Raw genomic sequence first — 115,343 nt, 5'->3', positions numbered from 1 at the left:
TGCAAGGGTGACCTGCATATCGACGATCACCATACCGTCGAAGACGTCGGTATCACGCTGGGCATGGCATTCGCCCAGGCCATTGGCGACAAGAAAGGCATCTTCCGCTACGGCCACGCCTACGTGCCGCTGGACGAAGCACTGTCGCGCGTGGTCATCGACTTCTCCGGCCGCCCAGGCCTGCAGATGCATGTGCCTTACACCCGTGCCACCGTTGGCGGCTTCGATGTCGACCTGTTCCAGGAGTTCTTCCAGGGCTTCGTCAACCACGCCCTGGTGACCCTGCACATCGACAACCTGCGTGGCCACAACACCCACCACCAGATCGAAACCGTATTCAAGGCTTTCGGCCGCGCCCTGCGCATGGCCGTGACCATCGACGAGCGCATGGCCGGGCAGATGCCGTCCACCAAAGGGTGCCTGTAAATGCAGACGGTAGCCGTAATCGACTATGGCATGGGCAACCTGCACTCGGTGGCCAAGGCGCTTGAACACGTCGGCGCCGGCAAGGTGCTGGTCACCAGCGACGCTGCGGTGATCCGCGAGGCTGACCGCGTGGTGTTCCCGGGCGTGGGCGCGATCCGTGACTGCATGGCCGAAATCCGCCGCCTGGGCTTCGACAGCCTGGTCCGCGAAGTGAGCCAGGATCGCCCGTTCCTCGGCATCTGCGTAGGCATGCAGGCGTTGCTCGACCATAGCGAAGAGAACGACGGTGTCGACTGCATCGGCCTGTTCCCTGGCCAGGTGCGCTTCTTCGGCAAAGACCTGAAAGAAGACGGCGAGCACCTGAAGGTGCCGCACATGGGCTGGAACGAAGTCAGCCAGTCCATCGACCACCCGCTGTGGCACGACATTCCCGACCGTGCGCGTTTCTACTTCGTGCACAGCTACTACATCAATGCCGGCAAGCCGGGCCAGGTGGTCGGCCGCGGCCACTATGGCGTCGACTTCGCTGCCGCGCTGGCAGACGGCTCGCGCTTCGCCGTGCAGTTCCACCCGGAAAAAAGTCATACCCATGGCCTGCAGCTGCTGCAGAACTTCGTCGCCTGGGACGGGCGCTGGTAAATGAGCCGTTCGAAGACCAAGGCCCCGATCATCACCCTGGCCCCCGAAGAGGAACGCGAGGCGCTCGACACGCTCAAGCGCTTTCTCGAAGACCGCTTCGAACTGCAGCTCGGGTCGTTCGAGGTGGCCGAGGTCCTCGAACTGTTCAGCAAAGAAATTGCACCCCATTACTACAACAGGGCGATTGCCGATGTTCAGCTGCACCTCAAGGAGCGGTTCGAGAGTATCGAAAGCGATCTGTGGGCGCTCGAAAAGCCCTGAAACCCTAAGAACAGACAGGTTCCCAAGATGCTGATTATCCCCGCTATCGATCTGAAGGACGGTGCCTGCGTGCGCCTGCGCCAGGGCCGCATGGAAGATTCCACGGTATTTTCCGACGACCCGGTGAGCATGGCTGCCAAGTGGGTCGAAGGTGGCTGCCGCCGCCTGCACCTGGTCGACCTCAACGGCGCCTTCGAAGGCCAACCGGTCAACGGTGAAGTGGTCACCGCCATTGCCAAACGCTACCCGAACCTGCCGATCCAGATCGGCGGCGGCATCCGCTCGCTGGAAACCATCGAGCACTACGTCAAGGCCGGCGTCAGCTACGTGATCATCGGCACCAAGGCGGTCAAGCAGCCTGAGTTCGTCGCCGAAGCGTGCAAGGCCTTCCCGGGCAAGGTCATCGTTGGCCTGGATGCAAAGGACGGCTTCGTTGCCACCGACGGCTGGGCGGAAGTCAGCTCGGTACAGGTCATCGACCTGGCCAAGCGTTTCGAGGCCGATGGCGTCTCGGCGATCGTCTACACCGACATCGCCAAGGACGGCATGATGCAGGGCTGCAACGTGCCGTTCACCAAGGCACTGGCCGAAGCCACTTCGATCCCGGTGATCGCCTCGGGCGGTATCCACAACCTGGGTGACATCAAGGCCCTGCTGGACGCCAAGGCCCCGGGCATCATCGGCGCCATCACCGGCCGTGCCATCTACGAAGGCACCCTCGATGTCGCCGAGGCCCAGGCTTTTTGCGACAACTACCAAGGCTGAGGACTGAACCATGGCACTGGCCAAGCGCATCATCCCTTGCCTGGACGTGGACAACGGCCGGGTGGTCAAGGGCGTCAAGTTCGAGAACATCCGTGATGCCGGCGACCCGGTGGAAATCGCCCGCCGCTACAACGAGCAGGGTGCCGATGAAATCACCTTCCTCGACATCACGGCCAGCGTTGATGGCCGCGACACCACCCTGCATACCGTCGAGCGCATGGCCAGCCAGGTGTTCATCCCGCTGACCGTGGGCGGCGGCGTGCGCACCGTGCAGGACATCCGCAACCTGCTCAATGCCGGCGCCGACAAGGTTTCGATCAACACCGCCGCGGTGTTCAACCCGGAGTTCGTCGGTGAAGCAGCGGACCGCTTCGGTTCGCAGTGCATCGTCGTCGCCATCGACGCCAAGAAGGTGTCCGCGCCCGGCGAAGCGCCACGCTGGGAGATCTTTACCCACGGCGGGCGCAAGCCAACCGGGCTGGACGCGGTTGAATGGGCGAAGAAGATGGAAGGCCTGGGGGCCGGCGAGATCCTGCTGACCAGCATGGACCAGGACGGCATGAAGAATGGTTTCGACCTGGGCGTAACCCGCGCCATCAGCGATGCGCTGGGGATTCCGGTGATTGCTTCGGGTGGTGTGGGTAACCTGCAGCACCTGGCAGACGGGATTCTGGAAGGGCACGCCAGCGCGGTGCTGGCGGCGAGTATCTTCCACTTTGGCGAGTACACGGTGCCGGAGGCCAAGGCCTACATGGCTTCGCGCGGGATTGTCGTTCGCTGAGATAGTGATTGTCGGGGCTGCTTTGCAGCCCATCGCGGCTGAAGCCGCTCCTACAGGGATCGCGCAAATCTCCAGGCGTGCGCGGTCCCTGTAGGAGCGGCTTCAGCCGCGATGGGCCGCAAGGCGGCCCCAATTGCATCATCCGTGGTTCTTGCCCAGCAAGGCGTGGTAGAGCTCGGTATCGCCAAGAATCCCCACCACCCGGTCATTTTCCTGCAGCACCAGCTTGTTGCCGGTCTGGTAACGAATCTGCAGCGCCTCACGCATGCCAATGTCGGCATGCACCAACGTTGGCTTGCGGCCCAGGCCTTCCACAGCCTGCCCCGGCACCCAGTTCTGCATGTCCAGCCCGTTCTGCCCCTGGCGTGCACGCTTGATCGAATTCCCTTCGCCCAGGTCCAGCCACGAATCGCCACCCGGGTCCAGGCACACCGAGCCGTTGACCCGCTTGCAGTTGTCCAGGCTGCGCATCAGGCTGCGGCCGCACAGTACGTTCAGCGGGTTGGTGTGGGCGACGAAGGTACGCACGTATTCGTCGGCCGGGTTCAGCACGATCTCTTCCGGCTTGCTGTACTGGATGATCCGCCCGTCCTTCATGATGGCGATGCGGCTGCCCAGCTTCAGCGCCTCGTCGAGGTCGTGGCTGACGAACACGATGGTCTTGCTCAGCTTGGCCTGCAGGCCCAGCAATTCGTCTTGCAGGCCTTGGCGGATCAGCGGGTCGAGGGCCGAGAACGGTTCGTCCATCAACAGGATGTCGGCATCCATCGCCAGCGCCCGGGCCAGGCCCACACGCTGTTGCATGCCGCCGGAGAGTTCGTCTGGCTTCTTGTTGCGCCACTGGGTCAGGCCGACCAGTTCGAGTTTCTCGTCGACCAGCTTGCGCCGTTCCTTTTCCGGGCGGCCCTGCATTTCCAGGCCGAAGCTGATGTTCTCTCGCACCGTCAGCCATGGCATCAGGGCGAATTTCTGGAACACCATGGCGATGCGCTTGGTGCGCATCATCTTCAGCTCTGCCGGGGTGCAGTGGGCAATATCGATGTGCTTGCCTTCATGTTCGACGAACAGCTTGCCGCGGCTCACGGTGTTGAGGCCGTTGATGCACCGCAGCAGGCTCGACTTGCCTGAGCCGGACAGGCCCATCAGCACACAGATCTCGCCTTTGTTGATATCGAGGTTGGCCTTTTCCACACCGACCACCAGCCCGGTCTGCTTGAGGATCTGCTCGCGGGTCTGGCCTTTGTCCAGCAGCGCCAGCGCTTCGCGCGGCTTGTTGGAGAAGATGACGTCTACGTCTTCGAATCGAATGATGCTCATGCCTCACCCCTTACCGGCAGTTCCGGTTGCTTGCAGATACGGTCGAGCATGATCGCCAGCAGCACGATCGCCAGGCCCGCTTCGAAGCCCAGGGAGATATCGGCGGTGTTCAGTGCGTTGACCACAGGTTTGCCCAGGCCATCGGCACCCACCAGGGCGGCGATCACCACCATCGACAGCGACAGCATGATGCACTGGGTGACGCCAGCGGCGATGCTTGGCATCGCGTGCGGCAGTTCGATACGGGTGAGTAGCTGGCGGCGCGAACAGCCAAAGGCCTTGCCGGCGTCCATCAGCTCCTGCGGCACGTCGCAGATGCCCAGGTAGGTCAGGCGGATCGGTGCGGCGATGGCGAACACCACTGTCGAGATCAGCCCCGGCACCACGCCCAGACCGAACAGGGTCAGGGTCGGGATCAGGTAGACGAAGGTTGGCACGGTCTGCATCAGGTCGAGCACCGGGCGCATGGCGGTGTAGAACATCGGCTTGTGCGCGGCGACGATGCCCAGCGGCACGCCGATGGCCACGCAGACCACGGTGGCGAAGGTCACCTGGGCCAAGGTTTCCATGGTTTCCTGCCAGTACCCCAGGTTGAGGATCAGCAGGAAGGAAAGGGCGACGAATGCGGTGAGCGCCCACTTGCGCTGGATGAAATGCGCCAGGGCGGCGAACAGGGCGATGAGCACGAACGGGTTGAAGAACGTCAGGGTACTGGTGACGCCATGGATCATGAACTCCAGGCCTCGGGCAATGGCATCGAAATAGTTCGCGCCATTCTGGGTCAGCCATTCGACGAACGCCGCGATGTACTGACCCAAGGGTATTTTCTGATCGATGAGCATGATAGCGAGCTTCCACCTGCGAAGATTGAAAACAGTCCGGGGCGGGCACGGTCCCGCCCCGAGGTAGCGCTACGACGTATTGCGTTATTGGGTAAGTTTCGCCTTGGCCGCCTCAAGGCCGGGTTTGCCATCCACGGTGGTGACGCCCGCAAGCCAGGTGTCCAGCTTGCCGGGGTTGTCTTTCAGCCACTTCCTGGCGGCCGCCTCGGGCTTCATCTTGTCGTCCAGGACGTAGCCCATCATGGTGCTTTCATCCTTGAGCTCGAACGACAGGTTCTTCAGCAGTTGGCCGACGTTGCTGCATTCCTGCACATAGCCCTTGCGGGTGTTGGTCAGCACGGTGGCCTTGCCGAATTCGGGGCCGAAGAACTCGTCACCGCCGGTGAGGTACTGCATCTTGAAGCGGGTGTTCATCGGGTGCGGTTCCCAGCCCAGGAACACCACTGCCTCGCCACGCTTCTGTGCGCGATCGACCTGCGACAGCATGCCGGCCTCGCTCGACTGCACGATCTTGAAACCGGCGTCCTTCAGGCCGAAGGCGTTCTTGTCGATCATGCTCTGGATGGTGCGGTTGCCATCGTTGCCCGGCTCGATGCCATAGATCTTGCCGTCCAGTTCCTTCTTGAACTTGGGAATGTCGCTGAAATCCTTCAGCCCCTTGTCATACAGCGCCTGGGGCACGGCCAGGGTGTACTTGGCGTTTTCCAGGTTGGCGCGCACGGTTTCTACAGTGCCGGCATCGCGGTATTGCTTGATGTCGTTCTCCATGGTCGGCATCCAGTTGCCGAGAAACACGTCCAGGTCCTTGCCGGTGGCCAGCGACTTGTAGGTCACCGGTACCGAGATCATGGTGGTGTGGGTCTTGTAACCCAGTGCTTCGAGCACAACGCTGGTGGTCGCAGTGGTGACGGTGATGTCGGTCCAGCCGACATCGGAGAAGCGTACCGTCTGGCACTGCTCGGGCTCGGCGGCCTGGGCCAGCAGAGGCGCGGACAGCATCGCAACCAGCAACAGCGAGGGTGAACCTTTCATGGATGGACTCCTGTGATTTTGTCTTCGGGTTCGCATGGGTCGCCGGGCTTTCTCAGGGTCCGGTCGACCAGGCCTGCAGAGGGCAGGTTGCGTGGCCGTGCTTTACGAGTCGCTTTCGATAATCCTCCAGCGCCGGGCAATCGCCTACTGGTGGCGTCGTAACCAGTACGGAACGGGTCGCATCCAGTACGGGCGATGTCGTTTATGAGTTTTTCCACCCCTGTAGCCGCATTTTTGCGTCACCCGGTCGCTTGAAAGCGGCGACAAGGTGGCCGAAAAGGCTACGGCGCTGCTGGACAAAATTACGTCGGTTGCAGACGGCGAGGGGGTAGGCAAAAGCCCGATGATGCGTGCATTCGTGGCGGCTCGCAGCTTCAGCCTAGCAGTTGCCCCGCCCTGCGCATGGCGCGCAGAGACAAGCCCAGCAAGAGGTGATTCGACAATGGCCATCAGCGTGTTCGACCTGTTCAAGATCGGTGTCGGGCCCTCCAGCTCCCACACCGTCGGCCCCATGCGTGCCGGTGCCCTGTTCGTCCAGGGCCTGCGTGAACGCGGCGAGCTGGAACAGGTGCGCAGGATCGAAGTGCGGCTGTACGGTTCGCTGTCGGCCACTGGCATCGGCCATGGCACCGACAACGCCACCATCATGGGCCTGATGGGCGAGTGGCCGGACGCCATCGACCCGACCCAGATCGTCCCGCGGATCGCCGACCTGCGCGAAACCAACACCCTGAAGCTGGATAACCGCCTGCCCATCGAGTTCGTCTGGGCCCGCGACATGCTGCTGCTGGACGAGAACCTGCCGTACCACCCCAACGCCATGACCCTGATCGCCGAAGGTGCCCAGGGCGAGCTGCATCGCGACACCTATTACTCGGTCGGTGGCGGCTTCGTGGTCGACGCCGCCCAGGCCGCCAGCGGTGTGCTGGATGCCGACCAGACGGTGCTGCCCTACGATTTCAACAGCGCCGCCGAGCTGCTGCGCCTGTGCAAGCAAAACGACCTCAGCGTGTCGCAATTGATGATGGCCAACGAGAAGGTCTGGCGCAGCGAGGAAGAAATCCGCGCCGGCCTGCACAAGCTCTGGGAAGCCATGCAGGAGTGCGTCAACAACGGCCTGAAATACGAAGGCACGCTGCCCGGCGGGCTCAACGTGCGCAGGCGCGCCGCCAAGTTGCACCGCAGTCTGCAGGAAATCGGCAAGCCCAACGTGATCGGCTCGACCATGAGCGCCATGGAGTGGGTCAACCTGTTCGCCCTGGCGGTCAACGAAGAGAACGCCGCTGGCGGGCGCATGGTCACTGCGCCTACCAACGGCGCGGCGGGCATCATCCCGGCGGTGCTGCACTACTACATGCGCTTCAGTGATGCGGTGGACGAGTCGAGCGTGGTCGACTTCTTCCTCGGCGCCGCTGCCGTGGGCATCCTGTGCAAGAAGAACGCGTCGATTTCTGGTGCAGAAGTCGGCTGCCAGGGCGAGGTCGGCTCGGCCTGTGCCATGGCTGCTGCCGGCCTCGCCGAAGTGCTGGGGGCGACCCCGGCGCAGGTGGAGAACGCTGCCGAAATCGCTCTGGAACACAACCTCGGCCTGACCTGCGACCCGGTCGGCGGCCTGGTGCAGGTGCCGTGCATCGAGCGCAACGCGATAGCCGCAGTGAAGGCGATCAATGCCGTGCAGATGGCGTTGCGCGGCGATGGCGAGCACTTCATCTCCCTCGACCAGGTGATCCGCACCATGCGCGACACCGGGGCCGACATGCACGACAAGTACAAAGAGACTTCTCGCGGTGGCCTGGCGGTCAGCGCCATCGAGTGCTGAGTTCTTGAGCCAGCCTCAAGGGCCCCATCGCGGATGAATCCGCTCCTACAGGAAATGCATGATCTTGTAGGAGCGGATTCATCCGCGATGGGGCCCTTGAGTGTTTTAAGTGCACCGCGCCCTGTTTAAGTGCATGACCCAAGCTGACCAATCGTCGGCTGTCGCTATCAGTGTGGGCATTGTCGGTGACACTCAAGAGTGTCGTTTCTGGGCAACCAAGGCTGCGCGTGTCACCAAATTGCTCAGTTGTTACACGCAAGGCGCTAGCACGGCGCTTTGCGAAGAATTGCCAACTTGATCGAAGTCCCTGATTTGCCGAATGAAGGCGTCGTTTTCAGGTTTTTTCGGATGGTCGTTCAATTTCAGGCACGACCCTTGCGTTGAGATTGGCAGCAAGCCCCTGCACATGAACCTGGGGCCATAACAAGAAAATCAGTGCCCGCCTGAGGCACACCCTGCATTTGTGTGAGGAGAAATCGCGATGACGTCGTACACCTCCGGGAACCCAACCCAGAACCGCACAGCCCCCCAGTCCATCGGGTTTCTCCTTCTGGACAATTTCACCCTGATATCCCTGGCATCGGCCGTGGAGCCGCTGCGCATGGCCAACCAGCTTTCTGGTCGCGAGCTGTACCGCTGGCACACGCTGACCGTCGATGGCGGCCAGGTATGGGCCAGTGACGGCCTGCAGATCACTCCCGATGCAGCCATGCACAGCGCACCGCCGATCGACACCGTGATCGTCTGCGGCGGTGTTGGCATCCAGCGCACGGTCACCCGTGAGCATGTCACCTGGCTGCAGGCCCAGGCTCGCCAGTCGCGCCGCCTCGGTGCGGTGTGCACCGGCAGCTGGGCGCTGGCCTGTGCCGGCCTGCTCGATGGTTTCGATTGCAGCGTGCACTGGGAATGCCTGGCGGCCATGCAGGAGGCCTTCCCGCGGGTCAACATGAGCACCCGCCTGTTCACCCTCGACCGCAACCGCTTCACCAGTTCCGGCGGCACCGCGCCGCTGGACATGATGCTGCACCTGATCAGCCGTGATCACGGCCGTGAGCTGTCGGCGGCGATCTCGGAGATGTTCGTCTACGAGCGTATCCGCAACGAGCAGGACCACCAGCGCGTGCCGCTCAAGCACATGCTCGGCACCAACCAGCCGAAGTTGCAGGAAATCGTCGCGCTGATGGAGGCCAACCTCGAAGAACCGATCGACCTGGATGAACTGGCCGTATATGTGTCGGTGTCGCGCCGTCAACTCGAACGGCTGTTCCAGAAGTACCTGCATTGCTCGCCGTCGCGCTACTACCTCAAGCTGCGCCTGATCCGCGCCCGGCAGTTGCTCAAGCAGACACCGATGTCGATCATCGAAGTGGCCTCGGTGTGCGGCTTCGTCTCTACCCCGCACTTCTCCAAGTGCTACCGCGAGTACTTCGGCATTCCGCCGCGTGACGAGCGCGTGGGCTCCAACACCGCGCAGCAGGTGGCAATGATGCCGATTCCGCAGGCCATGACCCTGTCGCCGCACAGCGGGCCGATGGCGGCCCTGAGCCAGGCGCGCAATGAATCGACCTTTGCCAGCGTAAGGCTCTGAAACGGCACCGGCCCCTTCGCGGGTTTACCGCGAAGGGGCCGGTGCAGGAATAATCGCTCAGGCGCGTTTGTTGAACTGCGCCAGCGCTGGCAACAGCTGCTTGTCGATCGCCTGGCGCACTGCCGGCAGGATCGTCGCGCTGCCGGTATACATCTGCTCGACCATCCCCTTCAGCGCCCGCGCATTGGGCTCGGTCAGCCCGCGCACCACCGCTTCGCAGGCCTGCTCGGCACTGGCCCCGGCCGGAATGTCGAACCCGCGCGCGCGCAGGTGGCCCGCCAGGTCGTCCTGGTCTATCAAATCCGCATGCATCATGGCTGTTGTCCCTTTTATTGCGAAGAGAGTGCTGCTGTGATTTACGACCGATTCTGTGTCCGCTGCGACAGGCCCGCAAGGGCAGAATGTCGCAATGGCCGGTTTGGCTAAGAACAGGTCGTTCCCGGCTAATTGCAGGGGCCGGGAAGCCAGCAGACTGCATGCATTCACGGCTCACGAGGGTTTGGTCACCCTCACTCATGCACAGTGGATGTTGCTCGCTCTTGGCCCCGGATGCTCACGGCTTTCCGGGGTTATTTTTTTGAGCGCTCAGCGGGGTAGTTGCAGGACGCGGCCGACGAATTCCGCAGCAGGCAGGTCGCGTTGGCTATCTACCAGGCTCTGCAGCAAGGCCGCACTGTGCTCACTGAAAGGCGCCGATTTCGGCCCCGCCAGGTCAACATGCAACAGCATCTGCTCGCTCGCAGCCAGCACCTCGTCGAACCCGGCCCGGTGCAGGCTGTGGTAGACATGCAGGCGCTTACGGTCGAAACCGATGATCTGTGTCTGCACCCACACCTCGGCGCCTAGCTTTACCTCGTGCAGGTAATTGATGTGCGCCTCCAGGGTGAACAGCGAGTTGCCATTCTGCCCACGGCTGTCGGCATCGAGGCCGATGCGCTCCATCAGCGCATCGGTGGCGTAGCTGAAGATCAGCAGGTAAAAGGCATCGCGCAGGTGCCCGTTGTAGTCGACCCAGTCCTCCTGGACTGGGGTGCGGTAGGTGATCAGTGCGGGCATCGTCTGCTCCTCAGTCGCCAAAGGCCATGCCGTGGCTGGCTTTGCTGGTCTTCACCGCTTCCAGTACGGCCAGCAGCGTGTCATCACGATAGCGCTCCAGCGCGGCGATGCTGCGCTCGCCCAGTTGTTCCGAGGTGCCTTCGACCACATCGTCGATCAGCTTGTCGGTCAGCTCCGGTGCTGGCAGGTAGGTCCAGGGCAGCTTCAGCGCCGGGCCGAACTGGGCCATGAAGTGGCGCATGCCGGCATCACCGCCTGCGAGGGTGTAGGTGAGGAAGGTGCCCATGAACGACCAGCGCAGGCCGGCGCCGAAGCGGATCGCATCGTCGATCTCCCCGGTGCTGGCCACGCCATCGTTGACCAGGTGCAGGGCCTCGCGCCACAGCGCTTCGAGCAGGCGGTCGGCGATGAACCCGGGGACCTCCTTGCGTACATGCAGCGGGCGCATGCCTAGTGCGGTGTAGATGGTTTTCGCGGCCTCGATGGCTTCGGGTGCTGTGCGGTTGCCGCCGACGATCTCCACCAGCGGCAGCAGGTAAACCGGGTTGAACGGGTGACCGACCACACAACGCTCGGGGTGCGTGGACGACTCGTAGAACTCGCTGGGCAGCAGCCCCGACGTGCTGGAACCGATGATTGCGTCGGGCTTGGCGGCGGCACTGATCTTGGCGTGCAGGTCGAGCTTGAGGTCCAGGCGCTCGGGTGCGCTTTCCTGGATGAAATCGGCGTCGCGTACGCATTCCTCGATGGTCGCGACGAATTTCAGTCGGCCCTGCGATGCACCCGCTGCCAGGCCTTGTTTCTCCAGTGCCGGCCAGGCGTTGGCGATGCGCTTGCGCAGGGCCTGCTCGGCGCCGGGTGCCGGGTCCCAGGCGACCACGTCCAGGCCGTGGGCCAGGGCGCGGGCGACCCAGCCGCTGCCGATCACGCCGCTACCCAGGGCGGCGAAGGTCTTGATTTCGGTGATGAAGGGCATATCGGTCTCCTGAAGGGGATCAGCGGCGCTTGAGGTTCATTTTTGCCCGGCCTTCTGCCGGGCTGAGCACGCGGCCACCCATGCGGGTGATGATTTCGGCGGCACGCTCCACCAGCTGGCCGTTGCTGGCCAGCACGCCACGATCCAGGTACAGGTTGTCTTCCAGGCCCACCCGCACGTTGCCACCCAGAAGCACGGCCTGCGCCGCCATCGGCATCTGCATGCGGCCGATGCCGAAGCCGGCCCAGGTCACATTGGCCGGCAGGTTGTCGACCATGGCCTTCATGGTGGTGGTGTCGGCCGGCGCGCCCCACGGGATGCCCAGGCACAGCTGGAACAGCGGGTCCTCGAGCAAACCTTCTTTCATCATCTGTTTGGCGAACCACAGGTGGCCGGTGTCGAAGATTTCCAGCTCGGCCTTCACCCCCAGTTCGGTGATGCGCTTGGCCCCGGCGCGCAGCTGCGCGGGGGTGGAAACGTAGATGGCGTTGCCGTCGCCGAAGTTGAGGGTGCCGCAATCGAGGGTGCAGATTTCCGGCAGCAGGGCTTCGACGTGGGCCAGGCGCTCCAGTGGGCCGATCAGGTCGGTGCCGGGGCCGAACTCCATGGGCGATTCGCCCGGGCCGATTTCCAGGTCGCCGCCCATGCCGGCGGTGAGGTTGACGATGATGTCGACGTCGGCCTCGCGGATGCGCTCCATGACTTCGCGGTACAGCGCCACGTCGCGGCTGAAACGGCCGGTTTGCGGGTCACGCACGTGGCAGTGGACCACAGTGGCGCCGGCCCTGGCGGCTTCCACGGCGGATTCGGCGATCTGTTTCGGGGTGACGGGGACCAGGTGGCTCTTGGCGACCGTGTCGCCAGCGCCGGTGAGGGCACAGGTGATGATGACGTCGTGGTTCATGGCGGTTCCTTGTGTGGTCTGTGAGGGCCCTTTCGCGGGCAAGCCCGCTCCTGCAGGGGACCGTGATGGCCCTGGCATGCGCGTTGCCTGCAGGAGCGGATTTATCCGCGAGCAGGCCTTGTCAGTTGGCGGTGAGCTTGAGGTTGTCCGCCGCAGGCTTGCCATCGAAGGTGGTCACCCCCTCAAGCCAGCGGGCCTTGTCCTCGGGGTGGTCCTTGAGCCACTGGCGGGCCGATTCCAGCGCGTCCTTGTGGTCGAGCAGCGGCTGCATCATGCGGCTCTCGTCCTCGGCGCTGAAGTTCAGGTTGGCCAGCAGGCGGTGGGCGTTGGGGCAGCGTTCGGCGTAGTCCGGCGCGGTCACCGTCCACACCGTGGCACGGCCTTCGTCCGGGCCCAGGGCGTCCTGGCTGTCGCCCAGGTAAGCCATGTCGATGTTCACGTTCATCGGGTGTGGCGCCCAGCCGAAGAACACTACCGCTTCCTTGCGCCGTACGGCGCGGTCCACGGCGGCGAGCATGCCGGCTTCGCTGGACTCGACCAGCTGGAACTTGCCCAGCTCGAACTGGTTCTTGCTGATCATCGCCTTGATCTGGGTATTGGCACCGGAGCCGGGTTCTATGCCGTAGATCTTGCCGCCCAGCTCCTTCTCGAACTTGTGAATGTCGGCGAAGGTTTTCAGGCCCTTGTCATACAGGTACTTCGGCACGGCGAGGGTGGCGCGGGCGTCTTCCAGGCTGGGTTTTTCAAGGACCTTGACCTGGTTGGCGTCGACGAACGGGGTGATGGTCTGGGTCATGATCGGGTTCCAGTAACCCAGGAACATGTCCAGGCGCTTGTCGCGGATACCGGCGAAGATGATCTGCTGCGAGGCGCTGGTCTGCTTGGTCTGGTAACCCAGGCCGTCGAGCAGCACCTGGGCCATGGCGCTGGTGGCGATGACGTCGGTCCAGTTGACCACGCCAAGGCGCACGTTCTTGCAGGCCGCGGGCTCGGCGGCGAAAAGCGGGGTGGCGACGATGCTGCTCAGGGCAAGGGACAACAGGCTGCGGCGGATCAAGCGATGCATGGTGGCTCTCCATCGGCAGGACATTTTTTATAGGGGCCGGCCTCTCTGGGCCGTGTGAACACGCTACGCTGCTGCCAGGGGCGAAAATCGCACCCTGGCGACCAAGATTTGCACGGAGGCGACCACCTTCACGCGTGGAGCATGCAATGCCGCAACTGATTCATTTCCTGTTGTTGCCGGGGTTCTCGGCGATGGGCTTTATCAGCGCACTGGAACCGCTGCGCGTGGCCAACCGCTTCAAGGGGCCGTCGTACCGCTGGCGCGTGCTGAGCCTGGATGGCGGGGCGGTGCAGGCGAGCAACGGCATGTCGGTGAATGCCGATGGCGCGTTGGGGGAGGGTGAGGCGGGCGGCGTGCTGCTGATCGTCGCCGGCTTCGAGCCGCTGGCCTGTTATGGTTCGAAGCTGCAGCAGGCGCTGCGTCGGCTCGACCATGATGGGGTGATCCTTGGCGGAATCGACACCGGCCCGGTGGTGCTGGCCGAGGCCGGGTTGCTCGATGGCTACCGCGCAACCTTGCACTGGGAGGCGCTGGACGCATTCAAGGAGCGCTATCCACGTTTGCAGGTGACCCAGGAGCTGTTCGAGATCGACCGGCGTCGTATCACCTGTGCCGGTGGCACCGCATCGATCGACCTGATGCTCGACCTGATCGGCCAGGCCCATGGCAGCGAGCTGGCGGTGCAGGTGTCCGAGCAATTCGTGCTCGGGCGCATCCGCCCGCGCCAGGACCACCAGCGCATGCAGATCGCCAGCCGCTATGGCATCAACAACAAGAAGCTGGTCAAGGTGATCGGTGAGATGGAGCGCAATATCGAGCAGCCGCTCAATACCCAGGTGCTGGCCGATGCGGTGCAGGTAACCCGGCGGCAGCTGGAGCGGCTGTTTCGCTTGCATCTGGACGACACGCCCAGTGGCTTCTATCTGCGGTTACGGCTGGACAAGGCACGGCAGCTGTTGCGCCAGACCGACATGAGCGTGCTGGAGGTGGCGGTGGCGTGCGGGTTCGAGTCGGCCTCGTATTTCACCCGCTGTTACCGGGTGCGGTTCGAGCGCTGCCCGCGGGAGGATAGGTTGGCCCGAGCGGTCTGATGTTCTCCTGTGCCGGCCTCTTCGCGGGTCGCTGTAGGAGCGGGTTCACCCGCGAAGAGGCCCGTGCAGGACTACTGCTGGCCGATGGACTGCAGATACTCCGAGCGGTCATCGCTGCGTTGCGCCACGCAGGTATCCCAAGCCGCCTGGAACGCCTTGCTGCCGGGTTTCTCGGCATAGGTCTCGACTTTGCAGTCGGCATCGCGCAGCTGCGCCCACAGTTTCTCGGCGGCATCCATGCGCGCGACCAAGGCAGTGGCCTTGTCGCCTTCCTCGGCATACTGGTCGCGAATGCGCTGGATCAGGTCGTCATACGCCGATTTCAGTTCGCGCTCGGCGGTCTGTTTGCTGAATGCCGCGCAGGCGTAGGTCTGCTGGTCGCTCTCGACGTTGTCGCACGGGGTGCTTTCTTCCTCGCCGGCGTGGGCGCCCGAGACGACAGCCAGCAGTACCAGCCATGCCATTGATTTCATCCGCTTTCTCCTTATCGAGGCTGACCAATCGGCTGGATTCTCGCTCAGCCGCAGTGAAGACGATAGCTCCCTGGCGAAATGTTCATGAAACAGCGTGCGATGTCGTTATCGAGACCGTCTCTCATCGCCAGGCGGCGCGCCAGAGGGCGCGATGTCGCGCATTGACGCTTTCGGCAAACCCCCTGTCGTTTTTGCACCGGGGCGTCGCAGGGCACAGGCATATGCTGGCCCCAAAGCGCCGACAGAAGATTTGGCGCGGCCCATATCAACAAAGGGGACAGCCTGATGAGCCCAGCCGAACTTCACGCCGACAGCATCGTCATTGACGGCCTGATCATTGCCAAATGGAACCGCGAGCTGTTCGAGGACATGCGCAAGGGCGGGCTGACTGCGGCCAACTGCACGGTGTCGGTGTGGGAAGGCTTCAAGGCGACTGTCGACAACATCGCCGCCAGCCAGAAGCTGATCCGCGACAACAGCGACCTGGTGATGCCGGTGCGCACCACCGCCGACATCCGCAAGGCCAAGGAACTGGGCAAGACCGGCATCCTCTTCGGCTTCCAGAACGCCCATGCGTTCGAAGACCAGATCGCCTACGTCGACGTGTTCAAGCAGCTGGGCGTAGGCATCGTGCAGATGTGCTACAACACCCAGAACCTGGTCGGCACCGGTTGCTACGAGCGTGACGGCGGCCTGTCGGGCTTCGGTCGTGAGATCGTCGCCGAGATGAACCGTGTCGGCATCATGTGCGACCTGTCCCACGTCGGTTCCAAGACCTCCGAGGAAGTGATCCTCGAATCGAAAAAGCCGGTCTGCTACTCCCACTGCCTGCCTTCGGGCCTGAAGGAGCACCCGCGCAACAAGTCTGACGCCGAGCTGAAGTTCATCGCCGACCACGGCGGCTTCGTTGGCGTGACCATGTTCGCGCCGTTCCTGGCCAAGGGCATCGACTCGACCATCGACGACTACGCCGAAGCCATCGAGTACACCATGAACATCGTCGGTGAGGACGCCATCGGTATCGGTACCGACTTCACCCAGGGTCACGGCCAGGACTTCTTCGAGTACCTGACCCACGACAAGGGCTACGCCCGTCGCCTGACCAACTTCGGCAAGATCATCAACCCGCTGGGCATCCGCACCGTGGGCGAATTCCCCAACCTCACCGAAACCTTGCTCAAGCGCGGCCACTCCGAGCGCGTGGTGCGCAAGATCATGGGCGAGAACTGGGTCAACGTCCTCAAGGACGTGTGGGGCGAGTAAGCCGCTCTCCAAGCCTGAAAGCCCCTGCCAGCAACGCCGGGGCATCCCGATAAAAAATTTTATGGAGTTGAGTTTCCATGGCCAAGATCGCCCCGCAATTGCCAATCGAAGTCGACAGCGAAACCGGTGTCTGGACCAGCGACGCCCTGCCGATGCTGTATGTGCCGCGCCATTTCTTCGTCAACAACCACATGGGCATCGAAGAGGTCCTGGGCGCAGACAAGTACGCCGAGATCCTCTACAAGGCCGGCTACAAGTCCGCCTGGCACTGGTGTGAAAAAGAAGCCGAGTGCCATGGGCTGGAAGGCGTGGCGGTGTTCGAGCACTACATGAAGCGCCTGAGCCAGCGTGGCTGGGGCCTGTTCGAAATCCAGGACATCGACCTCGACAAGGGCACCTGCAGCGTCAAGCTCAAGCATTCCGCATTCGTGTACGTCTATGGCAAGTGCGGCCGCAAGGTCGACTACATGTTCACCGGCTGGTTCGCCGGCGCCATGGACCAGATTCTCGCTGCCCGCGGCAGCTCGATCCGCACCGTGGCCGAGCAGGTCTACGGCGGTTCGGAAGAAGGCCACGAAGATGGCCTGTTCGTCGTCAAGCCGTTGTAAGCCGGAGAGAGCGTCATGGCATTCGAAGCAATGTTCCAGCCGATCCAGATCGGCAAACTGACCATCCGCAACCGCGTGCTCAGCACCGCGCATGCCGAGGTCTACGCCACTGACGGCGGCATGACCACCGACCGCTACGTGAAGTATTACGAAGAGAAGGCCAAGGGCGGCATCGGCCTGGCGATCTGCGGCGGCTCGTCCGTGGTGGCCATCGACAGCCCGCAGGAATGGTGGTCGTCGGTCAACCTGTCGACCGACCGCATCATCCCGCACTTCCAGAACCTCGCTGACGCCATGCACAAGCATGGCGCCAAGATCATGATCCAGATTACCCACATGGGCCGGCGCTCGCGCTGGGACGGCTTCAACTGGCCTACCCTGATGTCGCCGTCGGGCATCCGTGAACCCGTGCACCGTGCCACCTGCAAAACCATCGAGGTGGAAGAGATCTGGCGGGTTATCGGCAACTATGCGCAGGCTGCGCGTCGTGCCAAAGAGGGCGGCCTGGATGGCGTGGAACTGTCGGCCGTGCACCAGCACATGATCGACCAGTTCTGGAGCCCGCGGGTCAACAAGCGTACCGACGAATGGGGCGGTACCTTCGAAGGCCGCATGAAGTTCGGCCTGGAAGTGCTCAAGGCGGTGCGTGCCGAAGTCGGCGACGACTTCTGCGTGGGCATGCGTATCTGCGGTGACGAGTTCCACCCCGATGGCCTCAGCCACGAGGACATGAAGCAGATCGCCGCCTACTACGATGCCACCGGCATGATCGACTTCATCGGCGTGGTCGGTTCGGGTTGCGACACCCACAACACCCTGGCCAACGTCATCCCCAACATGAGCTACCCGCCGGAGCCGTTCCTGCACCTGGCGGCCGGCATCAAGGAAGTGGTCAAGGTTCCGGTGCTGCACGCGCAGAACATCAAGGACCCGAACCAGGCCACGCGCATTCTCGAAGGCGGCTATGTCGACATGGTCGGCATGACCCGCGCGCACATCGCCGACCCGCACCTGATCGCCAAGATCAAGATGGGCCAGATCGACCAGATCAAGCAGTGCGTGGGTGCCAACTACTGCATCGACCGCCAGTACCAGGGCCTGGATGTGCTGTGCATCCAGAACGCCGCGACCTCCCGTGAATACATGGGCGTGCCGCATATCATCGAGAAGACCACCGGGCCGAAACGCAAGGTGGTCATCGTCGGCGCCGGCCCTGCCGGCATGGAGGCGGCCCGCGTGGCGGCCGAGCGCGGCCACGACGTCACCGTGTTCGAGAAGAAGGACCAGATCGGCGGGCAGATCACCATCGCCGCCAAGGCACCGCAGCGCGACCAGATCGCTGGCATCACCCGCTGGTACCAGCTGGAGTTCGCCCGCCTGAAGATCGACCTGCGCCTGGGTACCGCCGCCGACGTGGCAACCATCCAGGACCTGCGCCCGGACATCATCGTGCTCGCGGTTGGCGGCCATTCGTTCCTCGAGCAGAACGAGCACTGGGGCGCCGCCGAAGGCCTGGTGGTCAGCAGCTGGGACGTGCTCGACGGCAAGGTTGCGCCGGGCAAGAACGTGCTGGTGTACGACACCATCTGCGAATTCACCGGCATGTCGGTGGCCGACTTCATCGCCGACAAGGGCAGCCAGGTCGAGATCGTCACCGACGACATCAAGCCGGGCGTGGCCATGGGCGGTACGACCTTCCCGACCTACTACCGCAGCATGTACCCGAAAGAAGTGATCATGACCGGCGACATGATGCTGGAAAAGGTCTACCGCGAAGGCGACAAGCTGGTGGCGGTGCTGGAGAACGAATACACCGGTGCCAAGGAAGAACGTGTCGTCGACCAGGTGGTGGTGGAAAACGGCGTGCGTCCTGACGAGCAGCTGTACTACGCGCTGAAGGAAGGGTCGCGCAACAAGGGCCAGATCGACGTGGAGGCGCTGTTCGCCATCAAGCCTCAGCCGATCCTCAGCCAGCCGGGCGAGGGCTACCTGCTGTACCGCATCGGCGACTGCGTGGCCCAGCGCAACGTGCATGCGGCGATCTACGACGCCTTGCGCCTGTGCAAGGACTTCTGATCGCTCCGCCTCTGTAGAGGCGGGACTGGCCCCCTGCAGGAGCGGATTCATCCGCGATAGCGTCGGCACTGACAACGCAGTTGCCTGTGCTGGCCTCATCGCGGATGAATCCGCTCCTACAGGGTCCGCGCCGTCTTTGAAGGTGGCGCAAGAATCCAGCTGTTGTGGGAGTCTCCCATGTTGAACACCCTTCTACCCATCCTGCTGTTCGCTGCCCTTGGCCTGGCAGTGCTCGGCGCCCTGCGCCGGGTGCGCATGTGGCGACGTGGCCGGCCGTCCAAGGTCGACTTGATCGGCGGCCTGCTGGCCATGCCGCGGCGTTACCTGGTCGACCTGCACCACGTGGTGGAGCGCGACAAGTACATGTCCAGGACCCACGTGGCCACTGCGGGTGGCTTCGTGCTGTCGGCGGCGCTGGCGATCCTGGTGCACGGCTTCGGCCTGCAGAGCAAGATCCTCGGCTACGCGCTGCTGGTGGCCACGGTGATCATGTTCGGCGGCGCCATCTTTGTCTTCAAGCGCCGCATGAACCCGCCCTCGCGCCTGTCCAAGGGCCCGTGGATGCGCCTGCCGAAGAGCCTGCTGGTATTCGCTGCCAGCTTCTTCATCGCCACCTTGCCGGTCGCCGGCATCCTGCCGGCCAACACCGGCGGCTGGGTGATGGTCGGCATCCTCGGCCTGGGCGTGTTGTGGGGCGTGTCGGAGCTGTTCTTCGGCATGACCTGGGGCGGCCCGATGAAGCACGCTTTCGCCGGTGCCCTGCACCTGGCCTGGCACCGCCGTGCCGAACGCTTCGGCGGCGGCCGCTCCACCGGCCTCAAGCCGCTCGACCTGGAAGACCCGAACGCGCCGCTGGGCGTGGAAAAACCGGTGGATTTCACCTGGAACCAGCTGCTCGGCTTCGATGCCTGCGTGCAGTGCGGCAAATGTGAAGCCATGTGCCCGGCGTTCGCTGCCGGCCAGCCGCTGAACCCGAAAAAACTCATCCAGGACATGGTCATCGGCCTGGCCGGCGGCAGTGACGCCAACTTTGCCGGCAGCCCTTACCCAGGCAAGCCACTGGGTGAACACAGCGGCAACCCGCACCAGCCGATCGTCAACGGCTTGGTCGATGCCGAGACGCTGTGGTCGTGCACCACCTGCCGCGCCTGCGTCGAGGAATGCCCGATGATGATCGAGCACGTCGATGCCATCGTCGACATGCGCCGCCACCTGACCCTGGAAAAGGGCGCGACCCCGAACAAGGGCGCCGAGGTGCTGGAAAACCTGATCGCCACCGACAACCCTGGCGGCTTCGCCCCCGGCGGGCGGATGAACTGGGCGGCTGACCTCAACCTGCAGCTGCTGTCGCAGGTGAAGTCCACCGAAGTGCTGTTCTGGGTCGGTGATGGCGCCTTCGACATGCGCAACCAGCGTACCTTGCGTTCGTTCGTCAAGGTGCTCAAGGCCTCTGGCGTGGACTTCGCCGTGCTCGGCCTGGAAGAACGCGACAGCGGCGACGTGGCGCGCCGCCTGGGTGATGAAGCGACCTTCCAGCAACTGGCCAAACGCAATATCCAGACCCTGGCCAAGTACAAGTTCCAGCGCATCGTCACCTGCGACCCGCACAGCTTCCATGTGCTGAAGAACGAGTACGGCGCGCTGGGTGGTGAGTACCAGGTGCTGCACCACAGCACTTACATCGCCGAACTGATCGCGGCCAAGAAGCTCAACCTCGGCCAGCACAAGGGCGGCAGCGTCACCTACCACGACCCGTGCTACCTGGGCCGTTACAACGGCGAGTACGAAGCCCCGCGTGAAGTGCTCAAGGCGCTGGGTATCGAAGTGCGCGAGATGGAACGCTCGGGCTTCCGTTCCCGTTGCTGCGGCGGTGGTGGCGGTGCGCCGATCACCGACATCCCTGGCAAGCAGCGGATCCCGGACATGCGCATGGACGACATCCGCGAGACCCAGGCCGAGCTGGTAGCAGTGGGTTGCCCGCAATGCACCGCGATGCTCGAAGGCGTGGTCGAACCGCGCCCGCAGATCAAGGACCTCGCCGAGTTGGTGGCGGATGTGCTGATCGAAGAGGAAACTCCCGCGGCCCCAAAGTCGCCAACGGTTAAACGCGAACCTGCGGAGGTGCACTGATGAGCGACATTATCCGCCGCGACCCACGCGCCGAGTGGATCGCCCGTAACCGTCTGCATCCGCTGCATGCGGCGATGCAGACGCAACAGACCCGCTGGATGGGGCCCAACGGCCTGATCCGCAAGAACCCCCATGCGCTTGCCGCAGGTTTCATCGGCCCGGCCGGGCTCAAGCGCATCGACCGCAGTGGTGCCCAGCAGGGCACCGGTGTCGGTGGGCGGCGTACGGCGGCAGCCGAAGTACAGCTGCCGCTGCACCAGGTACCGGCGCCGGCGTTCTACATCGCCGTGGTACCGGACATGGTCGGTGGCCGCCTGAGCAGCCATGACCGCGACCTGCTGGGCCTGGCCCATGGCCTGGCCGGCAGCGACGGCGCCGTGCTGGCGGTGGTGTTTGGCGAACACAAGGAAAGCAACTTTTCCACAGCCGGTGTCGATCGCCTGCTGGTGCTCGATGGCGAGGCATTCGAAGGTTATGCACCGGAGCAGCGGGTGCAGGGGCTGCGCGCTGTGGATAACCAGTTCGCTCCGCGTCACTGGCTGTTGCCCGATAGCCGCAGCGGCGGCGGCGAGCTGGGCCGGCGCCTCGGCGCGTCGCTCGGCGAGCGCCCGGCGACGCGGGTGTGGCAGGTCAAGGATGGCCAGTGCATCGGCCGTGCCGGTGCCGGCCAGCAAGACCTGCAACGCGCCGTGCCACGCCTGATCCTGGGCGCGGCGGAGTGTGCCGAGCCGGTCAGCGAAACCCGTCACGAAGCGCTGCCGGTGGAGTTGTCCACAAGCGTGGTGCGTAGCCTGTCGCGCATCGAGGACCTGGGTGCGGTGGCGGTCGACCCGGCGACCATCGCCATGGCCGAGGCCGAATTCATCGTCTCGGGCGGCAACGGTGTCAAGGACTGGGACCTGTACCACAAGGCCACTGCGGCCCTCGGCGCCACCGAAGGCGCCTCACGGGTGGCGGTGGACGATGGCTTCATGCCGCGCAACCGGCAGGTCGGCGCCACCGGTACCTGGGTCACCGCACGGGTGTACGTGGCTGTGGGTATCTCGGGGGCGATCCAGCACCTGCAGGGCATTGGCGCCTGCGACAAGGTGGTGGCAATCAACATGGACCCGGGCTGCGACATGATCAAACGGGCCGACCTGTCGGTGATTGGCGACAGTTCGGCGATTCTCCAGGCACTGATCGAGGCTGTGGACAACTTCCGCAGCGGCGGCCAGCGCGACGCGGCATAAGGGCACGAGCATGAGTACGAGAGTGATCAGCCTGGTTTCCATCGGTGCCCACCCCAGCTCCGGCCGCGCCCGCCGCGCCGAGCAGGATGCGCGGGCGGTAGAGCTGGGCTTGCAGCTGGCTGCGGATAACTTGCAGGTGGTGCATGCAGGCGACCCGCGCGAAGAGGCGCTGCGCGCCTACCTGGGCATGGGCCTGGACCACCTGGATGTGCTGGAACAGCCGGCCGGGGCCGATGTGCTCGGCGTGCTGGGTGATTACCTGCGCGATGCTGGCGCTCAGCTGGTGCTGACCGGCAGCCAGGCCGAGACCGGTGAAGGGTCGGGCATGCTGCCGTTCCTGCTGGCTGAGAAGCTTGGCTGGCCGTTGGTGGTGGGGCTGGCCGAAGTCGAGTCGATCGACAACGGTACTGCCCAGATATTGCAAGCCCTGCCTCGCGGTCAGCGGCGCCGGTTGAAGGTGCGCTTGCCGTTGCTGGCAACTGTGGATAACGCCGCGCCCAAGCCGCGCCAGAGCGCCTTCGGCCCGGCACGCCGGGGTGTGCTGGCGGCGCGCAATGTGGCGATCGTCGAGGATGACCTGCTGGCTGATGCCGAGCTGCAACCGGCGCGGCCACGGCCCAAACGGCTCAAGGTGATCAAGGCCAAGAGCGGCGCGGACCGGATGAAGGCCGCCACGGCCAAGGCCAGCGGTGGCGGCGGCAAGGTGCTGAAGGATGTTTCCCCACAGGAAGGCGCCGAGGCGATTCTAAAGCTGCTGGTGGAAGAGGGGGTTTTGCGCTGAGCTTGATCCGGCCCGATTGCCGGCTTGCCGCGAATCGGGTCCTTACAGGGGTCGTAGAATAATGGGCGTCCGCGACTTTTGCCCACGGAATCTGTTCGCCAAGGTGTGGGTAAAGTGTTCGTGCTTCGCTGCAGGCCACGGATTACGCCGGCTTCGTAGGTTTGGTCAAAAATCGCTCAAACGGAGTGCAGGAACTGCCCAGGAGTTGAGATTGCGTATTCTGCTGTTTTCCACAATCGCTGTTGGCGGCTCTGTGGATAATATGTTCAGCAACTTACGGATGCCACGGAATACGCGCCTTACAGCGTATTGATCAAATAATAGCCATTGATACATGAAAGTGCTCATAGCGCTTGATTTTCAAGGGGCCGACTGAGTTACTCACACCCCTGTGAACCATTTCGCAATTTGCTCACAGAGTCTGTTGGCCACTCTGTGGGCAAGTTGTTTGGTAACGCTTGTATCCATTGATTTTAAAGGCCTGTAGAAAACTGATCATTATTTGAACAGACATTTGGCCAAGATGCGTTGGCCAGCTGCGCACTCATCTTGTGGATAACTTTCCAACCCTGTTAATTCTGCTAGTTCCTGAAGGCTTGCCCGAGTGCTAGCGTTAGAGGTGAATCCTCCAGGGGGCCATGATGAGTATCGAAACGTCGATCAGATCTGACCTGCATCGCAGTTATTCCCCTTATGGCGCCTTCAGCCCTGTCGGAGGGCCTTGGCAGTCATTCGCTGGCGCTCATCTTGATCACATCAGCGGCTGTTACCTCTTGGGCAACGGTCGTCGCGCCTACAACCCAACCTTGATGAGGTTGTGTAGCTCCGACCGCCTTAGCCCTTTTGATAAGGGGGGTAGAAATAGCTACGCCTATTGCGCGGGCGATCCGGTGAATCGGGTAGACCCTTCAGGTGAGGCTTCCCTGGCGATCAAGGGCAAGAAAGTATCGATCATCAAGCAGAGCAGCGTGCCTGATCAGTCGATTACGGCTGGTGATGCGGTGGGCTATGCGGTTCAAGCACTCTACGCAGGTAATGGTGTATTGGGCGTTACCAACACCATTGTTCGAGGCATGGAGGCAGTGCAGGGTGGCAATCAATCTGCAGTAGCCCGAGGCGCGATGATTGGTGACTTCTGGGGGTATGGCCTTTCCTTGGGGACTCGCGTAACGACCGTTTCGGAAATGCTACAGTCTCCGGCGGCCTTGTCGCCGGTTCCGCCCAGCAGCCTGTTTGCAATGGCCAGTGGAACGGGCAGCACTCTTTCTTATGCTGAACTTCCCGGACGGATCGGTCAGCTGTGGCGCAGCTCAGACTCCACCCTGGATTTTCTGATGCTGGCCGTAAGAGGCACTGCGAGGGCGAGCGGCTTTGATCTGGCAGGAAACGCAGTGGCACGAGTAGGGTCACCCTTGCTTAGTACTGCGCGCGTGATCGGACGCTCAATAGCGTCCATTGCCCAGGGCCGGGAAGTTGTAATCACGATCAGGACCAGGCCCAGGCCCTCTGATGCACAAGATACCCGTCTCTGACGTGCACTGTGTCCAGGGCGGCAGTCGCCGCCCCTGGATCTGATCAGCTTACTGCGCCTGCACTTCCTTGAGATACGGCGCCGGCTCCGCTCCGAGGTTGTTCAACACCCGCTGGCTGTACCAGTCGATGAAGTTGACTACGCCAAACTCGTAAGTCTTCGAGTACGGCCCTGGCTGGTACGCGGTGGAGTTGATCCCGCGCTGGTTCTCTTCGGCCAGGCGGCGGTCCTGGTCGTTGGTGGCGTCCCACACCTTGCGCATGTGTTCAGGGTCGTAATCCACACCCTCGACAGCGTCCTTGTGCACCAGCCATTTGGTGGTGACCATGGTTTCCTGGGCACTGATCGGCCACACGGTGAACACGATCATGTGGTCGCCCATGCAGTGGTTCCACGAGTGCGGCAGGTGCAGGATGCGCATCGAGCCCAGGTCTGGATTCTTGATGCGGCCCATCAGCTTCTGGCAGGCCTGCTTGCCGTCCATGGTCATCGACACGGTGCCCTTGAGCAGCGGCATGCGCACGATGCGGTTACGCAGGCCGTGGCTCTTGTGCAGGTACGGGATCTTCTCGGCTTCCCAGGCGGCGGCGGAGGCCGCTACATGGTCCTTGAAGGCCTGGTCGGCGCGCGGGTCGTTGGTGTCGTCCCATTCCAGCAGGGTCTGCAGCAACTCCGGGTGCGAACCGGAGCAGTGGTAGCACTCGCGGTTGTTTTCCAGCACCAGCTTCCAGTTGGCCTTTTCCATCAAGGTGGTCTGCACCGCCACCTTGGTGTTCTCCATGTCGTACGGTTCCATGTAGTGGTCCAGGGTGGCCAGGAACTCGTCGATGGCAGGCGGGTTTTCCGCCAGGCTGATGAAGATGTAGCCGCCAGATACCTTCACGTGCACAGGCTTGAGGCCGTATTGCTTCATGTCGAAATCGGCGCCCATTTCGGTGCCGGCGAACAGCAGGCGACCGTCCAGCTCGTAGGTCCACTGGTGGTAGTGGCAGACCAGCTTGGCCACCTTGCCCTTGTCGCTCACGCACAGACGCGAACCGCGGTGGCGGCAAACGTTATGGAAGGCGTGCACCTTGCCTTCGGCACCCCGTACCACGAGGATCGGGTTGTTGCCGATCTGCAGGGTGATGTAGTTGCCCTTGGCCGGGATCTCGCAGGTCATGCCGGCGATCAGCCATTCCTTCTGGAAGATCTCCTGCATGTCGATCTGGAACAGACGCTCGTCGGTGTAGAACGGCTGGGGCAGCGAGTAGGTGCGCTCGCGGGTCTGCAGCATTTCGGCGGTGGCCTTGCGTGCAGGTTCCAGTGGATCGCCCAGGCTCAGGGTTGCGGTGACGTCCATCGTTGATTCCTCGGGGCCGTGTGCGGCCGGCAAAAGGTGGCTAATCGTTGTTGTGGTGCCGCAAGGCTGCTTGTCAGCAAACAGCTGGTTGTTTTGCCGTGGAGTGTGCGTCCGAAGACGCCACGAACCGTATCCATGGGCGACATGGCCGATTTGAATTACGACGCGCCAGCCCTTGTAGCGCGGGGCTGGTCGCGATAAGCACGCCGATGTCGCTGGCAGGAATGTACGTCGCTCACGGGATGCGCATTATCGGAGCCATGAAAAGGGCCAGAATCGGCCGCTGGAGATGAACATGTCCGATACCTTCCTCAATCCGGTCACCACCCAGACCTGGGCCAATGGCCGCCACATCGTGCGCTGCGTCAAGGTCATCCAGGAGACCTGGGACGTGCGCACGTTCTGCTTCATGGCCGACCAGCCAATCATGTTCTTCTTCAAGCCCGGGCAGTTCGTCACCCTGGAGCTGGAGATCGAAGGCAAGCCGGTGATGCGCTCTTACACTATCTCCAGCTCGCCGTCGGTGCCCTACAGCTTCTCGATCACCGTCAAGCGCGTGCCGGGCGGGTTGGTGTCCAACTTCCTCCACGACACCATGCACGAAGGCGCCGAGCTGCCGGTGCACGGCCCGGTGGGGCTGTTCAACGCCATCGACTTCCCGGCGGGCAAGGTCTTGTACCTCTCCGGTGGCGTGGGCATCACCCCGGTAATGTCGATGGCGCGCTGGTTCTACGACACCAACGCCAACGTCGACATGGTGTTCGTGCACAGCGCCCGTTCGCCGAAGGACATCATCTACCACCGCGAGCTGGAACAGATGGCGTCGCGCATTCCCAACTTCAGCCTGCACATCATCTGCGAGAAGCATGGGCTGGGTGAACCTTGGGCGGGCTACCGCGGTTATCTCAACCAGCGCCTGATGGAGCTGATTGCGCCGGACTACATGGAGCGTGTGGTGTTCTGCTGCGGCCCGACGCCTTACATGACAGCGGTCAAGCGCATGCTCGAAGCGGTCGGCTTCGACATGAAGAACTACCACGAGGAGTCGTTCGGCGCGACGCCCCCTGAGGCCAAGGCCGATGCGGTGGAGCATGCCGAGCAGGCGGCCGACGCACCGGAAGTGGATGCTTCGGACCTCAACCTGGTGGAGTTCATCGGCAGCGAGAAAAGCATCCGCGTCGCCCCGGGCGAAACCGTGCATGCGGCGGCGGCGAAGGTTGGCCTGATGATCCCGAAAGCCTGTGGCATGGGCATCTGCGGGACCTGCAAGGTGCTCAAGCTGGGCGGCGAAGTGGAGATGGAACACAACGGCGGGATTACCGAGGACGACGAAGCCGAGGGCTACATCCTGTCGTGCTGCAGTGTGCCGAAGGGGGATGTGCGGATCGATTACTGATCCGAGATTGCCGGGGCTGAAGGCCGCTCCTGCAGGGTTACGCGTTCTCTTGCAGGAGCGGCCTTCAGCCGCGATGGGCCGCAAAGCGGCCCCGGTTTCTTGACGTCAGGTACGGAAGCGCGCCACCAACCCGTTCAGGTCAACGGCCAGGCGCGACAGCTCGGCACTCGCTGCGCTGGTCTGATGCGCCCCGGTCGCACTCTGCACCGACAGGTCATTGATGTTCACCAGGTTGCGATCCACTTCACGCGCCACCTGAGCCTGCTCTTCCGCTGCACTGGCAATGACCAGGTTACGCTCGTTGATCTGCGCCACAGCCCCGGCAATGGTATCCAGCGCCATGCCCGCACCCTTGGCGATATTCAGCGTCGATTCGGCGCGCTCGGTGCTGGTGCGCATCGATTCCACCGCCTCTTCGGTACCGCCCTGGATGCTGCCGATCATGCGCTCGATCTCGCTGGTCGACTGCTGGGTGCGGTGCGCCAGCGCCCGCACTTCATCCGCCACCACGGCAAACCCCCGCCCGGCCTCACCGGCACGCGCCGCTTCGATCGCCGCGTTCAGCGCCAGCAGGTTGGTCTGGTCGGCCAGGCCGCGGATCACGTCGAGCACCTTGCCGATATCACGCGACTGTTCGGCCAGGTGGGTGATCAGCCTGGCGGTGGCTTGTACGTCGCCGCTCATGCGCTCGATGGCACCCACGGTTTCCATGACCAGGTCACGACCGTCGCCGGCGGAACGGCTGGCTTCGCTTGACGCTTCCGAAGTGCTGACCGCGTTGCGCGCCACTTCTTCCACGGCACTGGTCATCTCGGTGACGGCAGTAGCCGCCTGTTCGATTTCGTTGTTCTGCTGCTGCAGGCCGCGTGCGCTTTCGTCGGTGACGCAGTTCAATTCCTCGGCTGCGGAGGCCAGCTGGGTGGCGGAACCGGCGATCAGTTGCAGGGTGTCGCGCAGCTTGTCCTGCATGCGCGCCATGGCGCGCTGCAGGCGGGCTGCTTCGTCGCTGCCTTCGGCGCGGATGACTTTGGTCAGGTCGCCGTCGGCCACCTGCTCGGCGGCCTGCAGCGCTTCTTCGATCGGCTTGACGATGCTGCGGGTCAGCAGGAAGGCGCAGAGGAAGGTCAGCGCCGTGGCGGCAATCAACAGGCCGATTACCAGGGCGAACGCGGTGTCGTACTGCTGGGCGGCGGTTGCGTTGGTGGCGCGGGTCTGCTCCGTGTTGATCTGCACCAGGGTCTCCATGACCTTGTTGATCTGCTCGGAATTGGCCAGCAGGTCGCGGTTGAGCAAGTCACGCAATTCGTCGAGGCGGTCGGCCTGGCTCAGGCTGCGCATGCGCGACTCGAGCTGGCGGTACTGATTGAGCAGCTGGGTGTACTGCTCGAAGGCGGCACGCTCGTCGGCTGCGGTGATCATTGGCAGGTAGGCCTGGCGGGCGCGGTCGATCTGGGCGTTGCGCTGGTCCAGCAGGTTGAGGGTGTCGCGCTGGGTTTCCGCTTCGCGGTTGAGCAGCAGCCGGTAGGACAACGAGCGCAGGCGCAGGTTGAGCGCAGCCAGTTCGTCGAGCGTCTTGATGCTGGGCACGCTGTTGACTTCAATGGTTACGCCGGCCTGTCGGATGTTGCCCATCTGCATGAGCGAGAAGATACCGAGGCCGAGCATGAGCGCGCCGATCAGAGCGAACCCGAGCAACGCGCGCGGTGCAATGTTCATGTTGCGTAGTGACATGGAGAGAGTCCAGGCTGGGGTGGGGTGGCGCGGTCCATGCGACGGAATATGACCTACCTGTCTATCGGTCGTGACTGAACAGTCTTGAGGATGACCCCATGAAACTTTTCAGCGCGCTGGCCCATTACCTGACCGGCGGTTGACCCAGGTCGGAACAAGGGGCCAGATACCCTGTCAATCTGCGGGTTAGAAACCTTGAGAATCCGATATTTAATGGCGGGGGCTCACGCTTTTCTTTATCGTGTGCGCCCTTTGCAACAACCCGAGATAGACCCATGCTGGAAGCCTCCCTGAATCAACTCGAGCAACTGGTCAGCGACCTGATGCAGAAAAACGCTCAACTCACCGAGCAGAACACCGCCCTCGACCAGGCACTGGCCCAGGCCAAGGAAGAAAACGAAACCCTGCAACTGTCGCTGATGGAGCAGGAAGAGAAGCACGGCGCCACCGCCGCGCGCATCCAGGCGCTGGTTGACCGCGCCAGCGCTGGCGTCGTCGGCGCATGAGACTGCAAGCGCAGCCGATCAATGTCGTGTCGATTCTTGGCAGCGACTATTCGATCAAGGCGCCCGCAGGCCAGGAAGAAACCCTGGCCCAGGCCGTGCGGATGCTCAACACCGCGCTGAGCGAGACCAAACGCCAGTACCCGACCCTGATCGGCGACAAGCTGCTGGTGCTGGCCGCGCTGAACCTGTGTTCCAAGCAGGTCGAACTGCAAAAGGAACATCAGCAGACCCTCGAGCGTACCCAGGCGCAGATCGACGCCACGGTGGACGCCATCGTCAAGACAATCGCTGAGTCCTGACGCATCTTCGGGGTCGCGTTGCGGCCCCATTGTTCCAGATCACTGGATTAACTGAATACGCAAGTGTATACACTTCCCGCAAAACAATAATTAGCGGGGAGCAGGGGCATGCGTATCTGGCGTAAGAGCATCCAGTGGCAATTGATTGCAAGCATGGGCGCCGCCCTGCTGGCGAGCATCCTGGTGGTGGTGATCATCTTCACGGTGGCACTCAACCGCCTGACCGAACGTTACCTGGTCGACACCGCATTGCCGGCCAGCATCGAAGCCATCCGCAATGACATCGAGCGCATGCTCGGCCAGCCTCTGGTGGCGGCCGCCGACATTGCCGGTAATACGCTGCTGCGCGATTGGCTTGCCGCTGGCGAAGACCCCGCTCAAGCCCCGCAATTCCTCGAATACCTGCAGGCCGCCAAGCAACGCAACCATGCGTTCACCACGTTGTTCGCCTCGACCGAAACGGGCAACTACTACAACGAGAATGGCCTGGATCGTGTGCTCAGCCGCGGCAACCCCAATGACAAATGGTTCTACGGCTACATCGATAGCGGCGCCGAACGCCTGGTGAATATCGACATCGATCACGCCACGGGTGAACTGGCATTGTTCATCGACTACCGCGTGGAAAAGGCCGGCAAGCTGGTTGGCGTGGCCGGCATGGGCCTGCGCATGACCGAACTGTCGAAACGCATCCACGACTTCAGTTTCGGCGAGCACGGCAGAGTCTTCCTGGTGCGCAATGACGGCCTGATCCAGGTGCACCCGGACGCGGCCTTCAGCGGCAAGCGTCAGCTCGCCGAACAACTCGGCGCAGAAGCTGCCAAGGCGGTGATGACCGGTGGTGAAAGCCTGCGCAGTAGCCGCTTCAACCGCGACGGTGAAAGCTACCTGGCGCTCGGCCTGCCTCTGCGCGACCTCAACTGGACCCTGGTGGCCGAGGTACCGGAGGAGGAAATTTACGCGCAGATGCACCAGACGGTGGGGCTGACCAGCCTGGTCGGCGGCAGCGTGGCCCTTGTGTCGCTGCTGCTGGTGGTGCTGCTGGCGCGTGGCCTGGTGCGCCCGATCCGCCGCGTCACCGCCGCGCTGGTCCAGATCGGCAGTGGCGGTGGCGACCTCAGCCACCGGCTGGACGATGCCCGTCAGGATGAACTGGGCGATCTGGCCCGTGGCTTCAATCGCTTCCTCGACAGCCAGCGTGGCCTGATCGGCGAAGTGTTGCGCACCAGCGAACGCCTGCACCAGTCAGTAGAGCAGGTGACCCAGGTGGTGAATAACACCGCCGAGCGCTCTGGTCGGCAGCAGGAAATGACCGAGATGGTCGCCACCGCCGTGCACGAGATGGGCCTGACGGTACAAGACATCGCCCGCAATGCTGGCGATGCGGCGCAGGCATCGCAATCGGCGCGGGATGAGGCCCTGCAGGCGCGCGAAGTGGTACGGCGCTCGATCCAGGGAATCGAGGGCATGTCCGGGGATATCGGCAAGGCTGCCGATGCGGTCAGCCAGTTGGCCGATGAAGTGGCCTCGATCGACCAGGTGTTGGCGGTGATTCGCAGTATTTCCGAACAGACCAACCTGTTGGCGCTGAACGCTGCCATCGAGGCGGCCAGGGCAGGGGAGATGGGCCGTGGATTTGCCGTGGTGGCCGACGAAGTGCGGACGTTGGCCCGGCGTACACAGCTGTCCACCGATGAAGTGCAGCAGATGATCCAGCGCCTCAAGCAGGGGGCGGGTTCTGCCGTGAGTTCGATGCAGGCGGGGCAGCAGGCGACTGGCAGTGGTGTGGCATCCAGCCAGCGTACTGGCGCGTCCTTGGGCGCGATTACCGACCAGGTCGAGCACATCAGCGACATGAACCACCAGGTGGCCACGGCGACCGAAGAGCAGTCAGCGGTGACCGAAGAGATCAACCGGACGGTGCAGGGGATTTCCGATCTGGCCCGGGAGACGGCGGCCGAGGTGCAAGGGTGCCGGGAGGAGTGCCAGGCGCTGCGTGGCCTGGCTGATGACCTGGCGCGGCAGATGGGTGGGTTCAAGCTGTAGATCGGGGTTGGCTTCTACGCGGGTGAACCCGCCCCCACAGGTTGGGCGTCAACCTCAAGGTCGGCGCGGCACCTGTGGGAGCGGGCTTACCCGCGAATAGGGCCTGTCAGGCAGTGATGATGCTACGGATATCCGCCGCCAGTTCACGCACCCGTTCTTCCTCGGTATCCCACGAACACATGAACCGCGCACCGCCGCTGCCGATGAAGGTATAGAACCGCCAGCCCTTGCTGCGCAGCGCTTCAATGGCAGGCTCCGGCATCTGCAGGAACACCCCGTTGGCCTCCACCGGAAACATCAGCTCGACCCCCGGCAGGTCACTCACCAGCGAGGCCAGCAATTGCGCGCAACGGTTGGCGTGGCTGCCATGGCGCAGCCAGGCGCCATCTTCCAGCAGCCCGACCCACGGCGCCGACAAAAAGCGCATCTTCGACGCCAGCTGACCGGCCTGCTTGCAGCGGTAGTCGAAGTCCTCGGCCAGCTGGCGGTTGAAGAACAGGATCGCCTCGCCCACCGCCATGCCGTTCTTGGTGCCGCCAAAGCACAGCACATCGACGCCGGCCTTCCAGGTCAGCTCGGCCGGGCTGCAGCCAAGGAAGGCGCAGGCATTGGTGAAGCGCGCGCCGTCCATGTGCAGGTTCAGGCCCAGCTCCTTGCAGGTGGCGCTGATCGCCCTGAGCTCGTCGGGGCGGTAGACGGTGCCGACTTCGGTGGCCTGGGTGATGGTGACCACGCGTGGCTTGGGGTAGTGGATGTCCTGGCGCTTGAGTGCCACTTCGCGGATCGACTCGGGCGTCAGCTTGCCATTGACGCTGGGCGCAGTCAGCAGCTTGGAGCCGTTGGAGAAGAACTCTGGCGCGCCGCATTCGTCGGTTTCGACGTGGGCGGTTTCGGAGCAGATCACGCTGTGGTAGCTCTGGCACAGCGAGGCCAGGGCCAGGGAGTTGGCGGCGGTGCCGTTGAAGGCGAAGAACACCTCGCAGTCGGTTTCGAACAGGTTGCGGAAGTACTCCGATGCACGCTCGGTCCACTGGTCGTCGCCGTAGGCGCGGTCGTGGCCGTGGTTGGCCTTTTCCATTGCCGCCCAGGCTTCGGGGCAGATGCCGGAATAGTTGTCGCTGGCGAATTGTTGGCTCTTGTCTGTCATGGCACTGTCCTGTGAACGACGCAGAACAGCACTCTAAACCATTGCTGAAACGGTTGCCTATACAAGCTGCCGGTTCCGGCCCTTCGCGGATAAATCCGCGCCTGCAAACGACACATCGCCCGTAGGAGCGGATTTATCCGCGAGAGGCCGGCATGAACAACACAAATGCCAATGTCGTAAACGCGCCATTGCAAGGCGTGCGCAGGCATCTGACCCGCCCCGGCCAGTCATAACATCGCCACAAAGGGCCACAGTGCCCCACGACAAAAAACGATCGCTGCCGGGAGATACACGATGTTCAGCAAGCAAGACCAGATCCAGGGTTATGACGATGCACTGCTGGCGGCGATGAATGCCGAAGAACAGCGCCAGGAGGACCACATCGAGCTGATCGCCTCGGAAAACTACACCTCCAAGCGCGTGATGCAGGCCCAAGGCAGCGGCCTGACCAACAAGTACGCCGAAGGCTACCCGGGCAAGCGCTACTACGGTGGCTGCGAGCACGTCGACAAAGTCGAGGCCCTGGCCATCGAGCGCGCCAAGCAGCTGTTCGGCGCCGACTACGCCAACGTCCAGCCGCACTCCGGTTCTTCGGCCAACGGCGCGGTCTACCTGGCCCTGCTGCAGGCCGGTGACACCATTCTCGGCATGAGCCTGGCCCACGGCGGCCACCTGACCCACGGCGCCAAGGTGTCGTCCTCGGGCAAGCTGTACAACGCTGTGCAGTACGGCATCGATACCACTACCGGCCTGATCGACTACGACGAAGTCGAGCGCCTGGCTGTCGAGCACAAGCCGAAGATGATCGTTGCCGGCTTCTCGGCCTACTCCAAGACCCTCGACTTCCCACGCTTCCGCGCCATTGCCGACAAGGTGGGTGCCTACCTGTTCGTTGACATGGCCCACGTTGCCGGCCTGGTTGCCGCAGGCCTGTACCCGAACCCGATCCCGTTCGCCGATGTGGTCACCACCACCACCCACAAGACCCTGCGCGGTCCACGTGGCGGCCTGATCCTGGCCAAGGCCAACGAAGAGATCGAGAAGAAACTCAACGCCGCCGTATTCCCGGGCGCCCAGGGCGGCCCGCTGATGCACGTGATCGCCGCCAAGGCCGTGTGCTTCAAGGAAGCGCTGGAGCCAGGCTTCAAGGCTTACCAGAAGCAAGTGATCGAAAACGCCCAGGCCATGGCCCAGGTGTTCATCGACCGCGGCTACGACGTGGTCTCCGGTGGCACCGACAACCACCTGTTCCTGGTCAGCCTGATCCGCCAGGGCCTGACCGGCAAAGATGCCGACGCCGCCCTGGGCCGCGCGCACATCACCGTCAACAAGAACGCCGTGCCGAACGACCCGCAGTCGCCGTTCGTCACTTCGGGCCTGCGCATCGGCACCCCGGCCGTCACCACCCGCGGCTTCAAGGTCGCCCAGTGCGTGGCACTGGCCGGCTGGATCTGCGACATCCTCGACAACCTCGGTGACGCCGACGTCGAAGCCGATGTGGCGAAGAACGTCGCGGCGCTGTGCGCAGATTTCCCTGTTTATCGCTGAGTGGAGCCACACACCATGCAACGTTATTCGGGCTTCGGCCTTTTCAAGCACTCCCTCAGCCACCACGAGAACTGGCAGCGCATGTGGCGCACGCCGACCCCGAAAAAGGTCTACGACGTGGTCATCGTCGGCGGTGGCGGCCATGGCCTGGCCACGGCCTACTACCTGGCCAAGGAACACGGCATCACCAACGTCGCGGTGATCGAGAAGGGCTACCTGGGCGGCGGCAACACCGCCCGTAACACCACCATCGTGCGGTCCAACTACCTGTGGGACGAGTCGGCGCACCTGTACGAGCACGCCATGAAGCTGTGGGAGGGCCTGTCCCAGGACCTCAACTACAACGTGATGTTCTCCCAGCGCGGCGTCTACAACCTGTGCCATACCCTGCAGGACATGCGTGACTCCGAGCGCCGTGTCAGCGCCAACCGCCTCAACGGCGTCGATGGCGAGCTGCTGAACACTGCCCAGGTCGCGGCCGAAATCCCGTACCTGGACTGCTCCAAGAACACCCGCTATCCGATCCTCGGCGCCACCGTTCAGCGCCGTGGTGGCGTGGCTCGCCACGACGCCGTGGCCTGGGGCTTTGCCCGTGCCGCCGATGCCCTGGGCGTCGACCTGATCCAGCAGACCGAAGTGATTGGCTTTCGCAAGGAAAACGGCGCGGTCATCGGCGTGGAAACCAACAAAGGCTTCATCGGCGCCAAGCGCGTCGGCGTGGTCACCGCTGGTAACTCCGGGCACATGGCCAAGCTGGCCGGCTTCCGCCTGCCGCTGGAATCGCACCCGCTGCAGGCGCTGGTCTCCGAGCCGATCAAGCCGATCATCGACAGCGTGATCATGTCCAACGCCGTACACGGCTACATCAGCCAGTCCGACAAGGGCGACCTGGTGATCGGCGCCGGTATCGACGGCTGGGTCGGCTACGGCCAGCGCGGTTCGTACCCGGTGATCGAGCACACCCTGCAGGCCATCGTCGAAATGTTCCCCAACCTCTCGCGTGTTCGCATGAACCGCCAGTGGGGCGGCATCGTCGATACCTCGCCAGACGCCTGCCCGATCATCACCAAGACGCCGGTCAAGAACCTGTTCTTCAACTGCGGTTGGGGGACTGGCGGCTTCAAGGCGACCCCGGGTTCGGGCAACGTCTTCGCCGCGAGCCTGGCCAAAGGCGAAATGCACCCATTGGCCGCGCCGTTCTCCATGGACCGCTTCTACAACGGCGCACTGATCGACGAACACGGCGCCGCCGCCGTCGCCCACTAACCGGAGCCACCGTCATGTTGCATATTTTCTGTCCCCACTGTGGCGAGCTGCGCTCCGAAGAAGAGTTCCACGCCTCTGGCCAGGCGCACATCGCCCGCCCGCTGGACCCTAACGCCTGTTCCGACGAGGAGTGGGGTACCTACATGTTCTACCGTGACAACCCACGCGGTATTCACCACGAACTGTGGGACCACGTTGCCGGTTGCCGCCAGTACTTCAACGTCACCCGCAACACCGTGACCTACGAGATTCTGGAAACCTACAAGATTGGCCAGAAGCCGCAAGTGACCGCTGATGGCAAAGCTGCGATCGCACCGTCCGCCGTCAAAGGCCAAGGGGAAAAAGTATGAGCCAGACCTATCGCCTCGCCAGCGGCGGCCGTATCGACCGCAGCAAGGTCCTGAACTTCACCTTCAACGGCAAGACCTACCAGGGTTATGCCGGTGACAGCCTGGCCGCCGCGCTGCTGGCCAACGGCGTCGACATCGTTGGCCGCAGCTTCAAGTACTCGCGCCCACGCGGCATCATCGCCGCCGGTAGCGAAGAGCCGAACGCGATCCTGCAGATCGGCTCCAGCGAAGCCACCCAGATCCCCAACGTGCGAGCCACCCAACAGGCGCTGTACGCGGGCCTGGTCGCCACCAGCACCAATGGCTGGCCGAACGTCAACAATGACGTCATGGGCATCCTCGGCAAGGTCGGCGGCAATATGATGCCGCCGGGCTTCTACTACAAAACCTTCATGTACCCGAAATCGTTCTGGATGACTTATGAGAAGTACATCCGCAAGGCAGCCGGCCTGGGCCGTGCGCCGCTGCAGAACGACCCCGACAGCTACGACTACATGAACCAGCACTGCGACGTGCTGATCGTTGGCGCCGGCCCTGCTGGCCTGGCCGCCGCGCTGGCTGCTGGCCGCAGCGGTGCCCGCGTGATTCTGGCTGACGAGCAGGAAGAGTTCGGCGGCAGCCTGCTCGACACCCGCGAAACCCTCGACGGCAAGCCTGCCGCCGATTGGGTCAACGCCGTGGTCAAAGAGCTGCAAAGCCTGCCGGAAGTGACCTTGCTGCCACGCGCCACGGTCAACGGCTACCACGACCATAACTTCCTGACCATTCACGAGCGCCTCACCGACCACCTCGGCGACCGCGCCCCGATCGGCCAGGTGCGTCAACGCGTGCACCGTGTCCGCGCCAAGCGCGTGGTCCTGGCTGCCGGCGCTCACGAGCGCCCATTGGTGTACGGCAACAACGACCTGCCGGGCAACATGCTGGCTGGCGCAGTGTCCACTTACGTTCGCCGTTACGGCGTGGCCCCAGGGCGCAAGCTGGTACTGTCGACCAACAACGACCACGCCTACCGCGCCGCGCTGGATTGGCACGACGCCGGCCTGCAAGTGGTCGCCATTGCCGACGCTCGCCACAACCCGCGTGGTTCGCTGGTTGAAGAAGCGCGTGCCAAGGGCATCCGCATCCTCACCTCCAGCGCCGTAATCGAGGCCAAGGGCACCAAGCACGTCAGCGGCGCCCGTGTGGCCGCCATCGATGTGCAGGCGCACAAGGTCACCAGCCCCGGTGAAACCCTCGAATGCGACCTGATCGCCACCTCCGGCGGTTACAGCCCGATCGTGCACCTGGCTTCGCACCTGGGCGGTCGCCCGGTCTGGCGTGAGGACATTCTCGGCTTCGTGCCGGGCGATGCCCCGCAGAAGCGCGAATGCGTGGGTGGCATCAACGGCGTCTACGCCCTGGGCGATGTGATTGCCGATGGTTTCGAAGGCGGTGCCCGCGCCGCCACTGAAGCGGGCTTCAAGGCCACCGTTGGCAGCCTGCCGAAAACCGTGGCGCGCAAGGAAGAGGCCACCGTGGCGCTGTTCCAGGTGCCGCACGACAAGGGCACTGCCCGTGCACCCAAGCAGTTCGTCGACCAGCAGAACGACGTCACCGCCGCCGCCATCGAACTGGCCACCCGCGAAGGCTTCGAGTCGGTCGAGCACGTCAAGCGCTACACGGCGCTGGGCTTCGGTACCGACCAGGGCAAGCTGGGCAACATTAACGGCCTGGCCATCGCCGCCCGTTCGATCGGCATCACCATCCCGGAAATGGGCACCACCATGTTCCGCCCGAACTACACGCCGGTGACCTTTGGCGCGGTAGCCGGTCGTCACTGTGGCCACCTGTTCGAGCCGGTGCGCTTTACCGCCCTGCATGCCTGGCACGTGAAGAACGGCGCCGAGTTCGAAGACGTCGGCCAGTGGAAGCGCCCTTGGTACTTCCCCAAAGCCGGTGAAGACATCCATGCCGCGGTTGCCCGTGAATGCAAGGCCGTGCGCGACAGCGTGGGCCTGCTGGACGCTTCGACCCTGGGCAAGATCGACATCCAGGGCCCGGATGCGCGCGAGTTCCTCAACCGCATCTACACCAACGCCTGGACCAAGCTCGACGTGGGCAAGGCCCGCTACGGCCTGATGTGCAAGGAAGACGGCATGGTCTTCGACGACGGCGTGACCGCCTGTGTCGGCGACAACCACTTCATCATGACCACCACCACCGGCGGCGCTGCCCGCGTATTGCAGTGGATGGAGCTGTACCACCAGACCGAATGGCCAGAGCTGAAGGTGTACTTCACCTCGGTCACCGACCACTGGGCCACCATGACCCTGTCCGGCCCGAACAGCCGCAAGCTGCTCAGCGAGCTGACCGACATCGACATGGACAAGGAAGCCTTCCCGTTCATGACCTGGAAGGAAGGCAACGTCGGTGGCGTACCGGCCCGCGTGTTCCGTATCTCGTTCACCGGTGAGCTGTCGTACGAAGTCAACGTGCAGGCCAACTACGCCATGGGCGTGCTGGAACAGATCATCGAGGCCGGCAAGAAGTACAACCTGACCCCGTACGGCACCGAGACCATGCACGTACTGCGTGCCGAGAAGGGCTTCATCATCGTCGGCCAGGACACCGACGGCTCGATGACCCCGGACGACCTCAACATGAGCTGGTGCGTGGGCCGCAACAAGCCGTTCTCGTGGATCGGCCTGCGTGGCATGAACCGCGAAGACTGCGTGCGCGACAACCGCAAGCAGCTGGTAGGCCTGAAGCCGATCGACCCGACCAAATGGCTGCCGGAAGGCGCCCAGCTGGTGTTCGACCCCAAGCAGCCGATCCCGATGGACATGGTCGGCCACGTCACCTCCAGCTACGCGTCCAACTCCCTGGGCTACTCGTTCGCCATGGGTGTGGTCAAGGGCGGCCTCAAGCGCATGGGCGAGCGCGTGTACTCGCCGCAGGCCGATGGCAGCGTGATCGAGGCGGAAATCGTGTCTTCGGTGTTCTTCGATCCGAAGGGTGAGCGGCAGAACGTCTAAGGCCCCGGATGGCAGCGCAGCCTGCTTGCAGTGCTGCGCCGCCCTGACGAACAAGAATTCAAGGCAGGTAAGAAATGAGCGCTATCAACGTCTTCCAGCAAAACCCCGGCGCCGAGGCCAAGGCCCAGTCGCCACTGCACCACGCCGACCTGGCCAGCCTGGTTGGCAAGGGCCGCAAGAACGCAGGCGTGACCCTGCGCGAACGCAAGTTCCTCGGCCACCTGACCCTCCGTGGCGATGGCCACGACCCGGAATTCGCCGCCGGCGTGCACAAGGCCCTGGGCCTGGAGCTGCCGGTTGCCCTGACCGTGGTCGCCAACAACGAGATGTCGCTGCAATGGGTCGGCCCTGACGAGTGGCTGCTGATCGTCCCGGGCGGCCAGGAACTGGCGGTCGAGCAGAAGCTGCGCGCCGCCCTCGAAGGCCAGCACATCCAGGTGGTCAATGTCAGCGGCGGGCAGAGCCTGCTGGAACTGCGCGGCCCGAACGTGCGCGAAGTGCTGATGAAATCCACCAGCTATGACGTGCACCCGAACAACTTCCCGGTCGGCAAGGCGGTCGGCACCGTGTTCGCCAAGTCGCAACTGGTGATCCGCCGCACGGCCGAAGACACCTGGGAACTGGTGATCCGCCGCAGCTTCGCGGACTACTGGTGGCTGTGGCTGCAGGACGCTTCGGCCGAATACGGTCTGAGCATCGAAGCGTAAGGAGAGCAGAACATGAGTCGGGCACCGGACACCTGGATTCTCACCGCCGACTGCCCGAGCATGCTCGGCACCGTCGACGTGGTGACGCGTTACCTCTACGAGCAGCGCTGCTACGTCACCGAGCACCACTCCTTCGATGACCGGCTGTCGGGGCGTTTCTTCATTCGCGTGGAGTTCCGCCAGCCGGACGATTTCGACGAGGCGGGCTTTCGTGCCGGCCTGGCCGAGCGCAGCGAAGCGTTCGGCATGGCCTTCGAGCTGACCGCACCCAATCACCGTCCCAAGGTGGTGATCATGGTGTCCAAGGCCGACCATTGCCTGAACGACCTGCTGTATCGCCAGCGCATCGGCCAACTGGCCATGGACGTGGTCGCGGTGGTGTCCAACCACCCGGACCTCGAGCCCCTGGCGCACTGGCACAAGATTCCTTACTACCACTTCGCCCTCGACCCGAAGGACAAGCCGGCGCAAGAGCGCAAGGTGATCCAGGTGATCGAAGAAACCGGCGCGGAGCTGGTGGTGCTTGCCCGCTACATGCAGGTGCTGTCGCCGGAGCTGTGCCGGCGCCTGGATGGCTGGGCGATCAACATTCACCACTCGCTGTTGCCCGGGTTCAAGGGCGCCAAGCCCTATCACCAGGCCTACAACAAGGGCGTGAAGATGGTCGGCGCCACGGCGCACTACATCAACAACGACCTCGACGAAGGGCCGATCATTGCCCAGGGCGTCGAGGTGGTGGACCACAGCCATTACCCGGAAGACCTGATTGCCAAGGGGCGCGACATCGAATGCCTGACCCTGGCGCGGGCGGTGGGTTACCACATCGAGCGGCGGGTGTTCCTCAACGCCAACCGGACGGTCGTTCTCTGACAACCTGTTCCGGCCTCTCGCGGCTAAAGCCGCTCCTACAGGGTTCGTTCAGTCTTGAAGACTGGCGCATCACCTGTGTAGGAGCGGCTTTAGCCGCGAGAGGCCGGCACAAGCCGCCACCTCTGTTCGCCCCCTATCCTCCAACGACAGCACTGCCGTTAAAAGGCAACTCCCTGTCGCTTCCAGTCAGTGCAATCCGCCGTATCAGGCCCACAATTCCCTGCATTCCAGTAACACAAGCCGCCCATGGATGGCGGCGCGTTCAACCACCGCTGCATAAATATAAATCGAGCGAGGTAAGAGCATGTCTGGCAATCGTGGAGTGGTGTATCTCGGCGCGGGCAAGGTCGAGGTGCAGAAAATCGACTACCCGAAAATGCAAGACCCACGCGGCAACAAGATCGAGCACGGCGTGATCCTCAAGGTGGTTTCCACCAACATCTGCGGCTCCGACCAGCACATGGTCCGCGGCCGCACCACTGCCCAGGTCGGCCTGGTCCTGGGCCACGAAATCACCGGTGAAATCGTCGAGATGGGGCGTGATGTAGAGCGCCTGAAGATCGGCGACCTGGTGTCGGTACCGTTCAACGTCGCGTGCGGGCGCTGCCGCTCGTGCAAAGAAATGCACACCGGTGTCTGCCTCACCGTCAACCCGGCCCGCGCCGGCGGCGCCTACGGCTATGTCGACATGGGCGACTGGACCGGTGGCCAGGCCGAATACGTGCTGGTGCCGTACGCCGACTTCAACCTGCTGAAACTGCCGGACCGCGACAAGGCCATGGAGAAGATCCGTGACCTGACCTGCCTGTCCGACATCCTGCCGACCGGCTACCACGGGGCTGTCACTGCCGGTGTAGGCCCTGGCAGCACCGTCTACGTCGCCGGTGCCGGCCCGGTCGGCCTGGCCGCCGCTGCTTCGGCACGCCTGCTGGGCGCCGCCTGCGTGATCGTCGGTGACCTCAACCCGGCCCGCCTGGCCCACGCCAAGTCCCAGGGCTTCGAAGTGGTCGACCTGTCCAAGGACACCCCGCTGCACGAGCAGATCGTCGACATCCTCGGCGAACCGGAAGTGGACTGCGCCGTCGACGCCGTTGGCTTCGAGGCCCGTGGCCACGGCCACGAAGGCGCCAAGCATGAAGCCCCTGCCACCGTGCTGAACTCGCTGATGCAGGTGACCCGCGTGGCCGGCAACATCGGCATCCCGGGCCTGTACGTGACCGAAGACCCGGGCGCTGTCGATGCCGCCGCCAAGATCGGCGCGCTGAGCATCCGCTTCGGCCTGGGCTGGGCCAAGTCGCACAGCTTCCACACCGGCCAGACCCCGACCATGAAGTACAACCGCCAGCTGATGCAGGCGATCATGTGGGACCGCATCAACATTGCTGAAGTGGTCGGCGTGCAGGTGATCAACCTCGACCAGGCGCCGGAAGGCTATGGCGAGTTCGATGCAGGCGTGCCGAAGAAGTTCGTGATCGACCCACACAAGATGTGGGGCGCGGCTTGATCGCGTGAAGTAACAAAAAGCCCCTCGACATGAGGGGCTTTTTTATGGCTGCTCGCCGGCGCCTTGCACGGCAAGGACAGAGCCTTTGTCATCGGTGGCCAACAAGCCGCCGGTGTGGGTTCCGTCTGTACTCACCTCTGCCAGCGGTTGTTCCGCGTTGCGGAAGATGGCGCGTTGCTGATCGCCTTGCTTCACGGTGATCAGCTTGTCGCCCTGGTAGAAGAAAAGCGTACCGTTCGATGCTCTGCTCATGATTCAAGTCCCTGCCGTGCTGGATGAATGGAGGTTGCTTGAAGCCCATTCTGAACGGCCGCAGGGATTTTGATACTGGCAGAAATACTAGTTTGTGGCCTGATCCGAAACCTGAACTGCGCCCGTGACGTTGGACAATCCAACCTCAGGCCCTGCGCAACCCTTGTAGGAGCGGATTTATCCGCGAAGGGCCAGCCCAGCCAGCAAAAATCTCAAGCCCTAATGCAGCGTTCGCGGCTCCGCCGGCAACTGCACCTGGATCAACGCCGTCTCAAGCAGCACCCGCAGCGTTTCGAGCTCATGCATCGTGGCCATCATCAATATCGAAACCGGCGATTTGGGTTGTAGCAGAATCGCCTGATGCGCGACGGTTTGGGCACACAGCGCGTAGTCCGTGGCCTGGATGAGGGTGTCTTCGAGGGAATGGAAGGTGTGGGGTGGATCGGGGACAATCTTAAGCATTAGTTTTTTTCGATAGGGGCCACCACCCTCTGCTGTCAAACAAGAAGGGTGGCAGCTGTGCATGGGTTGACAGACCGGTAGAAAAACCAAAAAACCCGGCGCACACGAAGTGCCCCATACACAGCCGCCATCGAAGGCGAAAGCCATTAGGATTTTCTGGTCGGCCTGTCAAAGCCGGTCGCTGATTTCGCAACGACCGCCCGAGACTAGAGCGCAGCCAAGATCACCGCAATGGCTTAAGCGGCTTGGGAGCATATTTCAGAAGCGTCCTACAAGTAAGCGGAAAAGTCGGAAAACGTGAATGATGTTGCCGGGCTGAGCATCCCCTTCGGCTTGGGCTGGGCCAGGTTGCACTGCTTACACACTGTCCAGACCCCCGACCACCCAGTGCAACCGTCAGCTGATGCCCAGCTCGGCATCTTCCATCAGCGGGCATCCTGGGAAGGATGTCAAGGGCGATGCAGAACAGATGGCCAGCAGGTCGACTGTTATGCGACCTGCTGGGTGTAGAGTTTTATGAAGTCGTTCCCCTCAAGGTGGAGACATACTCCTGAAGTCTTTTTTGCTCACTGGTGATCTTTGCTATCTTTCGATAATAATAATCCTCTTCGAGAATTGCTGTAATGAGTTGCTCGTTGTAGTGTCTCCACAAGTCGGACCCGTAGGGTAACTGCTCAGTCGCGTGCCTGGCGTAACGGACGCGTTCTTCTGCGCGTAGGTGCTTAGGTGCTTGTTGGCGTAGGTAGGATTCGTATTGGTCTACGAGTGGTTGAAGTTTTTTTATCTCTTTTAGAACTAATGGAGAAGTCCGCTCTGCGGGATAGCTTCGCATTGTTTCAGCATAAGTTGGCGGGTTTGGGGAGGGCGTCGGGGGAGGCGTTGGGCCAGTCGCGACTTCATAGGACGGGAGTGGAGTCGGGAGTGGAGTCGGGAGTGGTGCGTTATTTTGGTTTTTGATTCGTTTTGGAAGCTTCGGGCGGAATGTATGCCCTAATAAACTTCGGATGCGAAAGTGTCCGGAAGGATCAGTGTGGTTTATTGGGTTATTTCCGCAATAGCTGTATGTATTAATTCCGCCGATGGAGTTTGGGCTGAAGGTGTCTGGAGATAAAAAACGCATTAATCCTGGATGGTAAGCGCGATGATGGCCAAGCCCTAGTAAGTATCCGTTAATTGAGTGTTCAATCTTCTCGCCATTGAACCCCAATACACTGGATTGGAGTTGCAGTTCCGGGGCTTGGCCATAAGGGGTATAGGTAAGGGCTACATTGTTTGGGTCAGCTGTCTGAATCACCGTTCCATTTTTATCTGTTGCCAATAGGTGGTAGTCCTTGGGGGCTGTATTTCTTGGCTCGGCTAAAGGCAGGTTCATGGCTCGATAAACCTTCCAGCTTTGGGTTCGGTTTTTTATTGTAGAGACGTTATCTTCATTATAAAAAATCAGACTTTTCTCAATTTTCATTGATATCTCCTGCCTATTCGCTGAGAAAGTTGGCTTTCTGGCCTGCATGGCTCTTCAGTATCTTTGGCTTTAGCTTTTGGGGCTACTGGTAGAAATATCAGGTACTGCCAATACCATGCGTGAACAGGTAGCGAATCAGGCACGGAACAAACCCCTGAATCTCCAGTCAGATTGCTCGTTTCCCAGGCCATCCCGGCCAACCGAGGTCCCTCCCGATGAAAGCTTTCACTCTGGCAACCCTGATGACCCTGGCCGCAAGCCCGGTGTTCGCTTTCAACCTCAACGACGCCGCCAACGCCGTCTCCGCCATGCAGAACTCGAAGCAACAAGGCCAGGTAAAGGCGCGCAAAGGGCAGGCCAACCTGCTCAAAACCCTGGGCAGCAATTCGGCGCTGCACAAGGCGCTGAGCAACGACGTGGAAAACCGTGAAGACCTGGACCGCCCGTCCGCCTTGAGCATCACCTCGTTTGCCGCTGCAATGGCATTGACGAAGGTGGTGCCCGGCATCACCAGCAGGCTGACTTAGCCCAGCACGGTGAACAGCGAATTATGAGTCTTGATACCCTTTGGAATACCAATCCCGCTGCAGAGGGCGTCTTTCGAAAGGGTTGTCTCTGATGTCTCTGATTTTTATGGAGTCCATGTAGTCTGTGAAATTGAAGTCTTTGATCTCATGAATGGCCGGGTTCTTTATGGCTGCATCAATTTTATTCAAAATGTAGCTATTATTAGCTATCAGTTCCTTTGAGGTGTCCATATAGTCCATGGCTATCCTATCAACGGTCGGAAGGGGTATGTTGTGCTTTTCGGCATAGGCTGTATCTTTGTGTGATAGTCTTGGGCGTTGAGGTAAGCGATTCGAGTCAATTGCCTTTCTATTTCGAGATAGTTTAAGAAAATCAATTTCTCCATTTATTCTGCGCGGGTTTTCTAGACTATTGTATTCTTTGACTGTGTCTCTATATTCTGTGATTCGTCTGATTTTGTTTTTTCTTCGCCCTGAAAAGAGATTTTTAAATGGTTTCAATGAGAAATGGCCCGATGGATCATTCCTGTTGACGGGGTCGCCTTCACAGTAACTATAAGTATTTAGCCCGCCTTTCCCAAACGGACTGAGTGTGTCAGAGCTGTAGAAGCGCGCTAAAGCTGGGCTATATATCCGGTACCCATTGCCCAGCGCGTAGTCTTTCATGATCAGATCAAACCGTTGCCCGTTGAACGCGAGTAAGGCTGTTAACTTTTCCGCGTCCAAGTGACCATAGGGGGAATACGCCATCGTATTAGGAGCCCTACCCAGGACGGAGCCGGCTTGGTCAACTTGAAGAATTCGGGCTGCCTTCACCTGCTCCAGCTGAGCCATCACGATATCGTGTGCCCGTAGTATGTGGCGATTGCCTTTCTCAGCACGCTCAGTTACCAAATGACCCTTTTGATAAAAAAGCATGAGTCTCCCTTCTGCAGTCGTTCCTCGACTTCTCCTCAGTAAGGCAGCGCTTGATGCTTTTTTGTCGGTTGTCATGTTTCGGATCTCAAGAAGCGATTGAAGATTTCCAATCTGCGCGCCTATGCATGCGGTCACAACTGGCAGTTTTGTCAGGTGACAAGCTGCCCGGAACAAACCCCTGAATCTCCAGTCCAATTGATCGTTTCCCAGGCCATCCCGGCCGACCGAGGTCCCTCCCGATGAAAGCATTCACCCTGGCAACCCTGATGACCCTGGCCGCAAGCCCGGTGTTCGCCTTCAACCTCAGCGACGCCGCCAACGCCGTCTCCGCCATGCAGAACCCGAAGCAACAAGGCCAGGTACAGGCCCCCGAAGGGCAGGCCAACCTGCTCAACACCCTGGGCAGCCAGTTGAACATCACCCCCGAACAGGCCGTAGGCGGGGCAGGGGCCATGTTGGGGTTGGCGCGCAACAACCTGAGCAGCGACGACTATGGCCAGCTGACCAAGGCCGTGCCGGGCCTGGACCTGCTGTCGGGTGCCAATGTCCTGGGCGGGCTGAGTGGGCTGGGTGAGTTGCTGGGCAGCGACAAGGGCAGCCAGTCGGCGCTGGACAAGGCGCTGGGCAATGACGTGCAGAACCGCGGCGACCTGGACAATGCGTTCAAGGCGCTGGGGATGGATACCGGGATGATCGGGCAGTTTGCGCCATTGATTCTGCAGTACCTGGGGCAGCAGGGGATTGCCGGGTCGTTGCTGCAGAATCTGGGGAGTTTGTGGACTACTCCCGCGCCGTTGACCCAGCCTTCGGTCTGATGATTTTTTAGCGCCAGTGCCGGCCCTATCGTCGGCAAGCCGGCTCCCACGGGGATCTCACAGCATTCAAGTCAAGTGCTGTACCCGTGGGAGTGGCCTTGCGTCTGGTCAGACGGCTTCGGTGAAGTCCACCAGCCGCACCGGGCGGCGGAAGCCGGCGGTCAATACCGCCAGGTATGCCAGGCCCAGAGCAAACCAGCACAGCCCAATCACCAAGGTCAGTGCCGACAGGCTGGTCCACAGCCACAATGTCAACGCCAACCCCACCAGTGGTACCAGGCCGTAGCACAGCAGCCCCTTGAGGTTACGCTGGGCGCCGTCGTCCATCAGGTGCGTCTTCACCACCGCCAGGTTCACCGCCGAAAACGCCACCAGCGCACCGAAGCTGATCAGCGAGGCGAGGGTGGCCAGGTCGATCACCAACGCCAGCAGCGAGAACGCCGACACCAGCGCAATGGCGAACACCGGCGTGCCGAAGCGCGGCGACAGGTAACCGAAGCTGCGCCTTGGCAGCACGTTGTCACGCCCCATGGTGAACAGGATGCGCGATACCGCTGCCTGCGAGGCCAGCGCCGAGCCGAGGCTGCCGGCGACATACGCTGCCGTGAAGAAGTTGGCCAGGAACTGCCCGCCCGCCTTGAACATCACCTCGTTGGCCGCTGCATCGGCATTGGCGAAGGTGGTGCCCGGCATCACCAGCTGGCTGACATAGGCCAGTACGGTGAACAGCACGCCAGCGAACAGGGTGGTGAGGATGATCGCCCGCGGTACATCACGGCGGGCATCGCGGCATTCTTCGGCCAGGGTCGACACGGCATCGAAGCCGAGGAACGACAGGCACAGCACCGCCGCACCGGCCATGATCGCGCCGAAACCGGGCTTGGAGCCATCACCCAGCAGCGGCGCCAGCAGGTCCAGCGGTTGGCCGGCCAGCGACTGGCACGACAGCGCGACGAACACCACGATGAAGACGATCTGCGCGCCGACGATCAGGTTGCTGGTCTTGGCCACCGAGTGGATGCCGACCACGTTCAGCACCGTCACCAGCACGATCGAGGCCAGGGCGATGGACCACGCCGGGATGGCCGGGAAGGCGATGTTGAGGAACAGGCCGATCAACAGGTAGTTGATCATTGGCAGGAACAGATAGTCGAGCAGCAACGACCAGCCGGCGAGGAAGCCGACGTTGGGGCCGAAGGCCATGTTGGTGTAGGAGTACGCCGAGCCCGCGACCGGGAAGCGCTTGACCATGAAACTGTAGGACGCGGCGGTGAACAGCATGGCCACCAGGGTGACCATGTAGGCGCCGGCGGTGCGGCCACCGGTGAGTTCGGTGACGATGCCGTAGGTGGTGAAGATGGTCAGCGGGACCATGTACACCAGGCCGAAGAACACCAGGGCGGGGAGGCCGAGGACACGGCGCAGTTGGGCGGAGTTGGAGCTGGGTGGGTTGGCCATCGATCGATCCAGGCATTTTTGTAGTTGTGCTTTGGTCGATTTTTATCCACTTGGGTGGGTGATGACAAAAAAGTATTACTTATTCTAATTATTAGCCTGGCTTTTAATTGGGGCATTGATAGTGCCTACACCGGCCTCTCGCGGATAAATCCGCTCCTACACGGGTAGCGATCCCCGTAGGAGCGGATTTATCCGCGAGAGGCCGGTACAGGCAATAAAACTCAGCTCATTTCACCGCGCAGCTGCTCGATCCGCTGGTCCTTCTCCAGCCACAACTGGTTCACCCAACCCTGCACGGTCTGACGGAAAGCCGGGTCATTCTCGTAATCCCCATCCCACAAGGCCGGGTCCAGCTCACGCACCTGAATGTCGATAATCACCCGGTTGATGCTGCCATTGAGCAACGCCCAGAACCCCGGCGCCTGGTTGCCGGGGTAGACGATCGTCACGTCCAGCAGCGCATCCAGCTGTTCGCCCAGCGCTGCCAGCACGAACGCCACGCCGCCGGCCTTGGGCTTGAGCAGGTAGCGATAGGGCGATTGCTGTTCGCGGTGCTTGGCCTCGGTGAAGCGGGTGCCCTCGAGGTAGTTGACCACGGTGACCGGCTGGCGCTTGAACAGCTCGCAGGCGGCCTTGGTGATCTCCAGGTCCTTGCCCTTGAGCTCCGGGTGCTTTTCCAGAAACGCCTTGCTGTAGCGCTTCATGAATGGGTAATCGAGGCCCCACCAGGCCAGGCCCAGCAGCGGCACCCAGATCAGCTCCTTTTTGAGAAAGAACTTGAAGAACGGCGTGCGGCGGTTGAGGCTTTCGATCAGCGCCGGGATATCGACCCAGGTCTGGTGGTTGCTGACCGCCAGGTACGAGGTGTCCTTGCGCAGGTTCTCGACACCGCGAATGTCCCACTGGGTCGGGATGCACAGGGCGAAGATGGCCTTGTCGATTTCCGACCAGGTTTCGGCTACCCACATCACCGCCCACGAGGCATAGTCACGCCCACGGCCCGGCAGCACCAGTTTGAGCAGGGCGAAGACCAGCAGCGGGCAGATCAACACCAAGGTGTTGAGCAGCAGCAGGATGGTCGTGAAAAGGCCGGTAAGCAGGCGACGCATAAGGAAACTCTTGTTGTGGGAAATTAGCAGGGCGCAATGATAAGCAGCGCCGCGGCCTACGCCAAATGTCCAATGCCCGACGGCAGGGACAAATGTTTCACAACATGTTGGTTAGGCTTGTGACAGCGAACCTATCCCGCCAGTGCAGTCTAAGCACTGACCCTTCTCAAGGAAGCTTGCCTGTGAAATCTCTGCTTGCCCTCTTATCGCTGCTGGCGTTGCCGGTCATGGCCGCCGAACCGACACTCTACGGCCGTTACGAGAACATCAAGTTGCCCGAGCTGGGCCAGACCTTGAAAGCCAAGATGGACACCGGTGCCTGGACGGCCTCGCTGTCGGCCAAGGACATCGAGTTGTTCACCCGTGATGGCGAGGAGTGGGTGCGTTTCCGCCTGGCTACCAAGGACTCCGACGGCAAGGTCTATGAGCACCAGGTCTCGCGCATCAGCAAGATCAAGGGGCGTGCCGAGGAAGAGGACGAGGGCGATGCGCCGGAAATCTCCAAGCGGCCGGTGATCGACCTGGAGATGTGCCTGGGTGGCGTGAAGCGCACCATGGAGGTCAACCTGGTGGACCGCAGCCACTTCAACTACCCGTTGCTGATTGGCTCCAAGGCATTGCGCCAGTTCAAGGCGGCGGTGAACCCAGCCAAGAAGTTTACTGCGGGTAATCCTGACTGCTGATCGCGATAGCACACTGGTTCTGCTGTATGTGGGAGCGGCCTTGTGTCGCGAAAGGGGCGCGAAGCGGCCCCAGGTTCTCAGCTTCGCAGCGGAAATTGCCGGGGCCGCTTCGCGGCCCTTCCGCGACACAAGGCTGCTCCCACACCCGCGAAGAGGCCCTTTAGGCCGCTGGGGCGGTAGCCACCATCGACGGCCGCTTGGCCACTTCGGCATACCAGGCCGCCAGGCCAGGCTGGCGCTCACGCCAGCCGAACTGCGGCTGACGCAGGTCCAGATACCCCAACGCACAGGCCACGCCAATCGCCGCAATATCGAACCCGGACGCCAGCTCTGCCAGGTGCGCTTGCTCCAGGTTCGCCAGGCTGCGGCGAATCTTCTCGGCTTGCGCTTCGAGCCAGCCCTCCCAGCGCTTCGCTTCAGGCCGCAGGAAGCTTTCGTAGCGGCTCAGCACCGCTGCATCCATGATCGCGTCAGCCTGCGAAGCCAAGGTCATGCGCCGCCAGCGCGCCGAGCCCTCGCGTGGCAGCAGCGGCTGGCCGACATGCTGCAGGTCGAGGTACTCGCAGATCACCCGGCTGTCGTGCAGCACGGTGCCGTCCTCCAGGCGCAGCGCCGGAATCTTGCCGATCGGGTTGTCCTGGTTGAGCTGCTCGTCGCCGTTCACCGGGCTGATGTTCACCGGCTGCAGCGCGACACGGCCAAGCTGGCCGGTCTCGTGCAGCACCACCATGACCTTGCGCACGAAAGGTGACAGCGGCGAGTGGAACAGGGTCATCGTGCTCATGGTTCAGTTGCCCTGCAGGCTCGGAGGCAGGCACACGCCGGTGCCGCCGATACCGCAGTAGCCGTCCGGGTTCTTGGCCAGGTACTGCTGGTGGTAGGCCTCGGCGAAGTAAACCGTCGGCGCCTGGTCGATTTCGGTGGTGATTTCGCCGAAGCCGGCCTTGCTCAGCTCGGCCTGGAAGGCGTCGCGGCTGGCCTTGGCCTGCTCCAGCTGTTCCGGGCTGGTGCAGTAGATGGCCGAGCGGTACTGGGTGCCGATGTCGTTGCCCTGGCGCATGCCCTGGGTCGGGTTGTGCAGCTCCCAGAACATCGCCAACAGCTCGCGGTAGCTGACCTTGTCCTTGTCGAACACCACCAGCACCACCTCGGTGTGGCCGGTCAGGCCCGAGCAGACTTCTTCGTAGGTCGGGTGCGGGGTGAAGCCACCGGCGTAGCCGACCACCGTGCTGACCACGCCTTCGCGCTGCCAGAAGCGGCGCTCGGCGCCCCAGAAGCAGCCCAGGCCGAAGATGGCGAAGTCGATGGCGCCTTCGAAGAACGGGCCGAGCAGTGGGGTGTCTTTGAATACGTAGTGGAACTCGGGCAGCTGCATGGGCGTTTCGCGGCCAGGCAGGGCTTGCTCCGCGGTTGGCATGACGTTTTTGTTCACCAGGATTTCCGAACGCAGGACCATGGCCGTTCCTCTGTATGTCGGTGGGATAGGAGTTGGCTTCATCGCGGATAAATCCGCGCCTACGCAATCCCTGTAGGAGCGGATTTATCCGCGATGAGGCCTGAATGGGATCTAGTTTGCCCGAGCTTGGCGCCGCTGTCAGGCTATTGGGCCGCGCGGATAGCGCTTGAGTTTTTCTTCCAGCTCACGGCCCGGGATTGGCCGGTCGAACAGGTAGCCCTGGCCGACGTCGCAGCGATGCCGGCGCAGGAAGGCGAGCTGCTCGGGCGTCTCGATCCCTTCGGCCACCACCTTGAGCTTGAGGTTGTGGGCCATGGCCACCACCGCCGAGGTGATTTCCATGTCGTCCTGGTTGTCGGGGATCTCGTTGATGAAGCTGCGGTCGATCTTGATGATGTCGATCGGGAATTTCTTCAGGTAGCTCAACGACGAATAACCGGTGCCGAAGTCGTCCATGGCCAGGGTCAGGCCCAGGGCCTTGAGTTCGTCGAGCTGGCGGTGGGTGTCTTCGGTCGCTTCCAGCAGCAGGCCCTCGGTGAGTTCCAGCTCCAGCAGGTGCGGGGGCAGGCCTTCTTCCTTGAGGATCAAACCGATCGAGGCCACCAGGTCGGGGTCGGAGAACTGCTTGGGCGACAGGTTGATGGCCACGTGCAGGCAGCCCATGCCGGCCTGCTGCAACTGCTGGCTCATGCGGCACGACTGGCGCACCACCCACTTGCCGATGGGGATGATCAGGCCGGTTTCCTCGGCCACGCTGATGAACTGGTCCGGGCGGATCATGCCGCGCTCGGGGTGGTTCCAGCGTAGCAAGGCCTCAAGGCCCAGCAGGCGGCCGCTGCGCAGGCACAGCTTGGGCTGGTAGAACACCTCCAGCTCGTTCTGGGTCAGGGCGCGGCGCAGGTTGTTCTCGACGAACAGCTTGTAGCTGGCTTCGGCATTGAGCACTTCGGTGAACACCTGCACCTGGTGCTTGCCGTTGGCCTTGGCCTTGTGCAGGGCGAGGCCGGCGTTCTTCATCAGGGTGGTCGGGTCGCTGCCGTGCAGCGGCGCGCATGCCAGGCCCACCGAGGCGGTGACGTTGATCAGCTGGTTGTCGACGAACATCGGTTTGTCGAGGGTACGCAGCAATTGCAGGGCTACGCCCTGGCCGTCTTCCAGGCTGGTGTCGTCGAGCAGCACGGCGAACTCGTTGCTGGCGAAACGGGCGAGTACGCCGTTGACGCTGAGGCTGTTGCGCAGGCGCCGGGCCAGGCTGATCAGCAATTTGTCGCCGGTCTGGTGGCCGAGGCTGTCGTTGATCCGCTTGAAGTTGTCGATGTCCACCAGCAGCAGGCAGATCGGGTTCTCGCTGTCGCGGGCGAAGCGCTCGTCGAGCTTGCGGATGAATGCCGGGCGGTTGCCCAGGTTGGTCAGGTTGTCGGTGTAGGCCAGGCGCTCGATGCGTTGCTGGGCCAGCTTGGTCTGGGTGACGTCTTCGTAGATGCCGATGTAGTGGGTCAGCTCACGGTTGTCGCCGTACACCTTGGAGATCGACAACTGGCCCCAGTAAGGCTCGAGGTTCTTGCGCCGGCTCTTGAATTCGCCTTGCCAGCTGTTGCCCATGGCCAGGCTCGACGGCGAGTCGAACAGCAATTCGCTGAGGTTTTCCAGGGCTGGCAGCTCGGCCAGGTGGTGGCCCTGGACTTCCTCGGTGCTGTACTGGGTGATGGCCGTGAAGCTTGGGTTGACGTACTCCACCACGCCGTCGCGGTTGACCAGCAGGAAGGCGCTGGCGCTTTGTTCCACGGCCCGCTGGAACAGGTGCAGGGCGCTGGCGGCGGTGCGCCGGTTGTGGTTGGTGATGACCTGGGCGAACTGGTCGGCGAGCTCACCGGCAAAGGCGATTTCATCGGACTGCCAGGCGCGCGGCTGGCCAGTCTGTTCCAGGCACAACACGCCGACTACCTGGCCATCGACGCGGATGCTGGCGTCGAGCATGGCGTTGTTGTCGGCATACAGGCTCTCGGCCAGGTCACGGGTGCGCGGGTCGTGGTTGGCGTTGTGCGCGTCGATGGCACGGCTGGCGTGCAGGGCGTCCAGGTAGTCGGGGAAGCGGCTGGCATCGATCGGTTCGGGCAGGCGGTGCGCCTGCTCGTCGCGCAGCCAGGCACTGATCGGCTCCAGACGCTGCTCTTCCAGGTGCCAGATGCTGGCGCTGTCGACCTTGTAGATCTCGCAGGCGCTGCGGGTGATCAGCTGGGCGGCTTCGAGCAGCGAGTTCTCGGCGCTGTAGCGCTGGCGGGCCAGGCGCAGGATGAGGTCTTGCTGGGCACGCACCCGTTCCAGGTGTTCAAGCTGCTCCTGCTGGGCGCGCTGGTTGATCTGCAGAGCCAGTTGCAAGCGGTTGTTGCGCGATTCCAGGTCGTCGGTGTCGAGGTCACTGTCGTCGTCATCGAGCACCGTAAGGAAGCCGCGCAGCAGCTGGCGGTTGTGCTGCTTGTATGCCTCGCCGGCTTCCAGCACGCGCAGCGCGCGGGCCTGGGTGTGCAGGGTGTAGCGCACCCGGTAGTAGCCGCGGTTGCGCAGTTGCAGCTGGATTTCATCGTGCAGCCGGTAGCGGGCCTCGGGCTCCATCAGGCTGGCATAGGGCGCATCGATCAGCGCACACAGCTCGGCAGCGGGCAAGCCGAACTGGCGTTCGCAAGCAGGATCGAGGTAAAGCATCGCCCAGTTGGCTTCGTTCAGCCTTTCGAAACGCAGCATGCCGAGCCGCGAGGGCACGGGGAGCTGCGTGACGACCTCGGCCGCCACACGGCTGGCGGCATCGGGTTGGCTTTTCATCGAAGACTCGCTTGAAGGGGACGCGGCCTGGACGGCGGCGTATCTGGCAAGGTTGCATCATGTCCCTGAGGCTGGCAAGCGGCCATGAGGGCTGTCATGTATATGTTTTCGGCCGCCTGGCTGAAATCCTTAGTTTGCCTTGGGATTTTTGGCGCCTGTGAGATCGAGCGCCGCCCGCGCGGCGCATCGCGGATAAATCCGCTCCTGCAGTTGCTGCGACGTGCCGAACTTGTTACGCCATGGTCGCCTGCCTTGGTGCATGTCTTGAGTCTTGCAAGCCGGCTGACAACCATGGCCTCACAGCATGGCCACGTTGCTTAAAGGCGGACAAAAAAAGCCCCGCCAACGGGCGGGGTTGAGGTACGAGCGTGGCAGCTCGAAAAGGGTACCTGCCTCCCCGGGAGGAGGCAGGTGGGCTGCGATTACAGCAGCATGGTGCGGATATCGCCCAGCACGTCGCCCAGGCGCTTGGTGAAGCGCGCGGCGGCAGCGCCGTTGATCACACGGTGATCGTAGGACAGCGACAGCGGCAGCATCAGCTTCGGCTGGAAGGCCTTGCCATCCCAGACCGGCTGCATGGTCGCCTTGGAGACGCCCAGGATCGCCACTTCCGGCGCGTTGACGATCGGCGTGAAGCCGGTGCCGCCAATGTGGCCGAGGCTGGAGATGGTGAAGCAGGCACCTTGCATGTCGTCGGCCGACAGCTTCTTGGTGCGCGCCTTCTCCGCCAGTGCAGCGGCTTCTGCAGCCAGTTGCAGCAGGCTCTTCTGGTCGACGTTCTTGATCACAGGGACCAGCAGGCCGTCCGGGGTGTCCACGGCGAAGCCGATGTGCACGTACTTCTTGCGGATGATGGCCTTGCCGCTTGGCGCCAGCGAGCTGTTGAAGTCCGGCAGTTCCTTGAGCAGGAAGGCGCAGGCCTTGAGCAGCAGTGGCAGCACGGTCAGCTTGACACCTGCTTTCTCGGCCACGGCCTTCTGCGCAACGCGGAAGGCTTCCAGCTCGGTGATGTCGGCGGAGTCGAACTGAGTCACGTGCGGCACGTTCAGCCAGCTGCGGTGCAGGTTGGTGGCACCGACCTGCATCAGGCGGGTCAGGGCGACTTCTTCCACTTCACCGAACTTGCTGAAGTCCACGGCCGGGATCGGCGGGATGCCAGCGCCGCCGGTTGCGCCAGCGGCTGCTGGAGCTTCCTTGGCCTTCTGCATCATCGCCTTGACGTAGACCTGCACGTCTTCTTTGAGGATGCGGCCGTGCGGACCGGTAGCGGCCACTGCGCCCAGGTCGACACCGAATTCACGGGCCAGCTGGCGAACCGCCGGGCCTGCGTGAACCTTGGCGTTGCTGCCGGCAGCCGGTGCGGTAGCGACCGGAGCGGGGGCAGCAGCCGGGGCGGCAGCGGCAGGTGCGGCGGCAGGAGCAGCCTCGGCCTTGGCCGGTGCAGCAGCGGCTGGTGCCGGTGCCGCAGCAGGCGCAGCGCCAGCCACCTTGAGCTTGAAGATCAGGTCGCCAGTGCCGACTTCGTCTTCCAGCTTGCACAGGACTTCTTCGACCACGCCGGCAGCCGGCGACGGGATTTCCATGGAGGCCTTGTCGGACTCCAGGGTAATCAGCGACTGGTCGGCTTCGACGGTGTCGCCGACCTTGACCAGCACTTCGATGATCTTGGCCTTGCCCGACGAGCCGATGTCCGGCACGTGGATGTCCTGCACGCTGGCGGCAGCCGGGGCTGCGGCCGGAGCAGGGGCAGGTGCTGCTTCAGCGGCTGGCGCTGGAGCAGCAGCCTGGGCAGGCGCGGCAGCCGGAGCCTCAGGGGCCGCAGCAGCGGCACCCTCGGCTTCCAGAACCAGCAGCTCGTCGCCTTCTTTCAGGCGGTCGCCCAGCTTGACCTTCAGTTCCTTGATCACGCCGGCCTTGGGCGCCGGGATCTCCATGGAGGCCTTGTCGGACTCCAGGGTCAGCAGGCTCTGGTCAGCCTCGATACGGTCACCGACCTTGACGAACAGCTCGATGATTTCACCTTCACCGCTGCCGATGTCAGGTACGCGAATGAGTTCGCTCACTTAAAAATACTCCTCAGCAGTCCAGTGGGTTGCGCTTGTCCGGGTCGATGCCGAACTTGACGATAGCGTCAGCCACAACCTTGGGTTCGATCTCGCCGCGGTCAGCCAGGGCTTCCAGGGCAGCCAGCACCACGAAGTGGCGGTCGACTTCGAAGAAGTGACGCAGCTTCTTGCGGCTGTCGCTGCGACCGTAACCGTCGGTACCCAGGACCTTGAACTCTTTGCTCGGCACCCACTGGCGGATCTGCTCGGCGAACAGCTTCATGTAGTCGGTGGAGGCGATGACCGGGCCTTTGCGACCGTTCAGGCACTGCTCGACGTAGGTCTGCTGTGGCTTCTGGCCAGGCTTCAGGCGGTTGGCGCGTTCCACGGCCAGGCCGTCGCGACGCAGTTCGTTGAAGCTGGTGACGCTCCACACGTCGGCACCGACGTTGAACTCTTCACGCAGGATCTTCGCCGCTTCGCGAACTTCGCGCAGGATGGTGCCGGAGCCCATCAGCTGTACGTGGTGCGCGGCTTCGCGGGTGTCTTCTTCGAGCAGGTACATACCCTTGATGATGCCTTCCTCGACACCGGCCGGCATGGCTGGCTGCTGGTAGGATTCGTTCATCACGGTGATGTAGTAGAAGATGTCCTGCTGCTCTTCGGTCATCTTCTTCATGCCGTCCTGGATGATCACCGCCAGCTCGTAGCCGTAGGTCGGATCGTAGGTGCGGCAGTTCGGGATGGTGCCCGCCATCATGTGGCTGTGACCGTCTTCGTGCTGCAGGCCTTCACCGTTGAGGGTGGTACGGCCGGCGGTACCGCCGATCAGGAAGCCACGGGTGCGGCTGTCGCCGGCAGCCCAGGCCAGGTCGCCGATGCGCTGGAAGCCGAACATCGAGTAGAAGATGTAGAACGGCAGCATCGGCTGGTTGTGGCAGCTGTACGAGGTACCGGCAGCGATGAACGACGACATGGCGCCGGCTTCGTTGATGCCTTCCTCGAGGATCTGGCCCTTCTTGTCTTCGCGGTAGAACATCACCTGGTCTTTATCGACAGGCTCGTAGAGCTGGCCGACCGACGAGTAGATGCCCAGCTGGCGGAACATGCCTTCCATACCGAAGGTACGGGCTTCGTCCGGGATGATCGGGACGATGCGCTGGCCGATGTCCTTGTCCTTGACCAGCTGCGCGAGGATACGCACGAAGGCCATGGTGGTGGAGATTTCGCGGTCGCCCGAACCGTCCAGGATCGCTTTCAGCGTTTCCAGTGGCGGGGTCGGCACGCTGAAGCTCTTCGCGCGGCGCTGTGGCACGAAGCCGCCCAGGGCAGCACGGCGCTCGGCCAGGTACTTGGCTTCGGCAGAACCTTCTTCAGGCTTGAAGAACGGCAGGTTCTCGAGGTCGGCATCCTTGACCGGGATGTCGAAGCGGTCACGGAAATGACGCAGGCTGTCGACGTCGACCTTCTTGGTGTTGTGCGCGGTGTTCTTGGCTTCGCCGGCACCGGTACCGTAACCCTTGATGGTCTTGGCCAGGATGACGGTTGGCTGGTCCTTGTGGTTGACCGCCTGGTGGTAAGCCGCGTAGACCTTGTACGGGTCGTGGCCGCCACGGTTGAGCTTCCAGATCTCGTCGTCGGACAGGTCTTCGACCATGGCCTTGAGTTCTGGGGTGTTGAAGAAGTTCTCGCGAACGTACGCGCCGTCTTTGGCTTTGTAGTTCTGGTACTCGCCGTCGATGACTTCGTCCATGCGGCGCTGCAGGGCACCGTTGGTGTCCTTGGCGAACAGTGGGTCCCAGAAGCGACCCCAGACCACCTTGTTGACGTTCCAGCCACCGCCACGGAACACGCCTTCGAGTTCCTGGATGATCTTGCCGTTGCCGCGAACCGGGCCGTCGAGGCGCTGCAGGTTGCAGTTGATGACGAAGATCAGGTTGTCCAGCTTCTCGCGGCCGGCCAGGGCGATTGCGCCCAGGGATTCCGGCTCGTCGCACTCGCCGTCGCCCATGAAGCACCAGACCTTCTGCTTGCCGGCCGGGATGAAACCACGGGCTTCCAGGTACTTCATGAAGCGTGCCTGGTAGATAGCCTGGATCGGACCCAGACCCATGGATACGGTCGGGAACTGCCAGAAGTCAGGCATCAGCCACGGGTGCGGGTACGAAGACAGGCCGTTGCCGTCCACTTCCTGACGGAAGTTGTTCATCTGCTCTTCGCTGATGCGGCCTTCCATGAAGGCACGGGCGTAGACGCCTGGCGAGGCGTGGCCCTGGAAGAAGATCAGGTCGCCGCCATGCTCTTCGGTCGGCGCCTGGAAGAAGTAGTTGAAGCCGATGTCGTACAGGGTGGCACTGGAAGCGAAGCTGGAGATGTGGCCGCCCAGGTCCGAATCCTTCAGGTTGGTGCGCATCACCATGGCCAGCGCGTTCCAACGCACCATCGAGCGAATGCGGCGTTCCATGAACAGGTCGCCAGGCATGCGTGCTTCGTGGGTGACAGGGATGGTGTTGCGGTATGGCGTGGTGATCGCGTACGGCAGCTGGGAGCCACTGCGGGTGGCCAGCTCGCCCATGCGGGTCATCAGGTAATGAGCGCGGTCTTCGCCTTCTTTATCGAGGACCGACTCCAGGGCATCCAGCCATTCCTGGGTTTCGATTGGATCGAGGTCTTGCATGGCTTGCTCCAGGGCGGAAAGGCCACCAGAATCGGGGGCCTGAGTTTGCGACTGGCCTTATGGGCAGACGTCGTGAATTCTTGGATTACCGGGGTGTCTCCCGGCGCCGTGTAGTTTTACTACATTTGCTTCGGCATTTCATGCTTTTGCACGTCACGGGTAGTAGTAAAACTACACAAATGCGACGTTTGGTCGCACCTCGGCTTGTGAGGAAAAACGTTCATGTTGGTTGGCGGTGTGTCGCGAACAGGTGGATCTTGATGTTTCATGCCAATGATTCGTTTTTTTCAGCTATTTCCAACTTTTGTATGACAGTCCAACCGAGGTCCGGCTCCCTCTTGGCCGCTTTTTCCCCTCCATTTCACGCCGATCAAGGATAGACCATGCGCCTACCTTTGCCGCTCGAACTGCCTGCTTCCCTGCAACCGCTGGTCGTTCGCAACCAGCAGTTCCTGCGCGATGCCGTGGCGGGCCACGCTGACCTCGACCTCAACACCTGGACGCCGTTGCACCGGCAACAGTTCGATCAGGTCGCCGCCGCCAGTGATTTTGTCCTTGGCGTTGCCCAGCGCGAGCCGGCCATGCTGTTCGCGTTGATCGCCAGCGGTGAACTGGACCGCCGTTACGCACCGGGCGAGCTGCGCGGGCAGATCGCCGCTGCAGCCCAGGCCGCGCAGAGCGAGGACGAGCTGGCGCGCAACCTGCGTCGCCAGCGCAATCGCCATCAGCTGCGCATCATCTGGCGTGACATTACCCGCCAGGCCGAGCTGGGCGAGACCTGCCGCGACCTGTCCGACCTCGCGGATGCGGCCATCGACGAAGCCTACCAGTGGCTGTACCCGCGCCACTGCCAGCAGTTCGGCACGCCGATCGGCAACCGTAGCGGCCAGCCGCAGCACATGGTGGTGCTGGGCATGGGCAAGTTGGGCGCGGTGGAGCTGAACCTGTCGTCGGACATCGACCTGATCTTCGCCTTCCCCGAAGGCGGCGAAACCGAAGGGGTCAAGCGCTCGCTGGAAAACCAGGAATTCTTCACCCGCCTGGGCCAGCGCCTGATCAAGGCGCTCGACCCGGTGACCGTCGATGGCTTTGTATTCCGTGTCGACATGCGCCTGCGCCCCTACGGCTCGGCCGGCGCCCTGGTGCTCAGCTTCAATGCGTTGGAGCAGTACTACCAAGACCAGGGCCGCGACTGGGAACGCTACGCGATGATCAAGGCGCGGGTGGTGGCCGGTGACCAGGCCGCTGGCGCGCAACTGCAGGAAATGTTGAAGCCGTTCGTGTATCGGCGTTATCTGGACTTTTCGGCGATCGAAGCGCTGCGCACCATGAAGCAGCTGATCCAGCAGGAAGTGCGGCGCAAGGGCATGGCCGACAACATCAAGCTGGGTGCGGGTGGCATCCGCGAAGTCGAGTTCATCGCCCAGGCCTTCCAGCTGATTCACGGTGGCCGTGACCTGAGCCTGCAACTGCGGCCATTGCTCAAGGTGTTGGCAATCCTGGAGGGCCAGGGTTACCTGCCGCCCGCCGTGGTGGCAGAACTGCGCGAAGGCTATGAATTCCTGCGCTACACCGAACACGCCATCCAGGCCATCGCAGACCGCCAGACGCAGATGCTGCCCGACAGCGAACTCGACCGTGAGCGTGTCGCCTATATGCTGGGTTTTGCCGACTGGCAGAGCTTCCACGATCAGTTGATGTACTGGCGCGGCCGGGTCGACTGGCACTTCCGTCAGGTCATTGCCGACCCGGATGAGGACGAAGGTGAAGGCGAGCTGGTGGTCGGTGGCGAGTGGTCACCGCTGTGGGAACAGGCCCAGGATGAAGAAGCCGCAGGTCGCCAGCTGGAAGAGGCCGGTTTCAAGCAACCGACCGAAGCCTTGCGCCGCCTGGCAGCGCTGCGCGCCAGCCCGCAGCTGCGTTCGATGCAGCGCATCGGCCGCGAGCGCCTGGATGCCTTCATTCCACGCCTGCTGGCCCAGGCTGTGGAACACGACAACCCGGACCTGGTACTGGAGCGGGTGTTGCCGCTGGTCGAGGCCGTGGCCCGGCGCTCGGCCTACCTGGTGCTGCTCACCGAAAACCCGGGTGCCTTGCGGCGCTTGCTGACCCTGTGTGCGGCCAGCCCGTGGATCGCCGAGCAGATTGCTCGCTACCCCTTGCTGCTCGATGAACTGCTCAACGAAGGCCGCCTGTTCAGCCCACCACTGGCACCGGAGCTGGCTGCCGAGCTGCGCGAGCGGCTGACGCGCATCCCCGAGGACGACCTGGAACAGCAGATGGAAGCGCTGCGCCACTTCAAACTGGCCCATAGTCTGCGTGTGGCAGCGTCGGAAATCAGCGGCAACCTGCCGTTGATGAAAGTCAGCGACTACCTGACCTGGCTGGCCGAAGCCATACTCGACCAGGTGCTGGCCCTGGCCTGGCGCCAGACCGTGGCCCGCCATGGTCAGCCCCGGCGCAGCGACGGTAGCCTGTGCGACCCAGGCTTCATCATCATCGGCTACGGCAAGGTCGGCGGCCTGGAGCTGGGCCATGGCTCGGACCTGGACCTGGTGTTCATTCACGATGGCGACCCGCAGGCGGAAACCGACGGCGCCAAACCGATCGACAGTGCGCAGTTCTTCACCCGCCTGGGCCAGCGCATCATCCACTTGCTGACTACCCAGACCAACTCCGGCCAGCTGTACGACGTCGACATGCGCCTGCGCCCGTCTGGCGCGGCGGGGTTGCTGGTCAGTTCGCTGGGAGCGTTCGAGCGCTACCAGCAGAGCGAGGCCTGGACATGGGAACATCAGGCCCTGGTGCGTGCCCGTGTGCTGGTGGGTTGCAAACAGGTGGCGACGGCATTCGAGGGCGTGCGCGCCAAGGTCCTGGGCCAGCCCCGCGATCTGGGCAAGTTGCGCAGCGAAGTGAGTGAAATGCGCGCCAAGATGCGCGACAACCTCGGCACCAAGGCCACCCTTGCCGGCACCGCGGCCAATGCCTTCGATACCGGTGTGCCATTCGATATCAAGCAGGATGCCGGCGGTATCGTCGATATCGAATTTATGGTGCAATACGCCGCTTTGGCCTGGTCTCACGAGCACCCGGCCATACTCCGATGGACCGATAACATCCGCATTCTGGAAGAACTGGAGCAGGCAGGGTTGATGCCGGCCAGTGACGCGGTGCTGTTGCGTGAGGTGTACAAGGCGTTCCGCTCGGCGTCGCACCGCCAGGCCCTGCAGAAGCAGGCCGGGGTGATCGATGCGGCGCAGTTCGCCGATGAGCGCCGCCAGGTGCGACGGATCTGGGCTGAGCTGGGGCTGACCTGAAGGCCCGGAATGGGCCTGAGTGGTACACTGTCCGCCACATAGCCTGAATATAAAGAGGGGAGGCCAGGCTGTATGCAGCCTGTAGCCTCCCCGAGCGTTTCTGGACTAAGCATGAGAATACTGATCATTGGCCCCAGCTGGGTCGGCGACATGGTGATGGCGCAGACCCTGTTCCAGTGCCTGAAACAGCAGCACCCCGACTGCGTGATCGACGTGCTGGCGCCCGAGTGGAGCCGGCCGATCCTTGAGCGCATGCCCGAAGTGCGTCAGGCCTTGAGCTTCCCGCTCGGCCACGGCGCGCTGGAACTGGCCACGCGTCGGCGCATCGGCAAGTCCCTGGCCGGCCAGTACGACCAGGCCATCCTGCTGCCCAACTCGTTGAAGTCTGCACTGGTGCCGTTCTTTGCCGGCATTCCCAAGCGCACCGGGTGGCGCGGTGAAATGCGTTTCGGCCTGCTCAACGACGTGCGCAAGCTGGACAAGGCCCGCTACCCGTTGATGATCGAACGTTTCATGGCCCTGGCCTACGCACCCGGTGCCGAGCTGCCGCAGCCGTATCCGCGGCCAAGCCTGCGGATCGAAGCGCAGAGCCGTGAAGCCGCCCTGGCCAAGTTCGGCCTGGCGTTGGACCGCCCGGTGCTGGCGCTGTGCCCGGGCGCCGAGTTCGGTGAGGCCAAGCGCTGGCCGAGCGAGCACTACGCCGCTGTGGCCGATGCGATGACCCGCCAGGGCTGGCAGGTGTGGCTGTTCGGCTCGAAGAACGACCACCCGGTCGGCGAGCAGATCCGCGACCGCCTGATACCGGGCCTGCGTGAAGAGTCGTACAACCTGGCGGGCGAAACCTCGCTGGCCGAGGCCATCGACCTGATGTCCTGCGCCGATGCCGTGGTGTCCAACGACTCTGGCCTGATGCACGTGGCGGCGGCACTGAACCGCCCGCTGGTCGCGGTGTACGGTTCCACTTCGCCAGGCTTCACGCCGCCGCTGGCCGAACAGGTGGAAGTGGTGCGCACCGGCATCGAGTGCAGCCCGTGCTTCGACCGCACCTGCCGCTTCGGCCACTACAACTGCCTGCGCCTGCTGGAGCCGGGCAGAGTGATCGCCGCCCTGCACAGCCTGGGTGGTCCGAACCTGATCGATACCGTGGCCGAGGTCGACTAAGTGCGGGTACTGATCATCAAGACTTCGTCGCTGGGTGATGTGATCCACACCCTGCCGGCGCTGACCGACGCCGCCCATGCCATCCCGGGCATCCGTTTCGACTGGGTGGTGGAAGAAGGCTTTGCCGAGATCCCCAGCTGGCACCCGGCAGTCGACCAGGTCATCCCGGTGGCGATCCGCCGCTGGCGCAAGAACCTCTGGCAGACCCTCAAGAGCGGCGAGTGGAAGGCGTTCAAGCAGCGCGTTCGCGAGCGCCAGTACGACCTGGTGATCGATGCCCAGGGCCTGGTCAAGTCGGCTTGGCTGACCCGCTACGTCAAGGCCCCGGTCGCCGGGCTGGACCGCTATTCGGCCCGTGAAGGCTGGGCCAGCCGGTTCTATGACCGGCCGCTGTCAGTCGCCGTTGGCCAGCATGCCGTGGAGCGAGTACGACAACTGTTCGCCATGGCCCTGGCCTATGACCTGCCGGAAGGCATCGGCCAGTACGGTCTCGACCTCGACCGCCTGCAATTGCCGCCGGCTGCGCCTTACGTGGTGTTCCTGCATGGCACCACCTGGGCGACCAAGCACTGGCCTGAAGCCTACTGGCGCGAACTGGCCGAGCGCATGGGCCGGCGCAAGCTGCAGGTACGCCTGCCCTGGGGCAACCCTGCTGAAAAGGCCCGTGCCGAGCGCATTGCCCAAGGCTTGAACAACTGCCAGGTGCTCCCCAGATTGAACCTTGCCGGCGTCGCCCGTGTGCTGGCGGCGGCCAAGGCCTGTGTGGCGGTGGATACCGGCCTCGGCCACCTGGCTGCAGCGCTGGACGTGCCGACCATTTCGCTGTTCGGCCCGACCAACCCAGGCCTGACCGGCGCCTACGGACGGACCCAGATTCACCAGGCCAGTGACTGGCCATGCGCACCGTGCCTGCAAAAGAAATGCACCTACAAACCGAGCGCCGACGACCTGCGCCGGTTCGATCTCAAACGCGAGTGGCCACTGTGCTTCACTCGCCTGAATCCCGAGCATGTAGCGAGCCGCCTGAGCGCGCTGCTGCTGGCTGAGGATGTTCGTTGATGCAACTGGCTTTCGTGCTTTACAAATATTTCCCCTTCGGCGGGCTGCAGCGCGATTTCATGCGCATCGCCCTGGAATGCCAGAAGCGGGGCCATCAGATCCGCGTGTACACGCTGATCTGGGAGGGTGATATCCCGCCGGGCTTCGAGGTGTTGGTGGCGCCGGTCAAGGCGATCTTCAACCACCGCCGCAACGAGAAGCTCAGCGCCTGGATGGCCGCGGACCTGGCCAAGCGCCCGGTTGACCGGCTGATCGGTTTCAACAAGATGCCGGGGCTGGACGTTTACTACGCCGCCGACGGCTGCTTCGAGGACAAGGCGCAGACCCTGCGCGGCGGCCTGTACCGCCGCTGGGGCCGCTACCGGCATTTTGCCGAGTACGAACGTGCCGTGTTTGCCAAGGACGCGCGCACCGAAGTGCTGATGATTTCCGAAGTGCAGCAGCCGCTGTTCATCAAGCACTACGGCACCCCGGTGGAACGCTTCCACCTGCTGCCGCCAGGCATCTCCCAGGACCGCCGCGCGCCGGCCAATGCCGCCGAGATCCGCGCCGAGTTCCGCAAGGAGTTCAACCTGGGCGATGACGACCTGCTGCTGGTACAGATCGGCTCCGGCTTCAAGACCAAGGGCGTCGATCGGAGCCTCAAAGCCCTGGCCGCGCTGCCCTCGGCGCTGCGCAAACGCACCAGGCTGATGGTCATCGGCCAGGACGACCCCAAGGTGTTCCAGTTGCAGAGCGCCGCTTTGGGCTTGGGGGAGCAGGTGCAGTTCCTCAAGGGCCGCAGCGACATCCCGCGCTTCCTGCTGGGTGCCGACCTGCTGATCCACCCGGCCTACAACGAGAACACCGGCACGGTGCTGCTCGAAGCGCTGGTGGCCGGCTTGCCAGTGCTGGTGTCCAAGGTCTGCGGTTACGCTCACTACATCGCCGAGGCCGACAGCGGCCTGGTGCTGGACGAGCCGTTCGAGCAGGAGCAGCTCAATGCTTGCCTGCAGCGCATGCTTGAAGACGGGCAGGCCCGCGCCGGCTGGTCGCGCAACGGCCTGGCCTTTGCCGACAGTGCCGACCTGTACAGCATGCCGCAGCATGCTGCCGATGTGATTCTGGGGCAGGAGAACGCATGAAGCTGATTTTGGCCGAACCCTTCAAGCATCTGTGGGCCGGGCGGGACGCCTTCGAGGCCGTGGAAGCGCTGCAAGGCGAGGTCTATCGCGAGCTGGAAGGCCGCCGCACGCTGCGTACCGAGGTCGATGGCGAAGGCTTCTTCGTCAAGATCCACCGTGGCATCGGCTGGGGCGAGATCTTCAAGAACCTGCTCACTGCCAAGTTGCCGGTACTCGGTGCCGGCCAGGAATGGCAGGCCATCCAGCGCCTGCATGAAGTGGGCGTGCCGACCATGACCGCGGTGGCCTATGGCGAGCGTGGCGGCAACCCGGCCAGCCAGCATTCGTTCATCGTCACCGAAGAGCTGGCGCCTACCATCAGCCTGGAAGACTTCAGCATCGACTGGGTCAAGCAGCCGCCCGAGCCACGCCTGAAGCGTGCGCTGATCGCTGAAGTGGCAAAGATGACTGGCGGCATGCACCGCGCCGGGGTCAACCACCGAGACTGTTACATCTGCCACTTCCTGCTGCACACCGACCGGCCGGTGACGCCGGAAGACTTCAAACTGTCGGTCATCGACCTGCATCGCGCCCAGACCCGGGCGAAAATCAGCCGCCGCTGGCGCGACAAGGACCTGGCCGCGCTGTATTTCTCGGCGCTGGACATCGGCCTTACCCGGCGTGACAAGCTGCGTTTCCTGCGCGGTTACTTCCAGCGCCCGTTGCGGCAGATTCTGGCCGAGGAGGCCGCGCTGCTCGCCTGGCTCGAGCGCAAGGCGCAGAAACTCTACGATCGCAAGCAACGCTATGGGGATGCACTCTGATGGCGAGTTGGACACTGGCGCCAGGCTACGAACATCTGGCGTCGGACTTCGGCAGCCTCGATGCGGTCTTTGCCCTCAAGGGCGAACACCTCACGCGTGACCCGCTCAGCGAGGTTATCCGCGTCGAGCGTGACGGGGTCAACTACTACGTCAAGCGCTACACCGGCGCTGGCAAGCACATGCGCCGTTACCTGGGCCGGCCACGCATCAAGGCCGAATGGCAGAACCTCAAGCAGTTCGCCAAGTGGGAAATTCCCACTGCCGAGGTGGTGGCCTGGGGCCTGGAACGCAAGGGCCTGGCCTTTGGCCGTGGGGCGATGATCACCCGCGAGCTGCCGCGTACCGAAGACCTTTCGGCCCTGGCCGAGCGCAACGACCCACGCCTGGCCGACCGGGTCTGGGTCGACAAGCTGAGCCGTCAGCTGGCGCGCCACACCCGGGTGATGCATGAACACCGTTTTGCCCACAACGACCTGAAGTGGCGCAACCTGCTGGTCGACGACCTGGGTACGCTGTTCTTCATCGATTGCCCGACCGGCGATTTCTGGCGCGGCTTCATGTGGCGCCACCGCATGATCAAAGACCTGGCGTGCCTGGACAAGGTGGCTAAATATCATCTGTCGGCGACCCAGCGCCTGCGATTCTATCTGCAGTACCGTGGGCGCCAGCGCCTGAATGTGCGCGACAAGCGGCGCATTCGCCAGGTGCTGAGCTTCTTCGAGGGAAGGGAATGACCGACTACCTGGCCAGCGCGGACCTCGCGCTGCTCAAACGCCATGGCTTGAACGATTTCGAAGCGTTGTGGGCGCTGCAGCTCGACGCCGTGGACGAACCCAACACCGGCCGCGGCGGCTGGAGCAGCGTCTATCGCCTGGAACTGGAGGGCAAAGGCTATTACCTCAAGCGCCAGAGCGATTACCTGACCCGCACCTTGCACCGGCCGTTTGGCGAACCGACCTTCGCCCGCGAGTTCCGTAACATCAGCCGTTACCACAAACTGCACATCCCGGCCTTGCAGGCTGTGTTCTACGGCGAGCGCAAGCAGAACGGCAAGCACCGGGCAATCCTGATGACCCGTGCGCTGGACGAGTGGAGCGACCTCGAAGGCCTGCTGGCTCAGTGGCCACAGCTTGCCGAGGACGCCCGGGAAGGTATCCTCAAGGCCTGCGGCCAGCTGGCGCGCACCCTGCACGGTGCAGGCCTGGTGCACGGCTGCTTCTATCCCAAGCACATCTTCCTGCGCCCACGTCGCGAGGGCTGGGAAGCGCAACTGATCGACCTGGAAAAGACCCGGCCGCTGCTGTTCGGCATGCGTGACCGCCTACGCGACCTGGAGCCGCTGCTGCGACGTGCCGGGGCCTGGAGCGAGGCGGACGTGCGCCAGTTGTTGGCGGCCTACCTGCAGCAGCCTGGCGACAGCGCCCTGGTCGGCACCTGGCTGCAACGCCTGACGCAACGCCGTCGTGAAAAAGAGGCCCGCTGATGCGTTTGTCCGAACTCAAAGACGCCGGGCGCAGCCCGGCGTTGCCGTTGAGCATCACCCTGGCCGATGCCGCTGGCCCGGCTGACCTGCAATTGCTCAGCCTGCTGCGGGTGCTGCCCGGCCAGCGCTATGTCGGCGCCGGCATCTGGCGTGGCACCCCGGTGCTGGCCAAGCTGCTGGTCGGCGGCAATGCCGCGCGGCATTTCCAGCGCGAACTGGATGGCGTGAAGCTGTTGGCCAAAGAAGGCCTGACCACGCCGCAACTGCTGGCCGACGGCCTCAAGGAAGGCGAGGGCGGCTGGCTGCTGTTCGAATTCCTCGATGGCGCCGAAAGCCTGGCCGATGCCTGGGCTGCGGTGGAAAGCCTGCCGGTGCTGGCTGACGAGCAGCACCTGGTGCTGGGCGAAGCCCTGACTGCCGTGGCGCACATGCATGCCCAGGGCCTGTGGCAAGAAGACCTGCACCTGGACAACCTGCTGCGCCACGGCGGCAAGCTGTACCTGATCGACGGCGCCGGCATCAAGGCCGAGATACCCGGCCAGCAGCTGTCGCGCCCGCGTGTGCTGGAAAATCTCGGGGTGTTCTTCGCCCAGTTGCCCAAGCGCCTGGAGCCGTTCATCGAAGAGCTGCTGGTGCACTACCTGCTGGCCAACGCCGAGCACGCGCTACCGCTGGAAGCGTTGTTGAAGCAGGTGGACAAGGTGCGCAGCTGGCGCCAGAAGGATTACCTGGAAAAAGCTGGCCGCGAGTGCAGCCTGTTCAGTGTCGAGCGCAGCCTGTCAGGCCTGCGCGTGATCCGCCGCAACGAGGTGGAGGCCATGCGGCCGGTGCTCGAGCAGGCGGATGCACTGATCGACCAGGGCCACCTGTACAAGACCGGTGGTGCGGCCAGTGTGGCGCGTATCGAAGTGAACGGCCGCAAGCTGGTGCTCAAGCGCTACAACATCAAGAACACCGCCCACTGGTTCAAGCGCTTCTGGCGGCCGAGCCGGGCCTGGCATTCGTGGATCGAAGGGCATCGCCTGGAATTCCTCGACATCGCCACCCCGCGCCCGCTGGCGGTGCTGGAGCAACGGGTGATGGGCCTGCGCAGCCGTGCCTACCTGGTCACCGAATATGTCGATGGCCCGGACCTGACCGAGTGCTTCGCGCCCTATGTGGACAACGGCGACGCACCTGAGGAGCAGGTCGATGCGCTGGTGCATGTCATGCAGCAGCTGATCCGCGAGCGCATCAGCCACGGCGACTTCAAGGGCCATAACCTGTTCTGGGACAAGGGCCAGTGGTCGTTGATCGACCTTGACGCCATGTGCCAGCACGCTACCCAGCTCAGTTTCGCCCCGGCCTATGCCCGTGACCGGGCGCGTCTGTTGCGCAACTGGCCGAGCAGCAGTGCCCTGCATCAACGTCTGGACCGACTGCTGCCTCGGCTGTCCGAGTAGGCAGCGGGTAGTGCCAGCCAGTCGCTGCTGCGGCCGGACTGGCGTACACGAATGCGCCATGCACCCTCTTGCTGCCGCAAGACGGCCGAGGCTGGGACGGCGCCGCTGAGGGTGTCAGGCAGCAGCAGATGGTAATGGCCGGCGAGCAGATGCTGGCGAACGGGAAGCTGGTGGTCACCCAACTGCAGATACGACAGGCTGCCCGCTGCGAACAGCCCTGGTTGATTTTCGATGGCGCTGCCTTGCCGGGCAGGGATCAGGCGGCATTGCGCCAGCAGGCTGGCAAGGTCGGGTAGCCCGTCATACCAGAGCACGGGCGAGTCCACTGTCCAGTTGCCGTCTTGCTTGCGTTTGATCGGCAGTTTCAGAAAGGCAAAGGGTTGGTCCGGGTCGGTGGCTCGCCAGCGCCGGCCGTCATAGCTGACATTGAAAAGAACGCCCTGGTTATCTTGCACATAGTACTGGCTCAGCCCCGGCTTGGCCGAGGGCAGCTCATAGACCGTCTCGCCATGCAGGGTATCGATTCGGTAGCGGAGCCGGGCCCGCTCAGGGAACGCCTCATAATGCCTGGGCAGCGGCACCGGAGGTGGTTTGGGCAGCCCGCGCAGGGCCCGGCGCATCAGGCCCGACCCCGCCATTTCGTTGAGCCCTGCGGTGCCGTGGCCTAAGGCAGCGATGGCATGGTGAAGGGCGCCATCATGATCCCCCTGTTCGAAGGCTTCGAAACCATCCCATATCGATATCGACATGCGGCCGAATGCCAGGGCAATCATTGTGCGCTGCGGCAATACCAGGCTGACGATATCCAGCAGGAGCCTGAGGACGTTGATTGAAAATTCGCCGAGCAGTTCCTGGTTGCTGCGCGTGGACGTATCCGTTTCGCTCATCAGGTGGTTGACCTCCGCAAGATACAGCGCTTGCAACAGGTCACCGGTGATCGTCTGAGCCCTCACGGTACTTCCGAGTCCGCCTTTGCGCAGACGTTTTTCCAATAAGCGTCCAGTCGCCGTCGGCAAGCGCTGGACCAGGTAGGCCTGCAGGTGAAGGTCGCTGCGCACTGCCTTGATCAGCGCGCGGACACTGCTGTATTCGCGCCAATAGCGGCGGTCCGGGACGTCCGGGCAGTACACCACGATGTGTCGGGATGCCTGCGGTGAGACCAGCAGCACCACGCCTTGCAGGGTGTCTTCATTGACGAGCAACTGCTGTGCGTGCACCGCGTGCCCTGCGAAAGGTGGCCGGCTCTGGCTGTCGGTTGAGTGGATGACCGTGCTGGCCCAGCCATAGCCCTGCTCGCTGGCATCCTCGAGGAAATGGCCGGCGTAGCGCGCCTTGACCGCTTCGGCATTCATGCGAGTGCGGGTGAGCTGTCCATGGGCCTTTTTTCGCCAGCGGCCTTGCTCTGAGTCGAGCAGTTGGATGCGCAGGTAGGCCTGGTAGCCGCTGCCTGCGTTGAGTCGCCGTACGATGTCTTTTACCCGCTGAGGCGTGAGCGCGGGCAGAGGTTGGTCGCCATACACGTGTACGCGCGCCGTCAGCCAGTAATCCACGTCGAACCAGGCAATGTTCAGCAATGCCAGTTCTTCGAGGCGGTAGGTGTGATGCACCAGTTCGACGGTGTCGCCCACCTGCGGGCGGCTCGCGACCGGGATGTAGCTGCTGGTGATGCCAGTGGGTTGTGGTTGGATGAACGGGCCTTTCTGGCGCGCCAGAGTGACGCTGACGGAAATGTCCTTGGGATCGATGTCCAGGCCTGGGTCACGTTGCAGGTACTCGCGCAGACGCTCGTCGACCCAATGCAGCAAGCTGTGCCGTTGTTTGAATTGATCCAGTGTCAGGATGCCTGGGCCGCTGGCGCCTTCGATGGCGGCTATCTGTTCTTGCATGGCCTGCATGATGTGCGTGACACCTTGCGCCGAGGTCTCGCGTAGCCAGTTGGGCAAGTTTTTTTCCAGCAACTGGCCGTAGCGGTTGGCCATCGGTCCTTTGCTGCTGACGGCGCCGCGCCAGTCCAGGGCCTTGGCCAATGCCTGGTCGAACTGCCCGATGTCACGCTGCTGCCCGCGATTCCAGGCGGTCTGCCAGGTGTGGCTGAGCTGCTTGATCTGCGCGTCGCGGATAGCGTGGGCGAAGTGGTCGGCTAGATCTTCGGTGTACCAGTCATAGCGCAAGCGTTCGGCTTGGCGGGCGTTGTGTTGTTCGACGGGGTCGATCATCAGCTTGACCAGGTGCTCGCTTTGCTGGGGGTCTTCCAGGCGCTCGCAGACTTCCTGATGAAGGGCCGTCAGGCTGTCGAAGGTCTCGATGCCGTGGGCCACGCTGCACAGCATCGCTCGGCCAACACCCTCGTGAGGCTCCAGCAAACCCCCCTCCAGGCCCTGCTCGGTGAGCACCAGAAAACCTGGCAGATAACTACGCCAGTTGGGGGCGGTGCTGCTCAGCAGGATTCGATAGATTTGTGGGCGCATGCCCGTAGGCAATTGCCGTCGTTGCCAGGGGTAAGGCATCTGTATGCAGGTCCTGAGCAACTGGGTGTGTTGGGGTGAAAGGGTCTGGTCGGTCATGCGCAAGCGGATTTCTGCCTCGAACCGGTCGCGCAAGTACGAGGCCAGCCGCACCAGGCGGCTCAAACCATTGCTACCACGCTCCAGCCAATAGTTGGCCAGGCGCGCGTGCAAGCCCTGGCGCAGGCCATGGCAGAAGCTGTGGATACTGTTGTTGAAGTCGAGCGGCAGGCTTATGGCCGGATAATCGGCATGCCGTGGCCGACTGCCTGCGGGTACGCGGAACGTGCCGCCATCGAACAGATGAAAGCCCACCAGCTGAAACAGTGAATGGCCTTCGAACATTAGCGTACGGGCGCTGATGGCGAGCCCTGGAAAGAGCCTGGCGAGGTGTTGATCGAGTGCATGTTCGATGCCGTGTAGCGGCGGCAGCAAGGCCTCCAACTGGGTGTCCAGCACCTGGAACAATGGCTGTGTGGTCATGCTTCGTCTCCTTGAACGAGGCAGACCATGTTGCGCGGGCATGGCGGCGGGCTGTGTTAGTCAGCTACCGCTGGCGCGCCACAGGCCACGGATGGATAGCCAGGCGGGCAGGCCAAGACCGAGCCAGGACAGCCCGTCCCACCAGCCGTCGCCAAGCAAGGCGGCGAACAGGCCCAGCGCACCGAGGGCGGCAATCAGCGCTGGCCAGGCGAAGATGCGCGAGGTGGTCTGCGACGCGTGGCTCATGGTCGTGCCTCCCGGCGCTTGCTGTACTTGCTGCACCACAGGTAAAGGCCGCTGCCGAGCACGATGATGGTCAGCACATCCAGCACTGCCCAGAGGATCTGCATCGGCCGACCGCCATAGTCACCGAAGTGCAGCGGCTGTGACAGGCCCAGGGCATCCATGTACCAGGGACGCTCGCCGACCGCGGTCACCTCGAGTGTGCGGGCGTCGATCAGCACTGGCGTGAACAGGTGTGAGCTCAGGTGCGAGGCGCCATTCATGAACACGGCGTAGTGGTGTTCGCTGGAGAAACGCGTGCCGGGGAAGGCGATGAAGTCCGGGCGCATGCCGGGGGCGGCCTGTTCGGCTATCTCCAGCAGACGGGTGGCCGGCGCGCGCTCGGTCAGCGGCGGGGCATCACCATAAGGAGCAACCATGGCGGCCAGGCTGTCGTTGCGCCAGGCGGCGATGACCAGGTCGGAGAGGGCGCTGATCACCCCGGTGACGCCGACGGTCAACGCCCAGGCCAGGGTGACGATGCCGATCAGGTTGTGCAGGTCCAGCCAGCGCAGGCGCCGGGACTTGCCGTGGCGCACGGTGGCGAAGTCCAGGCGGCGCATGAACGGTGCATAGAGGACGGTGCCGGAGATGATCGCGACGACAAACAGCACGCCCATGAAGGCCAGCAGCAGCTTGCCGGGGAGCCCTGCGAACAGGTCCACATGCAGGCGCAGCATGAGCATCATGAAACCGCCATTGGCAGCCGGCATGGCTACGGCTTCGCCGGTGCGGGCGTCGAGCATGAAGGTGTGCGACGAATTGGGTTCGGTGCCGGCGGTGGCAGCGGTGATCGCGAGCACGCCGTCGGGTTCGTCCTTGTCGAAGCCGAAATACTGCACGACCTCGCCGGGGCGGTGTTGCTGAGCTTTCAGCACCAGCTGTTGCAGGTCCAGGTGCGGGGTGTCGGCGGGCATCGCGCGCAACTCTGCGGCATCGCCGAGCAGGTGTTCGAGTTCGTGGTGGAAAATCAGCGGCAGGCCGGTGAGCGCCAGCAACAGCAGGAACAGGGTGCAGACCAGGCTGCTCCAGGTGTGGATCACCGACCAGCGACGGATGGTTGGGCTTTTCATCACGGTACCGATGTTGTCTGTTGGACCGTGGGGCCGCGACGCGGCCCCCGTTCACTCAGAACTTGTAGGAAGCACTGGCCACGACGCTGCGCTCGTCGCCGTAGTAGCAGTAGTAGCTATCGCAGGTGGAGATGTAGTCCTTGTTGAACAGGTTGGTGGCATTGACCGCCACCGACGCGCCCTTGAGGCTGGTGCTCAGGCGACCGAGGTCGTAATGCACCGAGGCGTCGAACACGGTGTAGGCGTTGGCCTTGCCCAGGTAGGTATTGGCCTGGTCGCCGTAGGTGTTGCCGGTGTAGCGCGCACCGCCGCCGATACCGAAGCCATCGAGCACGCCGCTGTGCCAGGTGTAGTCGGCCCACAGCGAGGCTTGCTGGTTGGGCATCAGCTGCAGGCGATTGCCTTTGAAGTCGCCGTCCTGCACTTCCGACTTGGCCAGGGTGTAGGCCGCAGTCAGCTTGAGGTTTTCGGTGACGTCGGAAACCGCTTCCAGCTCCAGGCCATGGACTTTCACTTCGCCGGTTTGGCTGGTGACAGTGGTGTTGCCGTCATTATTGGTCACCAAAACGTTCTTTTGAGTAAGGTCATACACAGCAGCCGACAGCAACGTGTTGGAGCCCGGTGGCTGGTACTTGATACCCAGTTCCCATTGCTTGCCTTCGGTTGGCTTGAACGAGCTGCTCGGGTTCACGTCCGCCTTGCTGGCAGGCTGGAAAGATTCGGCATAAGACAGATAAGGAACGAAACCCGAATCGAAGACGTAGCTGATTGCCGCATTACCGCTGAAGTTGCTGTCCCGTTGTGTGTTGGTGGCGTCGCCCTTATTGAAAAACTTGGTGCTGGTATGAACCCAATCCTCACGGCCGCCCAAGGTCAGTCGCCAGTTCCCGAGCGCCATCTGGTCCTGGATATAGATGCCTGTCTGGCGGGTTTTCTGATCGTAGTCATAGTAGGCCTCTGAGCGATCCGGGCGGGTGATCGGCAAACCATAAACGGGATTGTTCACGTTGATGCTGGGTGCACTGCCATAAATCGTCAGGAAGTTGTTGTTGGTACGCTGGTGATCCAAGCCGATCAGCAGGGTGTGGCTGATGTCGCCGGTATTGAAGTTGCCCTCGAAATTGTTGTCGACGGCGAATTGGCTGATGTCCTCATCAACATTTGTGGTACTTCGGCCAACATTGCCTTCGTTATCCACCACCATGCCGAACTGGGGCGAGTAGCTGTTTACGGTGATAGCCTGAAACGCCAGGTCCGACTTGGTATAGCGCAGGTTCTGCCGGAACTGCCAGACCTCGTTGATGCGGTGCTCGAAAGCGTAGCCCAGCGCGTAGTAGGTACGGTCGTAAAACTCGTAGTTCGGGTCACCCAGGTTCTTGTGGTGGGAGATCTTGCCGAACGGCATGTCGATCTTGGTGCCCTGGATCGGCCGGAACTGGCTGGTGGTGCCGGTATCGTCGCGAGTGAACTGGGTCAGCAGGGTCAGCGTGGTATCGTCGTCGATGTTCCAGGTCAGGCTTGGAGCGATGTTGTAGCGCTTGTCATCGATATGGTCGATCTGCGTGCCGCCATCGCGAATCACACCACTGACGCCGTAAAGGAATCTGCCTTCGTCATCAATCTTGCCGGTGCTGGCAAAGTTGATCTGGCGGTGGTTGTCGCTGCCGTACTGCACTTCGATTTCATGGGCGCTTTCAGCCTGCGGGCGGCGGCTGACCATGTCCAGCAGGCCGCCGGGTGGGGTCTGGCCATACAGCGAGGAGGCCGGGCCCCGCAACAGCGCGAGGCGGTCGAGATTCCAGGTTTCGGCTTTTGGGTTGGCATATACGCCGCGTGGCAGTGGCAGGCCGTCGAGGAACTGGGTCGGCTCGAAGCCGCGCACCCGCATCCAGTCGTAACGGGTGTCGCTGCCGAAGCTGGCGGAGACGATGCCCGGCATGTATTTCACGGCATCGTCGAGGCTGTGCACGGCACGGTCACTCATCTGCTGACGGGTGGCCACGGAGATCGACCGCGGCACTTCGACCAGCGCGGTGTCGGTCTTGGTTCCCGCTGCAGTGCGCTTGGCCAGGTAACCGTCGACCGGGCCCCAGGCGCTCTCGGATGCGCTGGTGGCATTCACGGTGGTTTCCGGCAGGGCCAGGGCGCCATCCGGCACGGCGACCAGGCTGTAGCTGCCCACGCTGCTTTGCTGCAGTTGCAGGCCGGTGCCCTGCAGCGCGGCTTGCAGGGCGCCGAGGCCATTGTATTGACCGTTGACCGGCGCCGAGGTACGGCCGCTGACCAGCGCCGGGTCGATGGCCAGGGCGATGCCCGACTGGCTGGCGATCTGGTTCAGCGTCGTGGCCAGCGGCGCAGCGGGCAGGTCGTAGGCGCGTGGTGCCGACTGCTCGGCGGCGAACAGGGCGGTGCTGGACAAGGGCGCGGCCAGGGCGATGGCCAGGGCTATCAGGCTGGGACGCAGGATACGATCAACGGCACGGGACATGCAGCGGTTCCTCGACGGATAAGTGCTTACTGCTTCCTTGCCGAGCGAGATTTCAGAAGTGACAGGGGGAATCGGAAAAAAAATGAGAATTATCAGGATCTGGCTTTCACCTGCACCGGCCCTTTCGCGGGCTCGCCCGCTCCCACAAGGACCGACCCTCTTTCAAGGACGGTGAGATTCCTGGGGGAGCGGGTTTACCCGCGAAGAGGCCCGTACAGGTTTACTTGGGAACTACGGTCACCCACCACGGCGTATGCCGCTCGATCTTCACCGGTAGCGCCGGCACGAGCGAAGCCAGGGCCAGGTCGGTGTTGGTCAGCGGGAAGCTGCCGGTCACGCGCAGGTCGGCCACTTCATCGGCTACGCCCAGGTGACCGCTGCGGTAGCGGCCCAGCTGTTTCAGCAGGTCGGCCAGGCGCATGTTGTCGACCACCAGCATGCCGCGGGTCCAGGCATCGGCCCCGGCTGGCACCGTGCCTATCTGGCCGAGGCCGTTGGTGTTCATCAGCACTTGCTGGCCTTCGTGCAGGACCAGCTCGTCGCCGCTGTTGTGCGGCATGGCGGCTACCGACGACTGCAAGACTTCAAGGCGCGTGCCATGGTCTTCACGGCGCACCTGGAAGCGCGTGCCCAGCGGGCGCAGGCGGCCATCGTCGGTACGTACCAGTAGCGGCCGAGGATCGTCGTGGCCGGTTTCCACCGAAATTTCGCCTTGATGCAGCACCAGCACGCGCTGGTCGCCGTCGTAGTCGATATCCACGGCGGTGTGGCTATTGAGGCTCAGCAACGTGCCATCGGCCAGACGCAGGGTACGCAGTTCACCGGTGGCGGTGCGCTGGTCAGCGAGCCAGTAACTGGGTGCCAGCGACGATGTGCCGACGCCGGCCAGCAGGGTACCGAGCAGGAACAGACCGGCCAGCCCTCCGCCGGCCTTGCCTATCCGGCGGCGCAGGCTGGCGCGCGATTGCAGCAGGGCCTGGCGAGCCGGGCCGGCAGCGGCGCTGACGCGCTGGTCGAGGGCGCCGAGCTGGCGCCAGGCACGGGCATGTTCTTCGCTGGCGGCATGCCAGCGGATGAATTCGTTGCGCTGGTCAGGCGTGCCGCTGCCATCGTCCAGGCTCATTTTCCAGGCGATGGCGGCTTCCAGCACGCGCGACGAAACCGGTGTGTTGTTCACCTGGGTTCCCCGTACAGGGCCACGTAGCACTGGCGCATGCCCTGGGCGATGTACTGGCGCACGCGCGACACCGAAACGCCCAGGCGTTCGGCGATTTCGGCATGGCCCATGCCATCCAGGCGGTTGTGCAGGAAGGCTGCACGGGCCTTGCTCGACAACTTGCCGAGCAGGCGGTCGATGGCCTTGAGGTCTTCGAGGATCAGCTGCTGGGTTTCCGGGGAGGGCTGTTCCGCTTCGGGCATCAACGCAAGCTCCGCGAGGTAGGCCTGCTCCAGCGCCGCACGGCGGAAGTGGTCGAACATCAGGCCCTTGGCCACGGCGGCAAGGAAGGCGCGCGGTTCGCGCGGGGTGTCCAGATGGTCGCGGCCGAGCAGGCGCACGAAAGTGTCCTGGCTCAGGTCTTCGGCGCGCTGGCGACAGGCCATGTTGCGCTGCAGCCAGGCAAGCAGCCAGCCGCGATGGTCGCGGTACAGCGAGCCGACCAGTTCGGCGTGTGGGCTGTGGGCAGCAGACATGCAGCGTCCCCCGGAACGAATGCATTAACTAACGATAATTATTCGCGATTGTTACAGAGGCGGGGGGTGGGGTGCAATGGACGCTTATCGGATTGCCATCATCAAAGACCGTGGTGATGCGCTTTGCGCCGGCGCCAGCTGGCCAGCCGCTGTTCGAGTTGCAACGGGCTGTCGAGCTGCTGGCGCCGGGCCTGGCTGAACAGGATCAACGCCAGCTCAGCCGTGACTTGCGCATCGGCGCTGGCATGGTGACGCTCATCCACCTGCAGGCCGAAGCGCGCCACCCAGTCGTCCAGCCCGGCTTCGCGCAATACGGTGTCGGGGTTGAGCATCGGCGCCAGTTCCGCCACATCGAGAAAGGGCACCTGCAAGCGGTGGCCCAGGCTTTCTTTCAAGGCCCGGGCAAGCATGCGCTGGTCGAACGGCGCATGGAACGCCAGCACCGGGCTGTCGCCCACGAACTCGAGCAGGTCGAGCAAAGCCTCGGCCGGGTCGCAGCCAGCCGCCAGGGCGCTCGGCCCGAGGCCGTGGATCAGCACGCTGGCGTTGGTTTTCTGCTCAGGGCGGTGCAGGGTGCGTTCGAATTGCTGGGCGAAATCGATGGCCCCGTCTTCGATGGCCACCGCGCCGATCGACAGCACGAGGTCGCGATGGGGGTTCAGGCCACTGGTTTCCAGGTCAAGCACGACCCAGCGCTGCTCGCGCAATGAGCACACCCCCAACGGCCGTGCCTTGGGCAGCCGGGCCAAGCGCTGGCGCAAGGCGTCGTCCAGCAGTGGGGCCGCGGGGCGCAGCCAGGCGAACAGGCTCACAACTGATACCGCAGCGCCAGGCTGCTCTGCAGGCGCTGGGCCTGGCGCAGGGATTCGCGCAGGATGCGCCGGTCCAGATGGTTTAGGCTGTCTGGATCGAGGCGGTTGGAGTAGGGCAGGTTGTCGCGGGTCTGGCGCTGGTGCTGCTGCATGCGGGTTTGCTGGATGAAGTGGTAGGCCTCTTCATAAGCCGCGCCATCGAGCGCTTCGATGACCCCTTTGTCGACCAGCTGACGCAGGCGCTCGAGGGTGTTGCAAGCAGCAATGCCATTGGCCAGGGCCAGCAGCCGGGCACCGTCGACGAAGGGGGTCAGGCCCTGGACCTTGAGGTCTAGTGTGGCGGCCTTGTCATTGCCCTGGCGGGTCAGCACGAATTCGCGCAGGCGGCCCACGGGGGGACGCTGGCGCAGCGCGTTATCGGCCAGCATGCGCTGGAAGATGCGGTTGTCCGCCACCTGCTCCAGCAGCTGCCGACGCAGCTGTTCACAGCCCTGTTCATCGCCCCAGACCACGCGCAGGTCGAAGTAGATGCTCGAACCCAGCAGGTTCTCTGGGCTGGCTTCGCGCACAAAACCGGCAAAGCGCCGTGCCCACTGGGCACGTGACAGGCACAACTCGGGGTTGCCGGCCATGACGTTGCCCTTGCACAGGGTGAAACCGCACTGGGCCAGGCACTGGTTGATGTACTGCGCCAAGGGCAGCAAGCGTGCACGAATGATCTCGGCTTGGGCGTCGTCGGCGGCCTCGAAGAGGATGCCATTGTCCTGGTCGGTATGCAGGGTCTGCTCGCGGCGCCCTTCGCTGCCGAAGCACAGCCAGCTGAACGGCACGCCGGGGTCGCCGCGTTCGGCTATGGCCAGCTCGATCACCCGGCATACCGTGTGATCGTTGAGCAGCGTGATGATCTGGGTGATCTGGGTCGAGGAGGCGCCGTGAGCGAGCATGCGCTCGACCAGTTGGCCGATCTCGCCACGCATTTGTACCAGCGAATCAAGGCGTGGCGCGTGGCGTATGGTGCGCGCCAGGTGCACCAGGTCGACCCGTTGCAACGAAAACAGGTCACGCTCGGAAACCACGCCACACAGCCGCTGGTTTTCCACCAGGCAGACATGGGCGATGTGCCGTTCGGTCATCGCCATGGCGGCATCGAAGGCGCTGGCCTGGGGGCTGAGGTAAAAGGGCCTCGCTGTCATGTGCTGTTCGATCGGTGCAGCGAGCTCGGCATCGGCGGCGGCCACCACCTGGCGCAAGTCGCGAAGGGTGAAGATGCCGATCGGGTAGCGCTGCGGGTCGATCACGACGATGCTGCCCACCTGCTGTTCATGCATCAGCCGCACCGCCTCGCGCAGCGGTGTATCCGGTGCGCAGACCACCGGGTGTCGCATGGCCAGTTCGCCCAGCGGGGTATTCAGCGAGTACTGGGTGCCGAGGGTTTCCACTGCACGTTGGCGTACCTGCTGGTTGACTTGGTCGAGCAGGCTGCTGACACCGCGCAGTGCAAAGTCTCGAAACACATCCGACATCGAGAACACGCGGATGAACGCGGCCTTGTTCAACTGCAGGCAGAAGGTGTCTTCACCCGCCAGGTGTTCGGTGCGCGTGGCACGCTCGCCGAGCAGCGCCGCCAGCGGGAAGCATTCACCGCCAGTGATCTCGAAGGTGGTTTCCACCCCGGGCTTGACCAGGTGCTGGCGCTCGCCGACCACACGGCCTTGCTTGACGATGTAAAAGTGCTCGACGGGGCCATCCGTGGGTTTGATGATGCTTTCGCCGCTGGCATAGAAGCGCAACTGGCATTGTTCCACCAGAAAGGCCAGGTGGCTCTGCTCCATCTGGTTGAACGGCGGGAAACGCTGCAGGAACTGCAGGGTACCCTGGATGTTCTGTAGTACTGCCGTTCTACCCGCCTGACTGTAGGCGTCCTTTTTGCTCATGACACTGACCGTATCGCTACGCCGAACTATATATATCTATATATAGGTGCCGGCCTTGTTGTTCTCGGCTCCCATGGTCGGCTGGCAGCGGGGTGGTGCCCATTGGACGTAAGTCTAGTGAACCATGGCTGTCAAAGCGCCGACGAAAGGTGAGCCGGGTTACGTAGCTTTCGTGGTCATAACCCTTGAGCGGTTTTTTTTTGACGAGATGAACATGGCCGAGCATGACGACATTCTGAGTGACGCCGAACGCGAGGCCCTGGCCGTGCTCAGTGCGCCCCTTGCGCAAAGCCCGGTGGTGTTGATCGTCGATGACGACCCGGTCAACAGTGATGCGCTGAAGTGGTACCTGAAAAGCCGGGGTATCGAATGCATGACCGCTGACGGCGTAGAGGAAGCGATGTTCAAGCTGCATTACGAGCCGCGCATTGCGCTGTTGATCACCGACCTGCGGATGCAGCCCTGCAATGGCCTAGACCTGATACGGCAGATCCGCGAATCGGAACGGGCAGCATTGTCGATCATCGTGGTGTCGGGCGACACCGATGTGGAGGAGGCGGTGGACGTGATGCACCTGGGGGTGGTGGATTTTCTGCTGAAGCCGGTGGATCTGGAGAAACTGCTGGGGTTGGTGAAGAAAGAACTGAAGATCGGCTAGTACTGGCCCGGGGCGGCCAAGCAGCCCCGGGCGCAGGTGTTACTTACAGCCCGTTACGCGCCTTGAACTCGCGACGGCGGCGGTGCAGCACTGGCTCGGTGTAGCCGTTCGGCTGCCTGGCACCTTCGATGACCAGCTCGATCGCCGCCTGGAACGCGATGTTGTCGTCGAAATTCGGCGCCATCGGGCGGTACAGGGCGTCACCGGCGTTCTGCTTGTCGACCACTGCAGCCATGCGCTTGAGGCTTTCCAGCACCTGCTCCTGGCTGACCACGCCATGGCGCAGCCAGTTGGCCAGCAGCTGGGCCGAGATGCGCAGGGTGGCGCGGTCTTCCATCAGGCCGACATCGTTGATGTCCGGAACCTTCGAGCAACCCACACCCTGGTCGATCCAGCGCACGACATAGCCGAGGATGCCCTGGGCGTTGTTGTCCAGCTCGTTGCGGATCTCTTCAGCCGACCAGTTGGTGTCGGCCGCCAGCGGGATGGTCAGGATGTCGTCGACCGAAGCCGGGGTGCGCGAAGCCAGCTCGCGCTGACGGGCCTGCACGTCGACCTTGTGGTAATGCAGGGCGTGCAGGGTGGCGGCGGTTGGCGACGGTACCCAGGCGGTGTTGGCGCCGGCCAGTGGGTGAGCGATCTTCTGCTCGAGCATGGCGGCCATCAGGTCAGGCATGGCCCACATGCCCTTGCCGATCTGCGCACGGCCTTGCAGGCCAGTGGCCAGGCCGACGTCGACGTTGTTGTTCTCGTAGGCGCCGATCCACTTCTCGTTCTTCATGGCGCCCTTGCGCACCACTGCGCCGGCTTCCATCGAGGTGTGGATTTCGTCACCGGTACGGTCGAGGAAGCCGGTGTTGATGAACACCACGCGCTCGGCGGCCGCCTTGATGCAGGACTTCAGGTTGACCGTGGTACGGCGTTCCTCGTCCATGATGCCGACCTTCACGGTGTTGCGCTTCATGCCCAGCAGGTCTTCGACGCGGCTGAAGATCTCGGCGGCGAAGGCGACTTCTTCCGGGCCGTGCATCTTCGGCTTGACGATGTACACGCTGCCGGTGCGGGTGTTCTTGCGGCTGGTGTTGCCGTTGAGGTTGTGCAGGGCGATCAGGTTGGTGAACAGGCCGTCCTGGATGCCTTCAGGGATTTCGTTGCCCTGGGCATCGAGGATCGCCGGGTTGGTCATCAGGTGACCGACGTTACGCACGAACATCAGCGAACGGCCGTGCAGGGTTACGCTGCCGCCGTTGGGCGCGGCGTATTCGCGGTCCGGGTTCATGGTGCGGGTGAAGGTCTTGCCACCTTTGCTCACGCTTTCGGCCAGGTCGCCTTTCATCAGGCCCAGCCAGTTGCGGTAGACGATGACCTTGTCGTCGGCATCCACGGCGGCGACCGAGTCTTCGCAGTCCATGATGGTGGTCAGTGCCGATTCCATCAGGATGTCTTTGACGCCGGCGGCATCGGTGCTGCCGACTGGCGTACTGGCGTCGACCTGGATTTCGAAGTGCAGGCCGTTGTGCTTGAGCAGCACAGCGGTCGGTGCCTTGGCGTCGCCATGGAAGCCGATCAGTTGGGCATCATCACGCAGGCCGCTGTTGCTGCCGCCTTTGAGGGTGACGACCAGCTTGCCACCTTCAATGCGGTAGCCGGTGGAGTCGACGTGCGAACCGGCAGCCAGTGGCGCGGCTTCGTCGAGGAAGGCGCGGGCGAAGGCAATGACCTTGTCGCCGCGGCGCTTGTTGTAACCCTGGCCTTTCTCGGCGCCGCCTTCATCGCTGATGGCGTCGGTGCCGTACAGGGCATCGTACAGCGAACCCCAACGGGCGTTGGCGGCGTTCAGGGCGAAGCGGGCGTTCATCACCGGAACGACCAGCTGTGGGCCGGCCATGTGGGCGATCTCTTCGTCCACGTTCTGGGTGGTGGCCTGGAAATCGTCGGCTTGTGGCAGCAGGTAGCCGATTTCCTGGAGGAATGCTTTGTAGGCTACGGCGTCGTGCGCCTGGCCTTGGCGTGCCTGGTGCCAGGCGTCGATCTTGGCTTGCAGCTCGTCGCGCTTGGCGAGCAGGGCTTTGTTCTTTGGAGCGAGGTCATTGATGATCTTCTCTGCACCGGCCCAGAACTGCTCGGCGACGATGCCGGTCCCCGGAATGGCTTCGTTGTTGACGAAGTCGTACAGGACCTTGGCGACCTGAAGGCCACCGACTTGAACGTATCCAGTCATTGCTTGCCTCACTCTGCTCAGCTATTTCGCTCTTCTGTATTAAGCCTGTAGCGCTTCTCTAAACACGTTCCAGTGCTTGCCCTCGTCGGATGGCACGAGCGCGGCTGGGTGCGGCCTGCCAGACGGGCTGGCAGACAGTGTGCGTATTTTCACAGGCGCCTTGGCAGACATCCAAACGACGTTTTGTAGTCCGCGCCACGGGATACTACATGAAGCAGTAGACGAGGCAAAATCAGACTAAAAGCGCCGTTATGCGACCGGTTGGTCGCGTATGGTCACGCTGGGAGAACGTATGTTCGCAAAAAACGGGTGGATTGTTCCAGATAAATCTTGAAACAGTACACGATTTGTCATGCCGATTGCCCTGCGGCAGGTTGCCGCGCCTTGCCTATACTGAGTCGATCCCCCGTATTTACGCCGCCTTGGGGCGGCCCGACACCGAGGAAGGGCCTGTGGATCATCTTGTACTGACCGTGATTGCCCCGGACAAGGCCGGCCAGGTCGAGCGCATTGCCCAGTGCATCGCCGACCATAACGGCAACTGGCTGGAGAGCCGCATGTCGCGGATGGCCGGGCAGTTCGCCGGGATCCTGCGGGTGGCGGTACCGGCGGAAAACTACGACGAACTGGTGAAGTCGTTGCAGGCGCTGGGTCAATACGACATTCGCGTGCTCATTGCCGAGAGCGGCATCGAACCGTCATGTACCTGGAAACCGATCGCCATGGAACTGGTAGGCAATGACCGCCCGGGCATCGTGCGCGATATCACCCGCCTGCTGGCGGACCAGGGGGTGAACCTGGAGCGCTTCACCACTGAAGTGCGGCCAGCGCCGATGAGCAGTGAGCCGTTGTTCCATGCCGACGCGCTGTTGGCGCTGCCGTTGACCCTGTCGCTGGATGAGCTGCAACAGAAGCTGGAGAGCCTGGCGGACGACCTGATGGTGGAGTTGAAGTTACGGCCGGAAGAGTGATCGGGTTATCCCGATTTCACGGGGACGGCCCTGTGGATAAGCTGGGGGCGCAGCTCTCCAGCCCAGGAACGGCAAGGCTTTCCGAGGTTTGATCAAAAAACGTACATAAATCAGCCGCTTGTGCACAAAGCGCGGGGACGAGGGTGTGGATAACCTTTGGAGATGTTGCTGCAGGCCACGAGCGGCGTGGCCTGCACAATTTTGATCGTTTTTTGATCAGGCGCGCTTGCGCAGGTTCAGCCAGGCGTCGACGCTGTACACCGCCAACCCCGCCCAGATGAAGATGAACGCTAGCAAGCTGCTCGACGACAGCTGCTCATCGAACAGCAGCACCGCTTGCAGCAGCACCAAGGTCGGCGCCAGGTACTGGAGAAAGCCCAGGGTGGTATAGGGCAAATGCCGCGCTGCCGCGTTGAAGCACACCAGCGGCACCAGCGTCACCGGCCCTGCCGCCATCAGCCACAGCGCCTCGCTGCTGGCGTAAAAGTCAGCTTGTGCGCTCATCGCTGTCGGATGCAACAGCAACCAGCCCAGTGCCAGCGGTACCAGCATCCAGGTTTCCACTACCAGGCCGGGCAGCGCCGCCACCGGTGCCTGTTTGCGAATCAGGCCGTAGAAGCCAAAGCTCAGCGCCAGCGCCAGCGACACCCATGGCAGGCTGCCGACTTGCCAGACCTGCTGCGCTACGCCCACCGCCGCCATGGCCACCGCCAGCCATTGCAGGCGGCGCAGGCGCTCGCCGAGCAGCAGCATGCCCAGCAGCACATTGATCAAGGGGTTGATGTAGTAACCCAGGCTGGCTTCGAGCATGCGACCGTTGTTCACCGACCAGACATAGGTCAGCCAGTTGGCGGCGATCAATGTCCCGCTCAGGGCCAGGATGGCCAGCCGGCGCGGGTTATCACGCAGCTCGCGCCACCAGCCGGGGTGCTTCCACACCAGCAGCAGCAATGAACCGAACAGGGCCGACCAGAGCACCCGGTGGACGATGATCTCCACCGCCGGAACGCTCTGGATAGCTTTGAAGTACAGCGGGAACAAGCCCCAGATGATGTAGGCACCTAGGCCCAGGAGGTACCCGCGGCGCGGGTTTGCAGCGTGCATGGAGAGTCCTTGCTCAGTAAAGCGACGCCTATTGTAGACAGAGGCGCGCGCGCTTCTAGAACAATTTCAGCGGTTGTTCATCCAGTGCCGCCAATTGCTCGCGCAAGGCGAGGATCTGGTCCCCCCAGTAACGCGGCTGGCCGAACCACGGAAAGCTCGGCGGGAACGCCGGGTCGTCCCAGCGCCGCGCCAGCCAGGCGCTGTAATACAGCTGGCGCAGGGCACGCAGCGGTTCGATGAGGGCCAGTTCGCGCGGGTCGAAATCGTGGAACTCGTTGTAGCCGTCGATCAGTTCGGCCAACTGCCCAAGGCGTTCCTCACGGCTGCCGGCGAGCATCATCCACAGGTCCTGCACCGCGGGGCCCATGCGGCAGTCGTCCAGGTCGACCACGTGATACACCTCATCGCGGTGCATCAGGTTGCCGGGGTGCAGGTCGCCATGCAGGCGGATGACCTGATGCGGGGTGCGGGCAAAGACATCCTCGACCCGCTTGAGCAGATCCCGGGCCACGGACTCGAAAGCCGGCAGCAAGTCCCTGGGGACAAAACCACCGTCGAGCAGGGTGTTCAGCGAGGCATGGCCGAAGTTGTCCACAGCCAGCGCTTCGCGGTGTGCGAACGGGCGCGCAGCCCCTACCGCGTGCAGGCGGCCAAGCAACTGGCCGAGGCGGTAGAGCTGGTCGAGGTTGCCGGGTTCCGGTGCATGGCCGCCTCGGCGCGGGAACAGCGTGAAGCGGAAGCCCTTGTGCTCGAACAGGGTCTGGCCGTGGTGTTGCAACGGCGCGACCACGGGCACTTCGCAGGCGGCCAGTTCGGCGGTGAACTGGTGCTCTTCGAGAATCGCCGCATCGCTCCAGCGCCCGGGGCGGTAGAACTTGGCGATCAACGGTTGCGAATCCTCGATGCCCACCTGATAGACGCGATTCTCATAGCTGTTCAGCGCCAGGACCCTGGCATCGCTGAGAAAGCCCAGGCTTTCCACGGCGTCCAGGACCAGGTCGGGGGTGAGGGTGTCGAAGGGGTGGGACATGGTGGCTCCGGGGGTGGGCGGCATGCTGGCATGGTAACCCATTCCAAGGCCTGCCCAGATGTTGCCGGTACTGGCCCTTTCGCGGGTAAACCCGATCCCACAGGATGTGTACAACACTTGAACAGGATGCAGTACCTGCGAAGAGGCCGGCGCAGGTTAAACCGGTACCCCAAGCAACACATGGGAAGGATGAAACTGTACGCGTACCTGGCATCCTTCACTGACCGACTGCTCGGCCAGCCAATCCGCTTCGGCAAAGGCACACAACGTCTGCCCATTGCCCAGCGCCAACCGCACCTCGCTGTCCCCCTGCGCATCCGCCAGCACCGCTTCGACGGTGGCGTTCAGCACATTGCTACCCGCATCCGCCTCATCCCCTGCTGCCAGCAACTGCACCCACCCGGCCTTGAGCAGCGCCACCACCGTGGTCCCCAATGTCAGCTCCAGCCGCGCCGTGCTGTCAGGGGTAATCAGTGCATCGATCTCCAGCCCGCCGCCCAATGCCAGGCTGACCCGATCATGCCGGCCCTCCCTGCGCAAACCGCTGACCTGACCCTGCAGCTGGTTGCGTGCACTGGTGCGCAACATCAGGCGCCCGAGCAGATCCAGGTCGCTGGACTCTTCCGCTGCGTCGAGAATCTGTGCCTGCAGTGCCTGCACCTTCTGATACAGGCGCAGCACCCGCTCGCCTTCCATGGACAGCCTTGCGCCGCCACCGCCACGCCCGCCCGTGCTGCGCTCGACCAAGGGCTTGCTGGCCAGGTTGTTGAGTTCATCGATCGCATCCCAGGCAGCCTTGTAGCTGATGCCGGCAGCCTTGGCCGCGCGGGTGATCGAGCCTTGTTCGGCAATGTGCTGGAGCAGGCTGATGCGCTGCGGACGGCGTGCAATATGCTGGGTGAGGAGGGCGGGCAGGGACATGGGGCGGCCTATCGGGTGATGACCCGTCAAGCTTGCCCCGGTTTTGCCGTGCGTGCCAGGCAATACACATCGATCCTGCGCGCACCTGCCAGGTGCAACAGCTGCGCAATGGCCTGCGCGGTGGCTCCGGTGGTCATCACATCATCGATCACGGCAACGTGGCGGCCCTTGATTGCTGCCTCGCTGCACAGCGCGAACGCCTGGCGCAAATTACGCCGGCGAGCACGGGCGTCCAGGCTCTGCTGTGCCGGTGTTTCACGCGTGCGCAGCAACAGACGTTCATCACATTCGATCGCCAGTGCCCTGGACAGCCAGCGCCCGAGCATGCCGGCCTGGTTGAAGCCGCGCTCGCGCAGCCGGCGCCGGGCCAGCGGTACAGGCAACAACAGGTCTGGCCTGGGCAGGCCTTCCTGATAGCGATGGTGCATGTGGAGGCCCAGCAGTTCGGCCATCAGGCGCCCCAGCGGCCATTGGCTGTTGTGCTTGAAGCGGCTGATCAGCGTGTCCAGTGGGAACCCATAGTGCCAGGGCGCTATGACCTGCTGAAAAGCTGGCGGGCGGCGACTGCACTGGGCGCAGATCAGGCCGGCCATCGGCAATGGCAGGGCACAGCGCAGGCAATACTCATCGAGCCAGGGCAGTTCCTGCTCGCAGGCGGCGCACAACGGGTAATGCTGTTCGGCAAGTTCGCCGCATAGCAAACAGATATGATTAATATTTGTACAGTTGTAAACCAGTGCTTTTAACCAAGGTTGACAGTTCATAGGCCATCCATGAGTATGCGAGCTATCCGTGATGCGCTGGCGGGCACTTGTACCTCGGCGCCAGTTACAGCCTAAACAAGGAAACGCCGATGAGCGCCAGCACAACTGCAACAACACGTCACGATTGGTCCCTGCCTGAAGTCAAGGCACTGTTCCAGCAGCCTTTCAATGACCTGCTGTTCCAGGCGCAGACCGTGCACCGCGCGCATTTCGACCCCAACCGCGTACAGGTTTCGACGCTGCTGTCGATCAAGACCGGTGCCTGTCCGGAGGATTGCAAATATTGTCCGCAGTCCGGCCACTACAACACCGGGCTGGAAAAACAAAAGCTGATGGAAGTGCAGAAGGTGCTCGAGGAAGCGGCTCGCGCCAAAGCCATCGGCTCCACCCGCTTCTGCATGGGCGCGGCCTGGAAGCACCCGTCGGCCAAGGACATGCCCTACGTGCTGGAGATGGTCAAAGGCGTGAAGGCCATGGGCCTGGAAACCTGCATGACCCTCGGCAAGCTCGACCAGGATCAGACCCTGGCCCTGGCCCAGGCCGGCCTGGACTACTACAACCACAACCTCGACACCTCGCCTGAGTTCTACGGCAGCATCATCACTACCCGTACCTACAGCGAGCGCCTGCAGACCCTGGCCTACGTGCGCGATGCCGGGATGAAGATCTGCTCTGGCGGCATCCTCGGTATGGGCGAGTCGCTGGACGACCGCGCCGGCCTGCTGATCCAGCTGGCCAACCTGCCCGAGCACCCGGAATCGGTGCCGATCAACATGCTGGTCAAGGTCGCCGGTACCCCGCTGGCCGATGAAGAGGATGTAGACCCGTTCGACTTCATCCGCATGCTGGCAGTGGCTCGGATTCTCATGCCGAAGTCCCACGTGCGCCTGTCCGCCGGCCGCGAGCAGATGAACGAGCAGATGCAGGCCCTGGCCTTCATGGCGGGCGCCAACTCGATCTTCTACGGCGAGAAACTGCTGACCACCGCCAACCCACAGGCCGACAAAGACATGCAGCTGTTCGCTCGCCTGGGTATCCAGCCTGAAGCCCGCGAAGAGCATGCCGACGAAGTGCACCAGGCGGCCATCGAACAGGCCTTGGTCGAGCAACGCAGCAGTGAGCTGTTCTACGACGCCGCGTCTGCCTGAGATGGCTTTCGACCTGGCGGCGCGCCTGGCCGAACGGCGTGCCGCAGACCTGTATCGGCAGCGGCCATTGCTGGAAAGCCCGCAGGGGCCGGAAGTGGTGGTCGATGGCCAACGCCTGCTGGCCTTCTGCAGCAATGACTACCTGGGGCTGGCCAACCACCCTGAAGTGATCGCCGCCTGGCAAGCGGGCGCCGAGCGCTGGGGTGTCGGCGGTGGCGCCTCGCACCTGGTGATCGGCCATAGTTCGCCGCACCATGCTGTCGAAGAGGCGCTGGCCGAACTGACCGGTCGCCCACGGGCGCTGCTGTTTTCTACGGGCTACATGGCCAACCTGGGCGCCATCACCGCGCTGGTGGGGCAGGGCGACAGCGTATTGCAGGACCGCCTGAACCACGCGTCGCTGCTCGACGGTGGATTGCTCAGTGGCGCCCGGTTCAGCCGCTACCTGCACAACGACGCTGCCAGCCTGGCCAACCGCCTGGACAAGGCAACTGGAAACACGTTGGTGGTCACCGACGGTGTTTTCAGCATGGATGGCGACCTCGCCGATCTGCCGGCCCTGGCCACTGTGGCCCGCGCCCGCGGCGCCTGGCTGATGGTCGACGATGCCCATGGCCTGGGTACGCTGGGTGAGCAGGGCGGCGGAATCGTCGAGCACTTCGGTTTAGGCATCGATGACGTACCTGTGCTGATCGGCACGCTGGGCAAGGCCTGCGGCACGGCTGGCGCTTTCATCGCAGGCAGTGAAGAGCTGATCGAAGCCTTGGTGCAGTTCGCCCGGCCCTACATCTACACCACCAGTCAGCCGCCAGCGCTGGCCTGCGCCACGCTCAAGAGCCTGGAACTGCTGCGCCGTGAAACCTGGCGCCGCGAGCACCTGGCTGCGCTGATCCGCCAGTTCCGCCAGGGAGCTTCGCAAATTGGCCTGCAACTGATGGACAGCCCGACGCCGATCCAGCCGATCTTGATCGGCGACAGTGCCCAGGCCCTCAAGCTGTCGCGCATGCTGCGTGACCGCGGCCTGCTGGTGACCGCCATTCGCCCGCCAACGGTGCCTGCTGGCAGTGCCCGCCTGCGGGTCACCCTGAGCGCGGCGCACAGCGAGGCGCAGGTGCAGCTATTGTTGAATGCATTGGCCGAGTGTTATCCACAGCTGGAGGCCGCCGATGCGTAACCGTTTGATCCTTTTTCCCGGTTGGGGGCTGGGCACTGCTGCCCTCGAGCCGCTCGCCGCCAGCCTGCGGGCCCAGGACGCACGCCTGCAGGTCGAATTGATGCCCCTGCCGGAACTGCCTGATGCCGACGTGCAAGCCTGGGTGGACTACCTTGATCGCAAGGTGCCCAGCGACACCTGGCTGGGTGGCTGGTCGCTCGGCGGCATGCTCGCCAGCGAACTGGCGCGCAAGCGTGGCGACCACTGCTGCGGCCTGCTGACGTTGGGCAGCAACCCCAGTTTCGTGGCCCGCGCTGATTGGCCCCATGGCATGGCCGAGGATACCTTCGGCACCTTTCTCGATGGTTGCCGCAGCCACACGTCGGTGACCCTCAAGCGTTTCCGCACCCTGTGCAGCGACGGTGCCTTGCAACCTCGCACGCTGCTGCGCCAATTGGGTATCGGTGTGCCGGACACCGATCCGCTGTACCTGGCCACCGGCCTTGAAGTGTTGGCCAAACTCGATACCCGTGAGGCCCTGCAGGCCTATGGCGGCCCGCAATTGCACCTGTTCGCCGGCAGCGATGCGCTGGTGCCGGCCGAGGTGGCCAAAGCGCTGAGCGAGCTGCTGCCCGATGTGGAAGTCGGCCTGGTCGAAGACAGTTCCCACGCCTTCCTGCTGGAGTATCCACAGGAGCTGGCGGCGGGCATCAAGAGTTTCCTGCATGAGAGTGGCGATGACTGACCTTTCCCGTCCAACCCTGCCCGGCGCGTTGCCGGACAAACGCCAGGTGGCCGCCTCGTTCTCCCGGGCGGCAGCCAGCTACGACAGTGTTGCGGCCCTGCAGCGTGCGGTGGGCATGAGCCTGCTGGAGCAGTTGCCGGAGGACGTGGCACCGACGCGCTGGCTGGACCTTGGCAGTGGCACGGGGCATTTCAGCCGGGTACTGGGCGAGCGTTTTGCCCAGGCCAGCGGCGTAGCTGTGGATATAGCCGAAGGCATGTTGTGCCACGCGCGTGGCGAACCGGGCGGGGCGCATTACCATGTGGCTGGCGATGCCGAGCGCCTGCCGCTGCGTGACGCCTGTGTCGACCTGGTGTTCACCAGCCTCGCGGTACAGTGGTGCGGTCAGTTCGCCAGTGTGCTGGATGAGGCACGGCGAGTATTGCGCCCGGGCGGGGTGCTGGCATTCAGCAGCCTGTGCGTCGGCACGCTCGATGAGTTGCGCGCCAGCTGGCAGGCCGTGGATGGCATGGTGCATGTCAATCGCTTCAGAAGGTTTGAAGACTACCAGCGCCTGTGTGCAGCCAGTGGCCTCACCGAGGTCAGCTTGCGGCGCCAGGCCCATGTGCTGCACTACCCCGATGTGCGCAGCCTGACCCATGAACTCAAGGCGCTCGGTGCGCACAACCTCAACCCCGGGCGGCCTTCCGGCCTGACCGGCCGTGCGCGTATGCAAGGCCTGTTGCAGGCTTACGAAGCGTTTCGCCAGCCTCAGGGGCTGCCCGCCACCTATCAGGTGGTCTATGGTGTGTTGCGCAAGCCACAGGCATGAGAGGAGCAGCATGAGCCAGGCCTATTTCATTGCCGGGACCGACACCGATGTCGGCAAGACCACCATCGCCGCCGGGCTGCTGCATGCGGCCCGCTTGCAGGGGTTGAGCACCTTGGGCGCGAAGCCGGTGGCTTCGGGTTGCTCGATGACGCCCAAAGGCCTGCGCAACAGTGACGCCCAGGCGTTGATCGACGAAAGCTCGATCAAGCTTGCCTACGAGGAGGTCAACCCGTTTGCCTTCGAGCCGGCCATTGCCCCGCATGTGGCGGCCCGGGAAGCGAATGTCGCGTTGGAAGTCACTGTGCTGGCAAAGGCCATGCGCCATGTGCTGGGGCAGGGCGCAGACTTCACTTTGATCGAAGGTGCAGGCGGCTGGCGCGTGCCATTGTCCAACCATGCCAACCTCTCTGACCTGGCGATTGCCCTGAAACTGCCGGTGATTCTGGTGGTTGGGGTGCGCCTGGGCTGCATTAACCACGCGCTGCTCAGTGCCGAGGCAATTGCCCGCGACGGGCTGCAACTGGCAGGCTGGGTGGCGAATATCATCGAACCGCGGACCTCGCGGCTGGAAGAAAACCTCGCCAGCCTGGCGGAGCGACTACCTGCCCCGTGCCTGGGGCGGGTGCCGAAGCTCAAGCAGGCTACTGCGGATGCGGTGGCAGAGCATTTGCAGCTCGACTTGCTGGATTGAATGTGGCCGGATATGCCCTTGGCCTATCAAGTGGCACTGAGCCATTAGGGATTTAAACGGGCCTTTTCGCGCCTGGCCTGCTTTAATTGCCCTTGTTCATATCCAGCGTCATTGGAGTTCTGACATGGAAATCACCGGCAGCACCGCGTATTACGCGGGCCTCAATGCCATCTACAACGGCCAGAACCGGGTCGATCAGGCCGCCGGCGAGATCGCCAATGCCTCGGTCGAGCGTGCCGCCACCAGCCAGTCCAGCGACTTTCAGGCCGAGCGCCTGCGTGGGGTCGACCGCAGCCAGCAAATGGACCTGGCAACCAGCACCGTGCAATTGGCCCTGGGCAAGACCGAGGTCGAACTAGGTGCAAAGGTGGCCAAGGCTTCCGACGAAATGCTCGGGCGGTTCATCGATACCTACGCCTGATTTCAGCTTCCCTGCAAAACCCTGTGGGAGCGGGTTTACCCGCGAATGCGCCTGTCCGGACACCCCTGTTGTCCCGGCTGGCCCTTTCGCGGGTAAACCCGCTCCCACAGTCGTTTCTGCCTGAGATTTCAGGCGATGGCATAAACGCCATCTTTCGCGGCGTAAATGGCACCATAGTCCCTTCTTGACATCGGGCTGTCCTAAACGTAAGTTTCAAACAACTGTTTGACCCAAAGCCGCCAAGAGCTGGTCGGTATCAGCGGTCCCCTACCGAACTCATCACAGAGGTTCATCGCAATGCCTGATTACAAAGCCCCCTTGCGTGATATTCGTTTCGTCCGCGACGAGCTGCTCGGCTACGAGGCGCACTATCAGAGCCTGCCGGGTTGCCAGGACGCAACGCCTGACATGGTCAACGCGATCCTGGAAGAAGGCGCGAAGTTCTGTGAGCAGGTGCTGTCGCCACTGAACCGTATCGGTGATCAGGAAGGCTGTACCTGGAGCGAGTCGGGCGTGAAGACGCCGACCGGTTTCAAGGAAGCCTACCAGCAGTTCGTCGAAGGTGGCTGGCCGAGCCTGGCGCATGACGTCGAGCACGGTGGCCAGGGGCTGCCGGAGTCGCTGGGCCTGGCCCTGAGCGAAATGGTCGGGGGTTCGAACTGGTCCTGGGGCATGTATCCAGGCCTGTCCCACGGCGCGATGAACACCATCTCCGCCCACGGCACCGCTGAGCAGCAGCACACCTACCTGACCAAGCTGGTGTCCGGCGAGTGGACCGGCACCATGTGCCTGACCGAGCCACACTGCGGTACCGACCTGGGCATGCTGCGCACCAAGGCTGAGCCACAGGCTGATGGCAGCTACAAGGTCTCCGGCACCAAGATCTTCATTTCGGCCGGTGAACACGACATGGCCGACAACATCGTCCACATCGTGCTGGCTCGTCTGCCAGATGCGCCGGCGGGTACCAAAGGCATTTCGCTGTTCATCGTGCCGAAGTTCCTGCCCAACGCCGAAGGCGGCGTGGGTGAGCGCAACGGCGTGAGCTGTGGCTCGATCGAACACAAGATGGGTATCCACGGCAACGCTACCTGCGTGATGAACTTCGACGGTGCCACTGGCTACCTGATCGGCCCGGCCAACAAAGGCCTGAACTGCATGTTCACCTTCATGAACACCGCACGCCTGGGTACCGCGCTGCAAGGCCTGGCGCATGCCGAAGTGGCGTTCCAGGGTGGCCTGAAATACGCCCGTGAGCGCCTGCAGATGCGCTCCCTGACCGGCCCGAAAGCGCCGGACAAGGCCGCTGACCCGATCATCGTCCACCCCGACGTGCGTCGCATGCTGCTGACCATGAAGGCCTTCGCTGAAGGTAACCGTGCGATGGTGTACTTCACTGCCAAGCAGGTGGACATCGTCAAGTACAGCCAGGACGAGGAAGAGCGCAAGAAGGCCGATGCCCTGCTGGCCTTCCTGACCCCGATCGCCAAGGCGTTCATGACCGAAGTCGGCTTCGAGGCCGCCAACCATGGCGTGCAGATCTACGGCGGCCACGGCTTCATCGCCGAGTGGGGCATGGAGCAGAACGTGCGCGACAGCCGCATCTCCATGCTGTACGAGGGCACCACCGGTATCCAGGCCCTTGACCTGCTGGGCCGCAAGGTGCTGATGACCCAGGGCGAAGCGCTCAAGGGCTTCACCAAGATCGTGCACAAGTTCTGCCAGGCGCAGGAGGGTAATGACGCGGTCAAGGAGTTCGTCGAGCCATTGGCTGCGCTGAACAAGGAGTGGGGCGAGCTGACCATGAAAGTGGGCATGGCCGCGATGAAGGACCGCGAGGAAGTCGGCGCCGCGTCGGTGGATTACCTGATGTACTCCGGTTACGCGTGCCTGGCCTACTTCTGGGCAGACATCGCTCGCCTGGCGGCGGAAAAACTGGCTGCCGGCACCAGCGAAGAAGCCTTCTACACTGCCAAGCTGCAGACTGCGCGCTTCTACTTCCAGCGCATCCTGCCGCGTACCCGTACTCACGTCGCCAGCATGCTGTCGGGCGCCAACAACCTGATGGACATGAAGGAAGAAGACTTCTCTCTGGGTTACTAAACCCGGTTGAGTTACTGAAGAAAACGCCGCTCCTGCCGAGCGGCGTTTTTTTGTTTTATTTTTATCTTCACGTGTCCGGGCTGTTCTTACACTTCCAAATTGCAATCGCTGGCGCAGCGCAACTTTTCGACAGGCGCAGGCTTATTGTTCTGTGAATTATGGTTGGGTCGAATTCGGCCCATTCTTTAATTTCATCCCCTGTTCACTACAAGTAGCAAATACATTGCCAGATGCTGTCTGGTCGCCTTTCCAGCGTCCGGTCCCTTGTGTGCCGGGGCTTTCGTCATTTCTGTGAACGGTTCGTGAATATGGTTTGGGGAATGCTACCCACTATTGGGGCTGTTTTACACCAGAACTGAGGAAGTTTGAATTTCAGTATTTCTTGGTATTGCCGACAAAATAAACTGGTCTAAAAAACCATTGAATGTTTCGTGTCGAAATACTTTGTTACAGCTATGGTGGCATTAAGCGCACTTCGTTGCGCGAACCAACAGCCTGAAAAACCTGAGCCGTCGGGAAGTCCATCATGGTCGACTATCTGATTAACGTGCGAGTCCCCCGCCTGGCCTGTGCGATAGCGATGACATTCGCCGCCAGCCTTCCTTTGACCAGCGTTCGGGCTGCGGACCCGGCCGGGACCGTTCCGGTCGTCCCGGATGTGCCCAGCCTGCAGTCACTGCGGGGCATGACGCCGCCGGATCCCTCCGGTACCGAAGGTGGCCGCAAAGTCGACCTGATGTCCGATTACGTGATCAATCGCGGGGCGGTGGTGCTGTTGGGCAAGGCGCTGTTCTGGGACATGGCGATCGGCAGTGACGGCGCCACCGCCTGCGCTTCATGCCACTACCACGCCGGTGTCGATCACCGGGTCACCAACCAGATCAACCCCGGCCAGGCCAATACCAATGCCAACGTCGCGTCGATCTTCAACAAGCCGTTCACGGCAGGCGACATTCCGGGTGACGTGCCGAGTTACACCACCCGCTCCGGTGGCAAGGGCGGCCCGAACTACACGTTGAAAAAGGGTGACTTCCCGACCCACGTACTGGCCAATCCTCTGGACCGCAACTCGGCGATTGTCTATTCGAGCGATGACGTCATCGGCTCGCAAGGTGTGTTCGACGCCAACTTTGTCAAACCCCGCCAGTCGCGCTTCGACAAGTGCACCCAGCAGCCGGATGGCATTTTCCAGGTGGGTGGCATCAACGTGCGGCGCGCCACCGGGCGCAATGCACCGTCGGTGATCAACGCGGCATTCAACGTGCGCAACTTCTGGGATGGCCGGGCCAACAACGTCTTCAACGGCTTCTCGCCGTTCGGTAACCGCGACCCTGACGCCGGGATCTTCGTGACCAAGGATGCCAGTGGCGCGGCGGTCAAGGTACGCCTGGCTCTCAAGGATGCCTCGGCCGCTTCGCAAGCCGTCGGGCCTCCCGGCAGCGCGGTGGAAATGTCTTGTGGTGGGCGTACTTTCGCCGACATTGGCCGGCGGATGCTCGACACCATGATGCTCAAGGGGCAAAAGATTTCGCCCACCGACTCGGTACTCGGCCCCGTCTCCAGTGCCCGTCGGCCAACCTATCGCGAACTGATCAAGAACGCCTTCCAGCCTCGCCTGTGGAACGCCACGCAGCCGGTCCTGCTGGGCAGCGAGCCCTATACCCAGATGGAGGCGAACTTCCCGCTGTTCTTCGGGCTGGCGATCCAGATGTACGAATCCACGCTGATCTCTGACCAGGCGCCACTGGATGCCTACCTGCAGGGCGACCACACCGCCATGAATGCCCAGCAGGTGCAAGGCATGAACCTGTTCCTGGGCAAGGGCAAGTGCGTCAGCTGCCATGGTGGGGCGGAGTTGACCAACGCGGGCAGCAGGCTGCTGTTCCAGCCGCATGAGCGCGTCGAGCGCATGGTCATGGCTGACGGCCTGACCACACTCTATGACAATGGGTTCTACAACACCGGTGTGCGCCCCACTTCCGAGGACCTGGCATTGGGGGGCTCGGACGCCTGGGGTAATCCTTTGTCCTTCACCCGTGAGTACAACAGCCAACTGCAAGGCGGGAATGTTCCCGACCCACTGGAGGTCGATGTGTGCACCTTCGAAGTGCCACTGAGCGCAGCAGTCCCCTGCGACCCGACGCTCAAGCCCAGTGTCGGTTTCCGCGACGCGGTCGATGGCGCCTTCAAGACCCCGACCCTGCGCAACATCGCCTTGACCGGGCCGTACTTCCACAACGGCAGCCGGGCAACGCTGCAGCAGGTCATGGAGTTCTACAACCGCGGCGGCGACCGGCGCGGCGAAGACGCCAGCAACACCAGCGGCTTCGAGCACCCGGCAGTCAACCAGCACAACGGCTCCAACCTTGATCCGGACATGACCCCGCTGAACCTGACGGCGGATGAGGTGGATGCACTGGTCAAGTTCATGGAAGTCGGCCTGACCGATCCGCGCGTGGCTTGGGAGCGGGCGCCGTTCGATCATCCGTCCCTAGTGCTGCCGCAGGGTGAGAAGGGCGATGAAAACTCGGTCGGGCAAAAACCGGCCAGTCCACAGATCACCTCTCGGCAAGCACAAGACGCCGAGTTCCAGCTCAATGCCGTCGGTGCCGCAGGTCGCTCCACTGCGCAGGGGCCGTTGCTGCCCTTCAACAACGACCTGTAACGCTGTTCCCCTTTGCATCACTGGCGTCCGCTGGAGGCCAGTGATGCTTTTTTTCAGCAACCGGTAAAGATCCCGTTACAAGAAAACCTCAAGCGCTCCACCCTCGCTGCCGTTAACCCACCGGTGTATTCATCTATTCACGTGTGCTGCCGATGAACTAGAGGCACAATGCTATTATTGATCTGCCGGGTCGGAGATTGCCCTTGTTTCGTCTAAACGCTGTTCGCGCGAGCCATTTCCTGCCTTCGCTGTTTTTGCTGCTGGCTGGGCTCGCGGCGGCTTATGTAAGAGACCTCAGTGTCTTCTTCACATCCCTGTTCAATGTTCTTCCCACCTTGGTCCTGCTGCTGGGGGGCGCCTACTGCGCCGTGTATCGCCGCCAGCGTGAACTGTTCCTGATGGTGACGGTGTACATCGCTTATTTCCTGCTCGACACGCAGACCGATTTCTACCGTGACAATGGCCGCGTGCGCGAGGACGCAGCCGTGATCTTCCACCTGGTGTGCCTGTTGCTGCCTGCCCTGTACGGCCTGTTCGGCGCCTGGCAGGAACGCACTCACCTGGCCCAGGACCTGTTGGCCCGCTTCGCCGTGCTGTTCGCCGTTGGCAGCGTGGCCGTGGCCTTGGAGCAGAGCTTCCCGCAGGCGCTGCTGGCGTGGTTGGCGGAGATCCGCTGGCCCTCGCTGCATGGCCAGTGGATGAGCCTGATCCAGATGGTCTACCCGGTATTCCTGGTGGTGTTCGTCCTGCTGGTCGTGCAATACCTGCGCGAGCCCCGGCCGTTGCATGCGGCACAGCTGATCGGCCTGGTCGGTATTTTCTGGATGCTGCCCAAGACCTTCATCCTTCCGTTTACCCTGAACATCATGTGCAGCCAGGTGATGCTCATGATTGCCGCTGCGGTATCGCACGAGGCCTACCAGATGGCCTTCCGTGACGAACTTACCGGGTTGCCGGGGCGCCGTGCGCTGAACGAGCGCATGCAACGCCTGGGTCGCAACTACGTGATCGCGATGACCGACGTCGACCACTTCAAGAAATTCAACGATACCCACGGCCACGATGTCGGTGACCAAGTGCTGCGGCTGGTCGCCAGCCGGTTGTCCAAGGTGACCGGTGGGGGCCGCGCCTATCGCTACGGGGGCGAAGAATTTGCCCTGGTGTTCGCCGGCAAGACGGCAGAGGAGTGCGTGCCGCACGTCGAAGCAGTGCGCGAGATGATTGCCAACTACACCATGCACCTGCGTGACCAGAACAGCCGCCCGCAGGACGATTCCACCGGGCGTCAGCGCCGCAGTGGCAGCGCGGGCGGCACGGTTTCGGTGACCATCAGCATCGGTGTCGCCGAACGCTTGGTCGATCATCGCAACCCGGAAGAGGTGCTCAAGTCCGCCGACCAGGCGCTCTACAGTGCCAAGGGGGCGGGACGTAACTGTGTCATGGTCTATGGTCAACAATCCCAGCGTGGCGCCGTGCGGATGGCGTGACCGAAATAGACCGTGCGGTCGCGTGATGACCCTATGTCTCGCAAAAGTTGTTCGGTTACACTGGATTCAACCCCGGGGTTGTTTTTTACGAACCCCGTGCCGCGGTCCGTGTGGCCGCCCTGACCCGACCAGCGAGAGGTTGTCATGGCTGACTATAAAGCGCCCCTGCGCGACATGCGCTTCGTACTGAATGAAGTCTTCAATGTGGCCGAGTTGTGGGCGCAGTTGCCCGAACTGGCCGAGGCGGTCGACGCGGACACCGCCATGGCTGTGCTGGAAGAAGCCGGCAAGGTCACCAGCAAGAGCATCGCCCCCCTCAGCCGGGCCGCCGACGAAGAAGGCTGCCACTGGGACAACGGTGCCGTGCGTACGCCAGCCGGCTTCATCGAGGCTTACAACACCTACGCCGAAGGCGGTTGGGTGGGCGTGGGCGGTGACCCGCAGTTCGGTGGCATGGGCATGCCCAAGGCGATCTCGGCCCAGGTCGAGGAAATGGTCAACGCCTCGAGCCTGGCATTCGGCCTGTACCCGATGCTGACCGCCGGCGCCTGCCTGTCGATCAATGCCCACGCCAGTGAGGCGCTGAAGCAAAAGTACCTGCCTAACATGTATGCGGGTGTCTGGGCCGGCTCCATGTGCCTGACCGAACCGCATGCCGGTACCGACCTGGGCATCATCCGCACCAAGGCCGAGCCCCAGGCCGACGGCAGCTACAAGATCAGCGGCACCAAGATCTTCATCACCGGCGGCGAGCATGACCTGACCGAGAACATCATCCACCTGGTGCTGGCCAAGCTGCCGGATGCACCTGCGGGGCCCAAAGGCATCTCGCTGTTCCTGGTGCCGAAGTTCCTGGTCAACGAAGACGGCAGCCTCGGCGCGCGCAACCCGGCCACCTGCGGCTCGATCGAGCACAAGATGGGTATCCAGGCGTCGGCGACCTGCGTGATGAACTTCGACGAGGCGGTCGGCTACCTTGTCGGCGAGCCGAACAAGGGCTTGGCGGCGATGTTCACCATGATGAACTACGAACGCCTGGGCGTAGGTATCCAAGGCCTGGCATCGGCCGAGCGCTCCTACCAGAACGCCGTTGAATACGCCCGTGATCGCCTGCAGAGCCGCGCCCCGACCGGGCCGCAAGCCAAGGACAAGGCCGCCGACCCGATTATCGTCCACCCCGATGTGCGGCGCATGCTGCTGACCATGAAGGCGCTGATCGAGGGCGGTCGTGCCTTCTCCACCTACGTGGCGATGCAGCTCGACAGCGCCAAGTACAGCCAAGACCCGGCAACGCGCAAACGCAGCGAAGAGCTGGTGGCGCTGCTGACCCCGGTGGCCAAGGCCTTCCTCACCGACCTCGGCCTCGAGTGCACGGTGCATGGCCAGCAGGTATTCGGTGGCCATGGCTACATCCGCGAGTGGGGCCAGGAACAACTGGTGCGCGATGTGCGTATCACCCAGATTTACGAAGGCACCAATGGTATCCAGGCACTGGACCTGATGGGGCGCAAGGTGGTGGCCAGCGGTGGGGCCTACTACAGGCTGTTCTCTGACGAGATTCGCCAGTTCATTGCCAGCGCGGATGGCCAGCTGGGCGAGTTTACCAAGCCGCTGGGTGCCTGCCTGGATCAGCTCGATGGGCTGACCGAATGGGTGCTGGATCAGGCCAAGGGCAACCCGAATGAGATCGGTGCCGCGTCGGTCGAGTACCTGCATGCCTTTGGTTACGTGGCCTATGCCTACATGTGGGCACTGATGGCCCGGGCGGCCAAGGCGGCTGAGGGCGATGAGGCGTTCTATTCGGCCAAGCTGGGCACGGCGCGGTTCTACTTCGCACGGCTGCTGCCGCGGGTGAGCTCGCTGGTGGCTTCGGTGAAGGCAGGCAGCGAGTCGTTGTACCTGCTGGATGCCGAGCAGTTCTGACGGGGTGAAGTGTTTGCAAAAGACTACTTCTTGTAAGCCTTTTCCTACATTACGTGGTGACTTTTCGCCACTGGTGCCAGATTGGATCCACGGTTAATCTTTCTACATGGACGTTGCGCAGGAAGCGCAAAGGACAGAACAGGGACAACGAAGGATTTCCTGCCAGGATGGCGGGGCGATAGGGATGTCACAGGGAAACAGTCTAGAGAACCCCGCTTCGGCGGGGTTTTCTTCGTCCGCAGGTTTTCAGCCAAGCACATCCAGCGGCGGGGCGCCCAGCTGTCGGGCATCGGTCTCTTCTTCCAGCAGCGTGCGCAGCAGCTCCACCGAGGCCTGCTGGCGCTGGGCATCGCGAAACACCAAGCCGACCTTGAGCGGCACGCGTGGCTCGCTCAGCGGTTTCCATAGCAAGCCCTGATCATCTTCGGCAGCATCCTTGGCCCGCCCTGGCAGAATGGTCGCCAGCGAGGTGTGCGCCAGGCTGTCGAGAATCCCGGCCATGTTGTTCATTTCGGCTTGCACCTGCGGTCGGCGGCCCTGTGCGGCCAGTTGTTCCTTCCAGATCTGGCGGATCTGGAATTCCTCTCCGAGCATCAGCATGGGCAGTTCGGCGGCCTGCTTGATCGAGACTTTCTTGAAGTCCTTCAACGGGTGGGTGTCCGGGATGACCACCTGCAACTCATCTTCGTACAGCAGCGAGCCGTGCAACCCTGGCTGGCGCGGTGGCAGGTAGCTGATGCCAATGTCGAGGTTGCCATTGAGCAGCCGCCGTTCGATCTCCAGCCCCGACAGCTCATAGATTTGCACCACGAGATGCGGCTGTGCCTTGCGCACGCGCTCCAGCAGCTGTGGCACCAGGCTTGGCCGCACGGTCTGCAGCACACCGATGGCCAAGGTGCGCAAGGACTGGCCCTTGAAGTTGCGCATGGCCTCATGGGCCCGCTGCAGGCCATCCAGTAGCGGCAGGGCTTGGTTGTACAGGGTGTGTGCGGCCAGGGTCGGCAGCAGGCGTTTGTTGCTGCGTTCGAACAGGCTGAGGTCGAGGCTGTGCTCAAGCTGGCGAATCTGCTGTGACAGGGCCGGTTGCGACAGCGACAGGCGTTCGGCGGCGCGGCCGACATGGCCCTCTTCATACACCGCGACGAAATAACGCAGTTGGCGAAAATCCATAAGTATCACTTATCGAAAAAGCTGAGAAAACGAAATGGCCGCAAGCGCCGCTGAAGCCTAGTCTATCGCCGTATTCCAATGGCTTACAGCGATCGCTGAGCGCATTGTTACCGAGTTTGAAAAACACTTTTGATAGGCAAGGCAAAATTATCCAGCGTCGGCAACAAGACCGGATCCCTGGCTGCCTTTTTCCGTGACTGGTTGGAGCCCCGATGAACCTGTTCAACCTGCGCCGTTCGGCTCCCGCAGTTGCCGAGCCCAAGCGTGCGCCGGCGATTGTGGCGGATGCGCCGCAGTTGTCGCGTGAGCGTCTGATGCCCAGCACCGAGCGGGCCGCGCAAGTGTTCGTGCGTGGTCAGGGTTCCTGGTTGTGGGACAACGAAGGGCATGCCTACCTGGACTTTACCCAGGGCGGTGCCGTCAACAGCCTTGGGCACAGCCCGACGGCGCTGGTCAAAGCCTTGGGCAACCAGGCCCAGGCGCTGATCAACCCCGGTGCGGGTTACCACAGCCGTGGCCTGTTGGCGCTGGTCAACCGCTTGTGCCAGAGCACTGGCAGCGACCAGGCCTACCTGCTCAACAGCGGCGCCGAGGCCTGTGAGGGAGCGATCAAGCTGGCGCGCAAGTGGGGCCAGCTGAACCGTAATGGCGCCTACCACATCATCACCGCCAGTCAGGCTTGCCATGGCCGTAGCCTGGGTGCGCTGTCAGCTTCCGACCCACTGCCGTGCAACCGCTGCGAACCGGGCCTGCCGGGGTTCAGCAAGGTGCCGTTCAACGACCTGGCGGCGCTGCATGCCGAGGTCGATTCGCGCACCGTGGCGATCATGCTCGAGCCGATCCAGGGCGAGGCGGGGGTGATTCCGGCTACGCGCGAGTACCTGCAAGGCGTGGAAAAGCTCTGCCGGGAACTGGGCATTCTGCTGATTCTCGACGAAGTGCAAACGGGTATCGGCCGCTGCGGGACGTTACTGGCAGAACAGATCTACGGCGTGCGTGCCGACATCATCACGCTGGGCAAGGGCTTGGGTGGCGGCGTGCCGCTGGCGGCCTTGCTGGCCCGCGGGACCGCCTGCTGCGCCGAGCCGGGCGAACTGGAGGGTAGCCATCACGGCAACTCACTGATGAGCGCCGCCGGCCTGGCCGTGCTGGAAACCGTGCTGGAACCTGGCTTCTTCGAGCAGGTGCAAGACAGCGGCCGCCATTTGCGCGACGGCCTGAGCCGCCTGGCTGGCCGCTATGGCCAGGGCGAAGTGCGTGGCCAGGGCCTGCTGTGGGCGTTGCATTTGCAGGAAAGCTTCGCCAGGGAACTGGTCGAGGCAGCCTTGCACGAGGGCTTGCTGCTGAATGCCCCACAGGCGGATGTGGTGCGTTTCTCGCCAGCGTTGACCGTCAGCAAGGGCAATATCGATGAAATGCTCCTGCGCCTGGCCCGAGCCTTTACCCGCCTGCATGCGCAACTACAGGCCCGCCGCGAAATGCCGGCCTGATCAAGAACTCAACGAACCGTCTGGCGTTTCTGCGCATCGCCCCGTGCCTGTTTCATTTGGCCCGGGGCGTTTTTTTGCCTGTGGAACCTCTGCGATGCGTAGCTAGTCTGTGATGTAACCCCTTGAGGAGAGACCCGCATGGACTTCATTCGCATCATCATCGCCATTATCCTGCCGCCGCTGGGTGTGTTTCTGCAGGTGGGGTTTGGCGGAGCGTTCTGGCTGAACATACTGCTGACCCTGCTGGGCTACATCCCGGGCATCGTGCATGCGGTGTATATCATCGCCAAGCGCTGAGTAAGCGGGGGCCGCCCAGGCGGCCCCCAGGTGTCAGTCCTGCAGCACCCGGCAATAGAATTTCCACTCCTCTTCCAGCGCGTGCGCCAGGTTCTCAGCCTTGCGGAACCCGTGCCGTTCCCCGGCATAGAAATGCCCTTCGGCGTCGATGCCGTTGGCCTGCAATGCCTGCAGCATGGCGCGCGTCTGCTCCGGCACTACCACTGCATCCAGCTCGCCCTGGAAGAAGATCACCGGCACCTTGATCCTGGAGGCGTGAAGCAGAGGGGTGCGTTGGCGGTAGCGCTCGGCATCCTGCAGGGGGTCACCGATCAACCAGTCCAGGTAGTCGCCCTCGAACTTGTGCGTGGCGCGGCCCAGGGCAATCGGATCACTGACCCCGTAAAGGCTGGCTCCAGCGCGAAACACGTCGTGGAATGCCAGGGCGCACAGCGTGGTGTAGCCACCGGCACTGCCGCCGCGAATGAAGGCCTTGCCGGGGTCGATCAGCCCTTGCCCAGCCAGGTATTCGACGGCGGCACAGGCGTCTTGCACATCGCTCTGGCCCCATCGCAGGTGCAGGGCCTGGCGGTATTCCCGACCATAGCCCGTGCTGCCACGGTAATTCAGGTCGGCAACGGCGAAACCGCGTTGCGTCCAGTACTGGATGCGTGGGTCGAGTACCGGGTAGCAGGCCGAGGTCGGGCCACCGTGGATGAACACCAGTAAAGGGGCAGGGCCCTGGGTGGCGCTGGCTGGATAGAAAAAACCATGGGCAAACGCGTCGCCACTCTTGTAATGGATCGATTGCGGCAAACTGATCTGCGCTGCCGGCAGCACTTCTGCGCCACCGGCCAGCACGCTGACCTCATGGCTGGCGCGGGCAATGGCGATCACTGCCGGCGGGCTGATCGGTGAAGCCGCGATGGCATAGAGGTGCCCGGCATCCATGGCCAGGTTGCGGAACCGGGTGTAGGCGCTGGCGAAGCGTTCCATGCGTCCATCTTCATCGTGCAGGCCCAGCTGCCCGATACCACCTTCGAACCAGGTGGCCAGATAGTGCTGCGGGCTTAGCGGCAGCCAGGTGCTGGTGCCCAGTTGCCAAGGCGCGGCGGCGTGGTCGGCGGGTTCGGCCGGCAGCGCCTGCCAGAGGCCGTCGACCTCGCCCCAGGGCTGCCAGAAGCCATTGCGGTCAGACAAACAGTACAAGCGGCCTTCGGCGTCGAAGCGCGGCTGTTGCAGTGATTCATTCTCGGCGGCGATACAGCGTGCGGCCCCCCAGTCGCCGTTGGCGTCACGCTCGCGGCACATTAGCCGGGTAAGGGTCCAAGGCTGTGCCGGACGGTCCCATTCGACCCAGGCCAGGCGTTGGCCGTCAGCGCTGACCGTTGGCGCGGCGTAGAAGTCGGCCCCTTCGGCGAGTACCTCGCGAGAGGTATCGGTCAATGCCACCAGACGATGCTCGACGCTTTCGCCATGGCGCTCTTCGACTGCCAGTACCTTGCCGTCGTGCCACTGCACATCGCCATAGCGGCAGCCGGCTTCGGCGGTCAGGGCGCGGGGTGCTCCGCCTTCAAGGCGCTGGGTATAGACCTGTTGATCCTTTTCGTTGACGAACAGCAGCCCGTCACCGCCCAGGCAGAAGCTGCCGCCGCCGTATTCGTAGACCCGGCTGCGTGCGCTGAAGCCATCGGGCGTGAGGCAACGTGCCTGGTGGTCACGCCACTGCCAGATCCGGCAGGCGCCATCGGCGGGGCGGAACTCGTTCCAGAACAGGCCTGCGTCGCCGACCTTGAGTTCGGCAAAGTCGGTGCCGGCGGCGACGGCCTGGGCGGCGCTGAAGTCAGCCACGGACGATGACACGGGAGTTGCGCTCATTGCGGAAGGTCAGCTCTTCGATGGCAAGTTGGGCAGTTTCCGCCTCTTCACGGGCCTTGAGGATAATGCCGTGGTCAGCAGACTTGGCGCACACCGGGTCGGCCTTGCTGGCATCACCGGTCAGCATGAAGGCCTGGCATCGGCAGCCGCCGAAGTCTTTTTCCTTCTCATCGCACGAGCGGCACGGCTCGGGCATCCAGTCGTAACCGCGGAAGCGGTTGAAGCCGAACGAGTCGTACCAGATGTGCTGCAGGTCATGGTCGCGCACGTTGGGGAACTGCACCGGCAATTGCCGGGCGCCATGGCAGGGCAAGGCAGTGCCGTCTGGCGTGATGGTCAGGAACAGGCTGCCCCAACCGTTCATGCAGGCCTTGGGGCGCTCTTCGTAGTAATCCGGGGTGACGAAGATCAGCTTGCACGGGCTGCCCTCGGCCTTGAGCTTCTGCCGGTACTCATTGGTGATGCGTTCGGCACGTTCGAGCTGTGCGCGGGTCGGTAGCAGGCCCAGGCGGTTGAGGTGCGCCCAGCCGTAGAACTGGCAGGTGGCAAGCTCGACGAAGTCGGCCTCAAGGGCGATGCACAACTCGATGATGCGGTCGATCTTGTCGATGTTGTGCCGGTGGGTGACGAAGTTGAGCACCATCGGATAACCGTGGGCCTTTACCGCGCGGGCCATTTCCAGCTTCTGCGCGAAGGCCTTCTTAGAACCGGCCAGCAGGTTGTTGACCTGTTCGTCACTGGCCTGGAAGCTGATCTGGATATGGTCCAGCCCGGCTTCCTTGAAGGCGGCGATGCGCGCCTCGGTCAGGCCGATGCCAGAGGTGATCAGGTTGGTGTAGTAGCCCAGCCGACGGGCCTCGCCGATCAGCTCGGCGAGGTCCTGGCGCACCAGCGGCTCACCACCGGAAAAGCCGATCTGCGCGGCGCCCATCGCGCGGGCTTCGGCCATCACCTTGAACCACTGCGCAGTGCTCAGCTCCTGGCCTTGGGCAGCGAAGTCCAGTGGGTTGGAACAGTACGGGCATTGCAGCGGGCAGCGGTAGGTCAGCTCGGCCAGCAGCCATAGCGGCAGGCCGACCGGCACCTCAGGCGAGGACGATCCAGTGTTCGGCACGGGCCACCTCCATGAATTGCTCGATATCGTCTGCGACTTCGGGCACACCAGGGAATTGTTGTTCGAGGTCTTTGATGATCGCCGCCACGTCACGCTTGCCGTCGATCAGCCCGCCGATCAGGCCGGCGCTGTCGTTGAGCCTGATCATGCCTTCGGGGTACAGCAGCACATGGCCTTTTTGCGCCGGCTCGTACTGGAAGCGGTAGCCGGGGCGCCAGCTCGGCACTTGCTTGCGGTCGAAACTCATAGGGCAATCCCCTTGTGCCAGACCCGTTGCGGGGTGACGGTGTGGTAAGGCGGGCGGTTCAGCTCGTAGGCCATGCTCATGGCATCCAGCATGCTCCACAGGATATCCAGCTTGAACTGCAGGATTTCCAGCATACGCTCCTGACCCGCGCGGGTGGTGTAGTGCTGCAAGGTGATCGCCAGGCCGTGCTCGACATCACGCCGGGCCTGGCCCAGGCGAGTGCGGAAGTACTCGTAGCCAGCCGGGTCGATCCACGGGTAGTGCTGTGGCCAGCTGTCCAGGCGGGACTGGTGGATCTGCGGAGCGAACAGTTCGGTCAGCGAACTGCTGGCCGCCTCTTGCCAGCTGGCCCGGCGAGCGAAGTTGACGTAGGCGTCGACGGCGAAACGCACGCCGGGCAGCACCAGTTCCTGGGAACGTAGCTGGTCAGGGTCGAGGCCGACCGCCTGGCCCAGTCGCAGCCAGGCTTCGATACCGCCGTCCTCACCCGGCGCGCCATCATGATCGAGCAGGCGCTGGATCCACTCACGGCGTACCTCGCGGTCCGGGCAGTTGGCCAGGATCGCGGCATCCTTCATCGGGATGTTGACCTGGTAGTAGAAGCGGTTGGCTACCCAGCCCTGAATCTGCTCGCGGGTGGCGCGGCCTTGGTACATCGCCACGTGATAGGGGTGGTGGATGTGGTAGTAGGCGCCCTTGGCGCGCAGGGCCTGCTCGAATTCGGCAGGTGACATTGGCAGTGCGTCGCTCACGGGGCCTCCTTACAGCTCGATGCTCATGCCATCGAAGGCGACTTCGACGCCGCGGCGCTGGACTTCGGCGCGTTCGGGGGAGTCTTCATCGAGGATCGGGTTGGTGTTGTTGATGTGGATAAGCACCTTGCGCTGGCGCGCGAAGCCGTCGAGCACTTCGAGCATGCCACCCGGGCCATTCTGCGCCAGGTGGCCCATCTCGCGGCCGGTACGGGTGCCGACACCACGGCGCTGCATTTCATCATCTTCCCACAGCGTGCCGTCGACCAGCAGGCAGTCGGCGCCATGCATCATCTGCAGCAGCTTGGCATCGACCTGGCCGAGGCCGGGTGCGTAGAACAGCTTGCCGCCAGTGCGCGTGTCTTCGACCAACAGGCCGAGGTTGTCGCCCGGGTGGGGGTCGAAGCGGTGCGGCGAATAGGGCGGTGCGGCGCTGCGCAGGGGGAAAGGGGTGAACCTGAGGTCAGGGCAGGCGTCGATGACGAAACTGCCTTCGAGCTCGATGCGGTTCCACTGCAGCCCACCGTTCCAGTGGCTGAGCATGTTGAACAGCGGGAAGCCGCTGGTCAGGTCCTGGTGGACCATGTCGGTGCACCAGACCTGATGCGGGCAGCCTTCGCGCAGGCTGAGCAGGCCGGTGGTATGGTCGATCTGGCTGTCGAGCAGGACGATGGCGTTGATCCCGGTATCGCGCAGGGCGCGCGCCGGCTGCATCGGTGCGAAGGCCTGGAGCTGGGCGCGGATGTCAGGCGAGGCATTGCACAGGATCCAGTGCTCACCGTCGTCGGACAGGGCGATGGACGACTGGGTGCGTGCCGTGGCGCGCAGGCTGCCGTCGCGATAGCCCTTGCAATTGACGCAGTTGCAGTTCCACTGCGGGAAACCACCACCGGCGGCGGAACCGAGAATCTGGATGTACATGGCCACTCCTTCTGCGAAAAGCCGTATCCGGAAAACAACGACGCCCCGGCGGGCCGAGGCGTCGATCCGCAAAGCAGGGCTTAGCGGTTGGCGAAGTACATGGTCACTTCGAAGCCGATACGCAGGTCAGTGTATGCAGGTTTGGTCCACATGGGCGTTCTCCTTCCGGATGGGGTTGGGTTACTTCAGCTATTCGTTGGGTGCCGCCTGGAGCAGGAGGTTCCGTTGGCTGAGATAGCGTTATCTTACAAGAAAAATTTGTACCGAAAGGTTAATTCTTTGATAAGCGCCCTTGCAGCAAACGTAACAATCCCCGCGAGATCAGTGCCAGGACGCCTCTGGCGCGGCACTGTTGGCCAGGCAAAGCCACGGCCAATCGGTACCGAGCAGGTCGCGTAGCAGGCCGTCCAGATCTGCCTGTTGCGTGATCAGAATAGACCGCCGCAGCGCAAGCAGGTCGCCAGGTTGTGTGGCCAGGTGTGTCTGCCATGCCCATTCGGTGACGTCGGCGTTGGCCATGGCGTTTTCGTCGAACTGCTCAGCCAATGCTTGTCGGGCGACCGCGTCGAGGGTGACGCCGCGGCCCAGCAGCTCGCGCAGGTGATCGAGGATCTCGGCCTGGCTGGCGTGTGGCGACTGCACCCCGAACAGCAGGCCACCGATGCCCTCGATCTGACGAAAGGTACTGAAAACCGCGTAGCCCAGCTGCAATTCGACCCGCAGGCGTTGATATACCGGGCCTTGCAGCAGCTGCGCCAGCAGGCGACCACTGCCTTGCCGTGCGGCTGGCAGTGGGCAGAACAGTAGCAGGGCATGTTCACTGCCTGGCACCTCGGCATGGTGCCAGCGGCGACCCCCCCAGCCGGCAGCCGGCGTGGGCGCCCCGCCTTGCCCGGGGCATGCCTGCAGCACGGCGCCGAGGGCCTGCACGGCACTGGGCTCGAAACCGACGGCCAGGCCGTGCCAATGGCTGTGTTGCCAGACGCCATCGAGCAGCGCCTGGTCGGGCGTGGCAGACGGCATTGTGGCCGGGCGGGTGCCGAGCACGGCGTCAGGTAGCTGACTGATCAACGCCCTGATCGGGATCAGCGCGGGCGCCTCAGGTGGCGACGTCTGCCAGTTGGAGGGCGCTCGCATCAGGGCCAGGGCCTGGCCTGCGGCGCGTACCACGGCTACCGGATGGCCAGCGCAGCACAACTGCCAATGGTCGCCCGACGCGCTGAATTGCAGGTGCACGCAGGCTTGCTCGCAACGACTTTGCAGGGGGCGCAGGGCACGTTGCAGTACGCTGTACAGACGCTGGCGCAATGCCGATGGCACGTGCCAACGCAGATACAGTGCTGCGTATTGCCTGGAGGGTGGCAGCAAGTCGCTGATGCACAATGCAGGCGGCAACTCAGCACTTGGGGCAGAGGGCAGTTCATCCGACAACAAGGGCTCGGGCGCAGGCAGCTGCCATTGCCCGTATGCGCATCGCGGCAGCTGCTCAAGCAGTGCTTCGAGTGCCCTCAGTGCTTGGGCATCCAGTGCTGCAAACGGCTGCCCGGCGCTGTCGCGGCGGGCCAGCTCCAGTGCGCTGGCGCTGCGTTGACGACGTTGTTGCAAGCTGCCAAACGTGCGGTTGAGTGGGCCGGGGTCTGTCTTGCCGATGAAGTCGAACCAGCCGTGCAGCAGCTTCAGAGCCTCATCGCTGTTGGCATCCGGGGCGAGCTCCAGGTCGATGTGCCAGAGCAGTTGCCCGGCAAAGGCATGCAGCTTCTCGGCCTTGAACCCTTTGAGCCAGCCACGTCGCTCCAGTGCATCAAGCCAACTGCCGGGGCGGTTGTCGCCGAGGTGGGCGATCAGCAGCTCCAGTGCCTGTTCTGCCCCTGCTGGCAGGCCGTCGTGTGCGAACAGCAGTGGCGGGTTGGCGGCCAAGGCAGGTGGCAAGGCTTGTAGCACAGGGGGGCTCGGCTTGAAGACGCCGGCGTAGTGCCTGCCAAGCTGTTCCAGTTCATCCAGCGGTTGCGGGCCGCACAGGCTCAGGGTGACCTGGCCACCCTGGTAAAAGCGCTGATGGAAGCCTGTGAGGGCTTGCTGGAAAGCCTTATCGCCCAGTACGAGGGAATAGCGGTTACCGGCATGAAAGCCGCTCAAGGGGTGATCGCCACCCACAGATTGCAACAAAGCGAATTGCTGTTGCGCCTGCGGGTTGCGTGACCAGGCGATGAATTCGGCGTGGATGACTTCCCGCTCGCGGCGCTGCCGCTCGATGCCCAGATCCGGCTCGGCAAGCATCTGGCACAGGCGCTCCAGGCCACCGGCCATTGCCGCAGGTGGTACTTCAAAGAAGAAATCGGTGGTGCGCTCGCGGGCGCTGGCGTTGACCTGGCCGCCCAAGGCCTGGACGTAGCGCATCAGGCCGTCTTCCAGCGGGAAGCGTGCCGTGCCCAGGAAAAACAGGTGTTCGAGGAAATGGGCCAGGCCTGGCCATGCGGTTGGGGCGTCATGGCTGCCCGCATGTACCCTCAACGCGGCCGCAGAGCGCTTCAGGCGCGGCGCATGGCGCAGAGTCAACTGCAGGCCGTTGGCGAGGGTGAGGTAGCGGGTGGTATCAGGCATGGGAACTCCAGAGCAGGTGTCCATGCTAACCCATTTGCAAGAAAGGTCCGGCCCCTGTCAGCCTTGGCGCAAATGCAGTTCCTGGCGCAAATCGGTCAGGTAAGGAAACGCCTCACGCCCCTGCACCACTCGTTCCTGCTCAAGCTCTGCCAGCAACTGGCATTCATCTCGCCCCGCCATGGCCAGCAGACTGCCATCGGGCCCGATGATGCTGCTCTGCCCGCAGTACTGGATCTCGCCCTCGGCCCCGCAGTAATTGGCATATACCAGGTAGCACTGGTTTTCCTGCGCCCGCGAGCGCACGGTCACCTGGCAGACGAAATCGTACGGCGTCATGTTCGCCGTCGGCACCAGGATCAGCTCGGCTCCTGCCAGCGCCAGGCGCCGGGCGTTTTCCGGGAACTCGATGTCGTAGCAGATCAGCATCCCGACTTTCCAGCCGTTCAGCTCGACCACCGGAAAATGGTCGGCGCCAGGGCTGAACATCGCCCGGTCCAGTTCACCGAACAGGTGGGTCTTGCGGTAATTGCACAGGCTGCGGCCATGGGCATCAATGAGCTGCACGCTGTTGTAGATCGCTCCGTCATCGGCGCGCTCCGGGTAGCCGTAAACAATGGCGATGCGGTGCGACTGGGCAATCTCCACCACCGCCATGGCCGCAGGACCATCGTCGGCTTCGGCCAGCCGTTCGACCTGCGCCAGGCCGATGTTGTAGCCGCTCAGGAACATCTCCGGGCACACCAGCAATTGCGCGCCACGCTCGGCCGCCAGCTGCGCCTGGTGGCGCAGCCGTTGCAGGTTGCCGGGCACGTCCAGCGGGTTGGGTGCGCCCTGGAACAGAGCGATGCGCATGCTGCCTCCTTGGTTTCAGTCGGCCAGGGCGATGGGCCCGATCTCATCGAACACATCACCCGGGCCTGGGTTATCCGGGTGGGTGTGGCCACCGAAGTGGTTCATGATACCCCACACCGCATTCAGCGATGTCTGCACCGCCCCTTCGACCCAGGCCGGGGTCCACGACACGTCGTCGCCGGCGATGAACATGCCGCGTTGCTCGGCGGGCATATCCTGCTGCATGAAGTGTGCGTACATGCGCTGGTTGTAGCGGTAGTGGCCTGGCAGCGCGCCCTTGAATGCGCCGAGGAAGTGCGGGTCGGCTTCCCAGGAAACGGTGATCGGATCGCCGATGATGTGCCCGGCGATATCGGTCTTGGGGTAGATCTTCTTCAGTGCGTCCAGGGCCAGCTGCACGCGCTTTTCCACCGGGTGCGGGAGCATCTTCAGGGCGTCGCTCATCCAGGCGTAGGACAGGCAGATCACCCCCGGCTTGTCGTCACCGTTGTCGAACAGGTAGGTGCCGCGGGTGAGGCGATCAGTCAGGGTCATGCTCATCAGGTCGCGGCCGGTCTGCGGGTCCTTGTCCTTCCAGAACGGCCTGTCGACCATGACGAAGGTCTTTGATGACTGCATGTAGCGGGTGCGGTCGAGGGCCATCCACATCTTTTGCGAGAACAGCGATTCTTCGCAGTCGATCTGGGTGGTCAGCAGCCAGCTCTGGCAGGTCGCGAGCACTGCACCGTAGTGGCGGGTGTCACCCCAGTTGTCGGTGACCGCCAGGCGCCCGTCGGCAGCACGGGCGATGCGCTTGACGCCGCTGCGCGGTGCGCCACCATGCAGCGAACTGAGGCTGGTGCCCTCTGGCCAATGGGCGCAACGCTCCGGCACATGGCGCCAGATACCCTGAGGCACCTGTTCCACGCCACCGACGATCAAGTGCTGATGATCGTCGCAGTTGGTCATGACCACGCGGAAGATCTCCAGCATCGAGTTGGGGAAGTCCGAGTCCCAACCGCCGGTGCCGAAACCGACCTGACCGAACACTTCACGATGCTGGAAGCTCAACTGGGCGAACGAGCGCGAGGTGGCGACGAAGTCGTAGAAGGTGCGGTCGTCCCACAGGGGTACCAGCTTGTTCCACAACGCTTTCAGCCGAGCTACATCACGATCACGGATCGCCTGCTGGATTTCGGCGAACTGCGCACCGCTTTCCAGCGCGTCTGCCCAGGCATCGGCCACTTCGTGGAACAGTTTCGGCAGGTCACTGGGCTTTTCTGCATAGTAGGTCTGGCCTTCGAGGTCGATCACCGTGCTGCCCGAGGCTGAGGTCAGCGGGTTGGGGAAGGGCTTGGTTTCCAGCCCCAGCTTGTCGACGTAGTGGTAGAAGGCGGTCGAGGACACCGGGAAGCGCATGCCGCCGAGCTCGGCGATGATGCCGTCGGTACCGTTGAAGGCCTGCGAACGCAGCCGGCCACCGAGTTTCGAGGCTTCATACACCACGGGCTTGAGGCCCAGTTTCATCAATTCGTAGGCCGCAACCAGGCCGGCGATACCTGCCCCCACGATGGCGACTTCTTCGCCATGGCGTTCGGCCGGGATACTGCCCAGGCCTGCCGGGTGTTCCAGCCAGTCGTCGAAGGCGAAGGGGAAATCCGGGCCGAAGATGGTGACAGGTTGCTTGCCGTCGGCGGGGTGGCGGTTTTTCTTGTTCATGAAGTGACCTTGCCAGAGCGGCTGCGCAGGGGGCGGAGCCTGAGTATAGGAGATGGCTGACGGTCATTTTATGAAGCGGCGAAATCGTAATTAAGATGCAGAATGATGGCGAAATGTAATATTTACCGTCGGTATGACGACACGAGCATCATTTTTAATGAACAGTTCAGCGCAGCCAAGTGCTGTATTGTTTCAAACGGGCTGCCCACGATCGACCTTGCTGCTGAGGATGATCGACGTGGTGGTCTTCTCCACCCCCTCGACGCTGCCAATCTGGTCCAGCAGTTGGTCGAGCTGCTCCGGTGAATCGCTGCGTAGCCAGGCCACGTAGTCGAACTCGCCACTCACGGCACACAGCTGCTGCACCTGCCCCATGGCACTCAGGCGCCTTACCACTTCCTTGCCGGAGCGTGGCTGCACCTTGATCCCGACATAAGCCTGCAGCCCACCGCCGATAAGGCGCTGGCCGAGACGCACTCCGTAACCGGTGATGACCTTGTGCTTTTCCAGCCGTTCCAGGCGCGAGTTGACCGTGGTGCGGGCGATGCCAAGCTGGCGGGCGAGGGTGGCGACGCTTTCACGGGCGTTGATCTGCAGCAGAGCGATCAGCTGACGGTCGATTTCGTCGAGGGCGATGGGGCGAGCGTCCGACATGGTAAGTCTCTACGAAGGGGCCCCTAGCCTAGCCAGCCGCAGCCGAGCGGGGCAAGGCCTTGAACGGTCAACATCCGGGCACGAAAAAGCCGCGCACTGGCGCGGCTTTCGTCATATCTGGTGGGCCCACACGGACTCGAACCGTGGACC

The 115,343-nt window shown here is 63.1% G+C and carries 97 protein-coding genes, 1 tRNA gene and 2 pseudogenes (2 of these 100 running past the window's edge); 51 read left to right on the top strand and 49 right to left on the bottom strand.

Annotated elements, in window-relative coordinates:
- The 5 genes in view from hisB to hisF are tightly spaced (at most 27 nt apart) and all read left to right on the top strand, a layout consistent with a single transcriptional unit that may run on beyond the window.
- Positions 1–426, top strand: partial view of an imidazoleglycerol-phosphate dehydratase HisB gene (hisB, locus tag HU738_RS17040; protein ID WP_186602828.1) — the 3' portion only. Its footprint begins 168 nt before the window's first position; only the last 426 of its 594 coding nucleotides appear in the window; the start codon falls outside the window, past its left edge; its stop codon occupies positions 424–426.
- A complete protein-coding gene (gene hisH, locus HU738_RS17035; RefSeq protein ID WP_176509088.1) occupies positions 427–1,065 on the top strand; it encodes an imidazole glycerol phosphate synthase subunit HisH in 639 nt (212 codons plus the stop codon). It abuts the gene before it with no gap.
- Positions 1,066–1,326: a DUF2164 domain-containing protein gene (locus HU738_RS17030; protein ID WP_027917568.1), complete on the top strand. Its 261-nt coding sequence runs from the start codon at positions 1,066–1,068 to the stop codon at positions 1,324–1,326.
- Positions 1,327–1,353: 27 nt separating this feature from the next.
- Positions 1,354–2,091, top strand: a complete 738-nt coding sequence (gene hisA, locus HU738_RS17025; protein WP_023382794.1) for a 1-(5-phosphoribosyl)-5-[(5-phosphoribosylamino)methylideneamino]imidazole-4-carboxamide isomerase — start codon at positions 1,354–1,356, stop codon at positions 2,089–2,091.
- A gap of 10 nt (positions 2,092–2,101) precedes the next feature.
- Positions 2,102–2,872, top strand: a complete 771-nt coding sequence (hisF, locus tag HU738_RS17020) for an imidazole glycerol phosphate synthase subunit HisF (RefSeq protein WP_176509087.1) — start codon at positions 2,102–2,104, stop codon at positions 2,870–2,872.
- Between the two features lie 138 nt (positions 2,873–3,010).
- On the opposite strand, the gene choV is transcribed toward hisF, so the two are convergent.
- The 3 genes from choV to HU738_RS17005 form a co-directional block, all read right to left on the bottom strand.
- Positions 3,011–4,189, bottom strand: coding sequence for a choline ABC transporter ATP-binding protein (gene choV / locus HU738_RS17015; RefSeq protein ID WP_186602831.1), 1,179 nt, complete (start codon positions 4,187–4,189; stop codon positions 3,011–3,013).
- Positions 4,186–5,034 (bottom strand): choline ABC transporter permease subunit, encoded by an 849-nt coding sequence (choW, locus tag HU738_RS17010; RefSeq protein ID WP_176509202.1) that lies wholly within the window; start codon positions 5,032–5,034, stop codon positions 4,186–4,188. Before choW ends, choV begins: the two co-directional genes overlap by 4 nt.
- An 81-nt stretch (positions 5,035–5,115) precedes the next feature.
- Positions 5,116–6,063, bottom strand: a complete 948-nt coding sequence (locus HU738_RS17005; protein ID WP_176509085.1) for a choline ABC transporter substrate-binding protein — start codon at positions 6,061–6,063, stop codon at positions 5,116–5,118.
- A 442-nt stretch (positions 6,064–6,505) separates the two neighbouring features.
- Between HU738_RS17005 and HU738_RS17000 the strand changes: the two genes are divergently transcribed.
- On the top strand, positions 6,506–7,882 hold the full coding sequence (locus HU738_RS17000; RefSeq protein ID WP_054886701.1) for an L-serine ammonia-lyase: 1,377 nt from the start codon (positions 6,506–6,508) through the stop codon (positions 7,880–7,882).
- A gap of 481 nt (positions 7,883–8,363) precedes the next feature.
- On the top strand, positions 8,364–9,470 hold the full coding sequence (gene gbdR, locus HU738_RS16995) for a choline metabolism transcriptional regulator GbdR (protein ID WP_054886700.1): 1,107 nt from the start codon (positions 8,364–8,366) through the stop codon (positions 9,468–9,470).
- Positions 9,471–9,527: 57 nt separating this feature from the next.
- Here the strand turns inward: gbdR and HU738_RS16990 are convergent, their stop codons facing one another.
- The 5 genes from HU738_RS16990 to choX all read right to left on the bottom strand — a co-directional run bounded on the left by HU738_RS16990 (position 9,528) and on the right by choX (position 13,472).
- Complete coding sequence (locus HU738_RS16990) at positions 9,528–9,785, bottom strand: hypothetical protein (RefSeq protein WP_003255717.1); 258 nt, start codon at positions 9,783–9,785, stop codon at positions 9,528–9,530.
- A 270-nt stretch (positions 9,786–10,055) separates the two neighbouring features.
- Positions 10,056–10,526 carry a thioesterase family protein gene (locus tag HU738_RS16985; protein WP_186602833.1) on the bottom strand — a complete coding sequence of 157 codons (471 nt, stop codon included), beginning with the start codon at positions 10,524–10,526 and terminating at the stop codon, positions 10,056–10,058.
- A gap of 10 nt (positions 10,527–10,536) precedes the next feature.
- Positions 10,537–11,502, bottom strand: a complete 966-nt coding sequence (locus tag HU738_RS16980; RefSeq protein ID WP_186602835.1) for an L-carnitine dehydrogenase — start codon at positions 11,500–11,502, stop codon at positions 10,537–10,539.
- Positions 11,503–11,521: 19 nt separating this feature from the next.
- Positions 11,522–12,406: a 3-dehydrocarnitine:acetyl-CoA trimethylamine transferase CdhC gene (gene cdhC / locus HU738_RS16975; RefSeq protein WP_176509082.1), complete on the bottom strand. Its 885-nt coding sequence runs from the start codon at positions 12,404–12,406 to the stop codon at positions 11,522–11,524.
- A gap of 121 nt (positions 12,407–12,527) precedes the next feature.
- Positions 12,528–13,472, bottom strand: coding sequence for a choline ABC transporter substrate-binding protein (gene choX / locus HU738_RS16970; RefSeq protein WP_186602837.1), 945 nt, complete (start codon positions 13,470–13,472; stop codon positions 12,528–12,530).
- 146 nt (positions 13,473–13,618) lie between these two features.
- Here choX and HU738_RS16965 point away from each other — a divergent pair, with 146 nt between their 5' ends.
- Positions 13,619–14,563: a GlxA family transcriptional regulator gene (locus tag HU738_RS16965; protein WP_186602839.1), complete on the top strand. Its 945-nt coding sequence runs from the start codon at positions 13,619–13,621 to the stop codon at positions 14,561–14,563.
- Between the two features lie 71 nt (positions 14,564–14,634).
- On the opposite strand, the gene HU738_RS16960 is transcribed toward HU738_RS16965, so the two are convergent.
- Positions 14,635–15,036 (bottom strand): lysozyme inhibitor LprI family protein, encoded by a 402-nt coding sequence (locus HU738_RS16960; protein WP_176509080.1) that lies wholly within the window; start codon positions 15,034–15,036, stop codon positions 14,635–14,637.
- 285 nt (positions 15,037–15,321) lie between these two features.
- On the opposite strand from HU738_RS16960, the gene HU738_RS16955 reads away from it, so the two are divergent.
- From HU738_RS16955 to HU738_RS16925, 7 genes are all read left to right on the top strand, one after another.
- A complete protein-coding gene (locus HU738_RS16955; RefSeq protein ID WP_016392223.1) occupies positions 15,322–16,299 on the top strand; it encodes a dipeptidase in 978 nt (325 codons plus the stop codon).
- A 77-nt stretch (positions 16,300–16,376) separates the two neighbouring features.
- Positions 16,377–16,907 (top strand): DUF5943 domain-containing protein, encoded by a 531-nt coding sequence (locus tag HU738_RS16950; RefSeq protein ID WP_046614486.1) that lies wholly within the window; start codon positions 16,377–16,379, stop codon positions 16,905–16,907.
- Positions 16,908–16,922: 15 nt separating this feature from the next.
- On the top strand, positions 16,923–18,983 hold the full coding sequence (gene dgcA, locus HU738_RS16945) for a dimethylglycine demethylation protein DgcA (RefSeq protein ID WP_054886692.1): 2,061 nt from the start codon (positions 16,923–16,925) through the stop codon (positions 18,981–18,983).
- Between the two features lie 177 nt (positions 18,984–19,160).
- Positions 19,161–21,113 carry a dimethylglycine demethylation protein DgcB gene (gene dgcB / locus HU738_RS16940; RefSeq protein WP_186602841.1) on the top strand — a complete coding sequence of 651 codons (1,953 nt, stop codon included), beginning with the start codon at positions 19,161–19,163 and terminating at the stop codon, positions 21,111–21,113.
- The gene (gene etfA, locus HU738_RS16935; protein WP_186602843.1) at positions 21,113–22,345 is read left to right on the top strand and encodes an electron transfer flavoprotein subunit alpha; all 1,233 of its coding nucleotides are present in this window, start codon (positions 21,113–21,115) and stop codon (positions 22,343–22,345) included. Before dgcB ends, etfA begins: the two co-directional genes overlap by 1 nt.
- Before the next feature lie 10 nt (positions 22,346–22,355).
- On the top strand, positions 22,356–23,126 hold the full coding sequence (gene etfB / locus HU738_RS16930) for an electron transfer flavoprotein subunit beta (protein WP_186602845.1): 771 nt from the start codon (positions 22,356–22,358) through the stop codon (positions 23,124–23,126).
- Between the two features lie 641 nt (positions 23,127–23,767).
- Positions 23,768–24,658 carry an RHS repeat-associated core domain-containing protein gene (locus HU738_RS16925; RefSeq protein ID WP_225923482.1) on the top strand — a complete coding sequence of 297 codons (891 nt, stop codon included), beginning with the start codon at positions 23,768–23,770 and terminating at the stop codon, positions 24,656–24,658.
- Positions 24,659–24,706: 48 nt separating this feature from the next.
- Here the strand turns inward: HU738_RS16925 and gbca are convergent, their stop codons facing one another.
- On the bottom strand, positions 24,707–25,999 hold the full coding sequence (gene gbca / locus HU738_RS16920; protein WP_186602849.1) for a glycine betaine monooxygenase oxygenase subunit: 1,293 nt from the start codon (positions 25,997–25,999) through the stop codon (positions 24,707–24,709).
- Positions 26,000–26,294: 295 nt separating this feature from the next.
- On the opposite strand from gbca, the gene gbcB reads away from it, so the two are divergent.
- Positions 26,295–27,395: a glycine betaine monooxygenase reductase subunit gene (gene gbcB, locus HU738_RS16915; RefSeq protein ID WP_054886038.1), complete on the top strand. Its 1,101-nt coding sequence runs from the start codon at positions 26,295–26,297 to the stop codon at positions 27,393–27,395.
- 105 nt (positions 27,396–27,500) lie between these two features.
- Here gbcB and HU738_RS26395 read toward each other — a convergent pair whose 3' ends face one another.
- Together HU738_RS26395 and HU738_RS26390 are read right to left on the bottom strand one after the other, a co-directional pair.
- On the bottom strand, positions 27,501–28,364 hold the full coding sequence (locus tag HU738_RS26395) for a methyl-accepting chemotaxis protein (RefSeq protein ID WP_371263254.1): 864 nt from the start codon (positions 28,362–28,364) through the stop codon (positions 27,501–27,503).
- Positions 28,356–29,111: pseudogene (locus HU738_RS26390) on the bottom strand (MCP four helix bundle domain-containing protein); the annotation flags it as partial. The gene HU738_RS26395 and the pseudogene HU738_RS26390, both read right to left, overlap by 9 nt.
- Positions 29,112–29,401: 290 nt before the next feature.
- Here HU738_RS26390 and HU738_RS16905 point away from each other — a divergent pair.
- The 3 genes from HU738_RS16905 (at position 29,402) to HU738_RS16895 (ending at position 31,977) form a co-directional block, all read left to right on the top strand.
- Positions 29,402–29,632 (top strand): hypothetical protein, encoded by a 231-nt coding sequence (locus HU738_RS16905; protein WP_176509072.1) that lies wholly within the window; start codon positions 29,402–29,404, stop codon positions 29,630–29,632.
- Complete coding sequence (locus HU738_RS16900; protein ID WP_054886035.1) at positions 29,629–29,931, top strand: cell division protein ZapA; 303 nt, start codon at positions 29,629–29,631, stop codon at positions 29,929–29,931. The genes HU738_RS16905 and HU738_RS16900 overlap by 4 nt, the downstream gene beginning before the upstream one ends.
- 108 nt (positions 29,932–30,039) lie before the next feature.
- Positions 30,040–31,977: a methyl-accepting chemotaxis protein gene (locus HU738_RS16895; protein WP_186602851.1), complete on the top strand. Its 1,938-nt coding sequence runs from the start codon at positions 30,040–30,042 to the stop codon at positions 31,975–31,977.
- Positions 31,978–32,083: 106 nt separating this feature from the next.
- Here the strand turns inward: HU738_RS16895 and HU738_RS16890 are convergent, their stop codons facing one another.
- Positions 32,084–33,124, bottom strand: coding sequence for a threonine aldolase family protein (locus HU738_RS16890; protein WP_186602853.1), 1,041 nt, complete (start codon positions 33,122–33,124; stop codon positions 32,084–32,086).
- 294 nt (positions 33,125–33,418) lie between these two features.
- Here HU738_RS16890 and HU738_RS16885 point away from each other — a divergent pair, with 294 nt between their 5' ends.
- The 7 genes from HU738_RS16885 to fdhA all read left to right on the top strand — a co-directional run bounded on the left by HU738_RS16885 (position 33,419) and on the right by fdhA (position 42,383).
- Entirely contained in the window at positions 33,419–34,672 is a 1,254-nt protein-coding gene (locus HU738_RS16885; RefSeq protein ID WP_186602855.1) for a serine hydroxymethyltransferase, read from the top strand.
- Between the two features lie 15 nt (positions 34,673–34,687).
- Positions 34,688–35,938, top strand: a complete 1,251-nt coding sequence (locus HU738_RS16880) for a sarcosine oxidase subunit beta family protein (RefSeq protein WP_176509068.1) — start codon at positions 34,688–34,690, stop codon at positions 35,936–35,938.
- Between the two features lie 14 nt (positions 35,939–35,952).
- Positions 35,953–36,288, top strand: coding sequence for a sarcosine oxidase subunit delta (locus HU738_RS16875; protein WP_054886031.1), 336 nt, complete (start codon positions 35,953–35,955; stop codon positions 36,286–36,288).
- Positions 36,285–39,302 carry a sarcosine oxidase subunit alpha gene (locus HU738_RS16870; RefSeq protein ID WP_186602857.1) on the top strand — a complete coding sequence of 1,006 codons (3,018 nt, stop codon included), beginning with the start codon at positions 36,285–36,287 and terminating at the stop codon, positions 39,300–39,302. Before HU738_RS16875 ends, HU738_RS16870 begins: the two co-directional genes overlap by 4 nt.
- A gap of 74 nt (positions 39,303–39,376) precedes the next feature.
- Positions 39,377–40,009 (top strand): sarcosine oxidase subunit gamma, encoded by a 633-nt coding sequence (locus HU738_RS16865; RefSeq protein WP_112251428.1) that lies wholly within the window; start codon positions 39,377–39,379, stop codon positions 40,007–40,009.
- Between the two features lie 12 nt (positions 40,010–40,021).
- Complete coding sequence (gene purU / locus HU738_RS16860; protein WP_060512211.1) at positions 40,022–40,879, top strand: formyltetrahydrofolate deformylase; 858 nt, start codon at positions 40,022–40,024, stop codon at positions 40,877–40,879.
- 304 nt (positions 40,880–41,183) lie between these two features.
- Positions 41,184–42,383: a formaldehyde dehydrogenase, glutathione-independent gene (gene fdhA / locus HU738_RS16855; protein ID WP_051095434.1), complete on the top strand. Its 1,200-nt coding sequence runs from the start codon at positions 41,184–41,186 to the stop codon at positions 42,381–42,383.
- Between the two features lie 42 nt (positions 42,384–42,425).
- Here the strand turns inward: fdhA and HU738_RS16850 are convergent, their stop codons facing one another.
- From HU738_RS16850 to HU738_RS16840, 3 genes are all read right to left on the bottom strand, one after another.
- The gene (locus HU738_RS16850) at positions 42,426–42,635 is read right to left on the bottom strand and encodes a hypothetical protein (RefSeq protein ID WP_186602860.1); all 210 of its coding nucleotides are present in this window, start codon (positions 42,633–42,635) and stop codon (positions 42,426–42,428) included.
- A gap of 219 nt (positions 42,636–42,854) precedes the next feature.
- Positions 42,855–43,097: a hypothetical protein gene (locus HU738_RS16845; RefSeq protein WP_186602862.1), complete on the bottom strand. Its 243-nt coding sequence runs from the start codon at positions 43,095–43,097 to the stop codon at positions 42,855–42,857.
- Between the two features lie 514 nt (positions 43,098–43,611).
- Complete coding sequence (locus HU738_RS16840) at positions 43,612–44,559, bottom strand: RHS repeat-associated core domain-containing protein (protein WP_225923481.1); 948 nt, start codon at positions 44,557–44,559, stop codon at positions 43,612–43,614.
- Between the two features lie 215 nt (positions 44,560–44,774).
- Between HU738_RS16840 and HU738_RS16835 the strand changes: the two are divergent.
- A pseudogene (locus HU738_RS16835) lies at positions 44,775–44,942 on the top strand (DUF2780 domain-containing protein); the annotation flags it as partial.
- Positions 44,943–45,107: 165 nt separating this feature from the next.
- Here the strand turns inward: HU738_RS16835 and HU738_RS16830 are convergent.
- On the bottom strand, positions 45,108–46,079 hold the full coding sequence (locus tag HU738_RS16830) for an RHS repeat-associated core domain-containing protein (RefSeq protein WP_186602864.1): 972 nt from the start codon (positions 46,077–46,079) through the stop codon (positions 45,108–45,110).
- Positions 46,080–46,243: 164 nt separating this feature from the next.
- Here HU738_RS16830 and HU738_RS16825 point away from each other — a divergent pair, with 164 nt between their 5' ends.
- Positions 46,244–46,819 (top strand): DUF2780 domain-containing protein, encoded by a 576-nt coding sequence (locus HU738_RS16825; RefSeq protein ID WP_186602865.1) that lies wholly within the window; start codon positions 46,244–46,246, stop codon positions 46,817–46,819.
- A 108-nt stretch (positions 46,820–46,927) separates the two neighbouring features.
- Here the strand turns inward: HU738_RS16825 and HU738_RS16820 are convergent, their stop codons facing one another.
- Positions 46,928–48,277: an APC family permease gene (locus HU738_RS16820; protein ID WP_186602866.1), complete on the bottom strand. Its 1,350-nt coding sequence runs from the start codon at positions 48,275–48,277 to the stop codon at positions 46,928–46,930.
- Positions 48,278–48,498: 221 nt separating this feature from the next.
- Entirely contained in the window at positions 48,499–49,386 is an 888-nt protein-coding gene (yihG, locus tag HU738_RS16815; protein ID WP_186602867.1) for a 1-acylglycerol-3-phosphate O-acyltransferase, YihG family, read from the bottom strand.
- Between the two features lie 182 nt (positions 49,387–49,568).
- On the opposite strand from yihG, the gene rloA2 reads away from it, so the two are divergent.
- On the top strand, positions 49,569–50,069 hold the full coding sequence (rloA2, locus tag HU738_RS16810; RefSeq protein ID WP_176506817.1) for a retropepsin-like aspartic peptidase RloA2: 501 nt from the start codon (positions 49,569–49,571) through the stop codon (positions 50,067–50,069).
- Positions 50,070–50,229: 160 nt separating this feature from the next.
- On the opposite strand, the gene HU738_RS16805 is transcribed toward rloA2, so the two are convergent.
- From HU738_RS16805 to aceE, 5 genes are all read right to left on the bottom strand, one after another.
- Positions 50,230–50,853: a glutathione S-transferase gene (locus HU738_RS16805; RefSeq protein WP_186602868.1), complete on the bottom strand. Its 624-nt coding sequence runs from the start codon at positions 50,851–50,853 to the stop codon at positions 50,230–50,232.
- Between the two features lie 3 nt (positions 50,854–50,856).
- The gene (gene msrA, locus HU738_RS16800; RefSeq protein WP_186602869.1) at positions 50,857–51,525 is read right to left on the bottom strand and encodes a peptide-methionine (S)-S-oxide reductase MsrA; all 669 of its coding nucleotides are present in this window, start codon (positions 51,523–51,525) and stop codon (positions 50,857–50,859) included.
- Between the two features lie 138 nt (positions 51,526–51,663).
- Positions 51,664–54,345: a putative bifunctional diguanylate cyclase/phosphodiesterase gene (locus tag HU738_RS16795; RefSeq protein ID WP_186602870.1), complete on the bottom strand. Its 2,682-nt coding sequence runs from the start codon at positions 54,343–54,345 to the stop codon at positions 51,664–51,666.
- Between the two features lie 422 nt (positions 54,346–54,767).
- Positions 54,768–56,408: a dihydrolipoyllysine-residue acetyltransferase gene (gene aceF, locus HU738_RS16790; protein ID WP_186602871.1), complete on the bottom strand. Its 1,641-nt coding sequence runs from the start codon at positions 56,406–56,408 to the stop codon at positions 54,768–54,770.
- Between the two features lie 13 nt (positions 56,409–56,421).
- Positions 56,422–59,067, bottom strand: coding sequence for a pyruvate dehydrogenase (acetyl-transferring), homodimeric type (gene aceE / locus HU738_RS16785; RefSeq protein ID WP_176506812.1), 2,646 nt, complete (start codon positions 59,065–59,067; stop codon positions 56,422–56,424).
- 383 nt (positions 59,068–59,450) lie between these two features.
- On the opposite strand from aceE, the gene glnE reads away from it, so the two are divergent.
- The 8 genes from glnE (at position 59,451) to HU738_RS16745 (ending at position 69,456) form a co-directional block, all read left to right on the top strand.
- Positions 59,451–62,384, top strand: a complete 2,934-nt coding sequence (gene glnE / locus HU738_RS16780; protein ID WP_186602872.1) for a bifunctional [glutamate--ammonia ligase]-adenylyl-L-tyrosine phosphorylase/[glutamate--ammonia-ligase] adenylyltransferase — start codon at positions 59,451–59,453, stop codon at positions 62,382–62,384.
- Between the two features lie 111 nt (positions 62,385–62,495).
- On the top strand, positions 62,496–63,545 hold the full coding sequence (gene waaF, locus HU738_RS16775) for a lipopolysaccharide heptosyltransferase II (protein WP_186602873.1): 1,050 nt from the start codon (positions 62,496–62,498) through the stop codon (positions 63,543–63,545).
- A complete protein-coding gene (waaC, locus tag HU738_RS16770; RefSeq protein WP_099813759.1) occupies positions 63,546–64,604 on the top strand; it encodes a lipopolysaccharide heptosyltransferase I in 1,059 nt (352 codons plus the stop codon).
- Positions 64,604–65,728 carry a glycosyltransferase family 4 protein gene (locus tag HU738_RS16765; protein ID WP_054886014.1) on the top strand — a complete coding sequence of 375 codons (1,125 nt, stop codon included), beginning with the start codon at positions 64,604–64,606 and terminating at the stop codon, positions 65,726–65,728. The genes waaC and HU738_RS16765 overlap by 1 nt, the downstream gene beginning before the upstream one ends.
- The gene (rfaP, locus tag HU738_RS16760) at positions 65,725–66,531 is read left to right on the top strand and encodes a lipopolysaccharide core heptose(I) kinase RfaP (protein ID WP_186602874.1); all 807 of its coding nucleotides are present in this window, start codon (positions 65,725–65,727) and stop codon (positions 66,529–66,531) included. The genes HU738_RS16765 and rfaP overlap by 4 nt, the downstream gene beginning before the upstream one ends.
- On the top strand, positions 66,531–67,265 hold the full coding sequence (locus HU738_RS16755; RefSeq protein ID WP_054886012.1) for a lipopolysaccharide kinase InaA family protein: 735 nt from the start codon (positions 66,531–66,533) through the stop codon (positions 67,263–67,265). The genes rfaP and HU738_RS16755 overlap by 1 nt, the downstream gene beginning before the upstream one ends.
- Positions 67,262–68,014 (top strand): lipopolysaccharide kinase InaA family protein, encoded by a 753-nt coding sequence (locus HU738_RS16750; RefSeq protein WP_186602875.1) that lies wholly within the window; start codon positions 67,262–67,264, stop codon positions 68,012–68,014. The genes HU738_RS16755 and HU738_RS16750 overlap by 4 nt, the downstream gene beginning before the upstream one ends.
- Complete coding sequence (locus HU738_RS16745; RefSeq protein WP_186602876.1) at positions 68,014–69,456, top strand: lipopolysaccharide kinase InaA family protein; 1,443 nt, start codon at positions 68,014–68,016, stop codon at positions 69,454–69,456. Before HU738_RS16750 ends, HU738_RS16745 begins: the two co-directional genes overlap by 1 nt.
- Here the strand turns inward: HU738_RS16745 and HU738_RS16740 are convergent.
- From HU738_RS16740 to HU738_RS16705, 8 genes are all read right to left on the bottom strand, one after another.
- A complete protein-coding gene (locus HU738_RS16740) occupies positions 69,417–72,443 on the bottom strand; it encodes a dermonecrotic toxin domain-containing protein (protein WP_186602877.1) in 3,027 nt (1,008 codons plus the stop codon). The two genes, HU738_RS16745 and HU738_RS16740, sit on opposite strands and share 40 nt — an antisense overlap.
- A 60-nt stretch (positions 72,444–72,503) precedes the next feature.
- The gene (locus tag HU738_RS16735; protein WP_176506804.1) at positions 72,504–72,689 is read right to left on the bottom strand and encodes a hypothetical protein; all 186 of its coding nucleotides are present in this window, start codon (positions 72,687–72,689) and stop codon (positions 72,504–72,506) included.
- Entirely contained in the window at positions 72,686–73,798 is a 1,113-nt protein-coding gene (locus tag HU738_RS16730; RefSeq protein ID WP_186602878.1) for a PepSY-associated TM helix domain-containing protein, read from the bottom strand. The genes HU738_RS16735 and HU738_RS16730 overlap by 4 nt, the downstream gene beginning before the upstream one ends.
- A 55-nt stretch (positions 73,799–73,853) precedes the next feature.
- On the bottom strand, positions 73,854–76,286 hold the full coding sequence (locus HU738_RS16725) for a TonB-dependent siderophore receptor (protein WP_186602879.1): 2,433 nt from the start codon (positions 76,284–76,286) through the stop codon (positions 73,854–73,856).
- 220 nt (positions 76,287–76,506) lie between these two features.
- Positions 76,507–77,463, bottom strand: a complete 957-nt coding sequence (locus tag HU738_RS16720) for a FecR domain-containing protein (RefSeq protein WP_186602880.1) — start codon at positions 77,461–77,463, stop codon at positions 76,507–76,509.
- Positions 77,460–77,978 carry an RNA polymerase sigma factor gene (locus tag HU738_RS16715; protein WP_186602881.1) on the bottom strand — a complete coding sequence of 173 codons (519 nt, stop codon included), beginning with the start codon at positions 77,976–77,978 and terminating at the stop codon, positions 77,460–77,462. The genes HU738_RS16720 and HU738_RS16715 overlap by 4 nt, the downstream gene beginning before the upstream one ends.
- A gap of 101 nt (positions 77,979–78,079) precedes the next feature.
- Positions 78,080–78,790, bottom strand: a complete 711-nt coding sequence (locus HU738_RS16710) for a 3'-5' exonuclease (protein WP_186602882.1) — start codon at positions 78,788–78,790, stop codon at positions 78,080–78,082.
- A complete protein-coding gene (locus HU738_RS16705) occupies positions 78,787–80,724 on the bottom strand; it encodes a putative nucleotidyltransferase substrate binding domain-containing protein (protein WP_186602883.1) in 1,938 nt (645 codons plus the stop codon). Before HU738_RS16705 ends, HU738_RS16710 begins: the two co-directional genes overlap by 4 nt.
- 214 nt (positions 80,725–80,938) lie before the next feature.
- Here HU738_RS16705 and HU738_RS16700 point away from each other — a divergent pair, with 214 nt between their 5' ends.
- Positions 80,939–81,382, top strand: coding sequence for a response regulator (locus HU738_RS16700; RefSeq protein ID WP_225923480.1), 444 nt, complete (start codon positions 80,939–80,941; stop codon positions 81,380–81,382).
- 43 nt (positions 81,383–81,425) lie between these two features.
- On the opposite strand, the gene HU738_RS16695 is transcribed toward HU738_RS16700, so the two are convergent.
- Positions 81,426–83,603, bottom strand: coding sequence for a malate synthase G (locus tag HU738_RS16695; RefSeq protein ID WP_186602885.1), 2,178 nt, complete (start codon positions 83,601–83,603; stop codon positions 81,426–81,428).
- 452 nt (positions 83,604–84,055) lie between these two features.
- Between HU738_RS16695 and HU738_RS16690 the strand changes: the two genes are divergently transcribed.
- The gene (locus tag HU738_RS16690; RefSeq protein ID WP_176506795.1) at positions 84,056–84,574 is read left to right on the top strand and encodes a glycine cleavage system transcriptional repressor; all 519 of its coding nucleotides are present in this window, start codon (positions 84,056–84,058) and stop codon (positions 84,572–84,574) included.
- Between the two features lie 216 nt (positions 84,575–84,790).
- Here the strand turns inward: HU738_RS16690 and rarD are convergent, their stop codons facing one another.
- The 4 genes from rarD to HU738_RS16670 all read right to left on the bottom strand — a co-directional run bounded on the left by rarD (position 84,791) and on the right by HU738_RS16670 (position 88,393).
- The gene (gene rarD / locus HU738_RS16685) at positions 84,791–85,678 is read right to left on the bottom strand and encodes an EamA family transporter RarD (protein WP_176506794.1); all 888 of its coding nucleotides are present in this window, start codon (positions 85,676–85,678) and stop codon (positions 84,791–84,793) included.
- A gap of 55 nt (positions 85,679–85,733) precedes the next feature.
- Entirely contained in the window at positions 85,734–86,708 is a 975-nt protein-coding gene (locus HU738_RS16680) for a serine/threonine protein kinase (protein ID WP_186602886.1), read from the bottom strand.
- Positions 86,709–86,864: 156 nt separating this feature from the next.
- Entirely contained in the window at positions 86,865–87,629 is a 765-nt protein-coding gene (locus HU738_RS16675; protein WP_186602887.1) for a TOBE domain-containing protein, read from the bottom strand.
- A 26-nt stretch (positions 87,630–87,655) separates the two neighbouring features.
- A complete protein-coding gene (locus tag HU738_RS16670; RefSeq protein WP_186602888.1) occupies positions 87,656–88,393 on the bottom strand; it encodes a ComFC family protein in 738 nt (245 codons plus the stop codon).
- Positions 88,394–88,482: 89 nt separating this feature from the next.
- On the opposite strand from HU738_RS16670, the gene bioB reads away from it, so the two are divergent.
- The 10 genes from bioB (at position 88,483) to HU738_RS16620 (ending at position 101,540) form a co-directional block, all read left to right on the top strand.
- Positions 88,483–89,541 (top strand): biotin synthase BioB, encoded by a 1,059-nt coding sequence (gene bioB / locus HU738_RS16665; RefSeq protein ID WP_054885252.1) that lies wholly within the window; start codon positions 88,483–88,485, stop codon positions 89,539–89,541.
- A 1-nt stretch (position 89,542) separates the two neighbouring features.
- On the top strand, positions 89,543–90,715 hold the full coding sequence (gene bioF / locus HU738_RS16660; RefSeq protein ID WP_186602928.1) for an 8-amino-7-oxononanoate synthase: 1,173 nt from the start codon (positions 89,543–89,545) through the stop codon (positions 90,713–90,715).
- Positions 90,708–91,439 (top strand): alpha/beta fold hydrolase, encoded by a 732-nt coding sequence (locus HU738_RS16655; protein WP_186602889.1) that lies wholly within the window; start codon positions 90,708–90,710, stop codon positions 91,437–91,439. Before bioF ends, HU738_RS16655 begins: the two co-directional genes overlap by 8 nt.
- Positions 91,432–92,250, top strand: a complete 819-nt coding sequence (gene bioC, locus HU738_RS16650; RefSeq protein WP_186602890.1) for a malonyl-ACP O-methyltransferase BioC — start codon at positions 91,432–91,434, stop codon at positions 92,248–92,250. Before HU738_RS16655 ends, bioC begins: the two co-directional genes overlap by 8 nt.
- A 10-nt stretch (positions 92,251–92,260) precedes the next feature.
- The gene (gene bioD, locus HU738_RS16645) at positions 92,261–92,941 is read left to right on the top strand and encodes a dethiobiotin synthase (RefSeq protein ID WP_186602891.1); all 681 of its coding nucleotides are present in this window, start codon (positions 92,261–92,263) and stop codon (positions 92,939–92,941) included.
- Positions 92,942–93,065: 124 nt separating this feature from the next.
- Entirely contained in the window at positions 93,066–93,362 is a 297-nt protein-coding gene (locus HU738_RS16640) for a hypothetical protein (protein ID WP_054885247.1), read from the top strand.
- A 297-nt stretch (positions 93,363–93,659) separates the two neighbouring features.
- On the top strand, positions 93,660–95,465 hold the full coding sequence (locus HU738_RS16635; protein WP_176506055.1) for a phenylacyl-CoA dehydrogenase: 1,806 nt from the start codon (positions 93,660–93,662) through the stop codon (positions 95,463–95,465).
- Positions 95,466–96,045: 580 nt separating this feature from the next.
- Positions 96,046–98,130: a cytochrome-c peroxidase gene (locus tag HU738_RS16630; RefSeq protein WP_437182032.1), complete on the top strand. Its 2,085-nt coding sequence runs from the start codon at positions 96,046–96,048 to the stop codon at positions 98,128–98,130.
- A gap of 203 nt (positions 98,131–98,333) precedes the next feature.
- Positions 98,334–99,617, top strand: coding sequence for a GGDEF domain-containing protein (locus HU738_RS16625; protein WP_176506057.1), 1,284 nt, complete (start codon positions 98,334–98,336; stop codon positions 99,615–99,617).
- Between the two features lie 144 nt (positions 99,618–99,761).
- On the top strand, positions 99,762–101,540 hold the full coding sequence (locus HU738_RS16620) for an acyl-CoA dehydrogenase C-terminal domain-containing protein (protein WP_186602893.1): 1,779 nt from the start codon (positions 99,762–99,764) through the stop codon (positions 101,538–101,540).
- 246 nt (positions 101,541–101,786) lie between these two features.
- Here the strand turns inward: HU738_RS16620 and HU738_RS16615 are convergent, their stop codons facing one another.
- On the bottom strand, positions 101,787–102,710 hold the full coding sequence (locus HU738_RS16615) for a LysR family transcriptional regulator (RefSeq protein WP_186602894.1): 924 nt from the start codon (positions 102,708–102,710) through the stop codon (positions 101,787–101,789).
- Positions 102,711–102,922: 212 nt separating this feature from the next.
- On the opposite strand from HU738_RS16615, the gene HU738_RS16610 reads away from it, so the two are divergent.
- Positions 102,923–104,200: an aspartate aminotransferase family protein gene (locus HU738_RS16610; RefSeq protein ID WP_186602895.1), complete on the top strand. Its 1,278-nt coding sequence runs from the start codon at positions 102,923–102,925 to the stop codon at positions 104,198–104,200.
- Between the two features lie 138 nt (positions 104,201–104,338).
- Complete coding sequence (locus HU738_RS16605) at positions 104,339–104,497, top strand: YqaE/Pmp3 family membrane protein (RefSeq protein ID WP_009681539.1); 159 nt, start codon at positions 104,339–104,341, stop codon at positions 104,495–104,497.
- A 33-nt stretch (positions 104,498–104,530) separates the two neighbouring features.
- Here the strand turns inward: HU738_RS16605 and HU738_RS16600 are convergent, their stop codons facing one another.
- From HU738_RS16600 to HU738_RS16550, 11 genes are all read right to left on the bottom strand, one after another.
- Positions 104,531–106,354 carry a S9 family peptidase gene (locus HU738_RS16600; RefSeq protein ID WP_186602896.1) on the bottom strand — a complete coding sequence of 608 codons (1,824 nt, stop codon included), beginning with the start codon at positions 106,352–106,354 and terminating at the stop codon, positions 104,531–104,533.
- Positions 106,320–107,468: a pyrroloquinoline quinone biosynthesis protein PqqE gene (gene pqqE, locus HU738_RS16595; protein ID WP_176506061.1), complete on the bottom strand. Its 1,149-nt coding sequence runs from the start codon at positions 107,466–107,468 to the stop codon at positions 106,320–106,322. Before pqqE ends, HU738_RS16600 begins: the two co-directional genes overlap by 35 nt.
- Entirely contained in the window at positions 107,440–107,715 is a 276-nt protein-coding gene (gene pqqD / locus HU738_RS16590) for a pyrroloquinoline quinone biosynthesis peptide chaperone PqqD (RefSeq protein ID WP_186602897.1), read from the bottom strand. The genes pqqE and pqqD overlap by 29 nt, the downstream gene beginning before the upstream one ends.
- On the bottom strand, positions 107,712–108,449 hold the full coding sequence (gene pqqC / locus HU738_RS16585) for a pyrroloquinoline-quinone synthase PqqC (protein ID WP_176506105.1): 738 nt from the start codon (positions 108,447–108,449) through the stop codon (positions 107,712–107,714). The genes pqqD and pqqC overlap by 4 nt, the downstream gene beginning before the upstream one ends.
- A gap of 27 nt (positions 108,450–108,476) precedes the next feature.
- A complete protein-coding gene (gene pqqB / locus HU738_RS16580) occupies positions 108,477–109,388 on the bottom strand; it encodes a pyrroloquinoline quinone biosynthesis protein PqqB (RefSeq protein WP_176506063.1) in 912 nt (303 codons plus the stop codon).
- An 80-nt stretch (positions 109,389–109,468) separates the two neighbouring features.
- Positions 109,469–109,540: a pyrroloquinoline quinone precursor peptide PqqA gene (pqqA, locus tag HU738_RS16575; RefSeq protein ID WP_003243383.1), complete on the bottom strand. Its 72-nt coding sequence runs from the start codon at positions 109,538–109,540 to the stop codon at positions 109,469–109,471.
- Between the two features lie 169 nt (positions 109,541–109,709).
- A complete protein-coding gene (gene pqqF / locus HU738_RS16570; protein ID WP_186602898.1) occupies positions 109,710–111,989 on the bottom strand; it encodes a pyrroloquinoline quinone biosynthesis protein PqqF in 2,280 nt (759 codons plus the stop codon).
- Between the two features lie 57 nt (positions 111,990–112,046).
- Complete coding sequence (locus HU738_RS16565) at positions 112,047–112,841, bottom strand: carbon-nitrogen hydrolase family protein (protein WP_176506065.1); 795 nt, start codon at positions 112,839–112,841, stop codon at positions 112,047–112,049.
- A gap of 15 nt (positions 112,842–112,856) precedes the next feature.
- Entirely contained in the window at positions 112,857–114,539 is a 1,683-nt protein-coding gene (locus tag HU738_RS16560) for a flavin monoamine oxidase family protein (protein WP_186602899.1), read from the bottom strand.
- Between the two features lie 192 nt (positions 114,540–114,731).
- Complete coding sequence (locus HU738_RS16555; protein WP_186602900.1) at positions 114,732–115,193, bottom strand: Lrp/AsnC family transcriptional regulator; 462 nt, start codon at positions 115,191–115,193, stop codon at positions 114,732–114,734.
- Positions 115,194–115,311: 118 nt separating this feature from the next.
- Positions 115,312–115,343 (bottom strand) — tRNA-Ile (locus tag HU738_RS16550); it runs 45 nt beyond the window's last position.

The organism is Pseudomonas vlassakiae (assembly GCF_014269035.2).
Lineage (GTDB): Bacteria > Pseudomonadota > Gammaproteobacteria > Pseudomonadales > Pseudomonadaceae > Aquipseudomonas > Aquipseudomonas vlassakiae.
The sequence above is the reverse complement of the archived record's forward strand: the minus strand, read 5'-3'. Positions and strand labels throughout refer to the sequence as shown.

Excerpts from the sequence above, each read along its gene's own strand:
- hisH (WP_176509088.1), top strand. The coding sequence starts at position 427 with ATGCAGACGGTAGCCGTAATCGACTATGGCATGGGCAACCTGCACTCG.
- HU738_RS17030 (WP_027917568.1), top strand. The coding sequence starts at position 1,066 with ATGAGCCGTTCGAAGACCAAGGCCCCGATCATCACCCTGGCCCCCGAA.
- hisA (WP_023382794.1), top strand. The coding sequence starts at position 1,354 with ATGCTGATTATCCCCGCTATCGATCTGAAGGACGGTGCCTGCGTGCGC.
- hisF (WP_176509087.1), top strand. The coding sequence starts at position 2,102 with ATGGCACTGGCCAAGCGCATCATCCCTTGCCTGGACGTGGACAACGGC.
- choV (WP_186602831.1), bottom strand. The coding sequence starts at position 4,189 with ATGAGCATCATTCGATTCGAAGACGTAGACGTCATCTTCTCCAACAAG.
- HU738_RS17005 (WP_176509085.1), bottom strand. The coding sequence starts at position 6,063 with ATGAAAGGTTCACCCTCGCTGTTGCTGGTTGCGATGCTGTCCGCGCCT.
- HU738_RS17000 (WP_054886701.1), top strand. The coding sequence starts at position 6,506 with ATGGCCATCAGCGTGTTCGACCTGTTCAAGATCGGTGTCGGGCCCTCC.
- gbdR (WP_054886700.1), top strand. The coding sequence starts at position 8,364 with ATGACGTCGTACACCTCCGGGAACCCAACCCAGAACCGCACAGCCCCC.
- HU738_RS16990 (WP_003255717.1), bottom strand. The coding sequence starts at position 9,785 with ATGATGCATGCGGATTTGATAGACCAGGACGACCTGGCGGGCCACCTG.
- HU738_RS16985 (WP_186602833.1), bottom strand. The coding sequence starts at position 10,526 with ATGCCCGCACTGATCACCTACCGCACCCCAGTCCAGGAGGACTGGGTC.
- HU738_RS16980 (WP_186602835.1), bottom strand. The coding sequence starts at position 11,502 with ATGCCCTTCATCACCGAAATCAAGACCTTCGCCGCCCTGGGTAGCGGC.
- cdhC (WP_176509082.1), bottom strand. The coding sequence starts at position 12,406 with ATGAACCACGACGTCATCATCACCTGTGCCCTCACCGGCGCTGGCGAC.
- choX (WP_186602837.1), bottom strand. The coding sequence starts at position 13,472 with ATGCATCGCTTGATCCGCCGCAGCCTGTTGTCCCTTGCCCTGAGCAGC.
- HU738_RS16965 (WP_186602839.1), top strand. The coding sequence starts at position 13,619 with ATGCCGCAACTGATTCATTTCCTGTTGTTGCCGGGGTTCTCGGCGATG.
- HU738_RS16960 (WP_176509080.1), bottom strand. The coding sequence starts at position 15,036 with ATGAAATCAATGGCATGGCTGGTACTGCTGGCTGTCGTCTCGGGCGCC.
- HU738_RS16955 (WP_016392223.1), top strand. The coding sequence starts at position 15,322 with ATGAGCCCAGCCGAACTTCACGCCGACAGCATCGTCATTGACGGCCTG.
- HU738_RS16950 (WP_046614486.1), top strand. The coding sequence starts at position 16,377 with ATGGCCAAGATCGCCCCGCAATTGCCAATCGAAGTCGACAGCGAAACC.
- dgcA (WP_054886692.1), top strand. The coding sequence starts at position 16,923 with ATGGCATTCGAAGCAATGTTCCAGCCGATCCAGATCGGCAAACTGACC.
- dgcB (WP_186602841.1), top strand. The coding sequence starts at position 19,161 with ATGTTGAACACCCTTCTACCCATCCTGCTGTTCGCTGCCCTTGGCCTG.
- etfA (WP_186602843.1), top strand. The coding sequence starts at position 21,113 with ATGAGCGACATTATCCGCCGCGACCCACGCGCCGAGTGGATCGCCCGT.
- etfB (WP_186602845.1), top strand. The coding sequence starts at position 22,356 with ATGAGTACGAGAGTGATCAGCCTGGTTTCCATCGGTGCCCACCCCAGC.
- HU738_RS16925 (WP_225923482.1), top strand. The coding sequence starts at position 23,768 with ATGAGTATCGAAACGTCGATCAGATCTGACCTGCATCGCAGTTATTCC.
- gbca (WP_186602849.1), bottom strand. The coding sequence starts at position 25,999 with ATGGACGTCACCGCAACCCTGAGCCTGGGCGATCCACTGGAACCTGCA.
- gbcB (WP_054886038.1), top strand. The coding sequence starts at position 26,295 with ATGTCCGATACCTTCCTCAATCCGGTCACCACCCAGACCTGGGCCAAT.
- HU738_RS26395 (WP_371263254.1), bottom strand. The coding sequence starts at position 28,364 with ATGCAGGACAAGCTGCGCGACACCCTGCAACTGATCGCCGGTTCCGCC.
- HU738_RS16905 (WP_176509072.1), top strand. The coding sequence starts at position 29,402 with ATGCTGGAAGCCTCCCTGAATCAACTCGAGCAACTGGTCAGCGACCTG.
- HU738_RS16900 (WP_054886035.1), top strand. The coding sequence starts at position 29,629 with ATGAGACTGCAAGCGCAGCCGATCAATGTCGTGTCGATTCTTGGCAGC.
- HU738_RS16895 (WP_186602851.1), top strand. The coding sequence starts at position 30,040 with ATGCGTATCTGGCGTAAGAGCATCCAGTGGCAATTGATTGCAAGCATG.
- HU738_RS16890 (WP_186602853.1), bottom strand. The coding sequence starts at position 33,124 with ATGACAGACAAGAGCCAACAATTCGCCAGCGACAACTATTCCGGCATC.
- HU738_RS16885 (WP_186602855.1), top strand. The coding sequence starts at position 33,419 with ATGTTCAGCAAGCAAGACCAGATCCAGGGTTATGACGATGCACTGCTG.
- HU738_RS16880 (WP_176509068.1), top strand. The coding sequence starts at position 34,688 with ATGCAACGTTATTCGGGCTTCGGCCTTTTCAAGCACTCCCTCAGCCAC.
- HU738_RS16875 (WP_054886031.1), top strand. The coding sequence starts at position 35,953 with ATGTTGCATATTTTCTGTCCCCACTGTGGCGAGCTGCGCTCCGAAGAA.
- HU738_RS16870 (WP_186602857.1), top strand. The coding sequence starts at position 36,285 with ATGAGCCAGACCTATCGCCTCGCCAGCGGCGGCCGTATCGACCGCAGC.
- HU738_RS16865 (WP_112251428.1), top strand. The coding sequence starts at position 39,377 with ATGAGCGCTATCAACGTCTTCCAGCAAAACCCCGGCGCCGAGGCCAAG.
- purU (WP_060512211.1), top strand. The coding sequence starts at position 40,022 with ATGAGTCGGGCACCGGACACCTGGATTCTCACCGCCGACTGCCCGAGC.
- fdhA (WP_051095434.1), top strand. The coding sequence starts at position 41,184 with ATGTCTGGCAATCGTGGAGTGGTGTATCTCGGCGCGGGCAAGGTCGAG.
- HU738_RS16850 (WP_186602860.1), bottom strand. The coding sequence starts at position 42,635 with ATGAGCAGAGCATCGAACGGTACGCTTTTCTTCTACCAGGGCGACAAG.
- HU738_RS16845 (WP_186602862.1), bottom strand. The coding sequence starts at position 43,097 with ATGCTTAAGATTGTCCCCGATCCACCCCACACCTTCCATTCCCTCGAA.
- HU738_RS16840 (WP_225923481.1), bottom strand. The coding sequence starts at position 44,559 with ATGAAAATTGAGAAAAGTCTGATTTTTTATAATGAAGATAACGTCTCT.
- HU738_RS16830 (WP_186602864.1), bottom strand. The coding sequence starts at position 46,079 with ATGACAACCGACAAAAAAGCATCAAGCGCTGCCTTACTGAGGAGAAGT.
- HU738_RS16825 (WP_186602865.1), top strand. The coding sequence starts at position 46,244 with ATGAAAGCATTCACCCTGGCAACCCTGATGACCCTGGCCGCAAGCCCG.
- HU738_RS16820 (WP_186602866.1), bottom strand. The coding sequence starts at position 48,277 with ATGGCCAACCCACCCAGCTCCAACTCCGCCCAACTGCGCCGTGTCCTC.
- yihG (WP_186602867.1), bottom strand. The coding sequence starts at position 49,386 with ATGCGTCGCCTGCTTACCGGCCTTTTCACGACCATCCTGCTGCTGCTC.
- HU738_RS16805 (WP_186602868.1), bottom strand. The coding sequence starts at position 50,853 with ATGAGCACGATGACCCTGTTCCACTCGCCGCTGTCACCTTTCGTGCGC.
- msrA (WP_186602869.1), bottom strand. The coding sequence starts at position 51,525 with ATGGTCCTGCGTTCGGAAATCCTGGTGAACAAAAACGTCATGCCAACC.
- HU738_RS16795 (WP_186602870.1), bottom strand. The coding sequence starts at position 54,345 with ATGAAAAGCCAACCCGATGCCGCCAGCCGTGTGGCGGCCGAGGTCGTC.
- aceE (WP_176506812.1), bottom strand. The coding sequence starts at position 59,067 with ATGCAAGACCTCGATCCAATCGAAACCCAGGAATGGCTGGATGCCCTG.
- glnE (WP_186602872.1), top strand. The coding sequence starts at position 59,451 with ATGCGCCTACCTTTGCCGCTCGAACTGCCTGCTTCCCTGCAACCGCTG.
- waaF (WP_186602873.1), top strand. The coding sequence starts at position 62,496 with ATGAGAATACTGATCATTGGCCCCAGCTGGGTCGGCGACATGGTGATG.
- HU738_RS16765 (WP_054886014.1), top strand. The coding sequence starts at position 64,604 with ATGCAACTGGCTTTCGTGCTTTACAAATATTTCCCCTTCGGCGGGCTG.
- rfaP (WP_186602874.1), top strand. The coding sequence starts at position 65,725 with ATGAAGCTGATTTTGGCCGAACCCTTCAAGCATCTGTGGGCCGGGCGG.
- HU738_RS16755 (WP_054886012.1), top strand. The coding sequence starts at position 66,531 with ATGGCGAGTTGGACACTGGCGCCAGGCTACGAACATCTGGCGTCGGAC.
- HU738_RS16750 (WP_186602875.1), top strand. The coding sequence starts at position 67,262 with ATGACCGACTACCTGGCCAGCGCGGACCTCGCGCTGCTCAAACGCCAT.
- HU738_RS16745 (WP_186602876.1), top strand. The coding sequence starts at position 68,014 with ATGCGTTTGTCCGAACTCAAAGACGCCGGGCGCAGCCCGGCGTTGCCG.
- HU738_RS16740 (WP_186602877.1), bottom strand. The coding sequence starts at position 72,443 with ATGACCACACAGCCATTGTTCCAGGTGCTGGACACCCAGTTGGAGGCC.
- HU738_RS16735 (WP_176506804.1), bottom strand. The coding sequence starts at position 72,689 with ATGAGCCACGCGTCGCAGACCACCTCGCGCATCTTCGCCTGGCCAGCG.
- HU738_RS16730 (WP_186602878.1), bottom strand. The coding sequence starts at position 73,798 with ATGAAAAGCCCAACCATCCGTCGCTGGTCGGTGATCCACACCTGGAGC.
- HU738_RS16725 (WP_186602879.1), bottom strand. The coding sequence starts at position 76,286 with ATGTCCCGTGCCGTTGATCGTATCCTGCGTCCCAGCCTGATAGCCCTG.
- HU738_RS16715 (WP_186602881.1), bottom strand. The coding sequence starts at position 77,978 with ATGTCTGCTGCCCACAGCCCACACGCCGAACTGGTCGGCTCGCTGTAC.
- HU738_RS16705 (WP_186602883.1), bottom strand. The coding sequence starts at position 80,724 with ATGAGCAAAAAGGACGCCTACAGTCAGGCGGGTAGAACGGCAGTACTA.
- HU738_RS16700 (WP_225923480.1), top strand. The coding sequence starts at position 80,939 with ATGGCCGAGCATGACGACATTCTGAGTGACGCCGAACGCGAGGCCCTG.
- HU738_RS16695 (WP_186602885.1), bottom strand. The coding sequence starts at position 83,603 with ATGACTGGATACGTTCAAGTCGGTGGCCTTCAGGTCGCCAAGGTCCTG.
- rarD (WP_176506794.1), bottom strand. The coding sequence starts at position 85,678 with ATGCACGCTGCAAACCCGCGCCGCGGGTACCTCCTGGGCCTAGGTGCC.
- HU738_RS16680 (WP_186602886.1), bottom strand. The coding sequence starts at position 86,708 with ATGTCCCACCCCTTCGACACCCTCACCCCCGACCTGGTCCTGGACGCC.
- HU738_RS16675 (WP_186602887.1), bottom strand. The coding sequence starts at position 87,629 with ATGTCCCTGCCCGCCCTCCTCACCCAGCATATTGCACGCCGTCCGCAG.
- HU738_RS16670 (WP_186602888.1), bottom strand. The coding sequence starts at position 88,393 with ATGAACTGTCAACCTTGGTTAAAAGCACTGGTTTACAACTGTACAAAT.
- bioB (WP_054885252.1), top strand. The coding sequence starts at position 88,483 with ATGAGCGCCAGCACAACTGCAACAACACGTCACGATTGGTCCCTGCCT.
- bioF (WP_186602928.1), top strand. The coding sequence starts at position 89,543 with ATGGCTTTCGACCTGGCGGCGCGCCTGGCCGAACGGCGTGCCGCAGAC.
- HU738_RS16655 (WP_186602889.1), top strand. The coding sequence starts at position 90,708 with ATGCGTAACCGTTTGATCCTTTTTCCCGGTTGGGGGCTGGGCACTGCT.
- bioC (WP_186602890.1), top strand. The coding sequence starts at position 91,432 with ATGACTGACCTTTCCCGTCCAACCCTGCCCGGCGCGTTGCCGGACAAA.
- bioD (WP_186602891.1), top strand. The coding sequence starts at position 92,261 with ATGAGCCAGGCCTATTTCATTGCCGGGACCGACACCGATGTCGGCAAG.
- HU738_RS16640 (WP_054885247.1), top strand. The coding sequence starts at position 93,066 with ATGGAAATCACCGGCAGCACCGCGTATTACGCGGGCCTCAATGCCATC.
- HU738_RS16635 (WP_176506055.1), top strand. The coding sequence starts at position 93,660 with ATGCCTGATTACAAAGCCCCCTTGCGTGATATTCGTTTCGTCCGCGAC.
- HU738_RS16630 (WP_437182032.1), top strand. The coding sequence starts at position 96,046 with ATGACATTCGCCGCCAGCCTTCCTTTGACCAGCGTTCGGGCTGCGGAC.
- HU738_RS16620 (WP_186602893.1), top strand. The coding sequence starts at position 99,762 with ATGGCTGACTATAAAGCGCCCCTGCGCGACATGCGCTTCGTACTGAAT.
- HU738_RS16615 (WP_186602894.1), bottom strand. The coding sequence starts at position 102,710 with ATGGATTTTCGCCAACTGCGTTATTTCGTCGCGGTGTATGAAGAGGGC.
- HU738_RS16610 (WP_186602895.1), top strand. The coding sequence starts at position 102,923 with ATGAACCTGTTCAACCTGCGCCGTTCGGCTCCCGCAGTTGCCGAGCCC.
- HU738_RS16605 (WP_009681539.1), top strand. The coding sequence starts at position 104,339 with ATGGACTTCATTCGCATCATCATCGCCATTATCCTGCCGCCGCTGGGT.
- HU738_RS16600 (WP_186602896.1), bottom strand. The coding sequence starts at position 106,354 with ATGAGCGCAACTCCCGTGTCATCGTCCGTGGCTGACTTCAGCGCCGCC.
- pqqD (WP_186602897.1), bottom strand. The coding sequence starts at position 107,715 with ATGAGTTTCGACCGCAAGCAAGTGCCGAGCTGGCGCCCCGGCTACCGC.
- pqqC (WP_176506105.1), bottom strand. The coding sequence starts at position 108,449 with ATGTCACCTGCCGAATTCGAGCAGGCCCTGCGCGCCAAGGGCGCCTAC.
- pqqB (WP_176506063.1), bottom strand. The coding sequence starts at position 109,388 with ATGTACATCCAGATTCTCGGTTCCGCCGCCGGTGGTGGTTTCCCGCAG.
- pqqF (WP_186602898.1), bottom strand. The coding sequence starts at position 111,989 with ATGCCTGATACCACCCGCTACCTCACCCTCGCCAACGGCCTGCAGTTG.
- HU738_RS16565 (WP_176506065.1), bottom strand. The coding sequence starts at position 112,841 with ATGCGCATCGCTCTGTTCCAGGGCGCACCCAACCCGCTGGACGTGCCC.
- HU738_RS16560 (WP_186602899.1), bottom strand. The coding sequence starts at position 114,539 with ATGAACAAGAAAAACCGCCACCCCGCCGACGGCAAGCAACCTGTCACC.
- HU738_RS16555 (WP_186602900.1), bottom strand. The coding sequence starts at position 115,193 with ATGTCGGACGCTCGCCCCATCGCCCTCGACGAAATCGACCGTCAGCTG.